Raw genomic sequence first — 111,626 nt, forward strand, 5'->3', positions numbered from 1 at the left:
GAAACCGCCACCTGGAACCTCAGCGACTTCTGCAAAAACCATCACATCGTCAAGCACCACACCGCCTGGACCGTCACCCAACACGACGGCGGCACCCTCGAATGGACCACCCCAAGCGGAAAAACCTACACAGACCACCCCAAACCCCACGGCCCCACCTTCACACCCACCGATCAACTCTTCAGACCAGCGGACGAGCACCCAGGGCCCAACTCGAGTGAGCGCTCGGCCCCTGAAGAAGACCCGCCGCCGCAGCTCGGCCCCGCCTCCAGCGCGCCACCGTTCTGACTCGGCGACGCGACCCCGGGCGACGCGACCCGCGGGCGACGCGCTGCCTCCACGAGGCGCGCTCGCAGAGGTGCGCTCGCAGAGGTGCGCTCGCAGAGGTGCGCTCGCAGAGGTGCGCCCTCGCTCGTGAGACGAGCGAGGGCGCACCCAAGTGGGAGTCGCGAGTCGCTCCGCGCTGCTCGCTCTCTCCTTCTTGCTACTTCACACTTCCCGCGGCCTACCGTTGGTCGCCGATGGACTCCGGCTACCGAGCCCCGACTAGGCCGGGCGACGCACCCACGCGGTCGTCTCGCCCGCCAAGTCTGTGCCGCTGTCGAGGTCGCTGCGCAGCAGCACCTCAGCGTCAGCGCCCAGGTCGAACGGCTCGGACCCGAAGTTCGTCACGATCTCCCAGCCGTTCGGGCGGGCGAAGCGAAGCACGTCCGCCCTCCCGCTCGGCAGCCACTCGAGCTCCTCCCCGCTCTGCAGCTCGTGCCGCAGCGCGAGGGCCTTCCGGTAGAGCGCAAGCACCGAACCGGCGTCCTCTTCCTGGAGCTCGACGGCCGACGCGCCGAACCATCCGGGCTGGGGAAGGTGCGCATCCGCTTCCCCGAACCCGAACGATCGACCCTCGGCAACCCAAGGCAGAGGAACACGGCACCCGTCGCGGCCGATGTCGACGCCGGGGTTGCGGAAGAAGGTGGGGTCCTGGCGGTCCGAGTCCGGGATGTCGGCGACCTCGTGGAGCCCGAGCTCCTCACCCTGGTACAGGTACGCAGAACCGGGCAGCCCGAGCGTGAACAGCGTCGCCGCGCGCGCCCGACGCAGCCCACCCTCCGCGTCGAGTACAGGGTGCTCGCCACCCGAGAGCAGCCACTCAGAGCCGTGCTTCACGACCGGGTGCCCCTTCTCGCTGCGCTCCGGATGCGGGAGTCCGTAGCGCGTCGCGTGACGCACCACGTCGTGGTTCGACAGCACCCACGTGGTCGACGACCCAGAGCGCTCGGCGAGCTCGAGGTTGTCGGTCACGATGCTCGAGAACTGGCGGGCATCGAAGTCGGCCTCGAGGAGATCGAAGTTGAAGGCCTGCCCGAGCCCCTCCGGGCTCGCGTAGCGCGGGCGGCGATCACGCTCGACCCAAGCCTCGGCGACGGCCGTCCGCGGTGGGTCGTACGAGTTGAAGACCTTGCGCCACTCGGCGTAGACCTCGTGCACGTCGTCGCGGTCGATGATGGGGTGATTGCCGTCGAAGGGCAACGCGTCGAGCACCGCCTTCGACGGCAGCTCGCCGCTGAGGTCCTTCGTCAGCATGTGGGCGACGTCGATGCGGAAGCCATCAACACCTCGGTCTGACCAGAACCGCAGGGTGTGCAGGAAATCGGCCCGCACCTCGGGGTTCGCCCAGTTGAAGTCGGGCTGCTCGACCGCGAAGTTGTGGAAGTACCACTGGCCGTCCTCGACACGATGCCAAGCCGGTCCGCCGAACACCGACTCCCAATCCGTGGGCGCCTCCGCCCCGTCCGGCCCATTGCCGTCGCGGAAGATGTAGCGGTCGCGCTCCGGGGAGCCCGGCCCAGCGGCAAGAGCCGCCTGGAACCACTCGTGCTGGTCGGACGAGTGGTTCGGGACGATGTCCACGATCACGCGGATCCCGGCCCCGTGCAGGGCCGCGACCATGCGGTCGAAGTCCTCGAGCGTGCCCAGGCGGGGATCCACGTTGCGGTAGTCGGCAACGTCGTAGCCGCCGTCGGCGAGCTCAGACGGATAGAAGGGGCTGAGCCAGACGGCGTCGATGCCAAGCGCCTGCAGGTACGGCACCTTCGCGGTGATGCCCGGCAGGTCGCCGAGCCCGTCGCCGTTGGCGTCCGCGAAGCTGCGCGGATAGATCTGGTAGACCGCCGCCTGACGCCACCAGTTGGCGTCCTGCGGGCGGGCGCGGGTGAGGACGTCGGTCTCTGCGGAGAAGGTCGAGCTCATAGTTGGGTATTCCTCGGGTTGTTGGTGGTCTGTGGCTGAGAAAGGGTTCTGGGTTCAAGAGGGCTCGCGGTAGGCGCGAGATGCTCCTGTGGAAGCGCGTGCAGCGTCCGCGAAGCGGTCATCCCTTGACGGCGCCCTGCGTGACGCCCTCCATGACCCACCGCTGCGTGAACAGGTAGGCGATGAGCGCCGGCGCCATCGCCATCAGGTAGGAGGCGAAGGACACGTTGTAGTTGTTGCTGAACTGGGTCTGGAAGATCTTCTGCACCACGGGCAGGGTCTGCATCGCCGGGTCGGAGATGATGAGCGACGGCATCATGAAGTCGTTCCAGGAGGCGAGGAAGGCGAAGATGCCGACCGTCGCGCTCATCGGGGCGAGGAGCGGGAAGATGACCCGCCAGAACGTCTGCCACGTGCTGGCGCCGTCGATGCGGGCGCTCTCCTCGAGCTCGCCCGGGATCGACCTCAGGAACGCGGTGAAGAGCAGGATCGAGAAGCTGAGCTGGAACATGACGTGGAGGATGATGACGCCGACCGGGTTGTCGAGCCCGAAGAGTCCGCTCATCTGGATCTGCGGGAGGGCAACAGCCGGGAAGGGCAGGAACATCGCCGCCAGCAGGTAGTAGAAGGAGCCCCGGAAGAACCGGTTGTTCCAGTTGCGCGTGATGGCGTACGAGGCGAGAGCCGCGAGCAGGATGACGCCCGCGACGGTGCCCGCCGTGATGAACACGGAGACGCTGAACGCCTGCGGGAAGTTGGTGAGGTTCCAAGCCTCGACGAATCCGTCGAAGCTGAAGGGCGCAGGCAGCGCGAACACGTTGCCGCTGACGGCCTGAGAGGTGGTCTTGAAGGCGGTCACCACGGTCACGTAGAGCGGGATGAGCACGGTCACGGCGCAGAGGAGCAGGATGATCGTCGTCGACCATCGACCTCGTCCGCCACGGTTCCTGCTCGCCGGGGCCACTCGTGCGCGGCTGACGATGGGCTGTTGAAGTGCCATCAGAGTTGGTTCTTTCCCTGGGTGAGGCGGAGCTGGAGGAGGGAGATGACGACGACGAGGACGAAGAAGAACGTCGCGTTGGCCATCTGGTAGGCGTAGTCGCCGCCGCTGAAGCCGGTGAAGATCGTCATGGCGATGCTTCTGGTCGACGTGCCCGGGCCGCCGTCCGTGAGGCCGACGATGATGTCGTAGGCGTTGAGGAAGTTCTTGAAGCCGAGGATCACGTTGATGACGACGTAGCCGGCGACGAGCGGCAGCGTGATTTGCAGCATCTGCTGCCATTTCGAGGCCCCATCGAGGTCGGCCGCCTCGTAGACGTCGCCGGGAACCGCGAGGAGACCGGCGATGTAGATGAGCAGCGTGCCGGGGATCGCCTGCCAGGCCGTCACGATGACGATGCCGATCCACGCGAGGTTCGGGTTCGCGAGGATGCTCTCCGACAGCCACGGGATGTTCAGACTCTGCCCGAGCGCCGGCACGGCGTTGGAGAACAGGAAGTTGAACACGAACGCGATGACGATGCCCGAGATGACCATGGGGATAACGAACACGGTGCGCAGCGGAGCCTTGAGGCGGATACGCGCGACGAGGCCGATCGCGAGGAGGAACGCGAGCACGTTGACGAGGATCACCGTGACGGCCGCGAAGCCCATCGTGAACCCGTAGCTCTGCCAGATGGCGGGGTCGCCGAACATGGCGATGTAGTTGGTGACGCCGACGAAGTTCCATTCGCCGAAGCCGATGGAGTTCGTGAAGCTGAAGAAGATGCCGATGACGGCGGGGATGGTGATGGCGATCGTGAAGAGCACGAGCGTCGGGACGAGGAAGAGGTAGTGGACGCGGTCGATGCGACGTGAGCTTCGCGGCCTGATCTTCTTGCCTTCGCGGGCGGCTTCCTCGGTGCGGATCGCCTCCGTGGTGGTTGCCTCGATGGTGGTCGACATTGGTGTCTCCGGTCCGGTTCTTGATCGAGTTGGGCTGGCCGTCATTGGCGCAGCGCGAGGCGGGCCCAGTCGGCGTCGAGCGTGCTGAGCGTCGAGTCGACGCTCGCTCCCCCGGTGACGAGTCCCTGCATGTAGTTCTCGGTGGGGATCGTCAGCGGGATCGCCTTCGACGGCCCCTGGTAGAAGGCGGCGTTCTCGTAGTAGGGCTGGAGTTCGACGAGCCGCGGGTCGGTGACCGGGTCGGCGTCGACGGTCGTGCCGAAGCCGAGCTGGGCCGCGTTGTAGGCGTTGATGACCTCCGGCTGGAAGAGGTACTGGAGGAACTCGCGCGCCTCCTCCTTGTGCTTGGAGGCCTCCGGGATCCAGGCCGCGAGGTCGATGTTGACGCGCACCTCACGGTCGTCGGCGTTCTCCGTCATCGGGAGGGGGAACATGCCGAGGTTCGCGTCCGGGTTGGTCTTGGCGATCTCGCCGAGCACCCACGGGCCCTGCAGGTACATGGCCGCCTTGCCCTCGGCAAAGGCCACGTTGCCATCGCCGTAGCCCCGGCTGCCCGCATCCGCGTTCGTGTAGGTGCTCGCGAGCTCCGTCATCCGCGTGACCGGGTCGGTCATGGTCGACTCGAACGAGACGGGCGAGTCCGGTCCGACGTCGGTGCCGAGCTTGTTGAGCTCGTCGTAGAAGCCCGCGACGTCGATGGAGCCGCCGACCGTGTAGTCGAACCATCCCTGGCTCACCGTCCACGGGTCCTTGAAGGTGGCGTAGAACGGGTCGACGCCGGCCGCCTTGAGCTGATCGCAGACCTCGATGAGCTCGCTGTAGGTGGTCGGCACCTCGAGGCCCTGCTCCTCGAAGATGTCCTTGTTGTAGATGACGGATGCGGCCATGACGGAGTAGGGCAGCACGCTCGTGCGCCCCGGGTAGCTGGCGTACTGGTCGACGAGGCCCTGGATCTCCGGGAGGATGCGGTCGGCCTCGGGCAGGTCGGACAGGTCTGAGAGCGCGCCGCGTTCCATGAAGCGGGCCATCTCCATGTTGTAGTTGAGGAGCCCCAGGTCCGGCGGGTTGCCGCGAAGGAACCCGGCCTGCAGGTTGGAGGAGGTGTCGAGGACGACTCGCACCTCGCTCTGCGAGGAGTTGTAGTCCTGGATGAGCTCTCGGAAGTACGGGATGGCTTCCGGCTTGCTGAGGAAGAAGCGCACCTCGGTGGGCCCTGTGCTGGTGCAGGCTGCGAGTCCTGAGCCGGCGAGCGCGATCACGAGCGCGGCGACAAGCGCACGCAGCAGGGCGCGGGGCCGGAAGCGTTTCGAAGGTGTTGGCACGTCGTTGTCCCTTGGGCTGAGCTGGCCGCTGCGGACGCTGGCCAGACATTGAAACGAACACTAAATTTTGTGTCTAAATTTACTGCTGGAGGTAATGTAAACCCACGGCCAGCGAAAGGTCAACACCGTGTTCAGCCTTCCCAGCACCCCACCTCCCCTGAAGCGCACCAACCTGCAGCTGCTGCTCGAGTACGCCTGGAGCTCCGAGGCATTCACCGCGACGGATGCCATGAGCATCGGCCTCACGAGGTCGACCATCATCGACCTCCTCGACGAGCTCGCCTCGTGTGGGCTCATCACCGAGCTCCCCAACTCGCGACAGGACGGCAGCTATCAGAAGGGGCGACCCGCGCGCCGCTTCGAGTTCGCGGCGGACGCGGGAGTCGTCGTCGGCGTCGACGCCGGACGCGAGCATCTGACGACAACCGTGTCGAACCTGCGCGGCTCGACGATCAGCACCGGCCAGGTCGAGGTCGACCCGGAGGCCGACTCCCCCGAGACGAGGCGGGATCTCCTGCGCCGGGTCGTCACCGACCAGCTCGGCGTGACCGGGCACGCCTTCGAGGAGGTCGCGGCGATCTGCATCGGCGTCCCAGCGCCCGTCGACGCGCGCGGCACCTCCCCCACGCACGTCGACAGGTTCTGGCAGCGCACCAACCCGGACTTCGTGACGGTCTTCGAGGAGCAGATCCCGATCATCCGCGTCGAGAACGACGCCCTGCTCGCCGCCGTCGCGGAGGGCAGCGTGGGTGGAGGCGTCGGGAGCAGCGACTTCGTGACCTTCCTGAGCGGCGAACGCTTCGGTGCGGGCATCGTCGTCGATGGGCGACTGCTCCGTGGCGCCCACGGCGGGGTCGGCGAGATGCTCGGCCTCGACCTCGTGGTCGGCGCGGGAGGCGTCGACGGCCTCGGGCTGCGCGCGGCGCGGCTCGCCAGGGCGGCCGTCGCCGACGGGAACGTGCTGCCCGGGAGCGCACTCCTGCGGGTGGGGCCGGAGCAGATCGACGGCAAGCTCGTGCTCGAAGCGGCCAGGGACGGAGACCCGGACGCTCGTCGGGTCGTCACGGAAGTCGGCGGAGTGCTGGCCCGCATCGTCGGCCTCGTCGCAAGCCTCTTCGACCCCGAGCGGGTCATCATCGCGGGAGGCGTCGCGCCGGGCGCCGACGGCATCATCGCGGCGGCCCGGGAGGAACTCCCCGCGCTCCTGCACCTGCCCGTGCCGCAACTCGTGCGCTCAGAGCTCGGTGCCGGTGTCGTGTCGATCGGCGCCGTGCAGCACGCCCTCAGCTCCGTGAGGGGCAGCATCCTCGACCTCTGAACGAGGAGCTCCCCGAACGAGGACTCCCTTAACGCGGGCCGCCTGAGCGCGCAACACGCCCGCACGGAATGCGAGCGGGCGGGCCGCTGTTCGATCTGTGGGGCCGCGCATGAGCGGGTCCCGCGATCCGAAAGGCAGTCCCAGTGGACCTCTTCTCCCCCTTGACTCTCGGCGACATCGAGCTCGCCAACCGTGTCGTCATGGCGCCACTGACCCGCACCCGCGCAGACGCTGCAGGCGTGCCGGGTGAGCTCGTCGCGGAGCACTACGCGCAGCGCGCGAGCCTTGGCCTGATCATCACCGAGGGCACCTACCCGAGCGCCGAGTCGCGCGCCTACCCGGGCCAGCCCGGCATCGTCACCCCCGAACAGGCCGAGGGCTGGCGCCGAGTCGCCGAGGCCGTGCACGCCCGCGGCGGGCGCATCGTGATGCAGCTCATGAATGGCGGCCGCGTCTCGCACACCGAGATCACGGGCACCGACCGGATCGTCGCTCCGAGCGCCATCGCGATCGACGGCGAGGTGCGCACCCCGAACGGGAAGCTCCCCTACCCGGTTCCGCACGCACTCACGACGGCTGAGCTCGCCGAGGTCCGCGAGGAGTTCGTGGATGCCGCCAGGCGCGCCATCGAGGCCGGCCTCGACGGCGTCGAGATCCACGGCGCGAACGGCTACCTCCTGCACGAGTTCCTCTCGCCCGTATCGAACCAGCGCACCGACGAGTACGGCGGCTCGCCTGCGGCCCGCGCCCGGTTCGTCGTCGAGGTGACGGCAGCCGTCGCGGAGGCGATCGGCGCGGGACGCGTCGGCGTGCGCCTGTCGCCCGCCCACAACATCCAGGACGTCGTCGAGACGGACGAGACTGACGTGCGCGCAACCTACGACGCGGTGGCCGATGGCCTCGCCCCACTCGGCCTCGCGTACCTGAGCGTGCTGCACGCCGACCCGGAAGGCGCGCTGGTGCAGGACCTGCGGGCCCGCTTCGGGGGCGCCTTCATCGCGAACAGCGGCTTCAGCAGCGTCACGACCCGCGAGGAGGCCCTCAACCTCGTCGGCCAGGGCAACGCGGATGCGGTGGCCGTCGGCCGCCTCGCGATCGCGAACCCCGACCTCGTCGAGCGCTGGCAGGGCGACCACCCCGAAAACGAGCCGAACCCGGCGACCTTCTACGGCGAAGGGGCGGTCGGCTACACCGACTACCCGCGGCTCTCCGCGTAACCCGCGCAGCCCAGCGAGGCGCGCGCCACCCTGCCAGAACGGCAGGACGGCAGCTCGCGCACGACGCCACCCGAATGATCTAGGGGTGGCGTCGTGCGCGGCTCGATCACGCACCGATGTCCTGCGTCGTTGCTCCACACCGCCATTGCGGATCTCCGCCCCCGTGCTAGCATGCGTTATACGATTAACTGATCCACGAGGAGGTGGGCAATGGCGAGACGTCCCAAGACGACGACGATGTCACAGGTGGCAGAGCACGCCGGTGTATCGCAGGCCACGGTGTCGCTGGTCCTCAACAACGTCGCGGGCTCCCGCGTCGCCGAAGCCACCAAGGAGCGCGTTCTGGAAGCGGTCCGCGAGCTCGACTACCGGACGAACGCCTTCGCGAAGACCCTGCGGAGCGGCGAGTCCGAGATGATCGGCTTCATCTCCGACGAAGTGGCCAGCTCCCCCTTCGCCGGCGGGCTCCTGAAAGGCGCACAGCGCCTCGCTTGGGAGAACGGCAACGTGATCCTGACCGTCGACACCTACAACGACGCTGGACTCGAGCAGGCCGCCGTCGAGATGATGCAGTCCTACCGAGTGCGCGGCGTCGTCTACGCCTCGATGTACCACCGGATCCTCGATGTCCCCGAGGCACTCAGCGGAGTGCCCACCGTCGTCGTCAACGCGCAGGACCGCGCCAGCCTCGTGCCGAGCGTGTTCCCCGACGAGGAGATGGGTGGCTACGCGGCAACGCGCCAGCTGCTCGACGCGGGCCACACGAAGCTGGCGATGATCAACATCCAGCCCCAGATCAGCGACCTGCCGGCCGGTATCGGACGCCTCGCCGGGTTCCGGCGAGCGCTCAGCGAAGCTGGCCTCTCACCGAGGCCCGAGTGGATCCTCCCCGGCACCGGAATCGTCGAGGATGGCCTGCGACTCACGAAGGAGCTCATGGCGGGCGACGACCGACCGACGGCGATCTTCTGCGGCAACGACCGAACCGCCTGGGGCGCCTACCGCGCCCTCGAGGCCCTCGGCCTCAGCGTGCCAGACGACTGCTCCATCATCGGCTTCGACAACCACGAGATGCTCGCGCCCCACCTCGACCCCGGCCTGACCACGGTCGCCCTTCCCTACGAGCAGATGGCGCGGACCGCCATCGACCTGCTCCTCGAACCGACATCCTCCCCATCCCTTCACATCCCACTCGAGTGCACCGTCGTGACTCGCGGGTCTGTAGCAAAGGCCAAAGCATGACCACGAAGATCACCCTCCCGGCACGCAAACCACGGCAGTCCCGGCAGCCGCGCCGCCCGCGACGAGATTTCAGAACTGAAGTCCGCCGCGCCATGCGGAGCTGGCAGTTATACGTATTACTTCTCCCCGCACTCGCCTCGGTGCTGGTCTTCAAGTACTGGCCCATGTACGGCGCGCAGATCGCCTTCCGCAACTACAACCCGGCAGACGGATTCGCCGGGAGCCCCTGGGTGGGGCTCGAGCACTTCGAACGCTTCGTCACCTCGTTCCAGTTCGAGCGGCTCATCGCGAATACCCTGACGCTGAACGCACTCGGGCTGCTCATCGCGTTCCCCGTGCCGATCATCCTGGCGCTCATCGTCAACCAGCTGCAGAGCGAGCGCTTCAAGAAGTTCACGCAGACCGTCCTCTACTCGCCGTCGTTCATCTCGGTGGTGGTCGTCGTCGGCATGATCTACCTGCTCTTCTCGCCGAGATCCGGAATCGTCAACAACGCCATCACGGTGTTCGGCGGCGACCCCATCTTCTTCATGGGCTCGGCGGAGTGGTTCAGGCCCCTCTACATCGGCTCGGACATCTGGCAGAACGCGGGATTCTCGATGATCGTCTACCTCGCCGCCCTGACCGCCATCGACCCGTCGCTCCACGAAGCGGCGCGCGTCGACGGGGCCAACAAATGGCAGCGGATCCGGCACATCGACATCCCCGGGATCCTCCCCGTCATCACGATCCTCTTCATCCTCGCGATCGGGAACCTCTTCAACCTCGGCTTCGAGAAGGTCCTCCTCATGCAGACCGACCTCAACCTGCCGACCTCCGAGGTCATCCAGACCTACGTGTACCAAGCCGGCCTCAAGCAGGCCCAGTTCAGCTACTCGGCCGCCATCGGCCTCTTCAACTCCCTCATCAACATGGTGCTGCTCCTGACCTTCAACTGGGTCGCGAAGCGTGCAGGCCAGTCGACTCTCTGGTGATGAACATGACTTCAACGGCCTCACGCCCCCAATCCGATGCACCCGCGCCGCTCGACCACGGCGCGCGACCCCGGGTGGCTCCCCGCCCTGTGCCGCGCCGACGGGACCCCTGGCGCAAGCGCATGGCAGACCCGGTCTTCAACACCTTCGCGGTTGGGACCCTGCTGCTCGCCATCGCCGCCGTCCTGTACCCGCTGTACTTCATCGTGATCGCCTCCGTCAGCGAACCCGCCGAGATCCTCAACGGCAACGTCTGGCTGTGGCCCCAGGGGTTCACCCTCGAGGGCTACGCCAGGATCTTCGCGGACGCGGCCATCTGGCAGGGCTTCGGGAACTCCGTGCTCTACACGAGCGTCGGCACCCTCATCAGCGTCGTGTCGATCCTCTGCGGCGCGTACGCGCTCTCGCGGAAGGACCTGTACGGGCGCAAGGTCCTCATGCTCGTCTTCATCCTCACGATGTTCATCGACGGCGGCCTCATCGCCCGCTACCTCGTCGTGCGCGACCTCGGCATGCTGGACACGATCTGGGCCGTCGTGCTCCCCGGTGCGGTCGGCGTCTGGAACCTCATCATCGCGAGGGCCTTCTTCGAGAACAACGTCCCGAGCGAGCTCCGGGAAGCCGCTCAGATCGATGGAGCGAACGACTTCCGCTTCTTCTTCCAGATCGTGCTCCCGCTCTCGAAGCCCCTCATCTTCCTCATGATCATGATCCACCTCGTCGCGAACTGGAACGCCTTCTTCGACGCCCTCATCTACCTCGACGACGAGAGCAAGTACCCACTCCAGCTTGTCCTCAGAAACGTGCTCATCCAGTCGGAGGTCAACTCCGCAGGAGGCACGGGCGCAGTCGATTCCTACGCCGCCGCTCAGCGCCTGGGCGAGCTCATGAAGTACGGAATGATCGTCATCTCGAGCCTGCCGCTGCTCATCGTTCTGCCCTTCATGCAGAAGCACTTCACCAAGGGCGCCCTTCTCGGCGCCGTCAAGAGCTGAACAGCTCCTCATCCCACCATCGCTCGACAAGAAAGACAGAACGAACATGAAACAGCGACGTTTCGCGACCTCGATCGCCCTCGTGACCGTGAGCGGCCTCCTGCTGACCGGATGCACCGGCGGCAGCGGCGGCGGCGAGCTCACCGACCTCTCCTCCGACTACGGATTCAACGCCGAAGGGCTGCCCATCGTCACCGAGCCCCTGAGTCTCACGTTCGGCGGCACCAAGTCGGCGCTCGCCCCCGACTACGCCTCCATGGAACTCGTCCAGCAATGGGCAGCGGACACCAACATCACGATCGACTGGCGCAACCTGCCCGAGCAGGTCTACGCCGAGAAGAAGAACCTCATGCTGGCCGGAGACGAGCTCCCCGACGTGCTCTTCAACTCGGGCCTGAGCGACTCCGAGATCGTCCAGAACGGCTCGAACGGCACCCTTATCCCGCTCGAGGACCTCATCGCAGCGCACGCGCCCACCCTCTCCGGCATCCTCGACGCTCGACCTGACATCAGGGCCGCGCTCACCGCATCCGACGGGCACATCTACACGCTCCCCTCCGTCGAGGAGCTCGGCATCCTCCAGTACCCGAACTTCCTCTACATCAACAAGCAGTGGCTCGACACCCTGGGCCTCCCGATGCCGACCACGATCGACGAATACCAGGCTGCGCTCGAGGCGTTCAAGACACGCGACCCGAACGGCAACGGCAAGGCCGACGAGGTCCCACTTTCGTTCCGAACCGACTCCTTCGCCGCCAACCCCTCCGACCTCATCACCGCCCTCGGCGGCCAGCCGGAGAACAACGACCACCGCATCGTCCGCGACGGGACCGTGGAATTCACCGCCAACACGAGCGAGTACCGTGCCGGCGTCGAAGCGCTCGGCGAGTGGTACGCGGACGGGCTCATCGACCCCGAATCGTTCTCGCAGGACGACGTCGCCTACCTGTCCAAGGGCAAGGCGGAGACGCCGATCCTCGGGTCCTTCTTCTGGTGGGAGCTCGAAGAGATGGTCGGCGAGGACAAGAGCGGCGACTACGAGCTGGTCGGCGTCCTCGAGGGCACGAACGGCGAGCGCCTCGCGAGCGTCTCCAACAACCAGGAGATCAACCGCGGCGCCATGGCGCTCACCCGCGCCAACCAGTACCCGTCAGCGACCATCCGCTGGGCAGATCGCCTCTTCGACCCGGTCATGTCGGCCCAGACCAGCTGGGGACCCATCGGCGTGACGCTGGAAGAGGACGCAGCTGGCATCCTCGTGCAGATCCCCGCCCCGGAGGGCGAGTCCGAAGGCGAACGACGCCAGAAGGTCGCCCCGGGCGGCCCCAAGATCACGACAGCCGAGGACTTCGAGACGGTCGTCGCGCCAGAGCCCCGCGCGAAGCTGCGCCAGGACCTCGTGAACGAGAACTACGCGCCATACGCCGCCAACGAGGCGTACCCACCAGTGCTGCTGTCGAACGAGGAGCTCGACCAGACCGCCTTCGCGCTCACCGACATCAACAGCCTCGTGAAGGAGAAGTTCGCGAGCTGGGTCGTGAACGGGAACATCGACGCCGAATGGGAGAGCTACACGTCTCAGCTCGAGGGTCTCGGCGTCGCAGAGGTCACCGACATCTACCAGCAGGCCTACGACCGGTTCCAGCAAGGCGGCGAGTAGCCGAGGTGCGGCGGGACTCTCCCGGTCCCGCCGCCATCGCGCCTACCCCGTCCGAAGCGCAGAACCGCCCCGCACGAGCTGCCACCGGCAGAGATCAGCTGCCTGAGCTCACGTGCAAGAGATCTCCCGTGAGCGCTCACCCGTGAGTGCTCACCTTCAAGAACGGAACGCATCCATGAACATGACTCCCCCGACGACCACGGCCGTCACCCCGCTGCGGCCATCCGCTCACTTCACGTCCCACACGTCCTGGCTGAACGACCCGAACGGACTCGTCTACCACCAGGGCGTCTACCACCTGTTCTTCCAGACGAACCCGTTCGGCAGCACCTGGGGCAACATCTCCTGGGGGCACGCCACGTCCACCGACCTCGTGTCCTGGACGGAGCAGGCCGTCGCGATTCCCGCAACCGACGAGGAGATGGCGTTCTCGGGAAGCGCCGTCGTCGACACCCGCAACACGGCCGGCTTCGCGAACGACGGCGAGACGGCCCTCGTCGCCATCTACACGAGCGCACGCCCACCCGTGGGAGAGATGCCCGGCCTGCAGGCGCAGTCGCTCGCCTTCAGCACCGATGACGGCGCCACCTGGACGCGGTACGCGGGGAACCCGGTCCTCGACATCGGCTCGTCCGAGTTCCGAGACCCGAAGGTCTTCTGGCACGGCGGCGACGACGGCAACTGGGTCATGGTGGTGGTGGATGCGGTCGCCAGGAAGGTACTGTTCTACACCTCGAACAACCTCATCGACTGGACGTTCGCGTCGGACTTCGGGCCCGCGCACGCGACGAGTGGCGTCTGGGAATGCCCCGACCTCTTCCCGCTCCGAGTCGGGGCGACCGGGGAGACGCGGTGGGTGCTGATCGTGAGCATGAACCCCGGAGCGCGGGCCGGCGGGTCCGGCACGCAGTACTTCGTCGGCGACTTCGACGGCACCACCTTCGTCGCCGAGCGCCTGACCGCCTCCGACGATCTTGAGGAGTACGACTGGCTCGACCACGGGCGGGACTACTACGCGGCCGTTTCCTTCGACAACGCCCCGGCCAACCGCCGCCTCATGATCGGCTGGGCGAGCAACTGGGACTACGCCAACGAGACGCCGACCTCGCCGTGGCGCTCCGCGATGTCGCTCGTCCGCGAGATGAGGCTCGTGCGCTGTGCCGACGGCCGCCACCGGCTGGGCCAGGTTCCGGTCATCGGGGAAGGCCACGCGGGCATGACCATCTCAGAGCACACGATCGCCGTCGAGCCGGGCAGTAGGTCGACGATCGTGCTCGACAGCGACGGGGCTACCGACGAGCAGGTGCTGGTCCACTTCGATCGCGACGGGGACTCCGCCAGCCTCACCGTCGAGCGCGGGAGCAGCGGCATCGTGGACTTCCACCCCCGGTTCGCGGCCCCCAACCGAGTGCCGATCGGCGCGCACATCGCGTCACCCATCGACGTCAGGATCGTGGTGGACGCGACCGTCATCGAGATCTTCCTCGCCGACGGCACGCAGACGGTGACGGAGCAGGTCTTTCCCAGCGTCGCGCTGAGCCGCGCACGAACACAGCAGTGAGCAGCGGCACGGATCTCGGATCACGTGGGACAGTTGGCCATGCGCATCGCCGACTTCCCCGTCCCTGATTCCGCCGCCGCCCGAGGCGCGCTCGAGCTGGCGCTCCAATACCAGACGGCGTCGCTCACCGCCCACGCCGTCCGCTCGTGGCTGTGGGCGGAGGGCATCGCCGCGGTCGAGGGCCGAGCTGGTGTCGACCACGAGCTGCTCTACGTCGCAGCTCTCCTCCACGACATCGGGACGACGACGGAGTACGACAACCACACCGTCTCCTACGAGCACGCGGGTGGGCACGTCGCCGTCGCCCTGACGGCCGGCGCGGGCTGGGCCGCGGAGCGTCGAACGCGGGTCCTCGACGTGATCGTGCGCCACAACTGGACGAGCGTCGACCCACGATTGGATCTCGAGGGGTACCTGCTCGAACGCGCCACCGGCCTCGATATCACCGGGAGCAGGCCGGATGCGCTGCCGGAGGGATTCCTGCGGGAGGTCCTGGCAGCGCATCCGCGAGGCACGCTCGCCGCCGAGTTCGGTGCATGCGTGACCGACCAGGCGGCGAGGAAGCCGACGACCTCCGCCCGCAGGCTCGTCGACGGCGGCCTCCTCCAGAAGCTCGAAATGAACCCGCTCGAGCAGCTTGGGTAGGGGCTGAGTTCCGGCGGTTGCAGAGGCTCCACCGGGACTCATCCCCGTTCTCGTTCAGGTTCACTGCCACCGTCACTCGTAGCGCAGCGACTCCACCGGGTCGGCTCGTGCGGCTCGAGCCGCAGGCAGCGTCCCCGCCAGGAACGCGATGACCATGACGACGAGGATGACCACGCCGATCGAGACCGGGTCGAACGCGATGAGCGTCAGCCCCGGCAGGTCCGCCAGCAACGTCGTCGCGAGCGAGGCACTGATGACCGTCCCGGCGACCACCGCGACGACCGCACCGATCGCGCTCCCCAGCAAGCCGATGAACGCCGCCTCGATGCTGAACAGCGTGAACACTCGGCCGCTGCCCATCCCCATGGCCTTCATCAACCCGATCTCGCGAGTTCGCTCCTGCACGGACATCAGCAGCGTGTTGACGATGCCGAAGCTCGCAGCGAGGAGCGCGATCACCGCGAAGGCGTTCAGCACGAGCACGATCCCGTCGATCACCGTCTTGATCGTGCCGAGCTGATCGGCGACGGTGCTCCCGGTGTAGCCGGCATCCGAGAGCCGCTGCTTGAGGAGATCGATGTCGCCGCTGCTCGCATCCAGGCTGAACCAGACCGTGGCCTGTGCGTAGCGCTCAACCTGATCCGCAGGGATCCCGATGTTCTGCGTGGCGTAGAGCTGATCCGTGAGCGCGTCGTTCGGCACGAGCGCTGCCCCCGTCGGCGAGGCGATGCTCTCCTCTGCGACGCCGACGACAACCGCCTGGGTCTCGTGGGTGCCGCGGAGCGCATCCGTGCTGCCGATCGTCACGGTCTGGCCGACCGCCGCATCCGCGTCGGCGAAGCCGAGCGGTTCGACGTAGGACGTCGGCAGCAGCACCTGCAGCTCGCCGCTCGCATCATCGGGATCGGAGCCGGCCTGCAGCTGGACGGTCTGACCCTCCACGAGACTTCCCGCCCCCACCGCGAACCTCGTGCCAGCACCGGCCTGCACGAAGTCGACCGAGAGCGACTTCGTGGCCTGCACGTCGACGACACCCTCGATGCCCGCGAGCGACTCCAGGTCGGCGGGCAGGAGCGCGGTGACGGTCGACCCTGGAGGGCCCGCGCTCGCAACGGCGTCCGGGTTGTACTCGAGCGGGCCGGACTCGCCGCTGCCGAAGCCCGTCGCGTCGCTCGTCTTCGTCACCGTCAAGGTGTCCGCCGCCCCCACCCCGTTGACGGTGTCGTCGATGTAGGCGTTGATGCCCGTGCCGAGCCCATTCGTGAGCGTCAGCGTGAACGCTCCGACGAAGATCGCCAGGATCGTGAGGAGCAGGCGAGTCTTCGAGCGGAACGTGTTCGAGACGGCGGTGCCGATGAGGTCCATGGTTCTCATGCCGCCACCTGCGCAGAGTCTTCGACGATCAGGCCATCGCGGATCAGGATGCGGCGATCGCAGCGCGCCGCGAGGTCCTCATCGTGGGTGACGACGATCAAGGTGATGCCGTTCTCCCGGTTCAGACGGAACAGGATGTCCTCGACAACTCCGCCGGTGCCGGTGTCGAGATTGCCCGTCGGCTCATCCGCGAAGATGATCCTCGGATTGTTGACGAGCGCACGCGCGATCACGGTCCGCTGCTTCTGGCCGCCAGACAGGTTGAGGGCCTTGCTCCTCGCCTTGTCATCGAGCTCGAGCTGCTCGAGCGCCGCCAGCCCGCGCTTGCGCCGCGCGGAACGCGGAACGCCGGCGATTTTCATGGGGAGCACCACGTTCTCGAGCACGGAGACGTTCGGGGTGAGGAAGAACTGCTGGAACACGAAGCCGAACGTCTTGTTCCTGGTTCGGTTGAGCCTCTTCCCCCGCAGCGTCCGGGTGTCGGTGCCCTCCAACTCCACGGTGCCCGAGGTCGGCACGTCCAAGAGCGCGAGCACGTGCATGAGGGTCGACTTCCCCGAGCCGCTCTTCCCGACGATGGCGAGGCTCTCCCCCTCGCGGATGTCGAAGCTCACGCCCTTCAGGGCTTCGAAGCGGTTCTGTCCCCGACCGTACGAGCGACGGACGTCGCGGACGGAGATGATCGGTGCTGGCATGCTGCCTCCTAGCTGGTGCCGAGGTCTCGACCCTCTGATGCTCGCGGCTCCCCGAGCGCCGCGCGTCCCCCGACCGCGGTCACCGAGTACTGCGGATGCGGTACAGCCGTGCTCTCGACGGGGGACGCGCGAGCAAGATGCGGCGGGCACACTTGGTCCATGCAGGAATCCCGCAGCACCGCGCCCGGCCAGGGCAGGCCGCACTCGCCGATGGCAGGCCGCGCCAGGACGCTCCCCCGAGCGCCATCCTGGGTCGTCGACGTGCTGGCTGCGCTCTTCATCGTCGGCGTCGCCGTCATGCCGTTCGGCGGGGATGAGTTTCGACCGAGCACACCCTTCGCGTTCGCGATGGTCCTGGCCCCGGCCGCCCTCCTGCCGTTCCGCCGCCGCTACCCGGTCACCGTGCTCGTCGCGACGCTCGTGATCTACGGAGCCACCGCACTGACCGGAACCCTCTCACCCGGCGTCGTCCTGGCCGCAGCGATGGCGATGTTCAGCGTCGCGACGCAGTCGACCCGCCGCAGGGCGGCCCTCACCGCGGCCCTCGCCGTCCTCGGCGTCGCCCTGCTCAGTCTGTTCGCAGCGCTCGGAAGCGTCTTCGATCCGCGTGCGATCCAGTTCGCGGTCACCATCGCCTTCGCCGCGGCCGCCGGAGACGCGACCCGCTCCCGGCGCGAGTACATCGTCGCGATCACCGAGCGAGCCGAACGCGCCGAGCAGACCCGCGAATCGGAGGCACGCCGTCGTGTCACCGAGGAGAGGCTTCGGATCGCGCGCGACCTGCACGACGCCGTCGCCCACCAGATCTCCGTCATCAGTCTGAACGCCGGGGTCGCCTCGAGCACCCTCCGGACCCGCCCCGAGCGAGCCGAGGATGCGCTCCTCACCATCCGAGGGGCTGCACGCTCAGTGCTCGCCGAGATCGGCGACCTGCTCGCCGTGCTCCGCGCCGACGACACAGGCGACGCATCCGCCGCCCCACAGCCTGGACTCGAACGGCTCGACGCCCTCGTCGAGTCGTTCGGCGAAGCAGGACTCCACGTCAAGGTGCGAGCTGAGGGCGAGCTGCAGCAGGTCACGGGCGCGACGAGCCTCGTCGCGTACCGCGTCATCCAGGAATCGCTGACGAACGCGCACAAGCACGGCGCCGAGAACCGCGCGCACGTCCTGCTTGCCCTCACGGAGACGGAGCTGCGCGTCATCGTCACGAACCCCACCTCGGGTCCGCTCGCACCGGCGGACTCGCCCCTCGTGACGGACGGGCCGGATGCTCGCGCATCGGGCGGGCTGGGGCTCCTCGGCCTCCGCGAGCGGGTCGCGTCGGTGCGCGGCACCGTCACGACAGGCACAGCCGTGGGCGGCTACCGTGTGGCTGTGACCCTCCCCCGGCAGGACCGTCCGCACCTCGGCGCAGCCACCCACGGAGACCCCCGATGACCCGCGTGCTCGTCGTCGACGACCAGGCCCTCATCCGGCAGGCCGTCTCCGACATCCTGGGCCAGGAGCCCGGCATCGACGTCGTCGGCGAGGCACGAAACGGCAAGGAGGCCGTGGCGCTCGTCGCCACGCTGCGACCCGACGTCGTGCTGATGGACATCCGGATGCCGGAGCTCGACGGGATCGAGGCGACCGCCGCCATCTGCGGCGATCCGCGGAACACCGAGGTGCGCGTGCTCATCCTGACCACCTTCGAAGAGGACGAGTACCTGCTGGCCGCCCTCCGCGCCGGAGCGAGCGGCTTCATCGGGAAGGGTGCAGAACCCGACGACATCGTCCGAGCCGTCCGCGCGGTCCACGCCGGCGACGCACTGCTCTCTCCGGCCGCGACCCGCAGCCTCATCACGAGATATGTGCTCCGCTCGCAGCCAACAGGGCCCTCCATCGTGCCGCAGCAGCTCGAGCAGCTGACGGATCGCGAGCGCGAGGTGCTGCTCCTCGTCGCTCGCGGACACGCCAACGCCGAGATCGCCGAGCTGCTCTTCATCTCGCCGCACACGGCGAAGACGCACGTGAACCGCATCATGGCGAAGGTCCACGCCCATGACCGGGCGCAGCTGGTGATCATCGCCTACGAGAGCGGGCTCCTGTCACCTGGAGGGCACTGAGACGGCAGGTGCAGAGACGAGGCGGGTGCCAGCACCGGCCGGGAGTCACAGCGCATCAGCAGAGAAAGCGCCGCACACGCAGACGCCCCGCCGGAACCGAGTGGTTCAGGCGGGGCGTGTGACGTGCGTGCGGCAACCCGTGGTGGCTAGGCGGCGCCGTCGAACATGGAGGTGACCGATCCGTCGGTGAAGACCTCGGTGATCGCGCGAGCGAGCGTCGGGGCGATCGGCAGGATCGTGAGCTTGTCGAAGCGCTTCTCGGGCGGCAACGGCAGCGTGTCGGTGACGACGACCTCGTCGATCGCATCCGAGCTCAGACGCTCGACGGCCGGGTGCGAGAACACGGCGTGCGTGGCCGCGACGACGACACCGATGGCACCGGCGGCCTTGAGCGCCTCGGCGGCCTTCACGATGGTTCCGCCCGTGTCGATCAGGTCGTCGACGAGCAGGCAGACGCGACCCTTCACGTCACCCACGATCTCGTGCACGCTCACCTGGTTCGCGACCCTCGGGTCGCGGCGCTTGTGGATGATCGCCAGTGGCGCATCCAGCTGATCGCTCCACACGTCGGCGACGCGCACGCGCCCCATGTCCGGGGACACGACGGTGAGGGTCGCCGGGTCGAGCTTCTCGCGGAAGTGCTGCAGCAGCACCGGCATCGCGAAGAGGTGGTCGACGGGCCCGTCGAAGAAGCCCTGCACCTGCGGGGCGTGCAGGTCGACCGACATGATGCGGTCGGCACCGGCCGCCTTGAAGAGGTCGGCGACGAGACGGGCAGAGATCGGCTCGCGGCCGCGACCCTTCTTGTCCTGACGCGCGTACGGGTAGAACGGTGCGACGACCGTGATGCGCTTCGCCGACGCGCGCTTGAGCGCGTCTAGCATGATGAGCTGCTCCATCAGCCACTCGTTGATGGGCGGGCAGTGCGACTGGAGCACGAACACGTCGGCCCCTCGCATGCTCTCGCCGTAGCGAGCGTAGATCTCGCCGTTCGCGAAGGTGCGCGACTCGGTCTCTCCGAGCTCGATGCCCAGTTCTGCGGCGACTGCCTCGGCGAGCTCAGGATGAGCTCTGCCCGAGACGAGAACAAGTCGCTTCTCCGTGGAGGTGATGATGCCAGACACGCTGTACCGCCCGTTTCCTGTGCTTGCTCTGTTGTTACGCGTTCGGTGTGGAATCTGCCGCAGAGGCCGCCTCGGCGGCCTCTGCCGCGGCGGTGCCCGCTCGGTTCTTCAGCACCCACCCCTCAGCGTTGCGCTGAGGTGCGACGTTGATGGCGAGTGCACCAGCCGGAACGTCCTTGCGGACGACGGTCCCGGCCCCTGTGTAGGCTCCGTCGCCAATCCTAACCGGGGCGACGAAGACGTTGTGCGAGCCGGAGCGGACGTTGCTGCCCACCGTGGTGCGGTGCTTGTTCACCCCGTCGTAGTTGGCCGTGATCGTGCCAGCGCCGACGTTCGAGTTCTGACCCACCTCGGTGTCCCCGATGTAGGAGAGGTGCGGGACCTTCGAGCCGTCGCCGATCTGCGCGTTCTTCGTCTCCACGAACGTGCCGATCTTGCCTCCGGCCCCGAGGATCGTGTTCGGCCGCAGGTACGCCCACGGGCCGACGGTCGCACCAGCGCCGATGACGCTGAGGGTCGCGTCGGTGCGCTTCACGACGGCGCCCTCGCCGACCTCGCAGTCGACGAGCGTCGTGTCCGGCCCGATGATGGCCCCCTCGGCGACGGACGTCGCCCCGCGCAGCTGGGTTCCGGGGAGCAGCTCGACGTCTCGGCCGAGTGAGACGTTGCCCTCGATGACGGTCGTCGCCGGGTCGTGCACCGTGACGCCCTCGAGCTGCCAGTGCCGGATCTGACGCGCGTTGTAGTAACGCTGCGCCTCCGCGAGCTGCACGCGGTCGTTGATGCCCTGCACGATCTCCGGGTCGGTGACGGCGATCGCCTCGATGCGCCCCGCATCCGCCTTGATGAGCTTCGCCGCGTCGGTGAGGTACTTCTCCCGCTGCGAGTTCGAGTCGTCGATTCGGCCGAGCACCTGACGCACCGTGCGGGCGTCGAACGCGTACACCCCGGCGTTGATCTCGGAGATGCGCAGCAGCTCCTCGCTCGCGTCCTTGTGCTCGACGATCTCGTCGAAGTCGCCGCCGGAGGAGCGCACGATGCGTCCGAAGCCCGCGGGCTCCTGCACGAAGGCGCTCAGCAGCGTGAGCTGGTTCTGCGCGCGACGGTGCTGCTCGATCATCCGCCCGATCGTGCCGGAGTCGAGCAGCGGCACGTCACCCGAGAGCACGACGACGACGCCGTCGAAGTCAGCGGGGAGCGACTCGAGGCCGACCTCCAGCGCACGACCGGTGCCGGGCACCTCGTCCTGGTCGGCGAACTGCGTGTCGGGGGCCAGATCTCGGATCGCCGAGACGACGCGGTCGCGATCGTGCCGGACCACCGTGACGGTGTGCGCGGGGCCAAGCTCGGCGGCCGTGTGCAGCACGTGCCCCACGAGCGGGATGCCACCGAGCCGGTGCAGCACCTTCGGGGTGCTCGAGCGCATCCGCGTGCCCTGGCCAGCCGCCAGGATGACGATTGCGAGTTCTCGATCGGTCACAGATCCTCCTCGTTGTGGGCGCCGTGATTCGAACGCCATCACGGTCCACGGTGGCATGCAGCACCCCCGCGCCGCTCCTCCCCCAGGATTCGAACCTGGACCTAACAGCTCCAAAGGCTGTCGTGCTGCCGTTACACCAAGGAGGAACGTGCCCGCTCACGCGCGCACTCGCCAATTGTGCCAGAACCGGAGAGACCGCGGGCAAGCGCCGCTGGTGCTGTGGAGGGGATTGGGTCAGACTGCGAAGCAGAAGACACAAGGAGGCGTCATGTCCGAAGCCCTGTCCATCGCGCGGCGATTCACCGACACCTACTCGGCAGCCGTAGCAGGTCGCGACAAAGCCGCCATCATGTCGCTCTACGCGCCCGACGTGCGCGTCTTCGACCTCTGGAGCACCTGGTCCCACGAGGGAGCTGACGCCTGGGGCACCTCACTCGACGCCTGGTTCGACTCCATCGAGTCGGGCACGCATGCGGCCACCTTCACCGATCTGCGGGCCTACGGAGACCACGACGTCGTGGTCGTCGAGAGCTTCGTCCGCTACTCCTGGCAGAGCCCCGAGGGCGAGCTCGAGTGGATGGACAACCGCCTCACCTGGGCGATCGTGCAGCACAGGGGCGACTGGGTGGTCGCGCACGAGCACACCTCAGCGCCCGTCGGCGCCGACGACGGCCTCGTCGTGACGAAGCGCGACGTGGACGCGCACCACCCGAACTCCTAGGAACCGAGCGTTCCTCCGCGGCAGGGAGACCGCGCCGCGACGAGTCGGCGGACGCGCCGCGCCAGCGGAACGAAGGGCCCGCCCCTGGCTCGTCAACGTGCACTCGCGGGACTCGCCATAATGGGACGTATGGATGCCCCCAGACGTGCAGCTCACCAGCGTGACGTTCCGCGCGCGACGGTCGAGCTCAGCGGGGGCGGGCACGGCGAGGTCGGGCACGGCGGCCACGCCGCGCATCCGACCGACACGGTCGACACGATCGTGCGCGACTGGTCTCGGGAACGGCCCGACCTGGACGTCGACCCGCTGCGCATCTTCTCCCGCGTGAAGCGCATCGCGAAGCAGCTCGACGCGCTCCGCAAGGCCGCGTTCGCCGAGACCGGCCTCGAGCTGTGGGAGTTCGACGTCCTCTCGGCGCTGCGCCGCGCCGGGTCACCGCACCGCCTCAGCCCCAAGCACCTGCTCGCGTCGAACCTCGTCTCGAGCGGCACCATGACGAACCGCATCGACCGCCTCGTCAGCCGGGGGCTCGTGACCCGCGAGGTCGACCCCAACGACGGCCGCGGCATCCTCGTCACCATGACCGCAAACGGGCGCGATCTCGTCGACCAGGCCCTCACTCGGCTCGTCGCCGCCGAGCGCGAGCTGCTCGCCGAGCTCGACCTCGAGACGCGGGACGACCTCGCGACCGCCCTGCGCACCCTCTCGCTTCGGATGGACGACCCCGCTCACTGAGCCCCCACCGCCCTCGCTCGGAGGGCGCCGGGCCTCTCCGGCCTTAAGCTGGTCTGATGGCCCATCTTCTCGGCGCGGAAGCGCTCCACCTCGAGTTCCCGACTCGAGTCGTCTTCGACAGCGTCTCCGTCGGCATCCAAGAGGGCGACCGCATCGGCATCGTCGGACGCAACGGCGACGGCAAGTCGACCCTGCTCAAGCTGCTCGCCGACCGCATCCAGCCCGATGGCGGCAAGGTCACACGGCGACGGGGCGTGCGCGTCGGGATGCTCGACCAAGCCGACACCCTCGACCCGGAACTCACCGTCAAGCAGGCCATCGTCGGCGACATGGACGACCACGACTGGGCTTCCGACGCGAAGATCCGCGATGTCGTGAACGGGCTCGCGGGCGACCTCGAATGGACCGACAAGATCGGCGACCTCTCCGGTGGCCAGCAGCGCCGTGTGGCCCTCGCGGCCCTGCTCATCGGCGACGACGACATCATCATGCTCGACGAGCCCACCAACCACCTCGACGTCGAGGGCATCGCCTGGCTCGCCAAGCACCTCAACGGCCGCTGGTCGAAGAACCAGGGCGGGCTCGTCGTCGTGACGCACGACCGGTGGTTCCTCGATGCGGTCTGCGAGACGACGTGGGAGGTGCACGACCGCGTTCTCGACCCGTTCGAGGGAGGCTACGCGGCGTACATCCTGCAGCGCGTCGAGCGCGACCGGCAATCTGCCGCCATCGAGTCGAAGCGGCAGAACCTCATGCGCAAGGAGCTCGCGTGGCTGCGCCGCGGCGCCCCAGCCCGCACGGCGAAGCCGAAGTTCCGCATCGAGGCCGCGACGCAGCTCATCGAGGACGAGCCTCCCGTGCGCAACCCCGTCGAGCTGTCGCAGCTCGCGACGGCGCGCCTCGGCAAGGACGTCGTCGACCTCCTCGACGTCGGCGTCACCTTCGGCGACAAGGAGGTGCTCCGCGACATCGAGTGGCGCATCGCACCTGGCGAGCGCACCGGCATCCTCGGCGTGAACGGGGCGGGCAAGTCGACGCTCCTCAACCTCGTCGCGGGCACCCTCGAGCCGACGAGCGGCAAGGTGAAGCGCGGCAAGACCGTCAAGATCGCGACCCTCTCGCAGCGCCTCGCCGAACTCGACGAGCACCAGAACGACCGCGTCCGCGAGGTCGTCGCGCGCCAGAAGTCGAGCTACGTGTCCGGCGGCAAGGAGATGACGCCGTCGCAGCTGCTCGAGCGCCTCGGCTTCACGACCACGCAGCTCCAGACCCCCGTGAAGGACCTCTCCGGTGGCCAGCGCAGGCGCCTCCAGCTGCTCCTCATCCTCCTCGACGAGCCGAACGTGCTCATCCTCGACGAGCCCACCAACGACCTCGACACCGACATGCTCGCCGCGATGGAAGACCTCCTCGACACGTGGCCGGGCACCCTCCTCGTCGTGTCGCACGACCGGTACCTGCTCGAACGCGTCACCGACCAGCAGTACGCCGTGTGGGACGGCGGCTTCCGCCACCTTCCCGGCGGCGTCGACCAGTACCTCGAGCTGCGCGCCAACAGCCTCAAGGGCTCAGCCCCCGCGACGCTCTCCAGCACGACGGATGCGACCGCCGGCGGTTCCTCGTCAGCTTCAGCCTCCAGCGCCTCCGGCCTCTCCATCGGCGGCGCCGACCGCCGCAGCGCCGAGAAGGAGGTGCAGGGCATCGCCCGCAAGATCCAGAAGATCGAGCAGTCCATGAAGAAGGTCGACGCCGAACTCGCCGCCCACGACCAGGGCGACTACGAGGGACTCGGGGCCATCACCGCCAAGCGGCAAGCCCTCGCGGCCGACATCGACGCGCTCGAGGAACGCTGGCTCGAGCTCTCCGAGATCCTCGAGGCGTAGCCTGAGCTCATGAAGGTCAGCGCGCCCCGCCTCCGTCTCACCTCGGCGGCGGCGCTGTGCGCCCTGGCGGTGGCATCGACCCTGGCGGCTTGCTCAACCGGGCCCGCCCAGAACGCCGGTGTGTTCATGGCACCGAGCCCCAACTTTGACCCGTACCCGAACGACGGCAGCCCCGGGGTCGTGCCCTACTTCGAGTGGGTCGACGAGACGCACTTCACGATGAGCACCTGGAACAGTCGCGCGCAGTGCGGTTCGGGGGCGCCGACGGTCGTCGCAGCGTCGACGACCGAGCTGCACATCCACTACGCGATCACTGATCGGGATGCGGCGTGCGAAGCCTCGGAACGGACGCTTGCCTACGAGTTCGAGTTGCCGGAGGACGCGACCGGCCGCCCCCTGCAGATCACGGTCACGGCAGAGAACATGAAGCACGTCGACCACGGCACCCTCGAATGAGGGGACCGGACCTGGCAACGGGCGTCTCGGTCACGCCGCCCGCGGACTACGATCCTCTCGGCGCGGGCACCAACGAGGATGTGGCACCGAGCTTCGCCTGGGTCGCCGTGTCGAGGTTCCGACTCGACATGCTCAACAACCGGCCCCTGTGCGGCGCGGGAGACCCCGAACTGCTCGTCACCTCGGCGGGTGAGGTGCGCATCCACTTCCCCATCGTCGACCCGGACGCCATCTGCATCCTCATGCTCGCACCCGTCTCGTTCGAGTTCGAGCTGCCGGAGAGCGCGAGCAGTCGGCCGCTCACCATCACCGTCACGTACGAGGGCGGCCCGCAGGTCGACACGACGACGCTGCACTGAGCACCCACCTCTGCGCACCCACCCATGCGTGACTCCCGCGTCAGGTCGCCTGCGCAGGAGTCACCCAGATGCACGTTGCGCTCGACGGGGAGATGCATCTCCCTGACGTTTGTGCGGACTCGGTCGGCTCGAGCTACGGAAGGGACGGCTAGTCGAGGGTGCGCTCGGCGTAGATGCTCATCGCGTCGCGCACGAACTCGGCACCCGTGGCGTGGACGCGCGTGTAGTTCTTGCCGAAGCGCTCATCGGCGACGTACATCTCGCCGAGGTTCGTGAACAGCTCGGCCGTTGGCGCCTTGCCCTGCCAGCTGTCGCTGATCCACGCGAATTGGCGGGCGGCGGCCGCCTGCGCCTCGTCGCTGGCGGGCCCGAGCCCCGCCGACTGGACCGCGCTGAACGCATCCTGGATCCGCGTCTGCTCCTCCAGGAAGCCCTTCTTGCCGTCCGCGCCGAGGGCGCGCCACCACGTGTCGCTCTCGGCAGAGGCTTCGGCACCCCACCGCTCCTCGACCTCGCCTTTGTACTGCGTGTGGTCGAATCCGTCGAACATCTGCTCGGGCATGAGCTGTTCCTTTCCCTTGAGCGCGGCGAGCGTCGCACGCACCGATCCGATCTGCGTCGTGAGGCGGCCGCGCTCGTCGTGGAGCCAGCCGAGGTGCGTCTCGAGCGCAGCGACGTCGTCGCTCCGGCCGGCGAGGGCGTCTCCGATCGCTGACAGGCCAACGCCCAGCTCGCGAAGGAGCAGGATGCGCTGCAACCGAACCAGCGCGCCTTCGTCGTAGTAGCGGTAGCCGTTGGCGCCCGTCCGGCTCGGCCGAAGCAGGCCGATGCTCTCGTAGTGCCGCAGCGTCCGCGAGGTCACCCCCGACCGCTTCGCTACTTCGCCGATCGACCATTCCATGGCGGGCGTCCTCTCGCTCAGATCGTGTGAGCGGCTCCCCCGTTCTCGGGAGATCCGAACCGCTCGAGAACGACTGTAGAAGTTGACGCTGCGTCAAGGTCAAGCGGGTGCACGAGATTGCCCGAGCCCCCGAACGGGTGCATCAAGCTCGTCAAGCCCGTCAAGCTCGCGTCAGGCGGACAGGAACCCTCGAACGACGTGATCGAGGGCGCGCACCGTGAGGTCGATGGACTCGAGGTCGAGCCGCTCGTTCGCGGAGTGGAACCTGTTGCGGGCGACCGAGAAGGTCAGCTCTGAGCTGAGTATCCCGAACCCGAAGGCGTTCGCGCCGTGCAGCCGGTAGAAGCGCGCATCGGAGCCGCCGACACCGACGATGGGGGCGGGCTTCGCTCCTGGCACGAACTCGGCGAGTGCCTCCTCGATCTGCCCGTAGAGGCGAGTCGTGGTGGGTGACTCGTTCGCCGCCGAGAACCACTCCCCCTCGACGTTCACGAGGCCCGGGAACTCGGCGGCCACCGCGGCGAGGTGTGCCTCGACGTCGTCCTCGGTCACGCCGGGCAGCACCCGGATGTCGAGCGAGATCGACCCGCTGTCCGGGATGACGTTGACCTTCGACCCGGCGTCGACGACGGTGACGGCGACGGTCGTGTGCGTCCAGGCGTGGACAAACGGGGCGAGCTCGCCGAGCTCGGGGTGCGCGCTGAGCTCGTCGATGGCCTCGTCGATGGTGTCAGGATGCGCGAGCCGCGTGCTCAGCTCGGCCGGCAGGTCGAGGGCTGCGAGCGTGTCGAGCCACTGCTCGCTGATGCGGGGCTTCGGCGCACCGGCCTGGAGGCGGTCGATGACCTTGGCGAGGGTGACGGCCGCGTTCGATCTGCCCCACGGGGCCGAGGCGTGCGCCGCGTCGCCGCGCACGACGATGCGCCGTGGGGCTGCCCCCTTCTCGCCGACGCCCACAGTGATGGCGGTGCTGCCGATGCCGCCGAGGCGCGCGCCTCCCCACTCGGTGAGCACGTTGTCGGCGGCGATCGTGGCCCAGTCGTGCTCGGAGAACCAGCCGACCCCCGCCCGGCTGCCCTGCTCCTCGTCGGCGACGGCCGCGAACACGAGGTCGCCGGTGGGGGCGAAGCCGCTCGTCGCGAGGCGCTTGAAGATGACCGCGTAGGAGGCGGTGAGGAACAGCATGTCCACCGCACCGCGGCCCCAGACCTCGCCGTCGACGAGCTCGCCCGAATGCGGCGGATGCACCCAGTCGCTCGCCTTCGCGGGAACGACATCGGTGTGGCCGACGAGGGCCAGCGACTCCGCGGCAGGGTCACTGCCCGCGAGGCGTGCCACGACGGAGACACGACCGGGGAACGGCTCGACGCGCGCGAGCTCGACGCCGCTGCCGGCGAAGAACTCCTCGATGACCGCCGCGGCCCGCCACTCGTTGCCCGAGTCGAGCGCACCGTCGTTGACGGTCTCGGCGCGGATGAGCTGCTGCAGGAGGGTGACGGTCTCGTCGCGAAGCGAAGTCATTCCCCAATCCTCGGCGGAAGGGAGCCGAGGCGCGCGCCGGAGCGTTGCGCGGAGTAACGCGCCAGGCTGAACGAAGTCACGCGACCCCTCCTGTCACATCCCCCACCTTCACCGGGGCGCCCTGGCTCAGACGCTCGCGGGCACCAGATCGCCGACGACCGCGGGCAGACCGAGGTTCTCGCGCAGCGTCGTTCCCGGGTACTCGGTGCGGTAGGAGCCGCGCTCCTGGAGCGCCGGGATGAGCTGGTCGACGATGTCGTCGAGTCCAGAGGGCACGAGGTACGGGGTCAGGTTGATGCCCGTCACGGCTCCGCTGCGGGCCAGCTCGGTGAGCGTGTCGGCGACCTCGTCGACGCCGCCGACGAAGCCACGCTGTGAGGAGAGGTGGATCACGAACTCGCGGATCGACAGTCCGAGCGCCTCCGACTTCTCCCGCCACTGCTGCGCGAGCTCGAGCGCCTTCGCGTTCTGGAACGCGCTGCCGCGGGTGCCATCGGTGACGGCCACCACCGGATCCTCCACCGGCAGCGGACCGTCCGGGTCGACGTGGGAGAGGTCCTTGCCCCAGAACTGCTCGAGGTAGCGAAGCGACGTCGAGGGCGAGATCTGGTGCTCGCGCACCCAGCGGGCCTTCTCCTCCGCCTCCTTGGGAGTTCCGGCGACGATGATCGTCGCGCCGGGGAAGAACGCGAGCTCGTCGCGTGCACGGCCGAACTTCGTGAGCCGCTCACGCAGATCGGCGGCGAACGCCGTCGCACCCTCCAGTTCCGGGTGCGCGGAGAAGATGACGTCGGCGTGCTCGGCACCGAAGTCGCGCCCCTGGCTCGAGTCGCCAGCCTGGAACAGCACGGGCCGCGACTGCGGGCTCTGCGGGAGGACCCGCTCGGAGACGAAGCGGATGAACTCACCATCGAAATCGACGCGGCCCCGGTTCGCCCACAGCTCCTTGGCTGCCCGCACGAACTCAGCCGCCCGGTCGTAGCGGTGCTCGTGCGCGAGGTGACCGCCGCGGCGGAAGTTCGCGCCGGTCCACGCGTTGTCGGTCGTGACGATGTTCCATGCAGCGCGCCCCTCGCTGAGGAGGTCGAGGCTCGCGAGCCGGTAGGCCAGGTCCGCCGGCTCGTTGTAGGTGGTGTTCTGCGTGGCGACGAGGCCGATCTTCTCGGTGATGGGCGCGAGCGCGGCGAGCTGCGTGATGCCATCCGGTCGCCCGGCCACGTCGTTGTCGTGGATTCTGCCGAGATGCTCGCGCAGCCGCAGCCCCTCACCGAGGAAGAAGGCGGAGAAGAGTCCACGTTCGGCGGTCTGCGCGATGCGGCGGAACGACTCGAACTCGGTCTGCGATCCGCTCTGCTCACTCGACCAGATCGTCGTCGAGTTCACGCCCTGAAAGAAGACCCCGAACTGGATCTGGCCTGCGCCCGCCGCTCCCGAGGCAGGCCGCGTCGGACCTGTGCTGTGCTGTGTCATCGTCGTGATCCTTCGCGTTCAGAGGGCCTGGGCGGCGTAGCGGTTGGCGGGGTGCGCGAGCCCGAGAGCGTCGCGCAGATGCTCGCCGGCGCGCGGCGAGGTGAAGACGCCTGCGCGGCGAAGCGCTGGGAGCACGGCGCGGCCGAGCTCCTGCGCATCCGCGCCGAAGTCGGCGGGCAGCAGCCGCACGCCGTTCGCGAACGACGCGACCTCGGTGATGAGCTCGACGAGACCGGCCGCGTCCCCGGAGTAGTGGATGCGGCCCGCCGCCTGCGTGTCGGCCGCGGGCGCACCGGCCCGGTCGGCTGCGGGGCGTCCTGGCGCGTCGAGCGCGAACGAGACCTCGACGATCGTGCGGGCGATGCCCTGGGAGTCGGCCTGCCCGGCCGCGGCGCTCGCCTCGAGGACCGTGCGCTCGCGGATGAGCGCGACGTCGACGAGCTCGGGCGCTGCCGAGCCGTACGGCGCGAAGGTCGGCAGCTGCCCCTGGTGCGGGCGCGGGATGATGGACGGGCCCTTCACGCTGAAGCGTGCGCCCTCGAAATCGGCGTAGTGGAGCTTGTCTCGGTCGAGGTAGCGGCCGGTCTCGACATCGCGGATGACGGCGTCGTCCTCCCAGGAGTCCCAGAGCCTGCCGAGCACTTCGATGGTGTCGTCGAGTTCGGTGCGGCGGGCCTCGGACCCGTCGAGCGGAGGCCGGTCGAACGCGGCCGCTTCGATCTCGCTGCCGTCGACGTCGCCGATCCACCCTGCCCTGCCGTGCGACGCGTAGTCGAGCGTCGCGAGCTGCGTCGCAAGGTGGAACGGCTCGACCGCCGAGACCCGGATGAGCGGCACGAGGCCGGTCGCCCCGGAGAGCGGGGCGGCGAACGCGGCCTGCTCGATGGCGTCCAGCCGCGGAGCCGCCGCCCTGAGGTCGCGGAAGCCGATGTCCTCGAACGTGGCGATGGTCACGCCGAAGCGCTCGAGCGCGGCGATCGCCGCGCGGATTCGCTGTGGGCCGACGCCTTCGCTGCCCGCTTCGACGGCGATGGCAAACGGCGGGTTCTCGTGAGTCATGCCTCGAAGACTATGAAGCGCGCGCCGCCGCCTGGATGTCGACGCTTCACCTGCCGCCCCGGGAGGACTTCTGGCGCAACACTCGGTGCGGGCCTAGTGAAGTGAGACGTACGGTACCCACCAACGAAGCAGCAGCACGCCTCGCACTGGAGCGGACCGCACAACCCCGACCGTGGAAGGAGCATGAAGATGACACACACGACAACAGGCCTGAACTTCATGTGCCAGCAGCGCGTCGAGACAGGCAGGGCGGTCCTGCAATGAGCCTCGGGCTGCACACGTCGATCGGCAACGCCGTCCGTGTGACCACCACCCGAGCGGGCAGCGGCCGCGTCGAGTTCCACGCCATTCCCTTCGACGGCACACGAGTCGTCGCAAGCGCCGTGGTCTCCGGCCCCCTCGACGCCGTCGGCTCGGAGCTCGCGTTCGACGAGCTCTGGGTCGCCCCGGACATGCGCGGAACCGGCATCGGGACCCGGGTGACGAGGGCCGCCATCACCTGGGCGGACCTGCACCTGGCTGCCGGAATCGACACCTACGTGCCGGAGGAGAACGTCGCCATGCAGCGCCTCCTGGAGCAGCTCGGCTTCGAGCGTCGGCCCGAGCTCGAGCACGGCGAGGAGAGCTGGACGCAGATCTTCGCGCTCACCCTCGAGCTCGCCGGTTAGCTCACCGTTCAGCTGACCGGCTCGAGCGACGGCACCGGCCCGGCGCCCGACATCCCGATGACCACGAGCGCCGGTCGGCTCACCGCGTTCCCGGCCTCGTCCTCCCAGGTCAGGGCGAGGCGCGAGCGGTCGACGACACCGCCAGAACCGGCGAAGCTGGTCGTGCCGCCAGACGCGGCGATGTCGAACGAGGTGATCTCGCGGGTGCCCGCGACGACGAGCACGTCCACACCGTCATCTCGGACCCACCTGGCCGCGATCACGGGCAGCTGCGGTGCGCCGTTCACCGGTCTCGCGACGTCCCCCGCCCCGAGCACGACCGGGTCCTCGTCGCCGCGCACGGCGATGACCGCCGCCCAGAGGACCCCAGAGCCGCGGCCCTGGCTTTCCAGGTGGGAGACCGAGGCGAGCGCGAGCCGTTCACCGGATGGCAGCGGCTGATCGTCGAGGATGGATGCTCGCAGCCGGTACCCGCGCTGCTCGTCCCGGGCGGTGATGATGCCGCGCGAGAGCGCCGCGAAACGCGCGTTGCCGCGCTTGGGATCGGTGACCGCGCTCCAGTCCCGGTCGGCATCCTCGGTCTGCAGCATCGTCAGCCCCGAGCTGGGATGCACGTAGGCGAACCCCGCGTAGACGTCCGCCGCAGCCGTGCCTCCCGCGTCCGGGATGCGCAGCAGCGCCCTGGCAGACAGGAGGAGGAGCCCGTCGGAGGTCGGCGTCTCGCTCAGCGCGGGTGCCGTCTCCGTGGAGAAGGTCGCCGTCTCGAGCGACATGCCGCGCTGCATACGCTCATGGAAGAGCAGCACGCCCCGCGCGACCGTGAACCCGCGCTCGTAGCGGCTCGTCGTGATGGAGGAGGCCCCGAGCATCGTGAACGCCGTTGCGTCGTCGCTGCCGGCACCGTCGAGCGGACGCGCAAGGGCCGCGACGGCGTTGTCGGAGCGGAGGATCACGAGCCGCGCCGAGAACGAGCTGCGGAGCCCCGGCACCGAACCGAGCGCAAGAGAGTCGACATCGCCGGCCCAGAGCAGCTCGATCACCTGCCCGTCCGGGATCTCGATGCCGTCACTCCTGCCCGTCACGTCGGCGCTGTCGGTCACGTCGTCTGCGCCTCCCTCCCGCCAGAGGTCGGCGGCGGCCACAAGCGCGGTCGTCGAGGTCGGCTCGGGGGCCCCGCGTGGGGTAGCCGGGCAGCGTCGACTCGCTCACGGCATCCGTCGGTGAGGTGTCCGACTCGTCCGTGAACGCGAGGACGACCCAGCCAGCGGCGAGGAGAAGAACGGTGACGATGGCGACGATCGTGATGGTGCGCGCACGACGCGGAGGCGCCCCAGGAACACGACGGGCTGCAGATGTGTCGCCCATGACCGCTCCCTCGACGCGCTGCGCGAGCACCGACCTCGTTGTGGTGCCCGAAGCTAGTCTGCCCCAGTCGGCTCGACGGTGCGCGACGGATTCCCAGTCGTTTCCTGTGGTCCCATCCGTTCCCAGGCGTTCCCTGATCCGATGGATTAGCGAGGGCCCGGGTGCCCCTCGCCGAGCTCAGTCTTCGGGAGTCCAGGCCTCCGCGAGCCGCACGTAGTCGTCGATGCCGACCGTCTCGCCGCGGGCGGTGGGGTCGATGCCGGACGCCTCGAGCACAAGCGAGGTCGCGGCCGCGTTCTCGCCGAGCAACGGCGACAGCGCCTGGCGCAGCATCTTGCGGCGCTGACCGAACGCGGCATCCACGATGCGGAACACCTTGCGGCGCAGCTCCTCCGAGCCGCGCGGCTCAGCACGTTCCGAGTACGAGATGAGGATGGAGTCGACGTTCGGCACCGGCCAGAACACCTTGCGGCCCACGAGGCCCGCACTCGACCACGTGCCGTACCAGGCGGCCTTCACGCTCGGCGAGCCGTATACCTTCGAGCCAGGTCCGGCAACGATGCGCTCCCCCACCTCGGCCTGCACCATGACCACCCCGCGCTGCAGCGACGGCAACCGCTCGAGGAGGTGCAGCAGCACGGGCACCGACACGTTGTACGGAAGGTTCGCGACGAGCGCGACCGGCTCGCCCGGCACCTCCTGAACCTGGAGGGCGTCGGAGACGATCACGTCGAGATGCGCGCCAGCCGCGTGCTCCTCCACCGTCTGCGGCAGGCGGGCGGCGAGGCGCTCGTCGATCTCGATAGCCGTGACACTCGCGCCCGTCTCGAGGAGACCGAGCGTGAGCGAGCCGAGGCCGGGCCCCACCTCGAGGATGTGCTCCCCCGAGCGGACCTTGGCGGTCTGCACGATGCGCCGCACCGTTCCCGGGTCGTGCACGAAGTTCTGTCCGAGCTTCTTCGTGGGCGTCACATCGAGCTCGGCCGCGAGCTCGCGGATCTCGTTGGCGCCGAGCAGGCTGACGCTCATGCGGTCTCTCTCTCGTCGGAGGTGAGGTCACCGGCGAGGGCGCCTTGGCCTGCTGCCTGGTGCCAGCTGCCGTAGACGGCCTCGGTGTTCGAGGCGACCTGGGCGCTCAGCGCATCCACCGCGATCCCCAGATGCTCGGCCATCGCCCGAAGGGTGACCGGGATGAGGTACGGCGCGTTGGGGCGGCCACGGAAGGGCACCGGCGTGAGGAACGGAGCATCCGTCTCCACGAGGATGCGCTCGATCGGCGTCACCGACAGCGCCTCCCGCAGGGACGCGGCGTTCTTGAACGTGACCGTGCCCGCGAACGAGAGGTACCAGCCCTCCGCAGCCGCGATGCGCGCCATGTCCGCGTCGCCGGAGAAGCAGTGGAAGACCGTGCGCTCCGGGGCACCGACCCGCTTGAGGGTCGAGATGACGTCGTCGTGCGCATCCCGGTCGTGGATCTGCATGGCGAGGCCGTGCTTCTTCGCGAGCCCGATGTGCCGCTCGAACGCCTCGACCTGCAGCAGCTGGTCGGCCTTCTCCGGCGTGCGGAAGTAGTCGAGCCCCGTCTCGCCGATGGCCCGCACCCGCGGCTCGGCCGCGAGGCGGTCGATCTCGGCGATCGCGTCCTCCAGGGTGCCAGCGGCGGCGAGCTCCGGCACGACGTTCGGGTGCAGCGCGACCGCCGCCAGCACGCGCTCGTGCGTCGCCGCGACGCGCGCCGACCACCGGCTCGACGGCACGTCGTTGCCGACCTGCACGACCCCCTTGACGCCAGCTGCGACTGCGGCGGCGAGGTGCTCGTCGAGCGTCAGGCGCTCGTCCTCCTCACCATCCTCGATCTCGAGGTGCGTGTGGTTGTCGTAGCAGGGCACGGCAAGCGCCTCGGGGTACGGCGGGTAGGCGAGGATGCGCGTGTGCCCGGACTCGCTTGTCGCAGAGCGGCGGCGCAGCCTCTCGGCGTCACCCGGCGCCCCGGCGTCCGGCGCTCCGGCATCGTGAGCTCCGGCGTCGTGCTGGGATTCGGTCACCGCTACCGCTGGACTTCCTGCTCGATGCGCGGGAAGAGCGGCGGCAGCTCGCTCAGCGGCCGAGAGCCGACAAGCGCGTAGGCGTTGTCGATGCGGGTGGAGGCGAGCTCGCCGTTGCCGCCGATCGCGAACCACAGCTTCTCGGCCGCGATCGGGACGAACGGGTTGAGCAGCACGGCCAGGTGGCCGAGGCAGCGAGTCGTGACCTCGAGCACCGCGGCGAGGCGCGCACGGCCCTCATCGCCCTGCTTGGAGAGCGCCCACGGCTCCTGCTCCGTGATGTACCCGTTGAGCGCATCCACCAGCCGCCAGATGTGCGCGAGAGCGCCATCGATGTCGAACGCCAGCATCGCCTCGTCGGCCTTCGCCGCGACCTCGGTCGCGAGGTCGATGATGACCTGCTCCGACTCGAGCATCGTGGACTGCTCCGGGACGACCCCGTCGAAGTACTTGTTCACCATCGCGATGACCCGCGACGCGAGGTTCCCGAACCCGTTCGCGAGCTCAGCCTGGTAGCGAGCAGACAGGTCCTCCCACGAGAACGAGCCGTCCTGCCCGAAGTGGATGGCGCGCAGGAAGTAGTAGCGGAACGCGTCGGAGCCGAAGACATCTGTGATCTCCGTCGGCGCGATGCCCGTCAGCTTCGACTTCGACATCTTCTCGCCGCCCACGAGCAGCCAGCCGTGCGCGAAGATGCCGGCCGGAACCTGCAGGCCGGCGGCCATGAGCATCGCCGGCCAGATGACGGCGTGGAAGCGCAGGATGTCCTTGCCGACGATGTGGTGCGCCGGCCAGAACTTCTCGAGCTCCGACTCGTCGTCGCCGTAGCCGATGGCCGTGATGTAGTTGAGGAGCGCATCGAACCACACGTAGACGACGTGCGACTCGTCCCACGGCACCTTCACGCCCCAGTCGAACGTGGTGCGCGAGATCGACAGGTCGCGGAGTCCCGAGCGCACGAACGAGATGACCTCGTTGCGCGCCGACGACGGCTGGATGAACTCCGGGTTCTCCTCGTAGAGCGCCAGCAGGCGGTCCTGGAACTCGCTGAGCTTGAAGAAGTAGTTCTGCTCCTGCAGCAGCTCGAGCGGCTTCGAGTGGATGGCGCAGACCTTCTCGCCCTCGTACTGGCCGGTGCCGGCGACGATCTCGGACTCCGGCTTGAACTCCTCGCAGCCCACGCAGTAGAGCGCCTCGAACTCGGCGTCGTAGATGAAGCCGGCGTCGTTGAGCTTCTGCAGGAAGCGCTGCACGCGAGTCTCGTGGCGCTCGTCCGTCGTGCGGATGAAGTCGTCGTTCGAGATGTTGAGCGTCTCGAGCATGGGCTTCCACGCCTCGTTGACGAGCTTGTCGGCCCACGCCTGCGGGGTGACGTTGTTCGCGAGCGCCGAGCGCATGATCTTCTGACCGTGCTCATCGGTGCCCGTGAGCAGCCACGTGGTGTCGCCACGCTGACGGTGCCACCTGGCGAGCGCGTCGACGGCGACCTCCGTGTACGCGTGACCGATGTGGGGGACGTCGTTGACGTAGAAGATCGGTGTCGTGATGTAGAACGATTCGCCGGAAGCCATGGGGATCATCCTATTGTCGGCCGAGCACTGTTACGACGCGAGGTGCCCCTGAGCGCCACCCCTGGCCCACTATTTCGCGAGCTGGCCCTGGTAGAGGTCTCGCTTGCTCATGCCTGTCTCGGAGGCGACCTGCGCGGCCGCGTCCTTCAGGCGCATCCCGCCCGCTACGAGCTCCGCGACCATCGCCTGGGCCCCAGCCTCGTCGACGACTGCGGGGGCCGCACCCTCCACGACGATCACGATCTCGCCGCGCACCCCTTCCTCCGCCCACGGAACCAGCTCAGCCGCGGTCCCCCGCCTGACCTCCTCGTAGAGCTTCGTCAGCTCCCGGCAGACGGCGATGCGACGATCGGCCGGCCAGATCGCGGCCATGTCGGCGAGCGTGCGCGCCAGGCGGTGCGGCGACTCGAACAGGACCACCGTGCGCGGCTCACTCGAGAGCGAGCGCAGGAACGTCTCCCGCTCCCCCGCCTTGCGAGGCAGGAAGCCGTCGAACGTGAAGCGGTCGGTCGGCAGCCCCGAGATCGCGAGCGCCGTGATGACGGCGCTCGGCCCCGGCACGCTCGTCACCGTCACCCCCTCCTTCGCCGCGAGCGCCACGATCGGGTAGCCCGGGTCGGAGATTCCCGGCATGCCGGCGTCGCTGACGAGCACCACATCGGCCTCGCGCGCCTGCTCGACGATGGTCTTCGCGAGCTCGTCCTCGTTGTGCTCGTGGAGGGCGACGAGCCGCGGGCGGTTCTCGACGCCCAGCATCCCGAGCAGCTTCGCCGTCGAACGGGTGTCCTCGCACGCCACGAGGGTGGCGTTCTTGAACGTGTCGATGAGGCGCGCCGAAGCGTCGCCGAGGTTCCCGATGGGGGTGCCGGCCAGGATGATCATGGCTGCGATCCTCCCACGCGCTCGCCCCGCGGCCCCCTACGATTGCTTGGGTGAGCGAGCAAGCAGACACGGGAACACCAGACGAGGCGGCCGAGTCGTCCCCGACGACGGCCCCCGCGACGGCGACGAGCGGCACGGTGACCGCATCCGGTGCCCCTGCCGCGCCGGCGGCGAAGGCCCCGGTGGCCCCGGTGGCGCGCGGCTCGGTGCTCGACGACCTGTGGGCGCGCGTCACGAGCACCCCCAGGCTGCGAGTGCGCACCGAGTGGATCCTCCTCGGCGTCGTCACCCTCCTCGCCGCCGTCCTCCGGTTCTGGAACCTCGGCGGCGCGCACTTCCTGATCTTCGACGAGACGTTCTACGTGAAAGACGCGTGGACCCTCCTCAACCTCGGCTACGAGGCCGAGTGGCCCGAGAACCCGAACGACGCGTTCAACGCAGGAGACCCGAACGGGTACACGACCGACCCGTCGTACGTCGTGCATCCGCCCCTCGGGAAGTACCTCATCGGGCTCGGGATGCTCGTGTTCGGTGCCGACAACCCCTTCGGATGGCGATTCGCCGTCGCCCTGCTCGGCACCCTGGCCGTGCCGCTCCTCTGGGTCATCGCCAAGAAGCTGTTCCGCTCGCCCGTGCTCGCCACGATCGGCGCCGGGATGCTCGCCATCGACGGGCACGCGATCGTCATGTCGCGCGTCGGGATCCTCGACGGCATCCTCATGTTCTTCGTGCTGCTCGCCTTCCTCTTCGTGCTCCTCGATCGCGAGGACCAGCAGCGCAAGCTGCGCACGAAGATCATGGCCTGGCGGGCGGAGGAGGGCCTCGACGGCGACCCGATTCCGACGAAGGCCACGACCACCTCGCGAGCGCCCGACGTGAAGCCCGTCGGACCCGACTGGGGGCCCCGCCTCTGGTGGCGGCCCTGGCTCATGGCGGCGGCCGTCACCCTCGGCGCCGCGTCGGCCGTGAAATGGTCAGGCCTCTACTTCCTCGCCGCGTTCTGCGTCTACACGCTCGTCATCGACATGATCGAGCGGAAGCGGCTCGGCGTGACCTTCTGGGGCTCCGCCGCGATCCTCATGCAGGGCCCCGTGTCGTTCCTCCTGACCGTGCCGCTCGCAGCCCTCACCTACCTCGCGACCTGGACCCGCTGGCTCACCACCACGGGCGGCTTCTACCGCGGCTGGGCCGAGGAGGCGGGAAACGCGTGGACCGGACTGCTCTCGTGGGTGCCACTGCCCCTGCAGAGCCTCTGGCACTACCAGGTCGAGGCGTACAACTTCCACCGCGGACTCAGCGCCGAGCATCCCTACCAGTCTGGGCCGCAGGAGTGGCCGTTCCTCATCCGCCCCACCGCGTTCAGCTACGTCTACTCGGAGGCGGGCGACGGCTCATCCTGCGATGTCGGACAGTGCGTCGAGGCGATCACGTCGATCTCGAACCCCATCATCTTCTGGTTCGGCACCGTGTCGATCCTGTTCCTCATCATCATGTGCTTCCTGCGCCCGAAATGGCAGTACTTCGCGATCCTCGTCGGCTACGGGGCCGGCTACTTCCCGTGGCTCGCGTACCTCGAGCGCCAGGCCGTCTTCCACTTCTACGCGATCGCGTTCCTGCCGTTCATGATCCTCGCCTCCCTCGTGGTCATCCAGACCATCGCCGGCGACCGCGAGACCCCGCGCCCCTCCAGGACTATCGGCGTCTCCGCGGTCGGGGTGCTGCTCGTGATCATGGCGCTCGTCTCCGTGCTCTTCTGGCCCGTGTGGACCGGCCAGATGATCTCCACCTCCTACTGGTCGCTCACGCACTGGCTGCCCAGCTGGCGGTAGCTGCGCCGCGGCGCGCGCCCCGCGCGCCCCGCATCCGCGACCCCCGTGCCGGATGGGTCACTTTGCCCCCATCGAACCGCGCAACACGGGCCCAAAGTGACCTCTTGACCAGGCGCGGCGAGGCCGACCTGCGCAGGTTCCCGGCATGGCCGCGCGCATCCCCCGCACGCGCCCCCGCGCCGAATGGGCCACTTTGCCCCCATCTGACCGCGCAACACGGGCCCAAAGTGACCTCTTCACGAGGCGCGGCGAGGCCGAGAGCGCCAGGAGATGCGGCGGGCTGCGGAGAATTTCAGCGCCGCGACGCCGACCTGCGCAGGTTCCCGGCATGGCCGCGCGCATCCCCCGCACGCGCCCCCGCGCCGAATGGGCCACTTTGCCCCCATCGAGCCGCGCAACATGGGCTCAAAGTGACCTCCTGAAGAGGCGCCGCGACGCCGGGACGCCGACGTGCATGGACTTCCCGCATGCGCGCGCGCATCCCCGCACACACGACCCCACGCCAAATGGGTCACTTTCCCCCCAACAGACCGCGCAACATGGGCTCAAAGTGACCTCTTCACGAGGGGCCCGACGCCAAAAACGGAAACGGAAACGGCCGTCTGCGGAGGCGTCGGGCGGTGGGACGGTGGGCTGGGGGCGGCGGGCTGTGGAGAACGTCAGCGCGACGACGCCGACATACGTAGGTTTCCGGCATGGCCGCGCGCATCCCGATCCCCGAGGAGCTCAGAGACCGCGCGTTCGGGATCGCGGAGGGGAACGCCGCGGGTCTCACCAAGAAAGCCCTCGCCCGTCAGAGCCTCGCTCGGCCCTACCGCGGAGTGCGAGCGACGGAACCCGCACTCACCAGCAGGGAGCAGGTACTCCGCTTCGGGCCACGGCTCCGCGGCGGTCAGGCGCTGAGCGGGCCCTCCGCGCTGCGGGTCTACGGGCTGCCGGTACCGCGGCGCCACCGCTCGGAGACCGTCGACGTGCTTGCCAGGCAGTCGACCTCGAGACCGCGAGCGGCGGGGGTCCGTGCGCGGCGCATCCGGGATGACCTCTGGGAGGCGGACCTCATCGACGGGGTCCGGGTGGTTCCCGTGCCGCTGCTCTTCGCTCTTCTGGCGAGTTCGTTCAGCGAGACGGAGCTGGTCACGGTCGGCGACGCGATGATCAGCGACTTCGACCGCTACCCGGGGCGGGTTTCGTCCGGCTCGCTGACCCAGCTCACCTGCTTGGAGGACGCCGTAGAGCGTTGGGGCCGACTCCGTGGCTGCTCGGTGCTGCGCGGCGCCCTGCCGCGCCTTCGGGAGCACGTTGCCTCGCCACCGGAGAGCTGGCTTCGCTGCCTCATCGTGGACGCGGGCATCGAGGAACCCGCCGTCAACGCCGATATCCACGCGGGCGGACGCTTCCTGGCACGAGGCGACCTCGTCTTCCGAGCCCAGCGCGTCGTCGTGGAGTACGAGGGCGAAGTGCACCTGAGCCCCGCGCAGTTCCGGCGCGACATAACCCGCACGGAGGCGCTGATCGCGGCCGGATGGCGCGTCATCCGCGTCACCCACGCTGACCTGTTCCCCGACGCCGCCGCCTTCCTCGCGCGGTTGCGTGCGGCGCTGTCCCGGTAGCGCGGTAACCCGGTAGCGCGCAGCGCAGAGGCCCACTTGGGCCACTTTCACCCCGTTCGGAGCCGTCTGGAAGGGTGAAACTGACCCAAATGACCCAGGCGGAGCCGTCGGCAGGGCGAAAGTGACCTAACTAGCCCTGGCGGAGACATCTGGAGGGGTGAAAGCGACCCAAACGGGCCAGGCGGAGCCGTCTGGAGGGGTGAAAGCGACCTACCTGGCCGCCGAGCGCGCTCAGCCGGAAGCGGCCAGCCGGGAGGCGGCCAGGGAATGCGCTCAGGGGATGAGGCGGTCGGCGCGGTAGCGCTCGAAGAGGTCAGCGAAGGCTTGGTCGGTCCGGCGGAAGCTGAGGAAGCCAGCGGAGCGGCTCTTGCCCATGTCGGTGACGACCTCCATCTCGCGTCCGAGGTCGGCGTCGGTGTGCCACCAGGATGCGAGCCGCGAGATGTCCGACTCGACGAGGTCGTGCTCGGCGGCGATGGCCGGCCAGTGCTGCTCGAGCTGCGCCATCTGCTCCTCGAGGGGGCGCGCCTGCCCGTCGAACCCGACGACCTGCTCGGCGGGGACGCCGAGCATCTCGGCGAGGCGAGGCCACATCCACCGCCAACGGAAGATGTCCCCGTTGACGATGTTGAAGGCCTCGTTGCGGCCAGCTGGCTCCGTCGACGCCCACACCATCTGCTCGGCGAGGACCCCCGCGTCGGTCATGTCGGTGAGGCCGTTCCACTGCGCCGCACTGCCGGGGAACACGAAGGGCACGCCGAGGTGCTTCGCGATCGTGGCCTGCACGGCGATCGTCAGGCCCATGTTCATGGCGTTGCCGACGGCATGCCCGATGACAGTGTGCGACCGATGCACCGACCACGTGAACTGCTGGCGGGCTGCTGCTGCGAAGAGCTCGTCCTCTTGCGCGTAGTAGAAGTTCGGGGTGTCGAGCCGCTGGGACTCCTCACGGAACGGGGTGTCGGGCATCTCGCCCGCGGCGTAGGCCTCGAATGGGCCCAGGTAGTGCTTGAGTCCGGTGACCAGGGCGGCGTGCTCCACGGGGGCGTGGTCGAGCGCCGCGAGCAGGTCACGGACCATGGCGCCGTTCACGGCGATGTTCTCCGCCTCCGTCGCCTGTCGCTGCCACGCGGTGAAGAACACGTGCGTGGGGCGCTCGTCCGCGAGCGCAGCGCGCAGGCTCGCCGGGTCGCGGAGGTCAGCGGCGATGCCCCGCACGGTGCCGCTCGTCACGGCGCGGCGGGAGAGAGCGAGCACCTCCCATCCGTCCTGGCTCAGGCGATCGACGAGGGCGGAGCCGGTGATGCCGGAGGCGCCCACAACAAGCGCGGTCCTCGGTGCGTTGGTGGTGCTGTTCGAGTTCGAGGTCATCAGGGGTGCAACGAGGCTGCCGCGATGGCTATTCCATGGCCGCGCGGTTCGGGATGCGCACCGCAGGCCCAGAATGGCGCGGTTCTACACTGGTTCGGTGAATGAACCCGCGTCTGCCCCTGACCCCAGCACGCTGCATCCGATCGACGGTCAGGAGCGGGTCATCCTCCTGAAGCCGCTCGTCACCAGCCCGCTCATCAGCGTCGGAGACTTCACCTACTACGACGACCCCGACGACCCCTCGGCGTTCGAGACGCGCAACGTGCTGCACCACTACGGGCCTGAGCGTCTGGTCATCGGGAAGTTCTGCGCCATCGCCTCCGGCGTGCGGTTCATCATGAACGGCGCCAACCACCGCATGTCTGGGCCATCCACGTATCCGTTCCCCATCATGGGCGGAGCCTGGGGGCAGCACGTCGACCTCGTCAGCGACCTGCCGAGCCGCGGCGACACGGTCGTCGGCAACGACGTCTGGATCGGCGGGGACGTCACCATCATGCCGGGGGTGCGTATCGGCGACGGGGCGATCATCTCCACTGGATCCGTCGTGACGAAGGATGTGCCCGACTACGGCATCGTGGGCGGCAACCCGGCGACGCTGATCCGTCGCCGCTTCGATGACGACGACGTCCGGACGCTCCTCGAGGTCGCCTGGTGGGACTGGCCCCTCGAGGCGGTCACGGAGCATGTCCGTGTCATCGCCGACGGTTCAGTGGCCGAGCTCGCTTCGATCGCCGACAACTTGGCGTAGCCGCGGCGCTGCACGGCCACGCCGCAGCGCGGCTGCGCAGCGCCACCGCGCCGCGTGACGGTCGGCTTTACGGGTAGGCGACGTAGAGGCGGTACATGCCCGCGAACGTGCCCGTCGTGTCCTGCGAGCAGGCGTTCGGCCCGATGTACACGTTCGATCCGGTTCCGACGGAGCCGCCGACGACGGCTCCCCACTTCGCCATGCACGCCGCCTGGGTCTCGAAGGCGTAGTAGGCCGAACCGGCGGCGCTGGCAGGGGTAGCGGCGAAGAGCGCTCCCGCGAGCGCGCCGACCGCGGCGAGTCCACTGAGCCCTGCAAACTTGCGAGTCTTTGAATTCGTCATCGTGCGAGGCTAGGACGCCTCCTTGAGCGAGCCATCCGAAGTCCCTCCGTATCCCGTGGGCGCAGGAGAAGCAGGAGGTCCAGCTCAACGCCCGTTGACGATCGCGACCACGATCCAGGAGACCGCGTGCAGTGCCAGTGCGGTCGCGACGACTCCCGGCGCAAGCCACGCGGGCACGCGGAATCCTCGACCCACGACGGCGGCGAGCCAGACGGACAGCACGATCAGCCCAGCCGCAACAGCTCCCATACCGAGCGCCATGGACAGCGCTTCCTGCCGGTACGGATTCGAAGGAAAAGACGGGTCTCGCTGAAGAAAATCCATCAGCTCCAACGAGGCGAGCCCTCCGATGTAGAAGAACAGGAAGTTGCTGACCACGACGATGGCCGCGACCGCGAACCACGCGCGCAGCGGGCCATCGGCCTCATCGAGAGGCTCTTGGCCCTCGCTGGAGGCGCCGTCGCGCTGAGCGGTCTCGCTCACAGGAAGCCCCTCGGGAAGCGCATGCGACGAACCTAGCTCACGTCGGTCGGCTACGCGCTGACGTCCGCGACCTGGCGCAACACGTTCGAGTCGAGCGCCGCGAGGGCGACGACCTTGTACCCCTCCGACTCGAAGAAGATCGTCGCCCGGTCCTCTTCCACGCTGATGACCGTGCCTGCTCCCCACTCACGGTGCTCGACGGTTTCGTCGATGGCGAGCGGCGCATCCGCCGGCACGCTGTCTGCCTGCGCGTCCGACGTGTCCTCGCGCCGCTCGCAGCCGTCGCAGTTCCCGCACCATTCCGGCCCGTCGACCCCGAAGTAGTCGAGCAGCACGCGCCGGCGGCACTGCGTCTCCTCCGCGTAGGCGCGCATCATCGACAGTCGCGACTCGGCGATTCGCTCCCGCGCGGCGGATGCCTCCTTGACGGCATTCACCACGACATCGACTCGAGTCTTGCGCAGCGGATACACGCCCCCGGCCGTCTCGACCAGTTCGGCATCCACGAGCTGGTTGACGAGCCTCGAGACCGTTCTTGCGGGCTGACCGACGGCCTCGGCAAGGTTCCGGATGCTCGCCCCTGGCGTGCGCGTGATGGCGCGCCACAGGGTGCGCAGTCCGGCCTTGTCCACCGAGCGCTTCGCAAAGAAGCGCCGCAGCGCGAGGTCCTCGACGCGGTAATGCAGCACGGCCGTCGCGGGCTCGCCGTCCCGCCCCGCGCGGCCGACCTCCTGGTAGTAGGCGTCGAGCGACTCCGTCGTCGCCGCGTGCAGCACGAAGCGCACGTCTCCCCGGTCGATGCCCATGCCGAACGCGGACGTCGCGACGACGACATCGAGTTCGCCGTCCCGCCACCGGTCCTGCACCGCTCGGCGCTCTGCGACCTTGAGGCCTGCGTGGTAAGCGGCAACCTCCCGCCCTTCCGCGGCGAGCTCGGCCGCGTACGACTCCGTCTCCCTGCGTGAGGCGACGTAGACGAGACCGGGGGCGGTCCAGCTGCGCGCTTCGTCAACGATCGCGGCCCGCTTGTCGTCCTCGCTCTCATGGCGCTGGACCGCGAGTCGGATCTCGGGTCGGTCGACGCCGTGCACCTGCACGTCCGGATCCTGCATCCGCAGCCGCTCGATGATGTCGGCCCGCACCGGCTTCGACGCCGTCGCGGTCATCGCGAGCACCGGCGGGTCGCCGAGCGCCGATCGCACGTCGCCGAGCCTCAGGTAGTCGGGCCGGAAATCGTGCCCCCACGAGGAGACGCAGTGCGCTTCATCAACGACGAGCAGAGACACGTCCTGCGCTGCGAGGCGGGCGACGTTGTCCTCGTTCGCCAGCTGCTCCGGTGCGAGGAGCACGTACAACGACCCGCCCGCGTCGATTCGATCCCAGGCTCGGACCACCGCAGCAGCGCCCCGTGACGAGTTGATGGCGACGACGTCGGGGGCATCCGGGGCGGCCTCGATCGATGCGCGCTGGTCTGCCTGCAGGGCGATGAGCGGCGAGACGACGAGAACGAGGCCGCCGCGCGCAGCGCCCGCGACCTGGTAGACCGCTGACTTCCCACCACCGGTCGCGAGCACGAGCAGCGTGTCGCGCCCAGCCGCCGCAGAGCGGATCGCGTCGCCTTGACCGGGGAGCAGCGACTCCCAACCGAACCGCTCCCGCGCGATGCGCTCGAGCGTCCGACGGGTTGGTGCGGAGGAACTCATGCACCGACGCTATCGCCGTCGAACTGGGTGAGGACTTCGCTTGACAGGCCCTCCCACGCCGTGTTCGCACCCCCTCTGCGGCCCGCACGAACGCGCCAACGACGAGACGGCCGGCGCCCCCTCTGGGGCACCGGCCGTCTCAGCAGCTGCTGGGAGCTAGTTCACTTCGTTGGGGTGCGCCGCGACGCGTCCCTCTTCGCCGCGCTCGAGTGCCGTGATGGCGTCGTACTCGGCACCCGACAGCTCGAAGTCGAAGACCTGAGCGTTCTCGACCATGCGCTCACGCGACGTGGTCTTCGGGAAGACGATGTTGCCCTTCTGGAGGTGCCAGCGGATGACGACCTGCGCGGGCGTCTTGCCGTGTGCATCCGCTGCCGCCTTCACGGGCTCCAGCTCGAAGAGCGGGTACTTGGCCTGGCCAAGCGGTCCCCATGCTTCGGTCTTGATGTCTTCGGCCTGCAGGTAGGCGTCGAGCTCCGGCTGCTGGAAGATCGGGTGCTGCTCGATCTGGTTGACGACCGGCTTCACGCCGGTGGCCGAGATAATGTCGCGCAGGTGCGACTCGAAGAAGTTGCACACGCCGATCGACGTGGTCAGGCCGGCCTGCTGCAGCTCGACGAGCGCCTCCCAGCTCTCGACGAACTTGTTCTGCTTCGGCGTCGGCCAGTGGATGAGGTAGAGGTCGGCCTTCTCGAGGCCGAGGCGCTCGAGGCTCGCGTCGATCGCGGCGCGGGGCGTGTCGCGGCCCTGCTCGTCGTTCCAGAGCTTCGTGGTCACGTAGAGCTCGTCGCGCGGGATGCCGGACTTCGCGATGGCCCTGCCCACGCCCTCCTCGTTGCCGTAGATCTTGGCGGTGTCGATGTGGCGGTAGCCGACCTCGAGGGCGTCGGACACGATGCGCTCGGTCTCTGCCGGGTCGACCTTGAAGACGCCGAAGCCGAGCTGGGGAATGCTGGTGCCGTCGTTGAGGGAAACGTTGGGGATCTGCAATGCGGTCATCCCACTGTTCTAGCAAGCGGAACTGGTTCCGCGCTGACCGGACACGGCAATAGACTGTAATGCTCATGACTACGACTCCCCTCGAGATCTCCTACCCGCCGGAGCTGCCCGTCAGCCAGATGCGGGACGAGATCCGCGACGCCATCGCCGCCAACCAGGTGGTCATCGTCGCGGGCGAGACCGGGTCGGGCAAGACGACGCAGCTGCCGAAGATCTGCCTCGAGCTCGGCAGGCAGATGATCGGGCACACGCAGCCCCGACGCATCGCAGCGCGCACGATCGCGGAGCGGATCGCGGATGAGCTCGGCGGCGACATCGGCGGGCTCGTCGGCTACCAGGTGCGCTTCACCGACGAGGTGTCGGCCGAGACGCGCGTGAAGCTCATGACCGACGGCATCCTCCTCAACGAGATCCACCGCGACCGCCTGCTGCGCAAGTACGACACGATCATCATCGACGAGGCGCACGAGCGCAGCCTCAACATCGACTTCCTCCTCGGCTACCTGAAGACGCTCCTCCCGAAGCGACCCGACCTGAAGGTCATCATCACGTCGGCGACGATCGACCCCGAGTCGTTCTCGAAGCACTTCAACGACGCCCCGATGATCGAGGTCTCCGGCCGCACGTTCCCCGTCGACGTCCGCTACCGGCCGCTCGTCGCCGACGCTCCGCTCCCCGGTGAGGAGGACGAGGACGCGGCCCCGCAGACGCCGGAGCGGGACATGTTCGAGGGCATCGTGGACGCGCTCGACGAGCTCGATCGCGACCTGCCCGGCGACGTGCTCGTGTTCCTGTCCGGCGAGCAGGAGATCCGGGACGCGCAGGACGCGATCCGCGCCCACGTCGCGCGCGACGCTCGCCCGGAGTCGACCGAGGTCCTCCCGCTCTTCGGCCGCCTCTCCTCCGCGGAGCAGCACCGTGTGTTCGAGTCGAAGCGTCCGCCCGGGGTGCGCCGCCGCGTGGTGCTCGCGACGAACGTCGCAGAGACGAGCCTCACGGTGCCAGGCATCGTCGCCGTCATCGACACGGGGACGGCGCGCATCTCCCGCTACTCCACGCGAGCGAAGGTCCAGCGCCTCCCGATCGAGGCCATCTCGCAGGCGTCCGCGAAGCAGCGTTCGGGCCGCGCCGGCCGCACCTCCGCTGGCGTCGCCATCCGCCTCTACTCGGAGGCCGACTTCGATCGCCGCCCCGAGTTCACCGAACCCGAGATCCTCCGCACGAACCTCGCGAGCGTGCTCCTGCAGATGCTCGAGCTGGGCCTCGGGGCCCTCTCCGAGTTCCCGTTCCTGCAGCCGCCGGACGCGCGCGGCATCAAGGACGGCACCGACCTCCTCAGCGAGCTCGGGGCCGTGGAACCTGGCAAGGCCAGCCACGGGAAAGACAGCCAGCTGCGCCTCACGAAGACGGGCCGCAGCCTCGCCCGCCTCCCCATCGACCCCCGGTTCGGCCGCATGGTCATCGAGTCGAAGCAGCACGACGTGAGCCGCGAGATACTCATCATCGTCGCCGGCATGACGGTGCAGGACATCCGCGAGCGTCCGCTCGAGAAACGGCAGAAGGCCGACGAGCTGCACGCGCGGTTCCGCGACCCGTCCAGCGACTTCCTCACGCTCGTGAACCTGTGGAACTACCTCGAGGAGCAGAGCCACGAGCTCGGCTCGAGCGCGTTCCGTCGCAAGTGCCGCGACGAGTTCATCAACTTCGTCCGCTTCCGCGAGTGGCAGGACGTGTTCCGTCAGCTCCGCCAGCTCGCCGGCCCCATCGGCTTGAAGGTGCAGCGGCCAGCCGCCGGGCAGGTGCAGGAGCCCGGCGCCCTCGCCGACGCCATCCACCGCTCCATGCTCGCCGGGCTCCTCAGCCACATCGGCATCCGCGACGAGCTGAAGCGCGACTACGCGGGAGCACGCGGCACCCGGTTCCAGATCTTCCCCGGTTCCGGGCTCGCGAAGGCAAAGAAGCAGCCGGATGTCGTCATGGCGGCCGAGCTCGTCGAGACGAGCCGCCTCTTCGCGCGCACCGCCGCGAAGATCGACCCAGCCTGGGCGGAGGTGCTCGCGGGCTCCCTCGCGAAGCGCAACCACTCCGACCCGCACTGGGAGAAGAAGCAGGGCTCCGCGGTCGCCATCGAGCGGGTGACCCTCTACGGCGTGCCCATCGTCCGCGGACGCACCGTGCAGTTCTCGAAGATCGACCCGGCCTGGTCGCGCGACCTGTTCATCCGCCACGCCCTCGTCGAGGGCGACTGGAACGGGCGCCACAGCTTCGACTCCAAGAACCGGGCGCTGCGCAAGAGCCTCGCCGATCTGGAGGAGCGCACCCGTTCGCGCGGTGCCTACACCGACGACGAGGACGCCGTCTTCGAGTTCTACGACGAGCGCCTCCCCAGGGATGTCGTCTCGCAGTCCACGTTCGAGAAGTGGTGGCAGGGCGCGCAGCAGCAGACCCCGCAGCTGCTCACCATGACGAGGGCGGATGTGCTCGGCGAGGAGCACGCCGACCCGGACGAGCAGGGTGCCGGGTTCCCCACCGAGTGGAAGCAGGGCGACCAGCGCCTCCGTCTCCGTTACCGCTTCGACCCGGGTGCGCCCGACGACGGCGTGACGGTCAACATCCCGCTGCCCCTGCTGTCGCGCCTCGACGACCGCGGCTTCGACTGGCAGGTGCCCGGCATGCGCCGGGAGCTGGTCATCGCGCTCCTGAAGTCGTTGCCGAAGGCCACCCGACGCAACTTCGTGCCCTCCGCGGACTGGGCCGACAAGCTGCTTGGCGAACTCGGCGAGGCAAGGCCAGACCTCGGCCAGGAGGTTCCCGGCGACTTCGACGACGCGCTGCGGCAGATCATGCAGCGGCAGGCGGGCATCCGCTTCGACGTGAGCGAGTTCGACTGGAGCCGCGTCCCCTCGCACCTTCGGGTGCGCTTCCGAGTGCTCGACGACCGCGGCCGGGAGCTCGGCACGGGAGAGGACCTCAGGGCGCTGCAGGAGAAGCTCAAGAAGGCGTCGGAGGCGTCGGTGCTGCGCGCGACGCAGCAGGTCGCGGCGCCCGCCCGCCCCGGGAACGGCGTGCGCGAGGCCGGTTCGGTGCCAGCGCAGAGCGCGTCGACCGCGGAGCTCCGCTACGACCAGCACGGGCTCACCGAGTGGCCGCTCGACGAGATCCCCGAGCTCATCGACATCAAGCGCAAGCACGGCGTGATCCGCGCCTACCCGTCGCTCGCCGTCGTCAAGGGAAGCATCGACCTGCGCCTCGTGACAACGCCAGAGGACCAGGCGCGCGAGCATCCCATCGGCGTCGCTGCCCTCCTCGTCGCGTCGGTGCCCTCCCCCGCGAGCTACGTGCAGGAGCACCTGACGGCGAAGGAGAAGCTGGCCCTCGCGACGAGCCCGTACCACTCGACGCCGGCGCTCTTCGGCGACATCGTCGCGGCCCTCGCCCAGGATGCGGTTGCCGCGTACAGCCAGGAGCACGGCGGCCCCGTGCGCACGCGGGCCGCGTTCGATGAGCTGCGCGAGACGTTCAACGCGACCCTGCTCGACCGCATGTTCGCGCAGACGAAGCTCGTCTCCGAGATCCTCGACCGCTTCCGCGAGGCCAACAAGGCGCTCAAGGCGGCGAACCACATCTCGGTGCTGCCGTCGCTCTCCGACGCCCGCTCGCAGCTGCAGGCGCTCGTCTACCCGGGCTTCGTGTCGAAGACCGGCGTCACGCGGCTTGCGCACCTCCCCCGCTACCTGCGGGCGCTCACCTACCGCCTCGAGCGGGTGCTCAGCCACTCCAGCATCGAGCGAGCCGGCCTCATGCAGGTGGAGCAGGCGACGGCCCTGTACACGGAGGCGGGCGGCACGTTCCCCGCGAACCGCTCCGCCCCGGCATCCGTCGTCCAGGCGAGGTGGATGCTCGAGGAGTTCCGCGTGAGCCTCTTCGCGCAGCAGCTCGGCACGGCCGAGACGGTCTCGCTGAAGCGCATCCGCCAGGCCCTCGCGGAGAAGTAGCGCCAGGCGGCGCGCCGCCTGGCACCTGGCAGCGCACCCCTGCGCTCTGCCGCATGGCCCCTGCCGCATCGCGCCCCGCCGCATCGCGCCCTGCTGCAATCCACCCCACCAAGCGCAAAAATCAGCCAGGTGCGCGCTCCCCGTGGCGGGAGCGCGCATCTGGCTGATTCCTTGGACGCGAGCCGGGCTACGCTGAGCCGGCCAGCCGTCGCTAGACGGCCGTGTAGCCGCCGTCGACGAGCACGTAGGAGCCCGTCATGAAGCTCGCCTTGTCGGAGAGCAGGTAGGTGGTGAGGTTCGCGACCTCTTCGGCCTTGCCGAGGCGCCCCAGCGGGTGCTTCGCGACGAGGGCATCGAGCTGCTCCTCGCTGAGGTGCTTCTCGAGCAGCGGCGTGGAGATGTACCCGGGTCCGACGGCGTTGATCCGCAGCCCCTGGGGGCCGTACTCGGCCGCCGAGTTCTTCGTGATGCCGACTACCGCGTGCTTGGAGGCCGTGTAGGCGCCGCTGCCGATCGCCGCGACCGTTCCGTGGATGGAGGCCATGTTGACGATGGCTCCCTCTTCGGCGCCGGCCTCGAGGATCGCGGGGATCTGCGCGCGGAGCCCGTACAGCACTCCGTTGAGGTTGATGTTGATGACGCGGTCCCAGTCGTCGACCTCGACGTCAGCGGCGGGGGCCGCCTTGCCGCCGATTCCGGCGTTGTTCACGGCGTAGTTGAGCTTGCCGTAGGTGGCGACGGCGTGCTCGACCGTGCGGACGCTGTCCTCTGCGACGGCGGTGTTCGCCTCGAACGGCGAGGCGGTGCCGCCGGCTGCCTCGATCTCGGCGACCACTCGCTTCGCACCCTCGAGGTTGATGTCGGAGACGACCACCTGGACGCCGTTGGCGGCGAGCTCCTTCGAGATCGCCTCGCCGATTCCCGAACCGCCGCCGGTCACGATCGCGACTTTTCCTGCAAATGCCATGGTGCTGTTCCTCTCAGAGTGCGCGGCCGGTGGTCACCGGTTGCTCCTTCGAGTGTGCTCCCGCGCATCCACAATTGGCTGTGTTTTGGGTCAGCGAACAGGCGTAGCATTCACCTGTTCTGTATCCCTGACTGGCCCCACGGCCTCCCCCGCGTGCACGCCCGGCGGCTACTCGGCGTCGGCCAGCCAGACCGTCGTATCGGTCGTCAAGAGACCTGCGTCCTCGACGTGCGCCACCTCGCTGCGGGCGAGCACTCGGAGCCCCTCCGGCAGCGCAACCGGCTGAGCGCCGAAGTTGGTGATCACCGTGACGTCGCCGTTGCGGTACGCGAGCACCTCGTCGCCGAAGCCGTCGACCCACGCGAAGCGGGCATCCCCCATGCCGAGGTCGTGCTCGCGGCGCAGCGCCAGCAGGGAGCGGTACAGGTTCAGGGTCGAGGAGGGGTCGTGCACCTGCTCGCTGCGCGCGAGCTCCGCCCACAGCTCCGGCTGCGGAAGCCACGACTCTCCCGTCGCGCTGAAGCCGTAGCTGCCGCCATCGGCCTCCCACGGAATCGGCACCCGGCAGCCGTCGCGGCCGTACAGCTCACCCTCGGAGCGGATGAAGATCGGGTCCTGCCGGGCCTCGTCCGCGAGGTCGATGACGTCGGGCAGGCCGAGCTCCTCGCCCTGGTACAGGTAGCTGGAGCCCGGCAGCCCGAGCATGAGCGCCGTCGAGGCTCGTGCGCGCCGCTCGCCGACCACGGGGTCCGGCTGGCCGGGGGTCTTCGGGCCGACGCCGGCTCCGTGCGCGTTCGGCTCGGTCAGGGCGAGGCGGGTCGCGTGGCGTACCGTGTCGTGGTTCGAGAGCACCCAGGTGCTCGGCGCACCGGATGCGGCGAACGCGGCGAGCGAGCGGGACACGACCTCCTTCTGGCCGTCCGCATCCCACGGCGCGCGCAGGTAGGCGAAGTTGAAGGTCTGGTGCAGCTGGCCGGGGCGAACCCACTCGGCCATCTCCTCGACGCTCGGCAGCCACGCCTCGCCGCACAGCACGCGGTCGCCGTCGTACTCGGCAGCGAGGAGATGCCAGGCGCGGAAGATCTCGTGGACCGCCTCCTGGCCGAGGTACGGGGTGCGGGGGTCGCCGACGATGGGCAGGTCGCTCTCGACGGGGATGTAGTCCGGCAACCCGTCTTCCTTCGCGAGGCCATGGGCCACGTCGATGCGGAAGCCGTCGACGCCGCGGTCGAGCCAGAAGCGCAGGATGTTCTCGAAATCCTGGTGCACAACCGGGTTCGACCAGTCGAAGTCGGGCTGCGTGGAGTCGAACAGGTGCAGGTACCACTGGCCGGGCGTGCCGTCTGCTTCGGTGAGACGCGTCCATGCCGGCCCTCCGAAGAGCGACTGCCAGTTGTTCGGCGGCAGCTCGCCGTGCTCGCCTTTGCCCTCGCGGAACAGGTAGCGCGCACGCTCCGGGCTGCCGGGGCCGGCGGCGAGCGCAGCCTTGAACCAGGCGTGCCCCGACGAGGAGTGGTTGGGGACGATGTCGACGATGATGCGGATACCCCGCTCGTGGGCCGCCTCGAGCATCCGGTCGAACTCGTCGAGGGTGCCGAAGACGGGGTCGACGTCGCAGTAGTCGGCGACGTCGTAGCCGGCGTCGTTGAGGGGCGACGGGTAGAACGGGGAGAGCCAGATGGCGTCGATCCCGAGGTCGGCGAGGTCCGGGATGTGCGCCGTGACGCCAGCGAGGTCGCCGATTCCGTCGCCGCTCCCGTCTGCGAAGGAGCGCGGGTAGACCTGGTAGATGACGGCTGAGCGCCACCATTCGGATCCTGGGGTGGTGTCCTTCGCGAACTGGGCCTCTGTGGGTGCATCGTTGAGCGTCACCACGACAGGCTAGTGGATGCGACGTGCCCCCTGTCCGCTGGACAGGGGGCACGTCGTCGTCGAGCGCCGGTGAGCGCGGTCGCTGTCAGATGTACAGCTAGAGGACCTTGCCGAGGAAGTCCTGCGTGCGCGACTCCTTCGGGTTCCCGAAGAGCTCGTCGGGAGTGCCCGTCTCGACGATCTTGCCGTCGGCCATGAACACGACACGGTCGGCGACTTCGCGCGCGAAGCCCATCTCGTGGGTGACGAGGGCCATCGTCATGCCCGACTTGGCGAGGTCGCGGATGACCTGGAGCACTTCGCCGACCATCTCGGGGTCGAGGGCGCTCGTCGCCTCGTCGAAGAGCATGATCTCCGGGTCCATGGCGAGCGCGCGGGCGATCGCCACGCGCTGCTTCTGGCCGCCGGACAGCTGCGAGGGGCGGCGGTCCATGAGGTGGTCGAGGCCCACTCGGCGCAGCAGCTCCTCGCCGCGCTTGTTGGCCGCATCCTTCGTGACGCCCTTGATCTCGCGGGGCGCCAGCGTCACGTTCTCGAGCACCGTCATGTGCGGGAAGAGGTTGAAGTGCTGGAACACCATGCCGATGCGCTGCCGAACCTTGTCGAGGTTCGTCTTCGGGGCGGTGATGTCGTCGTCGTCGACGAAGACGTGCCCCTTGGTGACCTCTTCGAGGCGGTTCAGGCAGCGGAGCAGCGTCGACTTCCCGGAGCCGGACGGGCCGATGATCGCGATGACCTCGCCGTTCGCGATCTCGAGATCGATGCCCTTGAGCACCTCCACGGGTCCGAAGGACTTGTGCATCTCGACGACCCGCACGCGCGGCTGGCCGGAGTTGACCGCGTCGAAGCGACCGGTGAATGGCGTCTGCTCCACGGCTGACGCATCCGACGCTGAGTTGTTCACGTCACTCATTTGTTGAACCTCTTGTCGACGTAGTTGGAGAGGACCGTCAGCAGGTAGATGACGATGAAGTAGAGCACGCCGACGACGAGCCAGATCTCGAACGACCGGAAGGTCGAGGCGATGACGATGCGGCCCTGGTAGGTGAGCTCAGCGAAGCCGAGGACGGACAGCAGCGAGGTGTCCTTCAGCGTGATGATGAACTGGTTGATGAGCGACGGCGTCATGATCTTGAACGCCTGCGGCAGCACGACCCGGCGCATCGACTTGCCGCGGGTCAGGCCGAGCGAGCGCGCGGCTTCCATCTGGCCGGGGTCCACCGACTGGATGCCGGAGCGCACCGTCTCCGTGATGTACGCGCCGGCGTTGAGGCTCAGCGTGATCACACCGGCGGTGAGCGCGTCGAGCGAGATGCCCGTCACGGCTGGCACGCCGAAGTAGAAGAAGAACGCCTGCACCAGCACCGGGGTGCCTCGGAAGATGTTCACGTACGTGGAGGCGATGCCGCGAAGCAGCATGTTCTTCGAGATCTTCAAGAAGCCGAATGCGAGGCCCAGGATCATCGCGAAGACGAGCGACAGGGCGGTGGCGAGCAGCGTGTAGCCGAGGCCGACCATGAGCGACGGGAAGGCGGCGACGACGAGCTCGAAGAAGCCGAGCTGGCCCGATTCCTCTTCGCTGCCGAGGTAGCGGTCGCTGATCGTCGCGAGCACGCCCGTGTCCTCGGCGTTGGCGAGGCCAGCGTCGAAGAGCTCGAGGAGCTCGGGGTTCTGGCCCTTGAGGACCGCGAAGCCGTACTCGCCGCCCTCGATGGGGTCGGTCACGGTCATGAGGCCGTTGCCCTGCTGGATGCCGTACTGCAGCACCGGGAAGTCCTCGAAGAGCGCGACGGAGTTGCCCGTCTGCACCTCCGCGATCATGTCCGCGGTGTCGGAGAACGTGCGGATCGTGAAGCCGTATTCGGAGGACAGCTCCTCGGCGGTGGTTGCGCCGACCGTGCCGGTCTTGACGGCCACGTTCTTGCCGGCGAGGTCCTCGTAGCCGGTGATGCTGGTGTCGCCGTCCTTGACGGCCATCTGCACGCCCGAGGTGAAGTAGGGCTCCGAGAAGTCAAAGACCTGCTTGCGCTCGTCGGTGATGGTCATGCCGGCGATGATGCCGTCCGCCTGGCCGGACTGCACGGCCTGGAGAGCGGCGTCGAAGCCCAGCGGCTTGATGTCGATCTCGAAGCCCTGGTTCGCGGCGATGGCACGGATGAGGTCCATGTCGATGCCGAGGAGTTCGCCGTTCTGCTCGAACTCGAAGGGCGCGTAGGTGTTGTCCGTCGCGATAACGTACGAGCCCTTGTCCTTGGGGGTGTCGACGGCGAAGAGCGGGTTCTTGGGCAGCGTTCCGGGGCCGTCGTCCTCGATGACCTCGTTGCCGAGGGTGACGACGCCGCCGGAGATCTTGGTCGCATCCGGTGCGCCGTCCCCGAGGTACTCGTCGAGGATGCCCTGGTAGGTGCCGTTCTCGACGACGTTCTTGAGTCCGTCGTTGAAGGCCTCGCGGAGTTCCGCGTTCTGGCCCTTGTTGACGGCGAAGCCATAGGAGGAGGCGCGCTCGGGCTCGGTGACCGTCTTGAGGTTGATCTCGCCGGTCTCGATGCCGTACTGGAGGATCGGGAAGTCGTCGAAGACTGCGACCGAGTTGCCGCTCGTGACGTCGTTGAACGCGTCGGACGCGTCCTGGAAGCCCGTGACGGTGAAGCCGATCTCCTTGCCGAGCGTCTCGGCGAAGGTGAAGCCCTCTGTGCCGTTCTTTGCGGCGACGGTCTTGCCCTCGAGGTCTTCGTAGCTGGTGACGTCGTTGTTGCTCTTGGCGACGGCCATCTGGATGCCGGAGTCGAAGTAGGGGTTCGAGAAGTCGAACGTGCCCTTCCGCTCGTCGGTGATCGACATTCCGGCGATCATGCCGTCGACGGCGTTGGTCTGCACTGCCTGCAGCGCGCCGTCGAAGCCGAGCGACTTGATCTCGACGTTGAAGCCCTGATCTTCCGCGATGGCGTTGATCAGGTCCATGTCGATCCCGCGGAGCTCGCCGTCGATCTCGAACTCGAACGGCGCCCACGTGGTGTCGGTGGCGATCGTGTAGGTCTGTCCCTCGACCGCGCTCTTGCCGATCGTGGCCGCTTGCGCGGTTCCCGCGATGGCTCCACCGGTCAACAGCAGCAGCAGTGCGACCGCGATGACGGACAGGACTTGGTTTCGTGAGTCTGCGACTCGTTGCAGGAGTGAGGTGAGCGAAGTTCGCATCGTGCTCCTCGGCCAGGGCAGTTTCTGGAGGAGCGTTGGAACCTGGCGGTACCCGGCGCAGCCCCCGCTTCTGCCGGTCTGTCAGCAGCCGCAGATCGCAGCAACCGAATTGTGAGCGCAACGCTACCTGGCTGGGAGTCTGCTGTATGACACGATCCGCAGATCGTGTTCGCCTTGTGATGTTTTCGCGATGGCGTCTTGGGCTTCAAGGGCGCGGCGGGAGACGCCCTCGTGATTACGCTTGGCTGGGCCGGATCTGCGGCCGGGGTCGGCGGAGGGCGGAACGATGCGGGACGAGAACGACGTCAGCTTGCTGTGCGAGCCGTATCTGGTGCTGCCCGACGCTTCGGGCGTGGAGGTCGCCTGGGTGACGGACGGGGAGGCTCGCGACTCCCGCCTCATCGTCGTGCCGATCGAGCTCGGCGAGCGTCTCGCGGAGCTCTCGGTCGAGGAGCTGAGGGACCCTGCGCTCGCGAGCTCGCTGCCGGGCGCTCAGGTGACGAGATCCGCTGGCGTTCGACTGCCCGCGATGGCGGAGGACCGCGAGAGCTTCCTCCCCGCCGGGCTCGAGGACCTCCGGAACGCACTCGAGACGGAGACGACGGTCATGCGTGAGGTGTGGCGCCAGTCGGCTCGAGCCTCGGGGCTGGTGCCCGGAGTCGGCTGCGCGTATCGGGTCGTGAGCGGTGCCGCCGCTTCCCGGGTCGCACGCCTCTCCGCAGCTCCGCCCGCGGACGCCCCGCTCCTGCGTCTGCTGCTGACGAGCGACCACCAGCTCGGCGCTCCCGTCCCGGCCGCCATGCGGCACGCGAGCGAAGCCGCTGGCCCCTTCGACGCCGTGCTGTACGCGGGCGACTTCGTGAATGTCCCCGACCGCGCCTCGGAGTGGTTCGACGATGCTCGCGGCTCCGCGTTCTTCCCGTCCATGCGAGACATCCTGCCGAGCACGCCGATCTTCTCGGTGGTCGGCAACCACGAGGTCCAGGGCAGGCGAGAGCCTGGGCGGACGCTCTCGGAGTCCTTCGAGGGCGCGCTGCCCGTGCGCGTGTCCGACGACGGTCTGAGCCTCTCGAACTACGAGACCCTGTTCCCCTCGCCGTCCGGCTCCCGCTTCTACGCGGTCACCTTCGGCGGGGTGCGCATCGTCGCCCTGAGCGCGACGCGGGTGTGGCGCTCGGACCGGGCCGACGACGATCCCGCCGCTCGCCTCGTGTCGAGCCGTTACCAGGAGGCCGCGCACGCGCTCGGGGATCCGCTGGCTCAGCGCTACGGGTCGCACATCATCGACGACCTGCAGGCCGGGAGCCCGCAGTACGAGTGGCTGCGCCGCGAGCTCGCGAGCCCCGCCTTCACGGAAGCGAGGCTGCGCGTGGTCGTCATGCACGAGAGCCCGCACAGCATCGGCGTGAACGCGATGCCGCACTTCGCGCATCCCGTTCGCCTCGAGGAGCGCGACGGGCTCGGCGAGCTGACCGGCGTGCGCTACGACTACCCGTCGGCCGAGAGCATCCTGCTGCGCGACATCGCACCGCTCTTCGAAGCGGCGCGCGTCGACCTCGTCATCGGCGGGCACTCGCACCTGTGGTCGAGGTTCGCCTCAGCGGCGGGCGTGCAGTACCTCGAGACGTCGCACGCTGGGAGCACACACGGGGCATTCGATCAGAGCAGCGGCCGCCGTCGAACGCGCCCGTCGTTCCGGTGGAACGCGCACGATGCCGTGGCGCAGGGCGACGCTGGCGGCCTCGACCCGATCGTGCCGACGCGTGCCCCTCGGCTCGGAGCGGCCGGCGAGCCACTCCTCTACGTCGCGGAGCCGGGGCTGAGCGTGTTCAGCGTGCTGACCGTGTCTGCAGGTGCAGGTGCAGGCGCAGGCGCAGGCGCAGGCGAGAAAGCGGATGCGGCTGCCGTCGTCGAGAGCTACGTGTACGACGCCCGGACCCCCGAGGTGCCGGCTCAGGTCTTCGATGCGTTCGGCGTCGGCGAGGCGTGAGCCGCTCGGTCGCGCGCGTTCCTGAGGAGCCTGGGGCCGACCGTCCAGAGGAGCACCACGAGCACGGCCACGGCTCCGCCTGCCCAGATTCCGGCGGTCGGCGAGACGACGAAGTCGAACACGAAGAGCACGATGCCCACGAAGAGCAGTGACGCTGCGATGAGGCAGAGGATGAGGATGACGCTGGCGGCGTGGACGAGCTGCGCTTTCGCTCCTTCGCCGAACAGGATGCGATGCAGCATGACGGGCGCGAGCGCGAGGAGCGTGACGAGGACGGCGAAGATGACGAGGCACAGGTAGAGCACGTGATCGAACGGACCGAGCTCCGTGAAGCGCTGCTGGAACGGCAGCGTCAGCAGGAAACCGGCCATGATCTGCGTGCCGGTCTGCAGCACGCGGAACTCCTGCATGAGCTCGCTCCAGTTGCGGTCCGAGCGTTCGTTGGGGGTCTCGTCTCGTCCGTCATCGGACGTGGTGTCGACGTCGCTGTCGATCATGGCTTCTCCTGCGGTGTTGGGAGGCGTTCGCCCATCGCTCGTCCCGCCGGGTGCCCGGCACGTGACTCGTGGCGTGCCGGGCTCAGCGGTCAGGCGAGGTCGCTGATGCCGTCCTGGCGTCGGCGGTCCTGCGATCCCTCGTCGTCGACGGCGCCGTCGCCGGTCTCGAACTTCTCGTCGCGACGTTCCTGGCGGTGCTCTTCCTGATGCTCGTGCTCTTCGCGCAGCTCTTCGTTCTTGTCGTGTCCCATGGGGTCTCCTCGATCGTCTTCGGCGCATCGTTGCGCAGCCCGCGCGGCGGAGTGCCGCAGGCTGAGCGTAGCGCTCGGCGCTTGGATCGCGGCAGGAATTGGCTCCTACACACCAGGACGAGAATGCCCCTGACTTCGCACCGGGCAGGGCTGCCAAGGTCGAGGGCTGTGTTGTGGTCGTCACAACGCAGCGGAAGCGACCAGAAGTCCGCTCCCGACCTTGCGGGCAGCGGTTTGCCCGCCGGGCGCGGAGCGCTGCTCGGCGGGGGGGGTGTCGCCGGAGACGCCTCGAGGCGGTGCCCACCAGGAGTCCTGGTCGGCACCGCCTCGAGGGTGGCGCGTGGTGGAGACAGCTGGGCTTAGAAGTCCCAGTCCTCGTCTTCCGTGTTGACGGCCTTGCCGATGACGTAGGAGGAGCCCGACCCGGAGAAGAAGTCGTGGTTCTCGTCGGCGTTCGGCGAGAGCGCCGACAGGATCGCCGGGTTCACGTCGGTGACGCTCGAGGGGAACATGGGCTCGTACCCGAGGTTCATGAGCGCCTTGTTGGCGTTGTAGTGCAGGAACTTCTTGACGTCCTCGGCGAGGCCGACTTCGTCGTACAGGTCGTGCGTGTACTGCACTTCGTTCTCGTAGAGCTCGAAGAGCAGCTCGAACGTGTAGTCCTTGAGCTCCTGGCGCTTGGCCTCGTCGACCAGCTCGAGGCCCTTCTGGTACTTATAGCCGATGTAGTAGCCGTGCACTGCCTCGTCGCGGATGATGAGGCGGATGAGGTCGGCCGTGTTGGTGAGCTTGGCGTGGCTCGACCAGTACATGGGCAGGTAGAAGCCCGAGTAGAACAGGAACGACTCCAGCAGCGTCGACGCGATCTTCCGCTTGAGCGGGTCGTTGCCGTGGTAGTAGTTCATGACGATCTGCGCCTTGCGCTGCAGATTCTCGTTCTCCGTCGACCAGCGGAACGCGTCGTCGATCTGCGGCGTGCTCGAGAGGGTCGAGAAGATCGACGAGTAGCTCTTGGCGTGCACCGACTCCATGAACGCGATGTTCGTGTAGACGGCCTCCTCGTGCGGCGTCAGCGAGTCGGGGATGAGGCTGACCGCGCCCACGGTTCCCTGGATCGTGTCGAGCAGGGTGAGCCCCGTGAAGACGCGCATGGTGAGCGTCTGCTCTGCAGGCGTGAGCGTGTTCCACGACTGCACGTCGTTCGACAGCGGCACCTTCTCGGGGAGCCAGAAGTTGTTGACGAGTCGGTTCCAGACCTCGACATCTTTCTCGTCTGGGATGCGGTTCCAGTTGATCGCCTGGACCTTCTCGAGAAGGTGGCTCGTCTCGGCCTGCGGGTTCATGTGCGTGGAGTTCTTTTCTGTCGCGTTCGTGCGGGAATAGTCGGGCAGCTCACCCGGAGGCAGGCCTCACTCGAAAGCAGGGCTGACTCGAAAGCAGGGAGGGGCCTACAGCATGCAGCTGACGCAGCCGTCGACCTCGGTGCCCTCGAGCGCGAGCTGGCGAAGACGAATGTAGTAGATCGTCTTGATGCCCTTCTTCCACGCGTAGATCTGCGCGCGGTTGATGTCGCGGGTCGTCGCCGTGTCCTTGAAGAAGAGCGTCAGCGACAGGCCCTGGTCGACGTGCTGCGTCGCCTCGGCGTAGGTGTCGATGATCTTCTCGTAGCCGATCTCGTAGGCGTCCTCGAAGTACTCGAGGTTGTCGTTCGAGAGGTAGGGCGCCGGGTAGTAGACGCGGCCGAGCTTGCCTTCCTTGCGGATCTCGATCTTCGACGCGATCGGGTGGATCGACGACGTCGAGTGGTTGATGTAGCTGATCGAACCGGTCGGCGGAACCGCCTGCAGGTTGCGGTTGTACATGCCGTGCTTCTGCACGAGCTCGCGCAGCTCGGCCCAGTCGGCCTGCGTCGGGATGTGCATGCCCTCGAAGAGCTCGCGGACGCGCTCCGTCTTGGGAGCCCACTCGACGTCGACGTACTTGTCGAAGAACTCGCCCGTCGCGTAGGTGGAGCGCTCGAAGCCCGCGAAGGACTTGCCACGCTCCGTCGCGATGAGGTTCGAGGCGCGGATCGCGTGGAACACGACCGTGTAGAAGTAGATGTTCGTGAAGTCGAGAGCCTCTTCGGAACCGTAGAAGATGCGCTCGCGACCGAGGAAGCCGTGCAGGTTCATCTGGCCGAGGCCGATGGCGTGCGACTCGTCGTTGCCCTTCGCGATGGAGGGCACCGACGCGATGTGGCTCATGTCGCTGACGGCGGTGAGGCCGCGGATCGCGGTCTCGACGGCCGTCGCGAGGTTGCGCGAGTCCATGGCGGCGGCGATGTTCATCGACCCGAGGTTGCAGGAGATGTCGTTGCCGATGGTCTCGTAGCCGAGGTCGTCGGTGTACGTCGTCGGCGAGTTGACCTGGAGGATCTCCGAGCACAGGTTCGACATGTTGATGCGGCCCTCGATGGGGTTCGCACGGTTCACCGTGTCCTCGTACATGATGTACGGGTATCCGGATTCGAACTGGATCTCGGCAAGGGTCTGGAACAGCTGGCGTGCGCTGATCTTCGTCTTCTGGATGCGTGCGTCGTCGACCATCTCGTAGTACTTCTCCGTGACGGAGATGTCGCCGAACGGCTTGCCGTAGACGCGCTCGACGTCGTACGGGGAGAAGAGGTACATGTCTTCGCCGCGCTTGGCGAGGTCGAACGTGATGTCCGGGACGACGACGCCGAGCGACAGCGTCTTGATGCGGATCTTCTCGTCGGCGTTCTCGCGCTTGGTGTCGAGGAACCGCATGATGTCGGGGTGGTGCACGTTGAGGTACACGGCTCCAGCACCCTGACGCGCGCCGAGCTGGTTCGCGTAGGAGAAGGAGTCTTCCAGCAGCTTCATGATCGGGATGATTCCCGAGGACTGGTTCTGGATCTGTTTGATCGGCGCACCCGACTCGCGGATGTTCGACAGGTTGAAGGCGACGCCGCCTCCGCGCTTCGAGAGCTGCAGGGCGGAATTGATGGAGCGGCCGATCGACTCCATGTTGTCCTCGATACGGAGGAGGAAGCAGGAGACGAGCTCGCCTCGCTGCTTCTTGCCCGTGTTGAGGAACGTCGGGGTCGCGGGCTGGAAGCGCCCGGCGATCATCTCGTCGGCGAGCGACGTGGCGAGGGTCTCGTCGCCCTGCGCCAGGCCGAGCGCGACCATGAGCACGCGGTCTTCGAAGCGCTCGAGGTAGCGTTTGCCGTCGAACGTCTTGAGCGCGTACGAGGTGTAGAACTTGAAGGCGCCGAGGAAGGTCGGGAAGCGGAACTTCTTCGCGTAGAGGCGGTTGCGGAGCCCCTCGATGAAGGAGTGCGCGTACATCGCCAGGGTCTCGGGCTCGTAGTACTCGTTCTCGACGAGGTACTCGAGGCGCTCTTCCAGGTCGTGGAAGAACACCGTGTTCTGGTTGACGTGCTGGATGAAGTACTGGTGAGCGGCTTCGCGATCCTTGTCGAACTGGATCTGGCCGTTCTCGTCGTACAGGTTGAGCATCGCGTTGAGCGAGTGGTAGTCGAGCGTGTTCGCCGCGGTTGGTGCGTTCATCGTGATGACACTTGCGTCGTCGAGAGCGGTTGTTGCTGCCAAAACCTGTCCAATCCAGAGTTGACTGCGGCGACGTCGTCTGGCGTGCCGAAGAGTTCGAAGCGATACAGCGTGGGTACGCCGCACTTCGAGGAGATGATGTCGGCGGCGAGGCCGTAGCCTTTGCCGAAGTTCGTGTTTCCGCCGGCGATGACGCCGCGGAGGAGCTCGCGGTTGCGTGGCTCGTTGAGGAATCTGATGACCTGCTTGGGGACGGCCCCGCGCCCATCTCCCCCGCCGTAGGTGGGGAGGATGAGCACGTAGGGCTCGTCCGCGACAAGCTGGGGTTCGCTCGGGAAGAGCGGGATGCGGCTCGCTGGCCGGTCGAGCTTCTCGACGAAGCGGCGCGTGTTCTCGGAGACGCTCGAGAAGTAGATGAGCCCGGTCATGGGTGCAGTCCCTTCTTCATCCGCGTCATACCTTGATGCGCGTCATGAGTCGCGTTTCGAGATGCGAGCGCTCAGAGCGGTGAACGACGATCAGCGCAGTGAGCGTCGCCCGGTGCGACGGCTAGGCCGTTGCGAGAGCAGCCAGCTGGCTGATCTTGTCGGGGCGGAAGCCCGACCAGTGGTCGTCGCCCGCGATGACGACGGGAGCCTGCATGTAGCCAAGCTCCTTGACGGTCTGCAGTGCCTTCTCGTCTGCGGAGACGTCGAAGATCTCGTACTCGATGCCCTGCTTGTCGAGGGCACGGTAGGTGGCGGTGCACTGCACGCATGACGGCTTGCTGTAGACGGCGATTGCCATGGTTTTCTCCTGGTTCCTAAGTGCTTGGGGAGTGCTATTCGTGCAGTGTGTTGAAAGCGTCTCGCCCGGTCTCTCGCGGCCCTGCCGGAGCAGTCTCACGCGGTGCCAGGTGGATGAACCCCCGTTGTGTCGCAGTTTCCCGCGGCCACTACATCTTGTGCTCGATGAGGCTACCACCACTAGATAGGGTGTTACAACCGTGTAGTTCTCCACAAGTCCTCCACAGAAAATGCCCCAGTTTCCGGCGTTTCTCCACCGTTTTCCGGCGGTTGTGCACAGTCTGTCCCCAACCACCGACATTCCCCGTCCGAGGCGTACGATTGTCGGCGCTGTGACGAACTACGCGACTGTACTCAGAACCCCAGGCCTGACACGACTCCTGCTCTCGCAGCTCGTCGCCAGGTTCCCCGCCGGCATGCTCTCGCTCGCGATCCTCATGCACGTCGAGGACACCTACGACAACTTCACCTCCGCCGGCGTGGTCCTCGCCGCCCTGAGCATCGGCCAGGCGGTCTCGGGCCCGGTCGCCGGGCGCCTCATGACCGTCTGGGGCATGAGGCCCGTGCTGATCTTCACGATGATCGCGTGCTCGCTCTCGCTCACGGCGCTCGCACTCTGGCCACCGGTGCTCTGGCAGGCGGCGATCCTCGCGGTGCTGGCTGGGCTCAGCATCCCTCCCGTCTCCCCCGCCGTCCGGACGATCTACCCCAAGGTCGTCACCGCATCGCAGCTGTCGCGCCTCTTCTCGCTCGACGCCTCCCTCCAGGAGGTCATCTGGGTGATCGGGCCCGTCGCCACGACCGCCGTCGCGTTCGCGATCTCGCCAGCAGCCGGCATCCTCGTCGGTGCCGGCATCACCCTCATCGGCGGCCTCTGGTTCGTGGCAGCCCCCGAGGTGGGCAAGGTGCGCATCCCGAAGTCGCGACGCAGAGCGGGGGCGGTGCTGCGCAACCCGGTCGTCGTCCTCATGTCCGTGACGGGCGCCCTCCTCGTCGGTGCCTGCGCCGCCATCGAGGCCGCCGTCGTGGCGGAGTTCGGCCACGAGCGCGCGGAGACCGGCATCCTGCTCGCCGTCTTCGCCGTGGGCTCCCTCGTCGGCGGCCTCGCCTTCGGGCACCTGCCGCTTGCACCCCTCTCCCTCGCCCGCCGCATGGGGATCGTGTTCCTCGGCATCGGCCTCGCGCTGATCTCGACGAACCCGATCTGGCTCGGCGCCGCATTCTTCGTGAGCGGCCTCGGCATCGCGCCCGTCTTCTCCGGCAGCTTCTCGGCCGTCTCCTCGAGCGTCCGCTTCAGCGAGAGCGCCGAGTCATACGGCTGGATGGCGACGGGGCAGCTCATCGGAGCCGCGGCTGGGTCCGCGCTCGCCGGCATCGCGAACGACCTGGCGGGTTCCCTCGGCGGCTTCCTGGTGAGCGCCGCGTTCGCCCTCGCGGGCGCAGTCGTCGCCCTCCTCTGGCGCGGGCATATCCCGGACCTGCGTGGTGCCGACATCGCGCCGCGACCCGACACCGAGCCCATGAACGTCCTGAACGCCCCTTCCTGATGCCGCTCCCGGTGCTCAGAACGCCGACCGAAAGGCCCAGATGACCTCGCCGCTCACCCCCAGCCTGACCATGAACGACGGCATCCAGATCCCCCAACTCGGTCTCGGCGTCTACAAGGTCCCTGACCTCGAGGCGAGCAGGGTCGTGGTGGATGCCATCGACCTGGGCTACCGACACCTCGACACGGCGGCGTTCTACGACAACGAGGCGGGCGTCGGCCGCGGCATCCGCGAGAGCGGGGCTCCCCGCGAGGAGCTCTTCGTGGCGACGAAGGTCTGGCACGACCGACACGGCTTCGAGGAGACGCTCGCCTCCTTCGACGAGAGCCTCGAGAAGCTCGGCCTCGACTACGTCGACCTCTACCTCATCCACTGGCCTGCCCCGGCGCAGGGCAGGTACGTCGAGACCTGGCGAGCGCTCGAGCGGCTCCATGGCGAGGGGCGTGCCCGATCCATCGGCGTCTCGAACTTCAAAGGACACCACCTCGACCGCCTCGCGGCAGAGACCGAGACCGTGCCGGCCGTCAACCAGATCGAGCTGCATCCTCGCCTGCCGCAGGTCGAGACCCGCGCGTACAACCGAGCGCACGGCATCCTCACGGAGGCATGGTCGCCGCTCGCACGGGGCACGCTGCTCGACGAGCCGGCGCTCCTCGCCCTGGCCGACAAGCATGGCAAGACGGTCGCCCAGGTCGTGCTGCGCTGGCAGCTGGACCTCGGCAACGTCGTCATCCCGAAGTCGGTGCACCGCGACCGACTCGCCTCGAACCTCGAGGTCTTCGACTTCGCGCTCGACGCCGAAGACCTCGCCGTCATCGCCGCCCTCGAGTCCGGCGAACGCACCGGCAAGGACCCAGACCTGTTCTTCTGACCGCGCGCCCGCAGTGGATCTCTGGGGGAACTCGGAGCACGCCGAGCCCCGCCAGGTGCTTGCATGACTCCTATGCGCACCACATTCCGGCGGCTCGGCGCCGCGACCGCCCTCGCCCTCAGTGCGCTCCTGCTCTCCGGATGCGCGAGCGGCATGTCCTCGACCGAGTCGCAGTCCGAATCGGCGCCGCAGGGCGTCGCGCAGGACTCCGCGGGTGCCCCGGAGGCGGCCGCTGACGCCACGCAGGAGAATCGGGACGTGGTCACGACGGGCTACGTGGGGATCCAGACGGGCGACGTGCCCGGGGCCCGCACGCAGGTGGAGGGCCTCGTGGAGGCCCGCGACGGGCGCATCGACGCCCGATCGGAGACGGGCGGCGACTCCATCTCGGCGCAGCTGACCGCGCGGGTGCCGGCGGCAGACTACGACGCGTTCATCACCGAGCTGCGCGAGGTCGGCGAGGTGGTCTCCGTCGAGACCTCCGCCGTCGACGTCACACTGCAGAAGACGGACATGTCCTCACGCGTCTCGACCCTCGAAGCGTCAGTGACCTCGCTGCGAGGGATGCTCTCCTCGGCCACGGAGGTCGACGACCTCCTCGCGATCGAGACGACGCTGACCGAGCGCACGAGCGAGCTGCAGAGCCTGCGCGCGCAGCTCGAGGTGCTCGAGGAGAGCATCGCGTACTCGACCGTCTCCATCTCCATCTCGAGCGATGCCCCATCCCCCGGGGAGGAGCCCGCTGGCTTCCTCGCGGGCCTGCAGGACGGCATGGCGGCACTGCTACGCGGGTTCGCCTCGTTCTGGACCGCGCTGGGCTTCGCGCTCCCCGGTCTCGTGCTCCTCGCCGTGCTCGGCGCCGCGGCCTGGGTCATCGTGCGCCTCGGCATGCGTTCCTCGGCTGCCCGAGCGGCCCGCCGGGCGGAGGCGTCGGCCGCTGCCGCCGCTGCCGCACAGCCGGCTTCCGCGGCACCGGACGCCGGAGGCCGCGTGCCCGCCGAGCCCGCCTCGTAGCGCCGATTCGGCCAGCGCACCGCTGCAATCGCTAGTCTTGTGCAGGTCGTTCGTGCGCACGTGGGCACGGATGGCCCGCCACATCCACGTTGACCGAGGAGCACAGCATGGCTGCCGACGACACGAACACCAAGTTCGACCCCGATTTCGAGCCGCGCGACGAGGACACCACGCGCATCGAGGTCGCGGGTGTCCCCGACGAGGACCTGGCTCCGGGCGACACGATCGGGGACCTCGCAGACGACCCCATCGAGCCGCCCCAGGACACCGACGAAACCTCGGACTCACTTGCCGCCGGCACCGGCCACGTGAGCGGCGAGAGCAGCGCAGCCGCCCAGCTCAAGGCCCACGAGGCGAAGCTCACCCGCATCTTCCAGGCGACCGTCTTCGGCCCGGGCGACGAGCGGATCGGCCGTGTCGGCCAGGTGTACCTCGACGACCAGACGCGCGACCCCAACTGGGTCACGGTGAAGACGGGCCTCTTCGGCACCAAGGAGTTCTTCATCCCGCTCGATGTCGCGGAACTGGACGAGAAGCGCATCCTCGTGCCCTACTCGAAGTCGCTCGTGACGAGCGCTCCCAGCACGGAGGTCGACCAGAACCTCAGCCCTGCCGAGGAGGACGCGCTGTACGTGCACTACGAGGTTCCGGGGCGCATGCCCGAGAACGGCACGGAGACGAGCCTCGTCGAGGATGGAACCGAGCTCCGTCCTGGCAGCGCCCCCGTCATCATGGAGCAGAGCGGTGACGACTTCGGCGACGCCGACGAGGCGACGCGGACCGAGGACGCGCTGCTCGCCGAGACCGTCGCCGATTCCGCCTTCGACACCGAGGCCAGCATCGACGCCCACGAGACGGCGGCGCCCCTGCTCTCAGCCGACGACGACGACACTCGCCTCATCGCGACTGCGGAAGCCGCGGCGAGCGACGACGAGTTCGAGGCGCCGACGGTGACCGAGTGGGAGGAAGTCAGCTTCCAGCGGCCGAGCGACGAGCCGACCGACCCGACCAGCCCCGACCGGAACTAGGAGCCTCCGTGCCTCTCTTCGCCACGATCTACCACTACGCAGACGATTCAGCCGACACCCGCGACGAGCACCGCCCCGCGCACCGGGCCTGGCTCGGCGAGCAGAAGGACGCGGGCCTCCTGAAGGCCTCTGGCCCTTGGGCCGCTCCTCACTCGGGCGCGCTGCTCCTCTGGGAGAGCGACGACGAGGCGTCCCTGCGGGAGCTCCTCCCTGCCGACCCCTTCGCCGCAGTCGGCGTCATCCGCCAGACCGACGTCTACGAGTGGACACAGGTCTTCGGACCGTTCACCCCGTAGCTGGCGAACTCCCCAGCACCTCGACGAAGCCGGTCGCCGCACTCGCGGCCGCCGGCTTCGTCACGAACTAGGCCTGCTCGTGGGTCTGCGCAGGCTCGGCAGAGCTGCCGGGTGCCGCTGCCCTTGGCTTCTCGAAGAACAGCACGACGACCGCTCCCGCGAGGAAGGCGGTGATCGGCAGCAGCAGCGACTGCCCCAGGGCCGCGGAGAACCCCTCGGCGACCGCGGGCGGCAGCGCGCCGCTGCTCTGCTCTGCGGCATCCGCCGGCATGCCAGGCAGCTCGGCCGCGAGGCGCGAGCTGATGAGGGCGGCGATCGCGGCCGACCCGAGCACCGAGCCGACCTGGCGGGTCATGTTGTAGACGCCGGATCCCGCTCCAGCGAGTGCGGGAGGCAGGTTCCGCGTGGCGCTCGTCGCGAGCGGTGCCCAGAGGCCGGACATCCCGAGGCCGAGGAAGGCGGGTGGGATGAGCAGCTGCCAGAGCGGCGTGTCGGCCGTCATGAGCAGCGACATCCACCCGAGCGCGGCAGCCACGATGAGGAATCCCGCGAACGCGATCCAGCGGGGCTCGGTGCGGTCGGTGAGGCGGCCCACGAACGGCGCCATGACCCCGGACACGACGGCCATGGGAACCAGCATGAGCGCCGCCTGCGTCGGCTCGAGTGCGCGCGCCGTCTGGAAGTAGAACGCGATCGGGAGCGGCATGGAGACGATCGCGAGGCCCAGCACCGAGATGCCGAGGTTCGCGACCGTGAAGTTCCTGTCGCGGAAGAGCCCGAGCGGCAGGAGCGGCTCCTTGCGGTTGAAGCGCTGCCAGACGACGAAGCCGACGAGCACGACCACTCCGGAGACGATGAGTCCCCACACGGAGATGGGTCCGACGATCTGCCCCCAGTCGAACGTCTCGCCTTCCTGGATGCCGAACACGAGCAGGAAGAGACCCACCGCGCTGAGCACCACGCCCAGCCAGTCGAAGGAGTGCGCCTTGGTCTCGAGATCGGGCACGAGACGCCAGGCCAGGATGAACGCGACGACACCGACGGGCACGTTGACGAAGAAGATCCACTCCCAGCCGAGGCCGTCGACGAGGAACCCTCCGAGGATAGGGCCGACGAGGGTGGCGACTCCGGCGACCGCACCCCAGAGCCCCATGGCGGCACCTCGCTTGTCCGGCGCGAAGATCCGAGTGATGACCGACATGGTCTGCGGGGTCATGAGAGCGGCGCCGAGGCCCTGCACGGCACGCGCCGCGATGAGCATCCCGATGTCACCCGAGAAGCCGCACCAGAGTGATGCGAGGGTGAAGACGACGAGGCCGATGAGGTAGATGCGCTTCGGGCCGAAGCGGTCGCCGAGGCGACCGGTGATGAGCAGCGGCACGGCGTAGCTGAGCAGGTACGCGCTGGTCACCCAGATGACGGCGGTGATGTCGGTCTGGAGATCCCTGAGGATGGCCGGGTTCGCGATGGAGACGATCGTCGAGTCGACCAGGATCATGAAGAAGCCGATGACGAGGGCCCAGAGGGCGGGCCAGGGGCGGGAGACTGTTTCCACGAGGGTGGATGCTACGCCCCTTGTCGGGCCGTTGCGCGCCACGTGAGGAATAGCCGGCGGGCGGGGCGCGTTGTGCTCCCCGTACGCCCAGAGACAGGAGACGCATGCCAACCATCGACATCACCACCGAGACGTTCAAGGACACGGTTGCCTCCGAGGGCATCGTGCTCATCGACTTCTGGGCCGAATGGTGCGGCCCCTGCCGCCAGTTCGGTCCCATCTACTCCGCCGCTTCGGAGCGCCACGAGGACATCACGTTCGCGAAGGTCGACACGGAGAACAACCAGGAGCTGTCCGCGGGTCTGCAGATCACGTCGATCCCGACGCTGATGGCGTTCCGCGACGGCGTGCTGCTCTACCGCGAGGCCGGCGCCATGCCGCTCGCGGGGGTCGAGAAGCTCATCGAGGCCCTCGAGAACGTCGACATGGATCAGGTTCGCGCTGAGATCGCCGAGAAGTCGGGCGCTGCGCCCGCCAACGAGGCGCAGTAGGCCCAGAGCTTCTCCCCCAGCTCGGGGTCGTAGCTGCGCCAGTGCGAGGTGCCGATAACGGGCATTCCCCGCGTGAGGTGGGCGGGGACGATCGTCTCCCCGCCTGCCAGCTGCGGGTCGGTGACGGCCCTGAGCTGGCAGAGGGCACCCTCGTGCTTGCCTTGCGCCGCGAAGGCGAGGAGGCTGTCCAGGGTGCGCTTGCCGAGCGACGGTTCGTGGACGCCCGGGATCGTCGGGGTGAGACCGCCCGTCGAGTAGCCGGGATGCGCGACGAGGCTGCGCACGTGCCCGCCAGCGGCGCGCGCTCGACGGTCCCCCTCGATCGCGAGCACCTGCGTCGCGAGCTTCGACTGCGCGTAGGCGTTCCAGGACGTGTAGCCGCCGCGCAGCTGCACATCCTCGAGGTGTGCCCTCGTGAGGGCGGGCGCGATGCTGCCGAGCCACACGACCGCGGCGTCTTCTCGGAGCGTGGCCCCCACTGAGAGGTGGCTCAGGAGGGCGAAGTGGCCGAGCGCGTTCGTTGCGAAGACCCGCTCGATGCCGTCGCTCGTCTCTTCCCGCTCGGTCGGCGGATGCACGACTCCGGCGTTGAGGACAAGACCGTCGAACCCGGACCCAGCTGACGACGGGTCGCCGATGAGTGTGGACGCCGCGCCGCGGATCGCCTCGAGCTCCGCGATATCGAAGGCGAGGGTCGTGACGAGCTCGGATCGTCCCATGGCTGCGGCCGCAGCCTCGAGCCTCGCGGCGCTTCGTCCCGTGATGACGACGTTCGCGCCCCGGGCAGCCAGGCTCTTCGCCGTGAAGAAGCCGAGCCCCGTCGACGCGCCCGTGATGAGGTAGCGCCTGCCGGAGAGGTCGTGGGGCCCGAACTCAGCTGCGGCGCTCACGCGTCGTCGCCTTCATCGAAGTGCTCGTACCGCGGCATGGTCCGCTCCTCTTGGCTGTGGCTGAGAGATCCTGCCTCAGCAGTCTAGGAGCGTCAGATCTCCAGAGCTGGGGAGGCCTGCAGGTCGTAGCCGAACGCGTAGAGATGTACGACGACGCCGGGGGCGACCTCCTTGGGCCCCTCCCGGTCGGTGAGGTGCACGAAGCCAAGCCGCTCGTACAGGCGGTGGGCGCCGAGCATCTCCGGGCCACTGTTCATGACGACCCGCGACGCTCCCCGATCCCGCCCGAGGGCGATGACGTGGCCCGCGAGCGTCTGTCCGATGCCGCGCCCGCGCGCCTCGGGGGCTACGGCGAGCATCCTGAAGTCGAGCTCGCCCTGCCTTGCGAGCTGCGAGATCCGCTGCCCTGGTCGTGGCGTCCAGACGGATCCGAGGATCGTTCCGGTCGCGATGTCCTCGGCGACCCAGACCTCGTCTTCGCTGGCTCGGCTCGCGGCGTCCCGCAGGTCCTCGGCGTAGCTCGCCGTGACCACGTAGTCGTTGCTGTACGCGCGCTCGGTGAGGCGCCCGACCAGCTCGACCTCGTCGTGCCGAACCAGGCGGAGGCGAACGCCTTCGGTCTGCGTGAGGTCGTAGCGGTAGGCGAGCTCGGCTCCGAACGTCTCATCGTCAGTGTCGCGCCCCTTGACCCGCGAGAAACCGACTCGTTCCGCCAGCCGCCGCGCCTGCGAGTTCGAGACGCCGACATCGAGCACTGCCGCGCGGGCACCGCTCCGCCGGGCGAGGTCGAGAGCGGCGTGGACAAGCGCGTCTGCGACCCCCGCGCCGCGAGCTTCGGGGGCGACGGCGGTGAAGCGCAGCTCCGCCTCGTCACCGCGGGCGAGACGCGCCGGTTCGGTGCCGGCGCGCAGCAGCGTCGAGGTTCCAAGGATCTCGGGAGCGCCGTGCTCGGGTTCGTCCGTGACGGCGACGAGCACGGTCCCGGCTTCGCTGCGGGCGGCGACGTCGAGTTCGGCTGCCCGGCGGGACTCGCGCCAGCGCTCATTGCCGTGCCCGCCCGAATCGAACGATCGAACCGTGAGTGCCCCGATGGCGGCGAATTCGTCCGCTCGGGCCTCTCGAACGGTGAAGGTGCCAGGGTTCGTGTTCGTGTGGGGATCGACGCTTGGTGCGACGCTCATAGACCATCCAATACTTCTCCGGGCAAGCCGCGCCCGCATGTGCAACTGTCCAGCATACGACGCCGGAGGCACACGCGCGGCGGCAAGGGACCGCTCTGGAGTCAGCGCTCGTCGTCGTCAGGCGCGATGATGCGGTGCGAACCGGTCGCCGGATGCGCGGCCCTGGCCCGCACGGAGGCGAACTGGCTCTCGACGATGTCGGCGACGACGGCGATCGACTGCTCATCGAAGCGGTCGTGCTGCCCCTCGGCGACTTCCTGCGCGTCGACGTGGCGCAACCACGACGTGGTGGCGCTGACCGACGACGGTGTGTAGCCGTTCGTCTCGGCCACAGCACCGCCGAACAGGAACGCGACGGGAACACGGAGACCCGCGAGGGCGTCGCGTGAGGAGGAGCCATCGTCGTCGGCCAGCTGAGCGTCGCCGAGGCCGCCGTTGACGAGAACCAGGGCTCCGACACGTTCCGGGTGGGCGGCGGCGACCGCGACGGCGAGGTCCGCGCCCCTCTCCGTGCCGACGAGCACCGCTCGCTCGACGGAGAAGTGGTCCATCAGCTCGACGACCGCGTGCGCGGTCGTGTCTCTCGCCGCTCTCGAACGCTGCGGCCAGCCCAGATCGTCGATGGACGGCGCCAGGACGTGCGCATCCGGGAGGAGCCCGGCGAGCGTCTCGGCCGTGGCACCATGCGGCTCCCCGAGCAGCAGGAGATTGTCGTGCTTGCGTCCCTCTCTGGAGACGCGGACCAGCACTCCGACGCTGCCGCCGGTGAGGTCGACACTGAGCCCTCTTGGCAAGATCGAATGCGGTTCCGCCTTGGCGGAGCCGAGTGGTCGCAGCGCGCGAACGGGAGCGTCTGCCTCGTCACCCGTCATGCGATCCACTCCTTCGCTGGCTCTCAATGCTACGCACCCTCGCTCCAGCGTAGACGCGGCACCGTGTGCACCGCGGACAGCGCACCTCTCGGATACGCCCTCTGGCCCAGCCGCACCCCCGCGACTAAGGTAAACCTAACTCACGAAGGAGCGACCATGTCGAACATCACCACCACGCACGCCGCGAGCGGTCTCGTCAGGTCGCGCCTCGCGGCCAGAGAGCGCGTGAGCGAGCACGTCGTGCGCGTGACGCTGGAGGGCGATGACCTCGCCCGCTTCCAAGGCCTCGGCTTCGACCAGTGGTTCCGCCTGCTGCTCCCCCAGCAGGACGAGACCGTCTTCGATCGCGTGCCCGACCGCATCGACTTCAAGGGCTACCTCAAATATCTGCTCATCTCGCAGTCGACGCGCCCCGCCCTGCGCAACTACACCGTGCGCGAGTTCCGCCAAGCCCAACGACAGCTCGACATCGACGTGATCGTGCACGGCGACGCCGGCATCGCCGGCCCGTGGGCTCGCGACGCACAGATCGGAGCACCCGTCGCGCTCATCGACCAGGGCTGCGGATTCGTGCCACCAGCATCCACCGACTGGCAGCTGCTGGTCGCCGACGAGACCGGGATGCCCGCGATCGTCGGCATCCTCCGCGACCTGCCGAGGACAGCCCGCGGGCACGCGATCGTGGAGATCCCATCTCAAGGGGACGCGCAGCCCGTGGAACTGCCTTCGGGATTCACGCTCGACTGGGTGACACGCCCGGACGGGGCTCGCCCTGGCCAGACGGCGCTGCAGGCAGCACGAGACACCCGACTCGAGGGCTCGACGCCCTACGCCTTCGCCGTCGGCGAGTCGCAGCTCGCGACCGGCGTCCGCCGACACCTGGTCAGAGACCTCGCCGTACCGAAGACCCAGGTGACCTTCGCCGGCTACTGGAAACTCGGCCGCAGCGAAGCCGCGCAGGCCTGACCGAACGGTGGAAATCGAGTGCGTGACCCCGCGTGACTTTTCCGCGAGAAAACACCTTCGATTGCGGGCGCGGAGCGTGATAGCGTTGGTTTCACGCGCTGAGCGTCGGGAAGCCGTCCAGTAGCACCGCAGTTAGCACGGGTCGAGCGCGCGCCCCATCCGAATCGGAACTGCCCCCAGACAGCACCGAGCCCAAGAACTTATCCACCCCTTATCTTTGCTCTCCCACGGCGCCGTGGAAGAGCAGCCCGAATCGTCAGAGATTCGGCAGCGCATTCCTGCGCGAAATAAACCGTGCCTAATAAGCACAGATCCGTTCGCGGATCACCCGCCCGAAGTACGGGCTGCATAACAATGAAGGAAGAAAAACATGGCAACTGGCATCGTGAAGTGGTTCAACGCAGACAAGGGCTACGGCTTCATCGCTCCGGACGACGGAACGCCCGACGTCTTCGCGCACCACTCCGCAATCGACGTCCAGGGTTTCCGCACGCTTGAAGAGAACCAGCGCGTGGAGTTCGATGTGACCCAGGGACCCAAGGGTCTCCAGGCCGAGAGCATCCGCCCGCTCTAAATACAGGCTCTCAGCGGTCCCCGTCCTCTGACGGGATGACCACGCACAACGAGTGCGACCTTCGGGTCGCACTCGTTTTGTCTGTCCCGGCGAGTGCATCCCGTTGACCACTCACCACGAATGACCTCACGGTTCGCAAACCAGAAGCCGACTTCACCTCGCGCGCAGCCTCCGATCTGTCAACGACGACGATCGCGGCGAACCCCGTGTGCCCCATTGGTGAAGTGGGAGAGCAGAGCACTCGCCTCACCGACGCGGAATGGGCAGTTCCGTCTGCTCGCGCTGGCGGCTGGCGGCGCTTCTGGCTCCCGCCACCGAGGCCAGACACGATCCGCGTGAGGGCGGCATTCGTCGTTCACGGGGAGTCCTCCCCCGTGAGCCGAAGATCTGGTGTGTTCCAGGGTCGACTGGCAGGGAGGAAGGTATCCTTCTTGGGCGAGGCGCGGACCCCCGACCGCGAAATGCCTCGTTCACTACCAGCACCAGACCTCGAACGGAGCAACACTCCCTCCATGACCACTCCCCCCACGTGGCCTCATACCCCAGTCGTCCGCCCCAAGGACCGCAAGCAGCGCATCGAGTCCGCCGCCACTCAGGCATTCGCCCTGCGCGGCTACCACCAGGTGAGCATGAGCGACGTGGCAGCGTCGGTCGGCATCTCGGCCCCCGCCCTCTACCGTCACTTCGCGAACAAGTACGACCTCTTCAAGCACACGGCGTTCGGCATCGTCGACGCGGTCGAGACGGCCACCGACGACGCGGCAGAGAGCGCAGCGGTCATCGGCGCTCCCCCGGCCGAGCAGTCCTCTGCGCTGATCAGCGCGACGCTGGACAGCCTCATCAAGCGCCGCGGCACCGGAGAGATCATCCGCTGGGAGTCCCGCTACCTCGAGCCCGCCGACCGCGCGTCCGTCGACCAGCGCCTCGCCAAGGTCTACGGTCGCTTCTCGACAGTGCTCAAGGAACTGCGCCCGAACCTGCGTACCGAGGACGCCGCCTTGCAGAGTCGTGCGGCCTTCGCCGTGCTCGCGAGCGTCTCGATGCACCGCACCAGCATCTCGTCGGCCGCCGCCGACTACCTCCGTGCGGCTGCCCAGCGCGCCTTCGAGGCAGAGCTGCCCGAGATCGAGTCCTACGTCGCTCCCGCAACGACCGGAATCCCTTCCACGGCGAAGCGCGAGCAGATCGTCGCCCGGTCCATCGAGCTCTTCTTCGCGCGCGGATACAACCTCGTGAGCATCGAGGAGATCGGCGGTGCCGTCGGTATCACCGCCTCCGGCGTGTACCGGCACTTCGAGAGCAAGAGCGGCATCCTCGCCGCTGCGTGCTCACGTGCCGCCGAGTACCTCGGCCAGGTGACCCGCGAGGTCTTCGCCGCCGTCGACAGCCACGAAGCCGCGCTCGATGGCCTGATCGACGCCTACGTGGAAGCCCAGCTCGCGCACCACCGGCTGCTGCAGGTCTACATCGCCGAGTCGACGAACCTCGGCGACGACGAGCGGGAGCGTCTCATCGCGCTCCAGCGCGACCACGTCGAGGAGTGGGCAGGACTCCTGCGCGCCGTGAAGCCGCAGTTCTCCGCCTCGGAAGCGCGCTGCGTCGCGCACGCCGGATTCCACGTCGTGGACTCCCTCGGGCGAGTGCTCGCCTGGCAGGACACGCCGAGCAACCGAGCGCGCGTCGCCCACATGCTCCGCGCGGTCCTCGACGTCTGACGTTCGAGCACACCACGAGCCGTGGCCCGCCCCGTCCAGGGTGCGGGCCACATTCGTCTCTCGACCCGGCACCTCAGACGACGGTGCGCCCCTCACCGGCCCCGGTCGCACCTGCAGCCTCGGGACGGCCTGCCGCTCTGACCTGATCCGCCAGCAGCTGTGCGCCGCTCGTGGTGAGAGCACGGCGCCACGGCAGCACACCCTCGATCTCGATCTGGATGGACATGCTCAGCACCGTTCGGATCACGACGATGAGTCCCAGGATGAGAGCGTCCTCAAGCGAGGGCTTCGACGTGATCGTGCGGACGAGGTCGGCGGCAACGAGCACCTCCAGTCCGAGCAGGATGCCAGCTCCGAGCGAGGTGCGGAGCGTCGCGAGGGCGACCTTGCCGCCCTTCCCTCGCACGAGGGCCAGCACGGCGAGCACCACCGCGATGACGATGCCGATGACGATGGCCGACGCGCCGAGCGCCTCGACGACGACCGCGACGATCTCGAACACCTGGTCCATGGATTGCTGCATGCCTGCTCCTAGGAGGTCGGATCTGATCGGCGAGTGCGCCCCGCGAGAACGCCTGCGCATAGGAACGCCACGACTCCGGCGATCGGAACCACGATAAGCCCGACGCGGAGCGACGTCGCGTCGGCGAGCAGGCCGACGAGGGGCGGTGCGGCGAGGAAGCCGAGGCGCATGAGCCACGACACCAACGTGATGGCCGTGCCCGGCTTGAACCCTGGCAGCTCATCGGCCGCATGCAGGGCCGCGGGCACCAGCGTGGCGATTCCGAGACCAGCGGCCGCGAAGCCCGCGATCGTCCCCCCGACGCTCGGGAACAGCAGCGCGACGCCCATTCCGAGCGCGGTCACGAGGCCGCCCGCCTGCGCGACCCGCCGCTCGCCGAAGCGATCGACGAGCCGGTCCCCGAGCATCCGCCCCACGAACTGCGCGCCGACGAGTGCGATGAAGCCGAAGGCCGCGAGCGCCTGCGGGGCTTCGAGCGAACCGGAGAGGTAGAGCGCCGCCCAGGTGCTGCCCGAATCCTCGACGACCGAGCCCGCCACGGTGAGCAGCACGAGCGCGAGCAGCACCAGGTACTTCGCCGAACCGCCGCGTGCGGAAGTCCCGGCCTTGACGACCCTGATCCCCGCCGTCGTGACCTCGACGTCGTCGTGCTCCGGGCCGGGGATCATCCACCGGTAGGCGAGGACCGCGACGAGCGTGAACAGGGCGCCGCTGACGCCGAGGTGCAGCGGGAGCGGCACCTGGAGCGCCACCGCGGCGGCTCCCATGAGGCCGCCGAGCACGGCCCCGATCGACCAGATCGCATGGAAGCCGTTGATGATGGAGCGCCCGAAGCGACGCTGGACCCGCAGCCCGTGCGAGTTCTGCGCCACGTCAGTGAGTGCATCCGCCGCCCCACCGAACGCGAAGGCGGCCGCCAGCAGCAGTCCGTTGGGGGCGAAGCTCGCGGCGAACAGTGCGACGCTCGTGATGGCCGTGCCGGCCACGGCGAGACGCGATGACCAGAAGCGACGGATGAGCGCTGCGGCCGCCAGCCCCGCGAGAAGGGCCCCGCTCGGGTAGGCGGCGACGACGAGCCCGAACTCGACGTTGCTCAGCGCGAGCTCGGCCTTCAGCCCCGGATAGCGTGGCAGCAGATTCGCGAAGAGCGCCCCGTTGGTGAGGAACATGGCCGCGACTGCGATGCGCGCGCGCCGGTCAACCCGGGAGGTCACTCCCCGACCGCGATGTCATGGTTCTTGCTGAGCATGCAGCAATCCAAGCACAGCGCGAGCAGTACTCGCGGCGCTGGCTCATTCCACCGTCTGCGAGGCGCGGGGCGCCGCGAGGGCCGCGAACCGCTGGCCGGTCCAGGTCACGGCCGCCTCCAGCGGGCCGCGCCGCTGCCACCAGAAGAAGACCGCACCGACAGCCAGGGCCCCCGCCACGTGGATCAGCCAGATCGGGGCGCTCGAGACGAGCCAGAACAGCTCGGGGGCCTCCGCGAGCCACCCTCCGCTGACGAGGGTCGTGTAGGTCACACCCGCGACGACCACATGCAGCGCGTAGATGGTGAGCGGTGTTGCCCCAGCGCCCAGCGCGGGTCCGAGCACGCGGATGGCCGTGTCGCCGAGTCGGAGGCAGACAGCCAGGCACAGGCCGATCGCGATGAGCGAGGTGCCGGCTGTGATAGCGAGATCGAACGTCGTTCCCGAGTGCGGCGCGGGTGAGGCGAGGAACCAGCTGCTCTCCGTCGGCGTGGTGCCGAACGCCGCCGAGTAGAAGAGCTCGGAGGCCTGCGCCCCCGTGCCTGTCGAGGCGCCGATCGAGTTGAGGCCGCCGAAGGGGCCCGCCAGCAGCATGCTGATGCCGACTCCGACCAGCGCGAGGAGCGCGCCGACTGCCGTGAGTCCGAGGCTCAGCTGCAGGATCGTGCCTCGTTCTCGGGCCGCCAGCAGCATCCGCCCGACCACCATGCCGACGATCGCGTAGACCACCCAGGTGAGCACGGGGTAGGTGCCCGTCACGAAGAGTCCGCGGAGCAGCTCGAGCGGATGTGCCAGGTCGAACCAGTTCGGCGTTCCGAGCTCAGAGCCCACGTTGAGCGGCGCCCGCAGCAGCATGGAGAGGAAGGGCCACAGGCCGGCCCACGCGGTCGCGACCATGAGCAGGGAGAGGTTCGAGAGCCGCAGCAGTGGGACGAGGAGCCAGAAGACGAGCCCGTAGTAGACGAGGATCACGGCGATCGGTGTGGGGACGAGACCGAGCGTCATGCCGATCAGCATGAGGGCGAGGCCGCGCCCGAAGACGTTGAGGGCCGCGGCGCCGAACGCTCGGCGCTCGCGCTGTCGCTGCGTCGTCAGCACGACCCCGATGCCTGCGAGCACGGCGAACAGGGCTGCGGCCTTGCCGCCGAGGAACGCGGCCAGCGCCGGCGTCGAACCGTCGGCGTTCGTGACCCAGACGTGGGTCGCCATCATGCCGATGAGCGCGAGGAACCTCGCAAGGTCCAGGCCGGAGATGCGTCCGCCGCGCCGAGAGCCCGCGCCGCCCCCGATCCGCCGGCGACCGAGAGAGGAGGTGGCCGGGTTGCCTGCGGGGTTCGGGGCGCTCACACCCTCACGCTACCGGCAGAGGGCACCGCGCCGCACACCGCAGACGGGCCCGGGCCTCAGGCGCGGAGGATCTTCTCCATCGCCTTGCCCTTGGCCAGCTCGTCGACGAGCTTGTCGAGGTAGCGGATCTCCTGCATGAGGGGCTCCTCGATCTCCTCGACGCGGATGCCGCAGACGACCCCGGTGATGAGCGAGCGCTTCGGCTGCATGAGCGGCGCATCGCGGAAGAACGCCTCGAAGTCGACGCGCGTCTCGATCGTGCCACCGAGCTGCTCTTCGCTGTAGCCGGTGAGCCAGCGGATGATCTCGTCGACCTCGGCCTTGGTGCGTCCTTTGCGCTCCGCCTTCGCCACGTAGTGGGGGTAGACGTCCGCGAACGCGGTTCCGTAGATGCGATGCCCGGCCATGTCAGCTCCTCCGTGTCGTCGCGATCCTACCGGCGTCACATGCCGTCACCCGGTGTCATCTCGGAAGAGCCGCCACCCTCCGCGAGTTGTCTCGAGCATGACAACTCTTGGAATCATCGGAGCAGGGAACATCGGCAGCCAGGTCGCGCGCAAGGCGATCGAGGCGGGCTACGACGTGGTCATCGGCAACTCGCGCGGACCGGAGACGCTCGCCGCGCTGGTGGCGGAGCTCGGACCGAATGCCCGCGCAGCGACCGCGCTCGACGTCGCGGAGGCCGCCGACGTCGCGGTCGTGACGGTGCCGCTGCACGCGTACCAGAGCATCCCCGTCGACGCCCTCGCCGGCAAGATCGTGCTCGACACCAACAACTACTACCCGCAGCGCGACGGCAGCATCACCGAGCTCGACGATGAGTCGACCACAACTGCCGAGCTCCTCCAGGCGCACCTGCCCGGATCCCGCGTCGTCAAGGCCTTCAACCACATCGCCGCGGCCGACATCACGGCCGACGCTCGCCCAGCGGGTTCCGATTCGCGTCGCGCGCTCGTCGCGGCGAGCGACAGCGACGAGGCGCTGGAGTTCGCGCGCGGTCTCTACGACCAGTTCGGGTTCGACGCCGTCGCGCTCACCCCGCTCTCGGAGGGCTGGCGCATCCAGCGAGACACCCCGGGTTACGGAGCTAAGGCGTCCGAGGCGGAGCTGCGGGACCTGGTCGCGGCCGCCAAGCGGTATCGCGAGACCGCCTGAGCGCATCCGACCGGCGCTGGCCGTCCTGACTCGTGCACTCAGCCCGGCTCGCGCATCGCGCGTGGCGGAGCTGCCTCTGCTCCGCCTCGGGCCTGGGCGCCGACCTGGCGTGGTGCCGGGTAGCTGAGCCGCGCGATCTCCGCGCTGCCGTCCAGGTTGCAGGACTCGACGAGCACCGTCACCCCGGCGAGCACCCGAGTCGGCATCAGCGCCGGAATGCGCCCGTCCCCCAACGCGCGCAGGAGGCGGCGCGTCGAACGACGCACCGCATGGGTCTCCAGCAGCGAGCCGCCTTCTCTCAGGGCTGCCGCCACTGCCCGCACCGTCGGCGCGTCGACTCGACGCCCGACGAGTCCCTCACGGGTGGCACGCGCTGCGCGCTTCCATGCGCGCCGCGTCCCCGCGCCAAGGACCAACGTCCGAATGCCTCCCTGGTGACGAACGTCGAGCAGGGACAGCGGCGCAAGGACTCGCCGAAAACCGCAGCGCTGATACATATCTTCCCCCTCGAACGATCAGAGACTAGCGAAGCGCACCCGGGACGCAGCCGCGCTCCATCAGACCGGCGGTATTCGCGTCGAAAATGCACCAATTCGCAATGCTCTGGTCGTATTCGGGCGGCATTCCCGGCAAGCGCGCCGTCGGCAGAGAGGACGATCCAAGAACCCCGACGGCTCGTGCCGGCCGCGCGGGTCACCGCGGAGGTGGGAGCGCAAGGCACGCCAACGCGGCAGCTCAAAGATCGGAACTCATGCCCACCCAGAACCACGTCCGCGGAGACCGGACACCAGCAGACAAAGAAGCCCGCCGGAGACCGGCGGGCTTCTTGTGTCTGGTGGACCTAAGGAGATTCGAACTCCTGACCTCCTCGATGCGAACGAGGCGCGCTACCAACTGCGCCATAGGCCCTGACGAACGGAAACTCTACCACCAGGCGCCCGACACCGCCAATCTCGCGGGAGCCCCACAGGCGACCATGAGCGCAGCGCCGACCAGCCATCACTCCTCGGCATCGCCAAAAGATGAGCTCGCAAGCGCAGAATTCCTGTACGCTTCTTGACTTCGCATATAAGAGCGTTGGAACGGTCCGAGCATGTGTAGCATGTCAGATTATGCACACCGCCGGACCGCTGCCCACATGGCAACCTGACCCTCGCACCCTCGTGCTCAAACCAGATATCTCGCCTCCTGCGTCGCTGCTCCCCGCGGCGACAGCGGCGCCCCGGCAGGAATCCGGCCAGCCACTCGAGTGGGGACCTCACTCCCACCCCGTCAGCCAGCTCCTCTCCGTGCAACGTGGAGTCCTGAAGCTCATCGTCGAACGAAGCGCCTGGGTCGTGCCGCCGCACTTCGCCGTCTGGGTCCCGGCGGGCACACCCCACACGAGCCGCGCATCGGCGCAGTGCGAATTCCAGGCAACATTCTTCTCGGAGCGCGAATCGTACCTCCGACCGCGCGAAGCGTACGGGGTCACCGTCACACCCCTGCTCCACGAGCTCCTCACACGACTCGCGGCCGAGGGCATCTCGCAGGTGCAGCGTCGCAACATCGAACGAGTCCTGTTCGACAACCTCGACCCGGCCAGCCACGATCTCCGGGTCCGCATGCCTCGTGACCGGCGCATCGTCCCCATCGCGGATGCGCTCAGGGCACAACCGGGTGACCGCACGTCGCTCGAGGAGTGGGCCCTCTCCCTCGAGGTCAGCAGCAAGACGCTGGCGCGCATCTTCCAGAACGAGACGGGCGTCTCCTTCCACAGCTGGCGCCAGATGGTCCGAGTGCAGTCCGCGCTCGAGCAGCTCTCGAACGGGTCGAGCGTCGCCCTCGTGGCACGCTCGCTCGGCTACGCGCAGACGAGCACCTTCATCGATGCCTTCCGACGAGTCCTCGATGTCACGCCGGGCCACTACCGCGCGCGGGCCCTCACCGTCTGAGCGCCTTCCGGACGCGCGAAGCAGCGGAACCGCAGCGGCGGCTAGTCGCCGTTCGGGGCAGACGTGAAGTTGGGCCCACCGGTTGGCTTCGGCTCGGGCTTCGGATCCTTGGAGGGCTCAGGAGCGGACGTCTCCGAGGGTGCTGGCGCCTGAGTCAGCTGAGGCGCCTCCGTTGCGGGCGGCTGGGTCGCTGCGGAACTCGTCGGAGCTGGGGCGGCCGTCGTGGGCGCCGGTGGAACGTACGTCCTCCGGTTCCCGAAGTGCTCGGCGCGCGCGTCACCGACAACCTGGGGGATCTCGATGACGGCAGACACGAGCGCCGTGAGGTCCTGCCCGTCCGCATTCTCCCGAACGATCGCGATCAGCTCAGCCAGGCGCTCGTCGGTCTCGTACTCGGACTGGACGTATTCCTCGACCTGCGTCTCGGCGGCCGTCGCGACGCGCTGCGAGTATTCCGATACGAAGTACGGCACGGCCGCCGCCATCGTCGTGGCAGCACCGGCGGCATCATTCACGTTGATCTGCTCACGAGCTTCGGTCAGCATGTCGCCCATCTTCGTCTTCGACTCATCCGTGACGAGGCCGTTCGACATGACATAGGCGGGCTCGATGGCATCGACCTGCGCGCTGACCGCGAGAGTCTCGGCGCTCAGCACCACAACGGCTGGCTGGTCGGGAGCAGCGGTGGAGGCCGCGAGGGATTCCTTGCGGACCGTCGCGAAGGAGCCGATCGCAACGGGGATGACGACGACCACGACGAGGAGGGCGACAGCCGCGACGAACCAGCTCACGCGAGCAGCGGACGGCGCCGCCCGGAACCGTGCGAAGGGGCCGCCGAGCACCAGGCGCGCGTTCGTCGCGCCAGTGCGGTCAAGCGTCTCGTCGCCCGCCGCGAAGATGCCGTTCGGCACATCGATCGATGCGTTGTCGGTCAGCGCGAAAGGATCGCCGTCTACTGGTGAAGCCATGATCCGACCACACTAGTGGATGGGGCGCGAAGCCCGGCGGCAACTAGCCGACGCGGCGGCGGCGCAGTGCTGCGTCGAGGTCGCCCATCCCGGGCTCGATCTCCTCGATGACTCCCATGCTCGCCCAGCGGCTCGGCCGCTTCTCGACGGGCGCGACGACGATCGGGTTCAGGACGACCTCGCTCAGCGCGGGCGACGACTGCGCGAGCCCCGCCCGGGTGGCAGCGGTCTGCGCAAGCGGCATGCCCTCCGTCGCAGCGGATGCGCGCGTCGAGAACGTCGCGATGCCCGGCTGCGCGTGTGCATCCCGGATCTTCTGCTCGGAGCGACGAGCAGCCTCGCGAAGCAGCTCGAGGTGGTTGACCTTCTCGACCTCGACGCCGCCACCGGGACCATCCGGCCCCGGACGACCGGAGGCGTCCCCGGTGTTCTCGACAGCTGTCAGCTCCTCGACTGGCTGGCGCTCGAGGTAGAGCGGCTTCGGCACGGGAACCGGAACCCAGCTCGCGAGCGGCTCAGCGTCATCCGCAGCCGCAATCGGCTGAATCTCGACGGTGGGCGCGTCGCTCACGGAGAAGTCGATCGTCGAGTCGGGGCGACGCTCAGCGCGCGGCACCCGTTGCGTGCCGCCCGCCGCGCGCACCGCGAGGCGCTGCGCGTTCGCGATGCGTGCCAGGCGCTGGAGGCCCGCGACTCCGGCGAGCACGGTCACGACGCCGGCGACGAGCACCCACCAGACGCCGATGCTCGAGCCGAGTGCGATTCCCACGCCGACAGCGATGAGACCGGCGAGCGTGAGCAGGGACGTGACGAGCCGGCCGCGACGCGTTGCGCGGGCGGCCCGCTGGCGGTCCTCGATGGAGCGTGGGACGGCGACCGTCGGAAGAGCACGCCGCGCGGCTTCGTCGCGTTCGCGTTCTGCGCGCTCTGCCTCAGCCTTCGCGCGCTTGATTCGTCGCTCCTGCTCGACGACGCTGCGACCGTCGGCGCGCACACGCGCCTGACCGAGCTCGCTCGTGTTCGCGAGCGAGTGGAGCGCCTGCTGCATCCGGATCGCGTTCTCCTCGGTTGCGAGGTAGTTGCGACGGCGCACCCACGTCGGCACGAAATAGGCGAGCCAGAGCGTCACCGCCAGGGCGAGGACGAGACTGCTGCCGAACTGCATGGCGTCAACATTAAGCGCGGACCGAGCCGCCGACCCCGATTGGTGCGGAGTGTCTGATTCGAGATTGTCGAAGTTCTTGCGACAACCGGCGAAGCAGGCGGATATCAACGCTCGCAGCGTCGCGGCGACTCAGACGAGGGGCTGCGCCGTCCGTTCCCAGTCAGCCTGAGGCACCTGCGCCTCGCGCTCGTCTGCGACACCCTCCCGCCAGCGCCGCAGCACGCCCTGAGGGACCTCCTCGCGGACGACGCCGAAGCAGAAATGGTCGCGCCAGTCGCCGTCGATATGGATGTAGCGGCGACGCAGGCCTTCGTACCTGAAGCCCAGCTTCTCGACGACCCGCAGGGACTTTGCGTTCTCCGGCCGGATGCACACCTCCATGCGGTGCAGGCCAAGGCCCTGCAGGCAGTGGTCGGTGGCCATCGCGGTGGCGATCGTCGCGAGCCCCTTGCCGGCGAACTCACGTGCGACCCAGTAGCCGAGAGTCGCGGATGACAGGGCCCCGTAGCTGATGCCGGAGACGGTCAGCTGTCCGGCGAATCGGCCCTCGTAGGTGATCACGAACGGCAGAGCCGTGTGCGCTGAGGCTTGGGACAGGAGCGAGCGGATACCACCCCGAACATCCCAGCGGCCACCGCCGCCCGGGCTCGTCGCCTCCCACGGCTGCAGCCACTCGCGGTTCGCGAGCAGCACGGACTCCAGCTCCCGCGCATCCCGGACCCTGATGGGACGCAGCGACACGGGGCCGTGCGTCAGCGTGGGGACGGATGCGCTCATAGAAAGCGGAGTCTACTCGCCGATCGAGGCGGCGAACTGCTTCAGCCACGGGCTGAGCGCGGGTCCGAGCTTCGGGTCGTCGACGGCGAGCTCGACGATCGCCTTGATGTAGTCGAGCTTGTTGCCCGTGTCGAAGCGCCGACCACGGTAGACGACACCGACCACGCCACCCAGCTCCTCGCGGTTCGCGGCGAGCACCTGCAGGGCGTCGGTCAGCTGGATCTCTCCCCCAGCGCCCGGCTTGGTCTGCTCGAGCACCCCGAAGACCTCAGGTCGCAGCAGGTAGCGGCCGATGACGGCGTAGTTCGACGGAGCGTCCTCGAGCGCGGGCTTCTCGACGAGCCCGGTGATCTGGATCGTGTCCGGCCCGGCCCCCGGGACGCCGTCTTCGACACTCGACGACGCGTCGTAGGCGGCGACGCCGTACGAGGAGATCATGGCCGGGTCGACTTCCTGGAGCGCGACGACGCTCGCGCCGGTCGCCTCGTGCACCTCGATCATGCGCGAGAGCAGCGAGCCGCCCGCCATGATGTCGTCGCCGAGCAGCACGGCGAAGGGCTCGTGGCCGACGTGCTGGTAGGCACGCAGGACCGCGTGCCCCAGACCGAGCGGATCCCCCTGGCGCAGATAGTGGACATCGGCGAGATTCGTGGCCGCGCGGACGCGATCGAGCTTCTCCGTTTCCCCGCGCGCCTCGAGCAGCGCTTCGATCTCGGCGACACGATCGAAGTGGTTCTCGAGCGTCGTCTTGTTGCGCCCCGTGATCATGAGCACGTCCGACAGGCCCGCCTCGACGGCTTCCTCGACCACGTACTGGATGGCGGGACGGTCGACGACCGGGAGCATCTCCTTGGGAATGGCTTTCGTCGCGGGTAGGAACCTCGTCCCGAGGCCCGCAGCTGGAATAACGGCCTTAGTGATGCGCGAGGACATAGGCCGTATCGTATGGCCACCGAATGCCATCGCGAAACGCAGGTGCACGTGGCGCGTCATTGCGGCACGGGCTCCGGGTTCTCGGCCAAGCCCTCCCCAACCCGCGAGGGGTCGCTTCGCTAGGCTCGTTCCCATGTCGACCGATGCGAAGACCGAGAAACGAGCACTCCGCGCCGACACCAGACAGCGCCGCCGCAGCCACGGGGAACTGCTCCTGGCAGAGCGCGGGGAGCAGATCTCCCTCCGCCTGCAGCAGCTCGTCGCCGAGCACGGCGCGACGCGCATCTCCTGCTACCTGTCGGGCGAATTCGAACCGAGCACGCGGCCCTTCCTCGCCTGGGCCGGCGCAGCTGACATCACCGTCCTGCTGCCCGTCACGCGGGAGGACGGGCTCCTCGACTGGGTCGTCTCCGACGGGCAGTCTGAGCGTCCGCACGAGCTCGGATTCCCCGAGGCGACGGGCGATCTCCTCGGCCCCATCGCCCTGGGCGACGCCGACCTGCTCATCATCCCCGCCGCATCCGTCGACCTGGACGGCTACCGGATGGGCTGGGGTCGCGGCTACTTCGACCGCACGCTCGGCTCCATGGCCGGCCGCCCGCCCGTCTACGCGGTCGTCTACGACGACGAGCTCCTCGAGGTCGTTCCCCGCGAAGCGCACGACGAGCGAGTGGATGGGGTCGTCACCCCATCGGGAATCCGACGTTTCTGAAGCATTTCCCCGCCGGCTCTCTCGCGCGATTATGCTGTTCTGGTCCCGAAAGCGAGAATATGCCTACCTACTCATACCGTTGCACCGAATGTGACAACGCCTTCGATATCCAGCAGGGGTTCGCTGACGCGAGCCTCACCGTCTGCGACAAGTGCGGAGGCAAGCTGCGCAAGGTCTTCGGTGCCGTCGGCGTCTCCTTCAAGGGATCCGGCTTCTACCGGACCGATTCCGCAGCCAGTGCGAAGAAGAGCTCGAGCTCTTCCTCCGCCTCGACTTCCGCGGAGGCGAAGCCCGCCGCGACCAAGAAGGAACCGGCACCCGCCGCCGCCTCGAGCGGCAGCAGCTCCCCCGCCGCGTCCTGAACTGACACGACTCAGCACTCCAGCACCGAACGAAAGGGGACCCCATGAAGGGATTCCGCGAATTCATCATGCGGGGCAATGTCATCGAGCTTGCCGTCGCCGTCATCATCGGCGCAGCGTTCACGAGCATCGTCAACGCCATCGTCGACGGCATCTTCAACCCGGTCATCGCCGCCCTGTTCAACGCGGACGACATCGCGGCCGCCACGGTCACGATCGGCACGGTGCCCATCGGCTTCGGCGCGGTCATCGCCGCGATCATCCAGTTCGTCCTGATCGCAGCGGTCGTGTACTTCGCGATCATCCTGCCGATCAACAAGCTCAACGACATGAGCTACCGCCTCATCCACGGCAAGCCGAAGCCTGCCGTCGAGGCCGCGGTCACCGAGAAGGACGTGCTCGAGGAGATCCGCGACCTTCTCAAGGCACAGCAGGAGGCACCCGCGAAGCTCCAGGGCGAGGGCCCCGAGACCCGCTCCTAGGACGCCGCGCTCAGCGCAGCAGCGCTACCAGCTCGGAGCACTGCGAAGAGACAGGAACGCCGCCGGTCACCCCGGCGGCGTTCCTGTCTTGCATGCAGACGCTGCACGTCGCATCCGGCCGTGATGCCGCCACCGAAGCGCGCGCCACGTCGCCTCCTGCGCTTCCACGGCTTCCAGCGCTTCCAGCGCTCCCAGCGCTGACGGTGGGTCGGCTCAGGACGAGCGGAACGTCTCGCGGCCCCACACCCAGGAGAGACAGGCGATGGCGAGCATCATCGAGGAGATGATGATCGCCCAGGTGAAGCCGAACAGGTCGGCGATGACGCCGGCGACGATGGGGCCGAGGATGCTGCCGGCGTCCTGCGTCATCTGGTAGGTGGAGAGCACCTGTCCACCGCTGCGGCCGTAGCCGATGATGTCCGAGATGACCGCCTGCTCGGCGGGCGCGGCCAGTCCAGAGCCGAGCCCGAGCACGAAGCTGAGGGCGAGCATCGTGACGATGTCGCCGGCGAACGCGGTGGCGAACATCGCGACCGCGGAGACGCCGAGTCCGACGAGGATGAAGGGCCTTCGCCCGATGCGGTCGGTCTTCCGGCCGGCGTACTGGAGCGAGACGACGTTCCCGACGGCACCAACCGCGATGACGACGCCGATGACCCACGGTTCCTGGCTGATGCTCGTCGCGACGAACAGCGGGAGGATCGCGGTGCGGACCCCGAAGTTCGCCCATCCGTTGGCGAAGCCGAACACGAGGGACGCGCGATACGCGGAGTCCTGGAGCGCCTCGCGGAGCGACTTCGGCTCGAGCTTCTTGGCCGCGGGCGCACGGTCGTCGCCGGCGTCGTGCAGGCCGGCCTCCTCGGCGGTCTTCTTCGCCGTGATGCGGTGGGCGCGGCCCATCATGATGCCGACGATGGCCGCCGCGATCACGAGGGTTCCCGAGTAGACGAGGAACGGCACCCCGATGCCGAACTGGGCAAGCGCCCCGCCGACCGCCGGGCCCGCGATGTTCCCGACGAGGAAGATGCCACCCCAGAGGGCGGAGATGCGGCCGCGGATCTGCGGCGGCGAGTAGCGGGCGATCATGCCGGCCGCCGAGATCGTGAACATGACCGATCCGACTCCGCCGAGTCCACGGAACACGAGCAGCTGCCAGTAGTCCTGCGCGAACGCGACGGCAGCGGTGGAGGCGGCGACGATCAGCAGTCCGGCGACGTAGATGCGCCGCTCCCCCAACCGGTTGATGAGAGCTCCCGCCCCGGGCGCGAAGACGAGTCGCATGAACGCGAATGCACTCACGACCACCGATACGAGCGTCGCGCCGACGCCGAAGCTCAACGCGTACTGCGGGAGGACGGGAACGATGAGCGCGAAGCCGATCGCGATGAAGAAGGTCGCGACGAGCAGGACCCAGATCTCGGCGGGGATGGGCGGCCGCGCGTCGTCGGCGTTCGAGACGATGGGGACCTGGCCGGTCGTCGGATGCTCGGGGTCGGAGCCGGGGACCGTCGGGTCGTTCGGCTCTATCGCCCGCTCAGCCATAGTGCGGTGGCTTGTCGGCGCGCAGCCGGTCGTCGTTGGGCCCGCGGGGGCTCTCCACCCGGTCGTCGGCGTAGCGGACGGGTGCGTCGCCCCAGGCTGCGGGCGAATCCTCGCCGGCGAGCACGGCGGGCCCGTTCGAGCCGTCAGGCGATTGGGGGTTCGGATCGCTGCCGGGAGGTGGTTCCGTGGTGACTCGGCGTCGCGGCTTCCGTGGTGCAGGCGTGCCGGGGTTCACGCTCAGCTCGCACCGCCCGGCTCGCCAGGGCGGCCGATAGCGATCTGCTGGTTCCCGTCCGGCAGGGTGACCGACTCGAGGTTGGCCCTGGATGCCGCGCCGCTCGGGGCTGCGGCACCGGAGGTGAGCTGACCGAGCTCGCCCTGCAGGGAACCGGCCGTGACAACCGCGGTCTCCGCAGGCAGCGGCACCTTGAGGGCCTTCGCGATGCGTCGGGCCACTGCTTCCGGGTGCGCGAAGAGCTCGAAGGAGTGCACTCGCAGGTAGTACCAGCCGAGGCGCTTGAGGAGCTCAGGGCGCAGACGCAACGTCTCCCGCAGCGTCGCGTCGGCCGAGCCCGCGATCCTCAGGTCGAGGCCGTCGGTGTCGATCGCGATGGCGCGCCCCTTGTACGCCGCGGCGAGGGGGACGCGGCCACGGTGGAACAGCTCGACCGTCATGCCGAACGACTCGAGACGGTTCGCGAGATCGAGCAGCATGGGCGGCGCCTCCACCTCGCGGTCGTCGCCCTCGGTGCCGTCGTCGTCGGAGGCTGGCGCCTCCTCGCCTGCGCCCTGTTCGAGGCCTGGGCCCGTGCTCGGCGCATCGCCCTTGGTCTCTGCCTCTCCGAGGATCTGCGCGAGTCCGAGCACTCCCCGGGACATGCGCGAAGGGTCGAGCTCGCCGGGGCGGATGCACGAGACGATGACGAGTGAGCGACGCGCCCTCGTCATCGCGACGGCAAGCGCGCGCTCCCCGAGCTCGGTGCCGAGCACTCCGAAGTTCGCGAGGACACGGCCGTGGGGAGTACGGCCGAAGCCGATGGAGAAGATCACGCGGTCGCGCGACTGCGCTGTGGCCAGCTCGATCGTGGTGACCGTGAACGGTTCCCCACGTGCTGCCGTGAAGAAGTCGGCGATGTCGCTCCGGCGCGAGGCGGCCGAGTAGACCGCCTGCTCGACCCGGCGGGCGTGCAGCGCGGAAGCCGTGACGACCATGAGCGATTCGCGGGGCCGGTGCACGGCGTGGTCGACGACGAGCTCCACGACGCGGCTGACCTCGCCGTCGGTGGATTCCACCCCTCCCGTGATCGGGTCAGGCAGGCCCGTGCCGTTCTCGACGAAGGAGAAGCTGAGGCTCGAGTGCCCGAGCAGGGTCCCCGCCCACGGCATGGAGCGGATGCGCCCCTTGTAGAAGCGCCTGTTGATGAGCTCCGCGAGGTCTTCGCCGCCGGCCCGATAGCTGCGCGTGAGCGCGTGCTCCGGCAGGAACTCCGCGAGCCGCGAATACACGGACTCGCCGACGGCGTCCTCGTGGCGCAGTCCCCACGCGTCGGTGCTGTCCGCCGCCGGGCGGGTCACGGCGACCGTGAACGGCGTCGGGTACTGGGTGACGGGGTCGCCGAATGCGACGACCTGGTCGCCTCTGCGGATCGCGCCGATGCTCTCGGCGATCGACATGGTTCCAGCATCCACGAGCACAACCGTGTCGAAGTGGATGCGCTCGCTCACGAGCGGCACGTCGTACGGGGTGGTCAGCCACAGCTGCGCGATGCTCTTGGAGACGTCGCCGGCCTCGACGGCCAGCTTCGTGGAGGGGACGCCGGGACGGCGCAGGAGCTGGCGGAGCGCATCCGCCTGCTCGCTGTAGTCGACGATGGCGACCTTCCACGCTTCGGCGAGCTGCCAGGCGAGCTGGGCGGCCGAGTGGTCAGTGTGGGCCTGGTCGACGACTCGGAAGTCGCTCTCGAGGCGAGTCACGACTCGCGTGTTGGCGTTCAGGAGCGCCTTGTCGCGGTCGAGGAGGTCTTCGAGCACCGACTGCCACCAGGCGAGCTCGAGCTCGTCGCCGAGCGCCTCAGCCTCGACGTGGCGTTCGGAGAGGTCCTCGAGCAGCGGCGTGAGGCCGAGGTTCTCGAGGCGCTCGATGATGGTGAGGCGCTCGACGAGATTGTGCAGCACCTCGCTGTCGGCCGCGAGCTCCGTGATGCGGGCCGGGAGCTCGGCCAGCGGCAGCTCGCTGAGCGAGACGGCTCCGGCGTCGACGAGCGGCTCGTCGAGGAGGCGCAGCTTCTCCGCGACCTCGCGGTGGAACTTGCGCACGTCGGAGATGCCCGTCGGGACGGTCGGCGTGGAGCCGTCCGTGACGTAGCGGTGCCAGAGGATGCGCTGGCGCTGGGCGAGCTTGAGCGACTCGTGGAGGTCGTCCACGACGACGCCGGGCCGCACGTAGTCCTTCGCGAGCTGGCGCAGCTGGCGGCGGCGGGCCGATGTCAGGTCGCTGCCGTCGCGCTTCGGGTTCGTGGCGTGGATGACGTCCGTCAGCGAGTGGTCGAAGACCGCGGGGCGGAACCGGTCGAGGGTCTCGCGCAGGTCGAGCAGGAGGCGCAGGTAGATGCCGAGCTCGCCGTAGGTCTCTGCCGGGCGCATCCTGGTGCGTCCGACGAGTTCCTGGGCACGGTCGATGACCTCGACGAGGGTGCCGGCGTCGAGCTCGATGGCGGCTTCCTGCGCGCGGTTCGCCTCGTCGGTCGACTCGAAGGACACGCCGTACCAGGGCGAGTCGTCCGGGCCGTACTTGAACTGGCCGAGCTCGCCGGCGGCGCGCAGCTGGCGGGCGATGGCGTCGCGGCCAGTCGCGATCGCCTCGATGGCGTCGCGGTCGAGTCGAGCGGTCGTCGTCGGGGGCTGCTCGCGCAGCTCGAGGCGGGAGAGCTCCTCGAGCGCGTCGAGGGCCGAGACGCCGAGGGCGGGGTCGGGGTGCACCAGCGCGTCGCGGTAGTCGGCGAGCACGTGGCGGAGGCGGACGAGGGCGTCGTCGAGCTCGTGCATCGCGGGCTTGCGGGCCTTCTCGTTGCGCGAGATCGAGGCGATCGCGTCGCGGCGCAGGGTGCGCGGCGTGACGGCGAGCCCCTCGAGCCCGACGCTCTTGAGGCGCGCCCGGATGGCGCGGATGCTCGCGGAACGGGGCGTGACGACGAGTACGCGCTTGCCGTCGGCGACGAGCAGACCGAGCGCGTTGATGACGGTCTGCGTGAGGCCTGTGCCCGGCATGGTGTTGATGACGGCCGAGTTGCCGGCAGCGATGGCGTCGACGACGCGCTCCTGCTCGGTGTCAGCGTCGAGGAGGAACCGGTCCCCCACGGGGTCGCGGCGGTCCGGGCTCGGTCGCTGCTCAGCCGGCTGCACGGCGGCCACCTTCTGGCGCGCCTCCTCGTCTCCGGCGAGCGCCCGCAGGACGGGGTGCGTGAGCTCGTTCGTGTCGCGGAGCATGGCGCTTGCGACCTCCCCGAAGCTCGAGATGACGGCGCGCGCCGAGACCGTGAACTGCGGGATGGATGCGCCGAGTGCGCGCATGCGGTCGAAGACGTGCTGCGGGAGGAAGGCGTCGTTCGACTTCGCCAGCTCGAGCAGCTCGGCAACCGGGAGTCGCACTCCGAAGTGCTGCGCAAGGTGCCTCGCAAGGGACGCGTTCACTCGGCTGGGGCCCTTGAGGGTGAACTCGTAGTCGCGGCCCGCGCGGCGCAGGTCGACCGTGCGGGTCAGGATGGGGGCGCGGAAGTGGGTGCCGTCCTGCGTCCACTCGGCGAAGCCCGTGGCCAGCTGGATCGTGCTCATGCCGCGGCCAGCAAGCAGCTCGGTGCCCTTCTGCGCGATGAGGTCGGCCGCGTCGCGCGCCCCGCGGAACGAGGAGTGCTCGCGGACGAGGGCAGACAGCAGCACTGTCTTGCCCGCCGCGAAGGGGGCGATGCCGCCCGGGTGCGCGCTCGTCAGCTCGACGAACGTGCCGGGTTCATCGGCGAAGTCGAGAAGAGGGGATGGTCCGCCGAGTTGCGCGAGCTCGTGCAGCCACGAATCCTGCGCCGCGTCGACTGCGGCCTCGAGCGCCCTCGCCTGTTCGGCGCGTTCGAGGTCGAGCGCAGTGAGCGCCTCCTCGTCGGCGGAGGGAACCGGGTGGGTCCTGCGCTCGTGCGCAACCGCATCCGCGACCCAGGAACGGCCTCGCGTGAGGCTCGGGCCGTCGCCACCTCGTGCCCTGACGCCGTCCTCGTGGTCGCGTCCGAGATCGAGATCGTCGTCCGCCTCGCGGGCCTCGCTGTCGCGCGCCTCACGCTCACGTTCGAGGCGCTCGCGCACTGGACTGAGGTCGGGTATCGGCTCCGTCTCATTGTTTGTGGGCGCACCCTTGCCGGAGCCGTGACCGTCGCTCTTCGCGTCGCCCGGCTCTGAACCTCGTTTACGAAACAGACCCCACACGCGTGACACTGTAGGTGTCTGGGCCCGTCGGCGGGTGGAGGCGCGCGTGCGTCGCCCGCACCTCGACCAACTTTTCGTCCCCGAATCAGGCGCCGCTGCACACGGGAGGCCGCCAGCACCGGTAGCATTGTCGCGCCAGCCTCTGTAGCTCAATGGAAGAGCAGTTGCGTCCTAAGCAAACGGTTGGGGGTTCGAGTCCCTCCAGGGGCACTCTCCAAGACACAGTAAAAACGGCCGACTTCCGCGAGAATCCGCGAGAGTCGGCCGTTCTGTTCTTCTATGGATATCACTCGATATCTCGGCCTTTCGGCTCCGACTGTGGGCAAAATGTGGGCACTGAGGTCAGCTCGCGAGCTCGTTCCGCACTCGGTCGGACGCGCTCTCCATGCGCTCGATGCGCCTGCGCTCCCTCGTCCCCGCTCTGGCGTCGGCGGCTCGCTTGTGCCATGCGGCGAGCTGCGGGAACTCTGCGATCGCTTCTGGGTTCGCGAGGATTGCCGTGAGCATCGTGTAGTAGGCGGTGGGCGACGACGCGAAGCCGTGCTGCCGGATGCCTTCCTGCTTCGCCGCCGTGTGCCTGAGGTGCGCGGCCTCGAACTCGAGGAGGCTGCGCTCAATGTGAGTGAGCATGCCGGCAGGCTACGACCGACCACCGACAATGCGCGGAGAGGTCACTGTCGGTGGCCTGTGCGAGCATCCACGGCATGAACGAACCAGCCGTGCAGGTCCCTGCCGAAGTCGCCCTCGAGTCGCTGGCGTTGCGGTGCGAGACGGTCCGCGAGCGGGTCGACTCGCAGTGGACGAAGCGCATCGTCTGCTGGCGCCCGGTGGCGACGAGGCCCGTCGACGGCATGTCCTGGCTCCTGTGGGGCGAGACACCGCCGCTGCGGGACATCGACGGCGAGCTCGTGCCGGCTCCCGTCACAGTCAACGGCGACACGTACGAGCCGCTCCTGCTCGAGCCGCTCGAGGTGTTCGACGCGTGGCTCGAGATGTTGCAATGGGTGACAGAAAGTGGCGTGCGCGCGGAGGTCCGCCACGCACTCGAGGTCGGGACCATGAGCGAGAAGGAGTGGGCGATCTCGCACGGCAACGCGCAGATCCGCGGCACCGTCACGCTCGAAGGCGACGCGCTCGCGGCCAGCCAGCTCGCCTCTGAGTTGTCCGTGGCGTTGCTCTTCATGGCTCAACGGGCGACGAGGAAGAAGGGGTGGTGAGGGCTAGGCTCCTCGCATGATCAAGCTCATCGCCGTCATCCGCCCCACCACCACCGAGACGCTGCACGCCGAGGGCGAGTCCTACGAGGAAGCCAAAGCCAAGGTTGCCGAGATGGTGCCCGAGGGCTGGGAGCTAACGTCGGTGAAGTCTGACAGGTCTTAGTCGCTCCGCCAGAAAGTGCAACATCGTGTTGTATGTTTAGCGAACATAATGTTACACTTATCTTGTCACCGAGACACGGTGACAGGAGGGAGGCCCGGTGGAAATCATCGGCCTACTGACAGCGGCAGTGAACCTGCTGACCGCCGTCATCCTCTGGCAGACAGCCAAGCGCAATAGGCGCAAGGACTGACCAGAGAGGCCCCCGGTGAACCAAGCACCGGGGGCCACCCCTCCCACGCTACAAGGAGCAGCCATGGAAGTCATCACACTCATCATCGGGATCGCCGCCCTCATCGTCGCCGTCATCGCCCTCGCGACCGCAGTACGGAACCGCCGATGAAACGCCGACCCGAAGACGAAGAACACAGCCGCAAACTGACCGCGGCAGCGAAAAGCCTCGCCCAAGCGCATGCCGACCGCGAAGCCGCCGTACTCGCGGCCCACGCCGCAGGCATGCCCCGCGCCCACATCGCAGAAGACGTCGACCTCTCCCCCATGCACGTCAGCCGCATCATCAAGGCAGCGCAGACACCCAAGTCCTAGAACGACGAAACACGCCCCTCCCGCGCAGCGTCACCCTGGGTGTCCAGGGTCGCTACAGCGAGAGGGGCGGAGTCGTTGGTGCTGTGCGTCAGCGGCCGGCCGTGAAGTCGGCGTTACCGATGGACGTGCCGACGGACAGGATTGTCGCGACGGCAGTGACGGAGCCGACGGCGAGCCAGCTGATGCCTTCCACGCCAACGGCGGGAATGAGCTCGGCGCCGGTCGACACGGTGAGCGTGGCGACGAACGCCTGAGCAGCGGTCTTGATGGCTCGTTCGCCGGTGCCGCGCCAGAACGGGACCGACCAGAGTGCGGACGGCTTCTGCTCGGCGGCGAGCTTCGTGGTGCGCTCGACGTGCTCGCCGTGCGTCTCGGGTTCAGAGATGAGGGACATGAGGTTACTCCTTCAGGTGTCGCACCCATGAGGGCGGGATGGTGTCGCCGACGAGGTCTATCTCCGACGTCGTCAGCTCGAGCTCGGGCGAGGCGGGGAGCATCGCGGCGAGAGTGGTGAAGATGCGCTGGAAGATCTGCGACTTGCGCTTGTCGCGGTCCTCGAGGCGTGTGATCTTCCGGTCCTGGTGGCCGGAGTGGGTCTCAAGCTCTTCCACGCGGGCGGTGAGCTTCGAGATCTTCTCCTCGTCGAGGGTCATCTGCGCGGCGAGGCGGTCGTCAATGCGCTTGTCGAGCGCTGCCTTCGCGTCAGCGGTCGTCTTGCCGCGCGTCCCGAGGAACGTGACGAGCACGCCGAGGAACCCGAGCAGGCCGACGGCGATGGTGATGAACCCTTGCCCGTCGATGGTGACGCCGCTGGCCTCTGCGATCATGCGTCCCCCTCGTCGTGGCGGTCCTTGATCTCCTCGCCGAGGATCGACAGGCGGATCAGGGGTGGGATCATGCCGAGGCAGAGGATGAAGACGATGAAGAGGGCTTCAGGTTCCGGGTTCGTGCGGAACACGACGATGGTCGCCGCATACCCGCCGAGGAGCATCAGAATCACGAGCTTGCAGGCAATCTCCACCCGCCAGAGCGCTGGGAAGAGCACCCCGAAGAAGCAGACGAGCCCGGCCGCTGCGAGCAGGGCGCCGAGGAAGTCCACGGCCTCGTTCGTGAACAGCTTGTGCAGGATCGGGCTCCCGAACACGAGCGCCCAGATGCCGGCCAGGATCGCGATGAAGTCGTAGAGCGGCAACCACACCCGCTTGATGGATGCGTACTTCAGCTCCTCGGGCGGGATCGCGTCCGGGTGCCAGATGCTCGCCCGCGCGAGACGACGCCACATGACGGTCAGCTCGCGATGCCGAGCTTCTTGGCGACGGCCTGCAGCTCCTTGCCGGTCGCGGAGTCGTCCTTGTTGCCGGCGTTGATGTTCACCCACATCGGCCAGAACAGCGCGAACGGCACGACCTTCTTGGGCTCGTACAGTGTCTCGATGGCCTTGATGGCGTCCTCGGCCTTCGCGCCGGGCTGGTCCTCAAGCTTGCGGACGAAGCTGTCGGTGACGAGGTAGTGGTGGCCGAGCTCGGGAACGAATGCGATGCGCATGGAATCCTCCAGGATGAATGGTTCGGGTTCGGCGGGCGCCGGGGTGGCGCCGCCCTTCTGGTAGCCGATCGCCAGGGTGACGAGCCGGTCGAGGTTGATGCCACCGGGGCAGGCGGTCGAGTAGCTCGCGCCGTAGCGCGAGTACAGCTCGCCGTGCCCGATGACGGTGTCGCGGTTCAGGGGGAAGCCGTACCGGGTGGCGCAGTCCGCGATGAGGCGGGCGAGCGACTGGTAGGAGGCTTCGGAGATGGGCCAGCCGGACGCGTCGCCCGTTGCCGAGTTGCAGGTCTCGACGGTGATCGAGCGCCCATCCCACGTCGCGGAGCCGGAGGTCCACGCGCGCTTCTCTTCGGGGACGACGCCGACGACCTGCTCGTCCTTGATGACGTAGTTCGAGGACACCTGCCGGGAGCCGGTGCTCATCATGGAGAGCACGGCGGACAGCGACGCGGTCGCTGCGTGGTGGACGATGAAACGGTCGACGCGGGCTGGCCTGTTCGAGAACTGGCCGCCGTTGCCGGACGTGTCGGTGGCGACGTTGGAGAACGTCATGCGGTGCCTCCTTGGGGCATGGGAAAGGCCCCGCACGGTGAGTGCAGGGCCGAGGGTGTGGGGTGGCGCGGCTATGAAGCCTGGGCGGCTTCCAGCTCAGCGAGGCGTTGGCGGAGCGCGTCCGCTTCGTCGGCCGGCTCGCGCTCGAGGCGGCGTCGTTCCTGCTCGCGCAGGCGAGCGGTGACGCCCTCCTGCAGCTCCTCGTCGGTGTGTGTGGTCAGGTCGGGGCCCATGTCGCTCCTAGATCGCGATCGTCTGCTGAGGTGAGTACCAGGTGCCGTAGATGTCCCACGTGCGAGCCGTCGTCGTGAACGGTCCCAGCGAGAAGCCACGGAGCGAGCCGAACGCCTGATACCAATTGAACGTTGCCTGTTGCGCGGTCGCGCCCATCCACGCGGTGAGGATCGTCGCCGATCCGGTCTGGTTGACGGCGGCGATTGGCCAGAACCCCTCGGGCAGGAAGAGCACTCCCGTCGTGCTCGACGACGGGGCCACTTGGACGACCTTCGCGGCGATCGACACGATGTCGTTGTCACGGCGAACGAACACTGACGAAGACGCGAGCACCGTGCGGGCCGGGTCCTGCAGCGAGGTGATGTTGATCCACCCGGTCGAGATACGCAGCGGCGCCCACCCGGTGTTGCCTGTGCCCGTCTCCTTGAGCCACAGCTGGACGCGAGCGCCCGGGGTGGTGTTCTTGTACACCGTGAGCGGCTGAGCCGTCACAGCGCCATTCGGCGGCACCGTGCCGACGAGGTCGACGTTCGGTGTGCCGCCCGCGCCCTGCGGCCCTGGATCACCGGGCGGACCCGGAACCGTCGACGCGGCGCCAGGCATGCCCCGCAGTGATGCGAGGAAGCCTGCGACCGTGCCCGTGTTGCCGGCGCCGAGCCACACCTCGTAGGCGGAAAGCCCGCGGTCGCCCTTGAGCTCGGCGAGCGCGAGGAGCTGCCCCCAGGGGCCGGAGCCCCCGAATCGGTACGCGAGGGCACCGTCGACGATCGCAAACACGGGAACCGCTCCGGGAGGTCCGGCGAGGTCGGCGAACGCGATCGCCTGGAACCAGTCCATGGCCTCGGACCCGCGCACCTGGCGCACCTCGAGGTGCGTGGCCGTGCGTTGGAACTCGAGCGACCATCCTGCCTGCGGGGCGGGGATGACGGTCCCCTCAGGGAGAGTTGCCAAGAACAGCGGCTGCGGCTGAACCTCGGCCTTGTACTCGGTCACGGGGTGCCTTCCTTCGTGACGTCATCCCGGATGCGGAACTTGCCTTCGATCCAGGTCGTGGGCTCCGTGTCGTCGGTCCGTGTCGCCTCGGCGTCGTAGGAGCCGGTGACGCTTTCGGCCGCCCCGAGGAGCTCGCGTGTCTGAGCGCCCGTGAGGGTGATCTCGAGGACCCCGTCGGCGAGCCGCTCAGTGCCGATCTGAGCGGCGATGACCTTCGTCCCGGCCTTCCACCAGCACCGCCAATCGGTCCACTCCGAGAGGTCGACCGCGGTCCCCTCCACGGTGGTGACGGGGATGGTGATCGGGTCCACGCGGTCACCCGCGAGGAGCACGACCGTTTCGGATACGACAGCGCGAGCCATGAGGTCTCCTTCTAGGTATGGTTCGACTCATGATCGAACTTCTGGCGAGCACCTCAGGACCACCCCCGACGGGCGTTGAGATCGCGAACCTTTGGATCGGTGGAGCCGGAGTGATCGTGATCGTCGTCGGTGCACTCATCGCCGCGTTCTCGGCTGGTCGTAGATCGCGCAGCGAATGGCTGAGAAAAGAGCAGCTGCGGGCCTACGAAGACTTCTTCGGCGAAGCGCACCGGATCATTGAACTCGCCATAAGCGAGCTTGGGACGGATCACGCGAAAGGCGAGCGTCGCTCATTCGCGGAACACGATCGAGACACCAGGATCGCCGCAAAGGCCGGATTTGAGCTGCAACAGGCCGCGCTGCTCCTGTCCTTGCTCGGAGATAAAAGGACCGCTCGATCCGCTCAAGACTTCGCTAACCTCTTCCCGTATGGGTTCGCGAGGCTCGTGCAGCTTCCCGGGCTCGATCCCTACCACGCGAAGAACGCTCAGCTCTTCACATACGCTCGCTGGCAAGAACGGATCTACGCCTCAGAAATGCAGGCGCGACGAAATCTGGGCCTCTCTAACTGGTTGGCTGCTCGCCGAAGCGCCCCTGCTCTGGCGGACCAGAAACGAGAGCTGGAGCTACTGCGAGCGGGCCGCCCCCAACCAATCCTCGGGTCCCAACTAGTCCCCTGGGGAGCAGTGACGTGGGGAGGGCACGCACCTTCAAGCGAGTCCTCGTTCCTGAATGCCGGCCGACCTTGGCAACAAGAGCTGGCAGGAAGCGACTACACAGACGTTCCGGTCGTCGCTATCGCCTGCAAGATCTTCGGTGAGCCATGGATGGTGGGCATCGGCAGCGAGCTCGATGGTGACACGATCGAGATCATCCGATCAGAGGTGGCCCATCTGATCGAAAACAACGGAACTTCAATCAACCACCGAATCCGTGACGCGCTGGGAACCAATGTCCTGGTCGGAGATCAGCAAATGCGCGTTTGGGTTTGGACCCAGCCGGACGTCGACGCCCACTGGGCACGCGAGCGCACGACAGGCAACTTGTCTAGCGCTCCCATTTACTGGCAGCGCAGGGCTAGTATGAGCGCGACCAGAAGCGAGAACGACATGAAGTTGATCGAAAAGATCAGGGCTGCACGATCAGACCGGATGGACCGCCCAAGAGCGTGCGCCTACGCCGCGAATGGGCCGTGCCCCTCAACCGTCACCCTGCGGGAGTCAAAGGCCGCTGGGCACGAAGGATACTGCTCGACCGTGCACCGCGACGAGGACATGCACGACATTCAGACCTTCGCGGGCATCTAGGCCTCTTCGAGTTTGATGGCGTCATAGGTGACTCCACCCGCACCCGTCGCATAGGCGAGGAAGCCGTGGCGAGTCGAAGCGCCCGTCGGAGCTGGCACATCGACCGTCAGCACGATTGTGCCGTTGCGGACGATCTGCAGCGTGGTCCCGATGAAGGTGATGACGATGACGTCACCGTCGAGAACCGCATTGGCGGCCGTCCCCCGCGCTATCTCAGTGCGCGCGTTGGCGGGACCCCGACGGAACACCGTGATCCGTCCATCGCCCGAAGTGAGACGCCATGCGACCTCGATCGCGTCGTCGAAACTCACGCCTCGCACCACGAAGGAACCGCTCCGGTCGCCGACGGCGCCGATGGTGATCGTCACGACCGCGTCGGCTGCACGCGACTCTCGAAGCCACATGGCATTGCCGGGAGTTCCGGAGCCTGCCACGACCGCGAGTCGGTTCGAGACGATCTGCATCGGCATGGGCGGGTTCGCGTTCTGGGAGACCCCAACCCACCCGTTGCCGGGTGCGCCGTTCGCTCGGTTGAACGTGTCCGTGTACCCCGGGATGCTGGGGAGGTAGGAGGCGGTGAACGACCCCTTCTGGGCAATGTCGGGCATGGTCATCCAATCGCGTTGACGGGGAGCGTGAACTCCGAGGTTTCGGTGCCGTTCTTCGTCGCGACGCGCACCTCGACGACACCCGTCGCCGAGAACGATGCGGATGTGTCGGCGGGGATCGGGCGGGCGACGTTCGTCCACGCCCCGCCATCGACTCGGTAGTCGACGACGTAGTCCGTGGCTCGCGAGTCCGGCGGGGACCAGCTCACGGTGACGCTCGTGCCGGCGCGGTGCACGATGACATCAAGCGGCTTGTGCGGGATCGACGAGGCGGATGCGCCTGCTGCGCGGAGAGCTCCGCGCCACATGCGCTTCCCGAGGTCCACGACCCCGCCTCGCGCGTAGTGCACGGTGTCGGTCAGGTTCTGCGAGCCGCCACCGTTGCGCGCGCCGTCCGCATAGGCGGTGAATTCGAGCCTGGACTGCACGCCGATGAGCGCCTTGCGCACGCCCATACGGCCTGCGTGCGCCTCGGCGTACTCGGGCACCATGCCGCCGGCGACGATGGGGATCGTCGCGTCGCCGAGATGGGTCCGGACTGCGGTGAAGAGCGCGTCGAGGGCCGTCGTGTAGGCAGCCTCGGGGGTGTTCGCGTCCGCTTCTCCCTGGTGCCAGAACACCCAGGGGATGATCTGCGCGCCGGGGTGCTTCTGCGCGATGACTTCCAGCGACTTCGTCATCGTGTCGCGCGCGATGGGCCACAGCGAAGGGACGGAGCCGGTGTAGTCGACTGCCCAGGACCCGGCGACCGGAGTCGCGACGAGCCCCGAGTTCCCGACGCCCGCGTTGACGAGCACCACCGCAGAGTTCGTGTCGTGCTCGGCGACCTCCCGGCCAATGACCGAGAGCACGCTGAGGCCGACCTGCTGCTGCTGGGAGGAGAGCGGCACGGTCGCGGGGACGAGCGCGCTGTTCGGCCAGTCCCACATGTGGATGCGACGGTGCGGCGGGTCGAGGCGAGCGCCGAACGGTCGCCCGCGGCCCTCCATGTTCGACTGCCCGAGCCCGAAAACGACGTGCACGCGAGGAACGATGAGGAGCTGCTCGCCAGAGTACGGGTCGATCTCCCACGCAATTCGGCCACCCTCGTCGTGGTAGCGGAACCGGCGAGACGGCCTCATGACCGCCTTGCCGACGCCGAGGTGCAGCGGCCCGTACACGTGCGAGTCCCCGCTCTCGTCGATCTCCGCCGCCACGAGGTTGCTCGTCTCGTCGTAGAAGCGAGTCCGCGAAGACGCGGGGCGCTTCAAGAGTCGATCGTCGCCACCCTCAGGAATGTCACGGCCTGCGAGCTCCGTGGTGAGGAGCGTCGATGTCATCGCGGACACAATCGGGCCGAGGGTCGGATCCGCTGCGAGCGCTTCGGCAACCATCGGGCCGAAGCGAGCGTGGAGAGCGCGGCGGAACGCGGTGTCCCCCTCCAGCAGGCTGGTCGCTGACGGGTCGTCCATCGCTCGGGCTTCGCCGAGGTCTTCCCAGACAACTTCACTCATGCTCTTCGCCTCCTGATTCGTGCGGGGGGTAACTCCGGTGTCCACCCAGACGCCGCCGACAGCGACGAGCGCGCCGGGGTCCACGGCTGAGAACGCGGTGGCGCTGACCGGGCCGGGCATGTTGAGGAGCGTGGACAGTGCGCCGCCGGCCGCCGGAACACGGAGGGGCCAGTCGATGACCGCGACACCTTCGAGCCGGTCGCTGGTCTTGCTGAACCACTCCGCGCGCAACGTGAAGAACGTCGCGGGCCTGAGTAGCGTTGTGCGGGCGAGCTCCACCTGGAAGCCGCCTGTAGTCGGGTTGATTTGGTCGTTCTCGACGACCACCGGCCCAAGGACCAACGTTCCGTCAGGGCCCATCGCGGCGCTGTTACTCGGGCTGAAGATGAGTCGCAATCGATGCGAGGTGAGGTCGGCGAGCCCGAAGTCTCGGACTTGGCCACTGACGATTGGCATGTGGTGGCCTCCTACGTGCCTGGGTTGGCCGGGCCGCCGCCGCCGTCGAGACGGTCAAGACGGTTCTCGAGCGCGGTGATTTTGAGGTTCTGGATCCGGTTCGTGTTGTCGAGTGCCGTGATGAGCTCGGCGAGTCCCGCCATGCCGCCGACTGTGGACTGCAACGCGCCGAGCGCCCCTTCGAGGCTCCCGAGCCCGGACTGCAGGCCGGACACGTTCGACTGCAGTGCGGCGATCTGCCCGGCGTGCACGTTCTTCTCGCCGTTGAGGTACGAGATGGACGCGTCTTGGCCGGCGTTCTTCGCGGCGTGTTCCGAGAGGGTGATCGCGTGCGACGCGCCGAGCACGTCGAGGTAGTCGAGCGTCGCCTTGTGCACGGCCGCGATACCCGCAGCCGAGGTCACGGCGCCGTCGTAGACGTAGCTGATCCCGAAGCCACCCGAGGGGAGCTCGCCGACGTAGCCGACGTCGACGCCGTCCTCGTCGTAGATCCGAATGCGCTGCCCGGGCCCGAAGCTGATGCGCGTGATGCCCGCTTGCTCGAGACGAGTGATTCGGCGGTCGAGCTTCGAGAACGCGGTGCCCTCGATGTCGTCGCGCATCAGATCTCCAACGTGTCGAGCGTGATGAGCTCCGACCCGACCCGGTGCTGCCACCCCGTGACGTAGCGGGTGTGCGTCCCTGCGGGGAAGGTGCGCGGCTTCGCCTTGTGGAGCGTGACCCGCACGCCCGGAATCCACTCGCCCGCCGAAACGTCCCCGTCCGACTGCGCGGCGAGCGACAGGGTGCGGCGTGGTCGCTTCCGTGAGTTCGCGATCGACTGCGCGTGCTGGTTCAGCACGGCCTGGTCGTCGATGTCGCCCATGCGTTCGATCTCGTCCAGCCACGGCCCCGTGTAGGCGGGGTCGATGGCGGAGGCCTTCGCGAAGAGCGTGTCCTGGTTCTTGCCGCCGCCGAGCAGCACGACACCAGTCACCTGGTTGATGGCCTCGAGGTCCATGTTCACGTCGAGCGCTCCCGAGAGGGGCGCGTCGAGGTCGAAGTCGTACTCGGGCGCCTGCAGTCGGGGTGTGCCGAGGCGGCGCTCCCAGAACCATGACCCGCCGACGACCCCATCCCGCCACTGCGGCCGGAAGTGGAGGTCCGACCCGTTGGGCAGGTCCTCGAGCTCCTTCATGATCTGCTCGATGCTCTTGCCGGCGTACCACTCGTGCGTGCGGCGCACGGTGCCCGGGCTCACCCACGAGTCCTCGAAGTCGTTCACGGGAAGCGTGAAGCGCGGTGAGGAGCCGACGAGGCCCTTCTCGAGCGTCACCAGCTGCCCGCCGCGCTCGTCGAGGTCGTAGATCCCGTACGTGGAGTCCTTGAACGCGTCGATGCCGGACGGGAGGCGCTTGGAGAGCCAGATGCGGAACGCTTGCGAGTGCACCTCGATGGTTTCCGCGGCCTCGTTCGTGCTGTGCCCGGTGATGGTGCCCGCGAACGTGATGCGCCCGTCGTAGTCGACGATGATCGACCGCGTCCACGGCTGGAACATCACTTCCGTGTCGGCCCAGTACAGGTCGAGGCCGTCCTCGCCGAGCGAGAAGGTGTGCGTGCCGCGCCCGATGGTTTTGCACGAGTCCTGCTCGGACCCGCTCAGCGGCGTCACCTCGACGCAGTTCGAGCCGGGGTTGGTGTCGCCGATGAAGTACCGGTACTCCGGCATGCGCACCTCCCCGTCAGTGGGCTTCGTCGAACTCGATGACCGCCAAGGCCGTTCCGGTGATGGGTTCCACCTGGAAGCTGCAGATCTGGTCGCGAGGCACGAACCAAGACGTGCCGGAGTGGCGCGCCTGCCAGACGATGACGCCGTCCGCGTAGACGCGGCCCTTCGCCATGTCGATGCGGTGCGACTTCCCCGAAGCGAGCGCAGTTTTAATGCGCAAGTACCCGAGTTCGGCGCCGGCGAAGTTCTTCAACCGCAGCCCGTACCCGCCCGGCATCGCAGTCGTCGCGGTGACGGTGATGATCGGCCAGGCGTGCAACGTGCCACGGTTCGCGACGACCACTGCCGTGCCCGAGGTGGCCGTCTGCTTCTCGTGCTGCCCGTACCGGATGGAGTCCGGCAGGAGCAGGTCGAGTTCGACGTCCGCCTTGGGGGCGTATCCGCGCGGCGTGAAGCTGACCGCGTCGAGCACCGCCGGCGACCACAGGGTGCCGTCCGACTTCTGCACCTGGAGGCGGCATTTGTCGCCCTCAGCGAGGAACCCCAACACGGTGCGCTCGAGTTGGTCGAGCTCCCAATCGGTGCGCTCCTCAGCGACGGCTCGGATGCTCACGGTCTGCGCGTCGCGGCGGCGACGACCGAGGAGAGCGCCGTGCCGTTCCACCTGGCGGACGGACTCACCGGACAGGGATTTCTCTCCCCACCCGGTGAACCCCTTCGCCTTGATGCCGAGCCCGTACTTGCTGCCCCCGTGGCGGATGCCAGTGAAGAACGTCAGCACGGCCTCGTCGGCTTCCCGGACGAGGAGCACGAGGTAGTCGTCTACGCCGGCCACGTCGCCTCCTCCCTGATCCATCTGCGGACGAGCCGCTCGAGGCGGCTGTCGTCCGACGACGAGCCGGTGAAGCTCACGCTGCGGTTGTCCTGGCGTGCGTCCGTGACCGATGAGGACTGCGCGTACGACGGCGACGAGTAGGACACGTTCGACTGCGACGCGACCTGCCCCCACCCGCCATACGGGTCCCCGCCCAGCGCGAGGCCCTGGAAGGCTCCCCGCTGGATGAGTTCACGCATCTTGTAGACGGCTGCCTGCCCGCCGAGCCTGTCGACGTCGCCGGCCGTGAGGACGTGCTCACCAGGGGCGAGCATGAACGGCATCGAGTCGACACCCTTCGGCCCCGGCCCGTAAATGGCACCACCCGCCGCCTTGCCGGTCATGGCACCGTTGGAGCGGATCTCCTGCGTGCCTGACGCCGTGTTGGTGTAGATCGTGATGACGCGGCCGTTGTTGTTGTTGATGAACGTGTCGATGGAGCCCTGCGCGCCGTCCGTGTTCGCACCGATCTGCGTGACGATACTGCCCGGCACGGTGCCGAGCGCGAACACGTACTGGCCGACGCGGAGCCGAGCCTCGTCAGCGTTCTCGACGATCTCCGTTGCGACCTGGTCCGGGATGCCGACGAGCTGGTCCGCGTACGCGCGAGCCTGCTCCTCGGAGAGGTTCATCTGCAGACCGAGGTCGTAGACCTGATCCCACCCGGACTGCAGTGCGGCCTGCATTTGCTCCGCGCTGCCCGTGGTGTTCCACAGGTCCGCGGCGTAGTCGCGAGTCGCCTGCCCGACGTCCATGAGCGACTGCATGGCGTTGCGCCCGCCCTCCGCTTGGAGGTTGAGTTTGCCCGTCATGCCGTCGACGAGGGTTTCCCCTTCGTCGAGCTGCTCGTTGAAGTCCTCGAGACCTTCACGCGCATGGTCGACGGCGTCGAAGTAGTCCATCTCCGCGTTCAGGGAGTCGTAGAGGATGCTGTTGTAGTTCGACAGCTCCTCAGCGAGGCCAGCGATCGCGCCGGACGCGTCCTCGGCTTGCGCTGCCTGCCCGGAGAGGGCTTCCGAGTAGTCGTCGACGACGGGTGTGCTCTGCTCCGTCGCGAATCGGGCCAGCTGCTGCTGCCCGGCGAGCGTCTCGAGGTCGCCGATGACGACGCCCTGCGCGTTCGCCTGCTCGAGCAGCGCGTCACGGTAGGCGGGCATCTCACCCAGGAGGGTGGTCAGCTGCTCCGTGCTGCCGTCCGTCTCGTCCGCGAGGATCTTGAACTTCTCCGCCGCGACGAGCGGGTCGAGGTCGGCGAGCGCCTCCCCCATCTCCTCGAGTCTGCTCTTCGCGTCCCAGAACCCGGTGTCGAAGAACTCCCCGAACTTCCAGGGCTCGTCGGCCTGCGCGCGAATGTCGGTGAGCAGCTGCGGGAGGTCCGCGAGCTGCTTCATGCCCTGCTCGTCGAGGTAGCCCTCGAACAGCTTCTGGTCGGCCTTCGCGACGGTCTGGAACAGGGTGGCCGCGTCGGTCGCGCCCTTGAGCTTGTTCTCTGCCTCCTCCGTGGAGAGCGACAGTGCCCGTGACGCGGCCTCCAGGCCAGCCACAGCCGCTGCCGCAGCCACGACGGCCACGGCTACCGGGCTACTCAGCGCCGCGACGACAGCGGCGCGTGTGGCCGCTGCGGTGATGCCGAGCGAGATGAGCGCGGCTTGTGTGGCAGCGACCTGCGGGATGATGACCAGCGCGGATCCGCCGATGAGGAGGATGCCGCCGGCCAGGGCGGTGGCCGTGAGGAACGCGCCCTGCATGGCCGGGTCCGCGTCGCCGATCGCGTTGACCATCTCGACCGCCGACTGCACGACCTCGCGGAGTGGTCCCTGCGCGCTGGCGCCGATGCGGATCATCGCGGTTTCCCACGCCCCGCCGAGCTCCTCGACGTCGCCGCCGAGGTTGTCGAGGCGCGCGGAGGCGACCTGGGCCGCGTAGCCGGAGTCATCGACCTGGCCGATCCAGCCGGCGATACCCTCCTCGCCTTCGGCGTAGAGGACGTTCGCGGCGCGGATCGCGTCCTGGCCGAAGATGATCGCCATCGCGGCGTCACGAGCTGCCGGCGACAGGTCCTTCATCTTGGTCTGCAGCTGACCGGCGAGGCCGGACATGCCGATGAACTCGCCGCTCGCCGTGCGCGTCTGGATGCCGAGCTCGGTGAGCATGTCGGCTGCCTCGCCCGAGGGGTTCGTGAGGCGCATCAGCATGGTGCGGAAGCTCGTGCCGGCGTCGGAGCCGAGGAGGCCCGCGTTCGCGAAGGCGGTCAGCGAACCGACCGTCTCCTCGACGGAAAGGCCCATCTGGGAGGCCACGAGGCCGGACTGGTTGAGGGCCTGGCCGAGGTCGGAGACGCCACCCTGTGCCTTGCCAGCACCGGCGGCGAGGAGGTCGGCGACGTGCACTGCCTGGTCCCCGGCGAGCTTGAACTGCGACAGGGTCGTCGCGGTCTGCTCGGCCGCGTCGGCCACGGACAGTTCGCCAGCTGCGGCGAGGTCGAGGGCACCCGTGAGGGCGCCGCCGAGGATGTTCGACGTGGAGAGGCCCGCCTTGCCGAGCTCCTCGATGCCCGCGGCCGCTTCGGTGGCGGTGAAGACCGTCGACTGGCCCGCCTCGAGCGCGGCGTCCCGGAGGATGCCCATCTGCTCGACGGGCGCCATCGTCGCGGACTGCACGGACGACATCGACGACTCGAACTTCGAGGACGTCATGACCGCCGAGAGCGCGAACGCCGTCATGGCGGCACCGGCGACGGTCATCTGCGTGCCGACGTGCTGCATCGCCTGCTCTTGCGACATGAGCCGGTCGCCGAGCGCCGCCTGTGCCGCCTCGAGGTCTTCCGTGGCCTGCGCCGACTGCTTCGCCTTCGCGAGGTAGTCGGCGTTGTTCATACCGAGGGTGACGAGAACGCTCTTCACGGCACCCCCTGTGTTGAGTTATCTGGGGACCTTGGTCACCTCGTAGATGAGGCCCGCGCGAGCGAACCGCTTGGCGTCTTCGTCGAGGCTCTTGAGCGAGCCCGTGGTGAGTTCCCGCTCGAAGTCGGCTCTCGCGAGCTCGATCGCCTTCACGGCGTAGTTGGTGCGGGTGCTGACCTGCCACTCGTACGCGCCGTAGCCGTTCTGCGGGTCGCCCTCTGGGTTGACCTCGTCAGCGAACAGGTGACCTCGTGGGGACGTCTGCGCCTGCTTGTCGCGGGCGGCGTGCATGAGGTCCAGATCCTCGCGCGAGAACTCCGGTTCGCCGGCTTCGGGCGCCCACCCCCAGAGGATGCGGGGTGAGCGGCCGAGCTCGATGGCGAGGAGGACGTCGCGGTACAGGCGAGGGTCTGCGTCTAGCCTTTTTTTGCCGCGGTGTACCCGCCCGAGTAGACGATCTCGTTGATGGTGAACTGGGCGATGACGAGCGCGGACAGGTCGCCGTAGCCGATGTTCGCGAACACGTTCTGCCACACCTCGGGGGTGGGCTGCTCGGTTTCCTCGCCGTCGACCTCGAGGGCGGAGAGCTCGAGCGCAGCCTTCGTCGTGGCGTACGCGTCGACGCCGTAGCGGTGGTCCAGTACGGACCAGAGCGACTTGTCCTCGGGGAGCGGGTTGCGTGCCTTGACTGCCTGCCACTGGTGCGGGGGCAGTTCGACGACGCGGATGACGGCGAACTCGTCGCGGATGGACTCGAGGTACTCCTCGAGCTCGTGCTTCGCCTCGGTGTACGCCTGCAGGGGGAAGCGGGGGTCGCCGTCGTACCCCTCCTGCGTGCTGAGCGCGTACTCCTCCTTCGCCTTCAGCATCTTGTCGGTGCGGCGCTTCTGCTCGCCGAGGAGCTCTCGGTTGAAGAGGACGTCGATGTCCTGGTATTCGCGGGTCGCGGTGCTGGCCCTGTTGCTGAGCTTGCTCATGAGTCTGATCTCCCATCAATTCCCATCGGAGTGGTGCTCGGGGCGGGCGGATGGGATACGCCCGCCCCGAGGTTCTGGTGCCGCGCTACGCGGTCAGCGCGACCTGGTCCTTGAGGACCGGCTGCTGGTAGCCGTACGTGACGACCTTCGTGCGCACGGAGTTCGTGTGCGGGGACTTGACCTTGCTCTTGACCTCGACGTTGTGGAAGTCCCACTTGTCGGTGGCGCTGATGGCCTGGTTGTGGGGCACGGCGTCGCGGACGGCGATGATGAACTCGGTGTCCTCGATGAGCAGCGGGTCCGCGACTGCCGCGGCGCTGCCGTAGACGATCGTCGACACGAGTGTGTCGGTCGCGAGGCCTCGCTCTTCGCGCTTCTGCGGGAACGTGAGGCGGTCGTCGGGGAGCATCTCGTAGCCGGGTGTGTAGACGAACCCGTCCGGCACGTGGCTGTACGTGATGTCGACGGCGCCGACGGCGTTCATCTCCGCGATCGTTGCCTTGCCGGTCGGCGAGAGGACAGCGCTGCGCGGGATGGCGAGGATGAGGAGGTTCCCGAGGCCCTTGACGGACTTCTCGGGAGGGGTGAGGGTGATGGCCATGCGGCGCTACCTTTCGGTTTCGGGCCGCACGGGCGGCTCATCTTCGGACTCAGCAGGCGCTTCGTCCTCGGTCTGGGTGGGGGCGGGGAGTTCCTCGCCGAGTGTCGCGGCGCGCGCGAGCTCCTCGACGGTCGGGCCCTCGGTGATGGACTCACGTCGGGTGGACGGCGCGGCGTGCTTGCCCGCGTCGCCCTCGTAGGGCTTGAAGAACTGCGGGAGGTCTTCCAGGTACGAGGCCGGGACCTCGATCGGGCGGCCTTCCGGGCCTTCGGCGAGTGCGATGTCCTGGCTCATGGCTGGGCTCCTAGGTCGGTTCGGACGTGAACTTGTAGAGGACGAGCGCCACCCAGTGGGAGGGTTGCTCGTCGTCGATGGGGTACGTGTCGGTGGCGCCGCGCTCGATGGGCGAGCAGTCGCGGCCTTCCACGGAGAGGGCGACGCCGAACTGCATCGGCGGCGGGCGGAGGCGCTTGTCGACCTCCTCGGCGATGAGCAGCACAGCGTCGAGCGACTGGCCGACGCACCTCACGGCGTAGACGAGCTGCTCGGCGGCGTACGGCCCCGTCTGGCGTGTCTGCTCGTCGTCGGTGCTCCCGGGCAGCACGAGCGCGTACGGCGGCTTCTTGCGGGTGCGTCCGACGTCGACCTTGTCGGCGAGGTTGCCGGTGCGGAGGAGGGCGACGAACGCGTCGAGCTCACCGATCATGCGAGGACGCTCGCC

Annotated in this window: 108 protein-coding genes, 3 tRNA genes and 1 pseudogene (1 of these 112 running past the window's edge); 42 read left to right on the forward strand and 70 right to left on the reverse strand. The window is 68.3% G+C overall.

The window, feature by feature from the left end; genetic code table 11:
* Positions 1–288 (forward strand): annotated as a pseudogene (locus tag C5E05_RS20325) (hypothetical protein); the annotation flags it as partial.
* Between the two features lie 258 nt (positions 289–546).
* Here the strand turns inward: C5E05_RS20325 and C5E05_RS04310 are convergent.
* The 4 genes from C5E05_RS04310 to C5E05_RS04325 form a co-directional block, all read right to left on the reverse strand.
* Positions 547–2,244 carry an alpha-amylase family glycosyl hydrolase gene (locus C5E05_RS04310; protein ID WP_104341220.1) on the reverse strand — a complete coding sequence of 566 codons (1,698 nt, stop codon included), beginning with the start codon at positions 2,242–2,244 and terminating at the stop codon, positions 547–549.
* A gap of 118 nt (positions 2,245–2,362) precedes the next feature.
* A complete protein-coding gene (locus tag C5E05_RS04315; protein ID WP_104241687.1) occupies positions 2,363–3,244 on the reverse strand; it encodes a carbohydrate ABC transporter permease in 882 nt (293 codons plus the stop codon).
* Complete coding sequence (locus C5E05_RS04320) at positions 3,244–4,188, reverse strand: carbohydrate ABC transporter permease (protein ID WP_104341221.1); 945 nt, start codon at positions 4,186–4,188, stop codon at positions 3,244–3,246. Before C5E05_RS04320 ends, C5E05_RS04315 begins: the two co-directional genes overlap by 1 nt.
* Positions 4,189–4,229: 41 nt before the next feature.
* Positions 4,230–5,510 carry an ABC transporter substrate-binding protein gene (locus tag C5E05_RS04325; protein ID WP_258064766.1) on the reverse strand — a complete coding sequence of 427 codons (1,281 nt, stop codon included), beginning with the start codon at positions 5,508–5,510 and terminating at the stop codon, positions 4,230–4,232.
* A gap of 127 nt (positions 5,511–5,637) precedes the next feature.
* On the opposite strand from C5E05_RS04325, the gene C5E05_RS04330 reads away from it, so the two are divergent.
* The 8 genes from C5E05_RS04330 (at position 5,638) to C5E05_RS04365 (ending at position 15,122) form a co-directional block, all read left to right on the forward strand.
* A complete protein-coding gene (locus C5E05_RS04330) occupies positions 5,638–6,828 on the forward strand; it encodes an ROK family protein (RefSeq protein WP_258063144.1) in 1,191 nt (396 codons plus the stop codon).
* 143 nt (positions 6,829–6,971) lie between these two features.
* Entirely contained in the window at positions 6,972–8,045 is a 1,074-nt protein-coding gene (locus C5E05_RS04335) for an alkene reductase (protein WP_104241691.1), read from the forward strand.
* A gap of 210 nt (positions 8,046–8,255) precedes the next feature.
* Positions 8,256–9,287, forward strand: a complete 1,032-nt coding sequence (locus C5E05_RS04340) for a LacI family DNA-binding transcriptional regulator (RefSeq protein ID WP_104341222.1) — start codon at positions 8,256–8,258, stop codon at positions 9,285–9,287.
* On the forward strand, positions 9,284–10,261 hold the full coding sequence (locus C5E05_RS04345; protein ID WP_104241696.1) for a sugar ABC transporter permease: 978 nt from the start codon (positions 9,284–9,286) through the stop codon (positions 10,259–10,261). The genes C5E05_RS04340 and C5E05_RS04345 overlap by 4 nt, the downstream gene beginning before the upstream one ends.
* 122 nt (positions 10,262–10,383) lie before the next feature.
* Positions 10,384–11,256 carry a carbohydrate ABC transporter permease gene (locus C5E05_RS04350; protein ID WP_228496612.1) on the forward strand — a complete coding sequence of 291 codons (873 nt, stop codon included), beginning with the start codon at positions 10,384–10,386 and terminating at the stop codon, positions 11,254–11,256.
* Positions 11,257–11,302: 46 nt separating this feature from the next.
* On the forward strand, positions 11,303–12,916 hold the full coding sequence (locus C5E05_RS04355; RefSeq protein WP_104307009.1) for an extracellular solute-binding protein: 1,614 nt from the start codon (positions 11,303–11,305) through the stop codon (positions 12,914–12,916).
* Positions 12,917–13,091: 175 nt separating this feature from the next.
* Positions 13,092–14,477: a glycoside hydrolase family 32 protein gene (locus C5E05_RS04360; protein ID WP_104341223.1), complete on the forward strand. Its 1,386-nt coding sequence runs from the start codon at positions 13,092–13,094 to the stop codon at positions 14,475–14,477.
* A gap of 39 nt (positions 14,478–14,516) precedes the next feature.
* Positions 14,517–15,122 (forward strand): HD domain-containing protein, encoded by a 606-nt coding sequence (locus tag C5E05_RS04365; protein WP_104341224.1) that lies wholly within the window; start codon positions 14,517–14,519, stop codon positions 15,120–15,122.
* Positions 15,123–15,194: 72 nt separating this feature from the next.
* Here the strand turns inward: C5E05_RS04365 and C5E05_RS04370 are convergent, their stop codons facing one another.
* Both C5E05_RS04370 and C5E05_RS04375 read right to left on the reverse strand, forming a co-directional pair.
* Positions 15,195–16,496 (reverse strand): ABC transporter permease, encoded by a 1,302-nt coding sequence (locus C5E05_RS04370; RefSeq protein ID WP_104341225.1) that lies wholly within the window; start codon positions 16,494–16,496, stop codon positions 15,195–15,197.
* Positions 16,493–17,191 carry an ABC transporter ATP-binding protein gene (locus tag C5E05_RS04375; RefSeq protein ID WP_104341226.1) on the reverse strand — a complete coding sequence of 233 codons (699 nt, stop codon included), beginning with the start codon at positions 17,189–17,191 and terminating at the stop codon, positions 16,493–16,495. Before C5E05_RS04375 ends, C5E05_RS04370 begins: the two co-directional genes overlap by 4 nt.
* A gap of 159 nt (positions 17,192–17,350) precedes the next feature.
* Between C5E05_RS04375 and C5E05_RS04380 the strand changes: the two genes are divergently transcribed.
* Both C5E05_RS04380 and C5E05_RS04385 read left to right on the forward strand, forming a co-directional pair.
* On the forward strand, positions 17,351–18,628 hold the full coding sequence (locus tag C5E05_RS04380; protein WP_258064767.1) for a sensor histidine kinase: 1,278 nt from the start codon (positions 17,351–17,353) through the stop codon (positions 18,626–18,628).
* The gene (locus tag C5E05_RS04385; protein WP_104341227.1) at positions 18,625–19,296 is read left to right on the forward strand and encodes a response regulator transcription factor; all 672 of its coding nucleotides are present in this window, start codon (positions 18,625–18,627) and stop codon (positions 19,294–19,296) included. The genes C5E05_RS04380 and C5E05_RS04385 overlap by 4 nt, the downstream gene beginning before the upstream one ends.
* A gap of 146 nt (positions 19,297–19,442) precedes the next feature.
* On the opposite strand, the gene C5E05_RS04390 is transcribed toward C5E05_RS04385, so the two are convergent.
* From C5E05_RS04390 to C5E05_RS04400, 3 genes are all read right to left on the reverse strand, one after another.
* Entirely contained in the window at positions 19,443–20,420 is a 978-nt protein-coding gene (locus tag C5E05_RS04390) for a ribose-phosphate diphosphokinase (protein ID WP_104241709.1), read from the reverse strand.
* 34 nt (positions 20,421–20,454) lie between these two features.
* Positions 20,455–21,900 carry a bifunctional UDP-N-acetylglucosamine diphosphorylase/glucosamine-1-phosphate N-acetyltransferase GlmU gene (gene glmU, locus C5E05_RS04395; RefSeq protein WP_104341228.1) on the reverse strand — a complete coding sequence of 482 codons (1,446 nt, stop codon included), beginning with the start codon at positions 21,898–21,900 and terminating at the stop codon, positions 20,455–20,457.
* 74 nt (positions 21,901–21,974) lie between these two features.
* A tRNA-Gln gene (locus tag C5E05_RS04400) sits at positions 21,975–22,046 on the reverse strand.
* 122 nt (positions 22,047–22,168) lie between these two features.
* Between C5E05_RS04400 and C5E05_RS04405 the strand changes: the two genes are divergently transcribed.
* The 5 genes from C5E05_RS04405 (at position 22,169) to C5E05_RS04425 (ending at position 26,054) form a co-directional block, all read left to right on the forward strand.
* Positions 22,169–22,621: a nuclear transport factor 2 family protein gene (locus C5E05_RS04405; protein ID WP_104307015.1), complete on the forward strand. Its 453-nt coding sequence runs from the start codon at positions 22,169–22,171 to the stop codon at positions 22,619–22,621.
* A gap of 129 nt (positions 22,622–22,750) precedes the next feature.
* A complete protein-coding gene (locus C5E05_RS04410; protein ID WP_104307016.1) occupies positions 22,751–23,356 on the forward strand; it encodes a MarR family winged helix-turn-helix transcriptional regulator in 606 nt (201 codons plus the stop codon).
* A gap of 56 nt (positions 23,357–23,412) precedes the next feature.
* Positions 23,413–25,239 (forward strand): ABC-F family ATP-binding cassette domain-containing protein, encoded by a 1,827-nt coding sequence (locus C5E05_RS04415; RefSeq protein WP_104341229.1) that lies wholly within the window; start codon positions 23,413–23,415, stop codon positions 25,237–25,239.
* A gap of 9 nt (positions 25,240–25,248) precedes the next feature.
* Entirely contained in the window at positions 25,249–25,695 is a 447-nt protein-coding gene (locus C5E05_RS04420; protein ID WP_104341230.1) for a hypothetical protein, read from the forward strand.
* Positions 25,692–26,054, forward strand: a complete 363-nt coding sequence (locus C5E05_RS04425; protein ID WP_104341231.1) for a hypothetical protein — start codon at positions 25,692–25,694, stop codon at positions 26,052–26,054. Before C5E05_RS04420 ends, C5E05_RS04425 begins: the two co-directional genes overlap by 4 nt.
* Before the next feature lie 148 nt (positions 26,055–26,202).
* Here C5E05_RS04425 and C5E05_RS04430 read toward each other — a convergent pair whose 3' ends face one another.
* The 4 genes from C5E05_RS04430 to C5E05_RS04445 all read right to left on the reverse strand — a co-directional run bounded on the left by C5E05_RS04430 (position 26,203) and on the right by C5E05_RS04445 (position 31,005).
* The gene (locus tag C5E05_RS04430; RefSeq protein WP_104341232.1) at positions 26,203–26,955 is read right to left on the reverse strand and encodes a MerR family transcriptional regulator; all 753 of its coding nucleotides are present in this window, start codon (positions 26,953–26,955) and stop codon (positions 26,203–26,205) included.
* Positions 26,956–27,126: 171 nt separating this feature from the next.
* Positions 27,127–28,476 carry a M20/M25/M40 family metallo-hydrolase gene (locus C5E05_RS04435; RefSeq protein WP_104341233.1) on the reverse strand — a complete coding sequence of 450 codons (1,350 nt, stop codon included), beginning with the start codon at positions 28,474–28,476 and terminating at the stop codon, positions 27,127–27,129.
* A gap of 126 nt (positions 28,477–28,602) precedes the next feature.
* Complete coding sequence (locus tag C5E05_RS04440) at positions 28,603–29,946, reverse strand: LLM class flavin-dependent oxidoreductase (protein ID WP_104341234.1); 1,344 nt, start codon at positions 29,944–29,946, stop codon at positions 28,603–28,605.
* 18 nt (positions 29,947–29,964) lie between these two features.
* Positions 29,965–31,005: an LLM class flavin-dependent oxidoreductase gene (locus tag C5E05_RS04445; RefSeq protein ID WP_104341235.1), complete on the reverse strand. Its 1,041-nt coding sequence runs from the start codon at positions 31,003–31,005 to the stop codon at positions 29,965–29,967.
* Between the two features lie 260 nt (positions 31,006–31,265).
* Between C5E05_RS04445 and C5E05_RS20025 the strand changes: the two genes are divergently transcribed.
* Positions 31,266–31,673 carry an N-acetyltransferase gene (locus tag C5E05_RS20025; protein ID WP_181059357.1) on the forward strand — a complete coding sequence of 136 codons (408 nt, stop codon included), beginning with the start codon at positions 31,266–31,268 and terminating at the stop codon, positions 31,671–31,673.
* 8 nt (positions 31,674–31,681) lie between these two features.
* Here the strand turns inward: C5E05_RS20025 and C5E05_RS04455 are convergent, their stop codons facing one another.
* The 6 genes from C5E05_RS04455 to rsmI all read right to left on the reverse strand — a co-directional run bounded on the left by C5E05_RS04455 (position 31,682) and on the right by rsmI (position 37,536).
* Positions 31,682–32,773, reverse strand: a complete 1,092-nt coding sequence (locus tag C5E05_RS04455; RefSeq protein ID WP_104341237.1) for a hypothetical protein — start codon at positions 32,771–32,773, stop codon at positions 31,682–31,684.
* Entirely contained in the window at positions 32,739–33,038 is a 300-nt protein-coding gene (locus C5E05_RS04460; protein ID WP_146081030.1) for a hypothetical protein, read from the reverse strand. Before C5E05_RS04460 ends, C5E05_RS04455 begins: the two co-directional genes overlap by 35 nt.
* 177 nt (positions 33,039–33,215) lie before the next feature.
* Positions 33,216–34,067 (reverse strand): 16S rRNA (adenine(1518)-N(6)/adenine(1519)-N(6))-dimethyltransferase RsmA, encoded by an 852-nt coding sequence (gene rsmA / locus C5E05_RS04465; protein WP_104341239.1) that lies wholly within the window; start codon positions 34,065–34,067, stop codon positions 33,216–33,218.
* Positions 34,064–35,005, reverse strand: a complete 942-nt coding sequence (locus C5E05_RS04470) for a TatD family hydrolase (RefSeq protein ID WP_104341466.1) — start codon at positions 35,003–35,005, stop codon at positions 34,064–34,066. Before C5E05_RS04470 ends, rsmA begins: the two co-directional genes overlap by 4 nt.
* Positions 35,006–35,085: 80 nt before the next feature.
* The gene (gene metG, locus C5E05_RS04475; RefSeq protein ID WP_104241737.1) at positions 35,086–36,654 is read right to left on the reverse strand and encodes a methionine--tRNA ligase; all 1,569 of its coding nucleotides are present in this window, start codon (positions 36,652–36,654) and stop codon (positions 35,086–35,088) included.
* 69 nt (positions 36,655–36,723) lie between these two features.
* Positions 36,724–37,536: a 16S rRNA (cytidine(1402)-2'-O)-methyltransferase gene (gene rsmI / locus C5E05_RS04480; protein ID WP_104241739.1), complete on the reverse strand. Its 813-nt coding sequence runs from the start codon at positions 37,534–37,536 to the stop codon at positions 36,724–36,726.
* Between the two features lie 50 nt (positions 37,537–37,586).
* Between rsmI and C5E05_RS04485 the strand changes: the two genes are divergently transcribed.
* On the forward strand, positions 37,587–39,365 hold the full coding sequence (locus tag C5E05_RS04485; protein ID WP_258064768.1) for a dolichyl-phosphate-mannose--protein mannosyltransferase: 1,779 nt from the start codon (positions 37,587–37,589) through the stop codon (positions 39,363–39,365).
* A 695-nt stretch (positions 39,366–40,060) separates the two neighbouring features.
* Positions 40,061–40,975: an endonuclease domain-containing protein gene (locus C5E05_RS04490; RefSeq protein WP_104341240.1), complete on the forward strand. Its 915-nt coding sequence runs from the start codon at positions 40,061–40,063 to the stop codon at positions 40,973–40,975.
* A 273-nt stretch (positions 40,976–41,248) separates the two neighbouring features.
* Here the strand turns inward: C5E05_RS04490 and C5E05_RS04495 are convergent, their stop codons facing one another.
* On the reverse strand, positions 41,249–42,346 hold the full coding sequence (locus tag C5E05_RS04495) for an SDR family oxidoreductase (RefSeq protein WP_104341241.1): 1,098 nt from the start codon (positions 42,344–42,346) through the stop codon (positions 41,249–41,251).
* Between the two features lie 97 nt (positions 42,347–42,443).
* Here C5E05_RS04495 and C5E05_RS04500 point away from each other — a divergent pair, with 97 nt between their 5' ends.
* A complete protein-coding gene (locus tag C5E05_RS04500; RefSeq protein WP_258064769.1) occupies positions 42,444–43,097 on the forward strand; it encodes a CatB-related O-acetyltransferase in 654 nt (217 codons plus the stop codon).
* A gap of 67 nt (positions 43,098–43,164) precedes the next feature.
* On the opposite strand, the gene C5E05_RS04505 is transcribed toward C5E05_RS04500, so the two are convergent.
* The 4 genes from C5E05_RS04505 to C5E05_RS04520 all read right to left on the reverse strand — a co-directional run bounded on the left by C5E05_RS04505 (position 43,165) and on the right by C5E05_RS04520 (position 46,625).
* Complete coding sequence (locus C5E05_RS04505; RefSeq protein ID WP_104341243.1) at positions 43,165–43,440, reverse strand: hypothetical protein; 276 nt, start codon at positions 43,438–43,440, stop codon at positions 43,165–43,167.
* An 84-nt stretch (positions 43,441–43,524) separates the two neighbouring features.
* Positions 43,525–43,923, reverse strand: a complete 399-nt coding sequence (locus C5E05_RS04510; protein ID WP_104299273.1) for a hypothetical protein — start codon at positions 43,921–43,923, stop codon at positions 43,525–43,527.
* Positions 43,924–43,973: 50 nt separating this feature from the next.
* Positions 43,974–45,626 (reverse strand): RecQ family ATP-dependent DNA helicase, encoded by a 1,653-nt coding sequence (locus tag C5E05_RS04515; RefSeq protein WP_104341244.1) that lies wholly within the window; start codon positions 45,624–45,626, stop codon positions 43,974–43,976.
* A 156-nt stretch (positions 45,627–45,782) separates the two neighbouring features.
* On the reverse strand, positions 45,783–46,625 hold the full coding sequence (locus tag C5E05_RS04520) for an aldo/keto reductase (protein ID WP_104307033.1): 843 nt from the start codon (positions 46,623–46,625) through the stop codon (positions 45,783–45,785).
* 59 nt (positions 46,626–46,684) lie between these two features.
* On the opposite strand from C5E05_RS04520, the gene hrpA reads away from it, so the two are divergent.
* Positions 46,685–50,620: an ATP-dependent RNA helicase HrpA gene (gene hrpA / locus C5E05_RS04525; RefSeq protein WP_374953444.1), complete on the forward strand. Its 3,936-nt coding sequence runs from the start codon at positions 46,685–46,687 to the stop codon at positions 50,618–50,620.
* Between the two features lie 211 nt (positions 50,621–50,831).
* On the opposite strand, the gene C5E05_RS04530 is transcribed toward hrpA, so the two are convergent.
* From C5E05_RS04530 to C5E05_RS04545, 4 genes are all read right to left on the reverse strand, one after another.
* The gene (locus C5E05_RS04530; RefSeq protein WP_104299276.1) at positions 50,832–51,587 is read right to left on the reverse strand and encodes an SDR family NAD(P)-dependent oxidoreductase; all 756 of its coding nucleotides are present in this window, start codon (positions 51,585–51,587) and stop codon (positions 50,832–50,834) included.
* 168 nt (positions 51,588–51,755) lie between these two features.
* A complete protein-coding gene (locus C5E05_RS04535; protein WP_258064770.1) occupies positions 51,756–53,459 on the reverse strand; it encodes a glycoside hydrolase family 13 protein in 1,704 nt (567 codons plus the stop codon).
* Positions 53,460–53,556: 97 nt separating this feature from the next.
* Positions 53,557–54,261: an amino acid ABC transporter ATP-binding protein gene (locus tag C5E05_RS04540; protein ID WP_181059429.1), complete on the reverse strand. Its 705-nt coding sequence runs from the start codon at positions 54,259–54,261 to the stop codon at positions 53,557–53,559.
* A gap of 107 nt (positions 54,262–54,368) precedes the next feature.
* Complete coding sequence (locus C5E05_RS04545) at positions 54,369–56,654, reverse strand: amino acid ABC transporter substrate-binding protein/permease (protein WP_104341247.1); 2,286 nt, start codon at positions 56,652–56,654, stop codon at positions 54,369–54,371.
* Positions 56,655–56,940: 286 nt separating this feature from the next.
* Between C5E05_RS04545 and C5E05_RS04550 the strand changes: the two genes are divergently transcribed.
* Positions 56,941–58,644, forward strand: coding sequence for a metallophosphoesterase (locus tag C5E05_RS04550; RefSeq protein WP_104341248.1), 1,704 nt, complete (start codon positions 56,941–56,943; stop codon positions 58,642–58,644).
* Here C5E05_RS04550 and C5E05_RS04555 read toward each other — a convergent pair.
* The 6 genes from C5E05_RS04555 to nrdH all read right to left on the reverse strand — a co-directional run bounded on the left by C5E05_RS04555 (position 58,608) and on the right by nrdH (position 63,753).
* Complete coding sequence (locus C5E05_RS04555; RefSeq protein WP_104241765.1) at positions 58,608–59,141, reverse strand: DUF6328 family protein; 534 nt, start codon at positions 59,139–59,141, stop codon at positions 58,608–58,610. The genes C5E05_RS04550 and C5E05_RS04555 overlap by 37 nt on opposite strands.
* Positions 59,142–59,230: 89 nt before the next feature.
* Positions 59,231–59,392, reverse strand: a complete 162-nt coding sequence (locus C5E05_RS20030; protein ID WP_160073323.1) for a hypothetical protein — start codon at positions 59,390–59,392, stop codon at positions 59,231–59,233.
* Positions 59,393–59,751: 359 nt separating this feature from the next.
* Positions 59,752–60,735, reverse strand: a complete 984-nt coding sequence (gene nrdF, locus C5E05_RS04560; protein ID WP_104241767.1) for a class 1b ribonucleoside-diphosphate reductase subunit beta — start codon at positions 60,733–60,735, stop codon at positions 59,752–59,754.
* 105 nt (positions 60,736–60,840) lie between these two features.
* Positions 60,841–62,967, reverse strand: coding sequence for a class 1b ribonucleoside-diphosphate reductase subunit alpha (nrdE, locus tag C5E05_RS04565; RefSeq protein WP_104241769.1), 2,127 nt, complete (start codon positions 62,965–62,967; stop codon positions 60,841–60,843).
* Positions 62,964–63,395: a class Ib ribonucleoside-diphosphate reductase assembly flavoprotein NrdI gene (gene nrdI / locus C5E05_RS04570; protein WP_104241771.1), complete on the reverse strand. Its 432-nt coding sequence runs from the start codon at positions 63,393–63,395 to the stop codon at positions 62,964–62,966. Before nrdI ends, nrdE begins: the two co-directional genes overlap by 4 nt.
* 121 nt (positions 63,396–63,516) lie before the next feature.
* Positions 63,517–63,753 (reverse strand): glutaredoxin-like protein NrdH, encoded by a 237-nt coding sequence (nrdH, locus tag C5E05_RS04575; RefSeq protein ID WP_068478736.1) that lies wholly within the window; start codon positions 63,751–63,753, stop codon positions 63,517–63,519.
* 331 nt (positions 63,754–64,084) lie between these two features.
* Here nrdH and C5E05_RS04580 point away from each other — a divergent pair, with 331 nt between their 5' ends.
* From C5E05_RS04580 to C5E05_RS04600, 5 genes are all read left to right on the forward strand, one after another.
* Positions 64,085–65,299 (forward strand): MFS transporter, encoded by a 1,215-nt coding sequence (locus C5E05_RS04580; RefSeq protein ID WP_104341249.1) that lies wholly within the window; start codon positions 64,085–64,087, stop codon positions 65,297–65,299.
* A 40-nt stretch (positions 65,300–65,339) separates the two neighbouring features.
* The gene (locus C5E05_RS04585) at positions 65,340–66,170 is read left to right on the forward strand and encodes an aldo/keto reductase (RefSeq protein ID WP_104341250.1); all 831 of its coding nucleotides are present in this window, start codon (positions 65,340–65,342) and stop codon (positions 66,168–66,170) included.
* 72 nt (positions 66,171–66,242) lie between these two features.
* Positions 66,243–67,184, forward strand: coding sequence for a DUF4349 domain-containing protein (locus C5E05_RS04590; RefSeq protein ID WP_181059359.1), 942 nt, complete (start codon positions 66,243–66,245; stop codon positions 67,182–67,184).
* Between the two features lie 107 nt (positions 67,185–67,291).
* Positions 67,292–68,212: a PRC-barrel domain-containing protein gene (locus C5E05_RS04595; protein ID WP_104341252.1), complete on the forward strand. Its 921-nt coding sequence runs from the start codon at positions 67,292–67,294 to the stop codon at positions 68,210–68,212.
* Between the two features lie 8 nt (positions 68,213–68,220).
* On the forward strand, positions 68,221–68,508 hold the full coding sequence (locus C5E05_RS04600) for a YciI family protein (protein ID WP_104241782.1): 288 nt from the start codon (positions 68,221–68,223) through the stop codon (positions 68,506–68,508).
* A gap of 67 nt (positions 68,509–68,575) precedes the next feature.
* Here C5E05_RS04600 and C5E05_RS04605 read toward each other — a convergent pair whose 3' ends face one another.
* On the reverse strand, positions 68,576–70,063 hold the full coding sequence (locus tag C5E05_RS04605) for an MDR family MFS transporter (RefSeq protein ID WP_104341253.1): 1,488 nt from the start codon (positions 70,061–70,063) through the stop codon (positions 68,576–68,578).
* Positions 70,064–70,167: 104 nt separating this feature from the next.
* Between C5E05_RS04605 and trxA the strand changes: the two genes are divergently transcribed.
* Positions 70,168–70,554: a thioredoxin gene (gene trxA / locus C5E05_RS04610; protein ID WP_104241786.1), complete on the forward strand. Its 387-nt coding sequence runs from the start codon at positions 70,168–70,170 to the stop codon at positions 70,552–70,554.
* On the opposite strand, the gene C5E05_RS04615 is transcribed toward trxA, so the two are convergent.
* The 3 genes from C5E05_RS04615 to C5E05_RS04625 all read right to left on the reverse strand — a co-directional run bounded on the left by C5E05_RS04615 (position 70,494) and on the right by C5E05_RS04625 (position 73,497).
* The gene (locus C5E05_RS04615) at positions 70,494–71,444 is read right to left on the reverse strand and encodes an SDR family NAD(P)-dependent oxidoreductase (protein ID WP_104307042.1); all 951 of its coding nucleotides are present in this window, start codon (positions 71,442–71,444) and stop codon (positions 70,494–70,496) included. The two genes, trxA and C5E05_RS04615, sit on opposite strands and share 61 nt — an antisense overlap.
* Before the next feature lie 92 nt (positions 71,445–71,536).
* Positions 71,537–72,625 (reverse strand): GNAT family N-acetyltransferase, encoded by a 1,089-nt coding sequence (locus tag C5E05_RS04620; protein WP_181059361.1) that lies wholly within the window; start codon positions 72,623–72,625, stop codon positions 71,537–71,539.
* A 101-nt stretch (positions 72,626–72,726) separates the two neighbouring features.
* Positions 72,727–73,497, reverse strand: coding sequence for an alpha/beta fold hydrolase (locus C5E05_RS04625; RefSeq protein WP_104341254.1), 771 nt, complete (start codon positions 73,495–73,497; stop codon positions 72,727–72,729).
* A gap of 156 nt (positions 73,498–73,653) precedes the next feature.
* Between C5E05_RS04625 and C5E05_RS04630 the strand changes: the two genes are divergently transcribed.
* The 3 genes from C5E05_RS04630 (at position 73,654) to C5E05_RS04640 (ending at position 76,752) form a co-directional block, all read left to right on the forward strand.
* Positions 73,654–74,463 (forward strand): siderophore-interacting protein, encoded by an 810-nt coding sequence (locus C5E05_RS04630; protein ID WP_104341255.1) that lies wholly within the window; start codon positions 73,654–73,656, stop codon positions 74,461–74,463.
* 370 nt (positions 74,464–74,833) lie between these two features.
* The gene (locus tag C5E05_RS04635) at positions 74,834–75,037 is read left to right on the forward strand and encodes a cold-shock protein (RefSeq protein WP_068478769.1); all 204 of its coding nucleotides are present in this window, start codon (positions 74,834–74,836) and stop codon (positions 75,035–75,037) included.
* Positions 75,038–75,549: 512 nt separating this feature from the next.
* A complete protein-coding gene (locus C5E05_RS04640) occupies positions 75,550–76,752 on the forward strand; it encodes a TetR/AcrR family transcriptional regulator (RefSeq protein ID WP_181057907.1) in 1,203 nt (400 codons plus the stop codon).
* Between the two features lie 73 nt (positions 76,753–76,825).
* Here the strand turns inward: C5E05_RS04640 and C5E05_RS04645 are convergent, their stop codons facing one another.
* From C5E05_RS04645 to C5E05_RS04660, 4 genes are all read right to left on the reverse strand, one after another.
* A complete protein-coding gene (locus C5E05_RS04645) occupies positions 76,826–77,275 on the reverse strand; it encodes a DUF1622 domain-containing protein (protein ID WP_104341256.1) in 450 nt (149 codons plus the stop codon).
* An 8-nt stretch (positions 77,276–77,283) separates the two neighbouring features.
* On the reverse strand, positions 77,284–78,489 hold the full coding sequence (locus C5E05_RS04650) for an MFS transporter (protein ID WP_308471364.1): 1,206 nt from the start codon (positions 78,487–78,489) through the stop codon (positions 77,284–77,286).
* Positions 78,490–78,567: 78 nt separating this feature from the next.
* Positions 78,568–79,869, reverse strand: coding sequence for a heparan-alpha-glucosaminide N-acetyltransferase domain-containing protein (locus C5E05_RS04655; protein ID WP_104299293.1), 1,302 nt, complete (start codon positions 79,867–79,869; stop codon positions 78,568–78,570).
* A 56-nt stretch (positions 79,870–79,925) separates the two neighbouring features.
* A complete protein-coding gene (locus tag C5E05_RS04660) occupies positions 79,926–80,276 on the reverse strand; it encodes a DUF2200 domain-containing protein (protein ID WP_104241802.1) in 351 nt (116 codons plus the stop codon).
* A 97-nt stretch (positions 80,277–80,373) separates the two neighbouring features.
* Here C5E05_RS04660 and C5E05_RS04665 point away from each other — a divergent pair, with 97 nt between their 5' ends.
* On the forward strand, positions 80,374–81,024 hold the full coding sequence (locus C5E05_RS04665) for an NADPH-dependent F420 reductase (protein WP_104241804.1): 651 nt from the start codon (positions 80,374–80,376) through the stop codon (positions 81,022–81,024).
* Between the two features lie 38 nt (positions 81,025–81,062).
* On the opposite strand, the gene C5E05_RS04670 is transcribed toward C5E05_RS04665, so the two are convergent.
* Both C5E05_RS04670 and C5E05_RS04675 read right to left on the reverse strand, forming a co-directional pair.
* The gene (locus C5E05_RS04670; protein WP_104341257.1) at positions 81,063–81,338 is read right to left on the reverse strand and encodes a hypothetical protein; all 276 of its coding nucleotides are present in this window, start codon (positions 81,336–81,338) and stop codon (positions 81,063–81,065) included.
* Positions 81,339–81,857: 519 nt separating this feature from the next.
* Positions 81,858–81,933, reverse strand: a tRNA-Ala gene (locus tag C5E05_RS04675).
* 254 nt (positions 81,934–82,187) lie between these two features.
* Here C5E05_RS04675 and C5E05_RS04680 point away from each other — a divergent pair.
* The gene (locus C5E05_RS04680; RefSeq protein ID WP_181059363.1) at positions 82,188–82,958 is read left to right on the forward strand and encodes an AraC family transcriptional regulator; all 771 of its coding nucleotides are present in this window, start codon (positions 82,188–82,190) and stop codon (positions 82,956–82,958) included.
* A gap of 41 nt (positions 82,959–82,999) precedes the next feature.
* On the opposite strand, the gene C5E05_RS04685 is transcribed toward C5E05_RS04680, so the two are convergent.
* The 4 genes from C5E05_RS04685 to C5E05_RS04700 form a co-directional block, all read right to left on the reverse strand.
* Positions 83,000–83,926, reverse strand: a complete 927-nt coding sequence (locus C5E05_RS04685) for a hypothetical protein (protein ID WP_104341259.1) — start codon at positions 83,924–83,926, stop codon at positions 83,000–83,002.
* A 43-nt stretch (positions 83,927–83,969) separates the two neighbouring features.
* Entirely contained in the window at positions 83,970–85,091 is a 1,122-nt protein-coding gene (locus C5E05_RS04690) for a hypothetical protein (RefSeq protein WP_104241812.1), read from the reverse strand.
* Between the two features lie 129 nt (positions 85,092–85,220).
* A complete protein-coding gene (locus C5E05_RS04695; RefSeq protein WP_104241814.1) occupies positions 85,221–85,868 on the reverse strand; it encodes a GNAT family N-acetyltransferase in 648 nt (215 codons plus the stop codon).
* A 12-nt stretch (positions 85,869–85,880) separates the two neighbouring features.
* Positions 85,881–86,801 (reverse strand): UTP--glucose-1-phosphate uridylyltransferase, encoded by a 921-nt coding sequence (locus tag C5E05_RS04700; protein WP_104241816.1) that lies wholly within the window; start codon positions 86,799–86,801, stop codon positions 85,881–85,883.
* Between the two features lie 133 nt (positions 86,802–86,934).
* Here C5E05_RS04700 and C5E05_RS04705 point away from each other — a divergent pair, with 133 nt between their 5' ends.
* The 3 genes from C5E05_RS04705 to mscL are packed head-to-tail and all read left to right on the forward strand — an operon-like array spanning position 86,935 to position 88,357.
* The gene (locus tag C5E05_RS04705) at positions 86,935–87,513 is read left to right on the forward strand and encodes a 5-formyltetrahydrofolate cyclo-ligase (protein ID WP_104241818.1); all 579 of its coding nucleotides are present in this window, start codon (positions 86,935–86,937) and stop codon (positions 87,511–87,513) included.
* A gap of 59 nt (positions 87,514–87,572) precedes the next feature.
* Positions 87,573–87,875 carry an FmdB family zinc ribbon protein gene (locus tag C5E05_RS04710; RefSeq protein WP_104241820.1) on the forward strand — a complete coding sequence of 101 codons (303 nt, stop codon included), beginning with the start codon at positions 87,573–87,575 and terminating at the stop codon, positions 87,873–87,875.
* Between the two features lie 44 nt (positions 87,876–87,919).
* Positions 87,920–88,357: a large conductance mechanosensitive channel protein MscL gene (gene mscL / locus C5E05_RS04715; protein WP_104241822.1), complete on the forward strand. Its 438-nt coding sequence runs from the start codon at positions 87,920–87,922 to the stop codon at positions 88,355–88,357.
* Between the two features lie 213 nt (positions 88,358–88,570).
* Here the strand turns inward: mscL and C5E05_RS04720 are convergent, their stop codons facing one another.
* Both C5E05_RS04720 and C5E05_RS04725 read right to left on the reverse strand, forming a co-directional pair.
* Complete coding sequence (locus C5E05_RS04720; protein ID WP_104241824.1) at positions 88,571–89,899, reverse strand: MFS transporter; 1,329 nt, start codon at positions 89,897–89,899, stop codon at positions 88,571–88,573.
* A 237-nt stretch (positions 89,900–90,136) separates the two neighbouring features.
* Positions 90,137–94,249 carry an ATP-binding protein gene (locus C5E05_RS04725; protein ID WP_104341260.1) on the reverse strand — a complete coding sequence of 1,371 codons (4,113 nt, stop codon included), beginning with the start codon at positions 94,247–94,249 and terminating at the stop codon, positions 90,137–90,139.
* A gap of 258 nt (positions 94,250–94,507) precedes the next feature.
* On the opposite strand from C5E05_RS04725, the gene C5E05_RS04730 reads away from it, so the two are divergent.
* Positions 94,508–94,579: transfer RNA gene (locus C5E05_RS04730), tRNA-Arg, on the forward strand.
* A 132-nt stretch (positions 94,580–94,711) separates the two neighbouring features.
* Here the strand turns inward: C5E05_RS04730 and C5E05_RS04735 are convergent.
* The gene (locus C5E05_RS04735) at positions 94,712–94,999 is read right to left on the reverse strand and encodes a DUF3263 domain-containing protein (protein ID WP_104341261.1); all 288 of its coding nucleotides are present in this window, start codon (positions 94,997–94,999) and stop codon (positions 94,712–94,714) included.
* Between the two features lie 74 nt (positions 95,000–95,073).
* Here C5E05_RS04735 and C5E05_RS04740 point away from each other — a divergent pair, with 74 nt between their 5' ends.
* The 4 genes from C5E05_RS04740 (at position 95,074) to C5E05_RS04745 (ending at position 96,292) form a co-directional block, all read left to right on the forward strand.
* Positions 95,074–95,586 carry a hypothetical protein gene (locus tag C5E05_RS04740; RefSeq protein WP_104341262.1) on the forward strand — a complete coding sequence of 171 codons (513 nt, stop codon included), beginning with the start codon at positions 95,074–95,076 and terminating at the stop codon, positions 95,584–95,586.
* A 16-nt stretch (positions 95,587–95,602) separates the two neighbouring features.
* Positions 95,603–95,749 carry a hypothetical protein gene (locus C5E05_RS20035; protein ID WP_181059365.1) on the forward strand — a complete coding sequence of 49 codons (147 nt, stop codon included), beginning with the start codon at positions 95,603–95,605 and terminating at the stop codon, positions 95,747–95,749.
* Between the two features lie 205 nt (positions 95,750–95,954).
* Positions 95,955–96,089: a hypothetical protein gene (locus C5E05_RS20435; RefSeq protein ID WP_258064771.1), complete on the forward strand. Its 135-nt coding sequence runs from the start codon at positions 95,955–95,957 to the stop codon at positions 96,087–96,089.
* Entirely contained in the window at positions 96,086–96,292 is a 207-nt protein-coding gene (locus tag C5E05_RS04745) for a helix-turn-helix domain-containing protein (protein WP_104341263.1), read from the forward strand. The genes C5E05_RS20435 and C5E05_RS04745 overlap by 4 nt, the downstream gene beginning before the upstream one ends.
* An 88-nt stretch (positions 96,293–96,380) precedes the next feature.
* Here the strand turns inward: C5E05_RS04745 and C5E05_RS04750 are convergent, their stop codons facing one another.
* From C5E05_RS04750 to C5E05_RS04775, 7 genes are all read right to left on the reverse strand, one after another.
* Positions 96,381–96,686, reverse strand: coding sequence for a holin (locus C5E05_RS04750; RefSeq protein WP_104341264.1), 306 nt, complete (start codon positions 96,684–96,686; stop codon positions 96,381–96,383).
* A 4-nt stretch (positions 96,687–96,690) separates the two neighbouring features.
* Positions 96,691–97,119 carry a hypothetical protein gene (locus tag C5E05_RS04755; protein WP_104341265.1) on the reverse strand — a complete coding sequence of 143 codons (429 nt, stop codon included), beginning with the start codon at positions 97,117–97,119 and terminating at the stop codon, positions 96,691–96,693.
* Complete coding sequence (locus tag C5E05_RS04760; protein WP_104341266.1) at positions 97,116–97,574, reverse strand: hypothetical protein; 459 nt, start codon at positions 97,572–97,574, stop codon at positions 97,116–97,118. The genes C5E05_RS04755 and C5E05_RS04760 overlap by 4 nt, the downstream gene beginning before the upstream one ends.
* Before the next feature lie 5 nt (positions 97,575–97,579).
* Positions 97,580–98,389, reverse strand: coding sequence for an N-acetylmuramoyl-L-alanine amidase (locus C5E05_RS04765; RefSeq protein ID WP_104341267.1), 810 nt, complete (start codon positions 98,387–98,389; stop codon positions 97,580–97,582).
* A gap of 71 nt (positions 98,390–98,460) precedes the next feature.
* Positions 98,461–98,622, reverse strand: a complete 162-nt coding sequence (locus C5E05_RS20040; protein WP_181059366.1) for a hypothetical protein — start codon at positions 98,620–98,622, stop codon at positions 98,461–98,463.
* 7 nt (positions 98,623–98,629) lie between these two features.
* Positions 98,630–99,616, reverse strand: a complete 987-nt coding sequence (locus C5E05_RS04770; protein WP_104341268.1) for a hypothetical protein — start codon at positions 99,614–99,616, stop codon at positions 98,630–98,632.
* The gene (locus C5E05_RS04775) at positions 99,613–99,978 is read right to left on the reverse strand and encodes a hypothetical protein (protein WP_104341269.1); all 366 of its coding nucleotides are present in this window, start codon (positions 99,976–99,978) and stop codon (positions 99,613–99,615) included. Before C5E05_RS04775 ends, C5E05_RS04770 begins: the two co-directional genes overlap by 4 nt.
* Before the next feature lie 29 nt (positions 99,979–100,007).
* Between C5E05_RS04775 and C5E05_RS04780 the strand changes: the two genes are divergently transcribed.
* Positions 100,008–101,285, forward strand: coding sequence for a hypothetical protein (locus C5E05_RS04780; RefSeq protein ID WP_146081031.1), 1,278 nt, complete (start codon positions 100,008–100,010; stop codon positions 101,283–101,285).
* On the opposite strand, the gene C5E05_RS04785 is transcribed toward C5E05_RS04780, so the two are convergent.
* The 12 genes from C5E05_RS04785 to C5E05_RS04840 form a co-directional block, all read right to left on the reverse strand.
* Complete coding sequence (locus tag C5E05_RS04785; protein WP_104341271.1) at positions 101,282–101,893, reverse strand: hypothetical protein; 612 nt, start codon at positions 101,891–101,893, stop codon at positions 101,282–101,284. The genes C5E05_RS04780 and C5E05_RS04785 overlap by 4 nt on opposite strands.
* 2 nt (positions 101,894–101,895) lie before the next feature.
* Positions 101,896–103,842, reverse strand: a complete 1,947-nt coding sequence (locus C5E05_RS04790) for a sialate O-acetylesterase (RefSeq protein WP_104341272.1) — start codon at positions 103,840–103,842, stop codon at positions 101,896–101,898.
* Positions 103,843–103,853: 11 nt separating this feature from the next.
* Positions 103,854–104,444, reverse strand: coding sequence for a hypothetical protein (locus C5E05_RS04795; protein WP_104341273.1), 591 nt, complete (start codon positions 104,442–104,444; stop codon positions 103,854–103,856).
* Entirely contained in the window at positions 104,444–105,550 is a 1,107-nt protein-coding gene (locus C5E05_RS04800; RefSeq protein WP_104341274.1) for a hypothetical protein, read from the reverse strand. The genes C5E05_RS04795 and C5E05_RS04800 overlap by 1 nt, the downstream gene beginning before the upstream one ends.
* 13 nt (positions 105,551–105,563) lie before the next feature.
* On the reverse strand, positions 105,564–106,385 hold the full coding sequence (locus tag C5E05_RS04805) for a hypothetical protein (protein WP_104341275.1): 822 nt from the start codon (positions 106,383–106,385) through the stop codon (positions 105,564–105,566).
* Complete coding sequence (locus tag C5E05_RS04810; RefSeq protein ID WP_146081032.1) at positions 106,373–109,327, reverse strand: phage tail tape measure protein; 2,955 nt, start codon at positions 109,325–109,327, stop codon at positions 106,373–106,375. Before C5E05_RS04810 ends, C5E05_RS04805 begins: the two co-directional genes overlap by 13 nt.
* Before the next feature lie 18 nt (positions 109,328–109,345).
* Positions 109,346–109,618, reverse strand: a complete 273-nt coding sequence (locus C5E05_RS04815; RefSeq protein ID WP_104341277.1) for a hypothetical protein — start codon at positions 109,616–109,618, stop codon at positions 109,346–109,348.
* Positions 109,619–109,743: 125 nt separating this feature from the next.
* Entirely contained in the window at positions 109,744–110,304 is a 561-nt protein-coding gene (locus C5E05_RS04820) for a hypothetical protein (protein WP_104341278.1), read from the reverse strand.
* Between the two features lie 85 nt (positions 110,305–110,389).
* A complete protein-coding gene (locus C5E05_RS04825; protein ID WP_104341279.1) occupies positions 110,390–110,905 on the reverse strand; it encodes a hypothetical protein in 516 nt (171 codons plus the stop codon).
* A 6-nt stretch (positions 110,906–110,911) separates the two neighbouring features.
* Positions 110,912–111,199 carry a hypothetical protein gene (locus C5E05_RS04830; RefSeq protein ID WP_104341280.1) on the reverse strand — a complete coding sequence of 96 codons (288 nt, stop codon included), beginning with the start codon at positions 111,197–111,199 and terminating at the stop codon, positions 110,912–110,914.
* Between the two features lie 10 nt (positions 111,200–111,209).
* Complete coding sequence (locus tag C5E05_RS04835) at positions 111,210–111,611, reverse strand: hypothetical protein (protein ID WP_104341281.1); 402 nt, start codon at positions 111,609–111,611, stop codon at positions 111,210–111,212.
* Positions 111,608–111,626: the 3' portion of a hypothetical protein gene (locus C5E05_RS04840; protein ID WP_104341282.1), read on the reverse strand. The gene runs 386 nt beyond the window's last position; the window shows 19 of its 405 coding nt (coding positions 387–405); its start codon lies off the right edge, out of view — the gene reads right to left on this strand; the stop codon is at positions 111,608–111,610. Before C5E05_RS04840 ends, C5E05_RS04835 begins: the two co-directional genes overlap by 4 nt.

This window comes from Pseudoclavibacter sp. AY1H1 (assembly GCF_002931055.1).
GTDB lineage: Bacteria > Actinomycetota > Actinomycetes > Actinomycetales > Microbacteriaceae > Pseudoclavibacter.

Coding starts and splice junctions, on each gene's coding strand:
- C5E05_RS04310 (WP_104341220.1), bottom strand. CDS start 2,244: ATGAGCTCGACCTTCTCCGCAGAGACCGACGTCCTCACCCGCGCCCGC.
- C5E05_RS04315 (WP_104241687.1), bottom strand. CDS start 3,244: ATGGCACTTCAACAGCCCATCGTCAGCCGCGCACGAGTGGCCCCGGCG.
- C5E05_RS04320 (WP_104341221.1), bottom strand. CDS start 4,188: ATGTCGACCACCATCGAGGCAACCACCACGGAGGCGATCCGCACCGAG.
- C5E05_RS04340 (WP_104341222.1), top strand. CDS start 8,256: ATGGCGAGACGTCCCAAGACGACGACGATGTCACAGGTGGCAGAGCAC.
- C5E05_RS04345 (WP_104241696.1), top strand. CDS start 9,284: ATGACCACGAAGATCACCCTCCCGGCACGCAAACCACGGCAGTCCCGG.
- C5E05_RS04350 (WP_228496612.1), top strand. CDS start 10,384: ATGGCAGACCCGGTCTTCAACACCTTCGCGGTTGGGACCCTGCTGCTC.
- C5E05_RS04355 (WP_104307009.1), top strand. CDS start 11,303: ATGAAACAGCGACGTTTCGCGACCTCGATCGCCCTCGTGACCGTGAGC.
- C5E05_RS04360 (WP_104341223.1), top strand. CDS start 13,092: ATGAACATGACTCCCCCGACGACCACGGCCGTCACCCCGCTGCGGCCA.
- C5E05_RS04365 (WP_104341224.1), top strand. CDS start 14,517: ATGCGCATCGCCGACTTCCCCGTCCCTGATTCCGCCGCCGCCCGAGGC.
- C5E05_RS04370 (WP_104341225.1), bottom strand. CDS start 16,496: ATGAGAACCATGGACCTCATCGGCACCGCCGTCTCGAACACGTTCCGC.
- C5E05_RS04375 (WP_104341226.1), bottom strand. CDS start 17,191: ATGCCAGCACCGATCATCTCCGTCCGCGACGTCCGTCGCTCGTACGGT.
- C5E05_RS04380 (WP_258064767.1), top strand. CDS start 17,351: ATGCAGGAATCCCGCAGCACCGCGCCCGGCCAGGGCAGGCCGCACTCG.
- C5E05_RS04385 (WP_104341227.1), top strand. CDS start 18,625: ATGACCCGCGTGCTCGTCGTCGACGACCAGGCCCTCATCCGGCAGGCC.
- C5E05_RS04405 (WP_104307015.1), top strand. CDS start 22,169: ATGTCCGAAGCCCTGTCCATCGCGCGGCGATTCACCGACACCTACTCG.
- C5E05_RS04410 (WP_104307016.1), top strand. CDS start 22,751: ATGGATGCCCCCAGACGTGCAGCTCACCAGCGTGACGTTCCGCGCGCG.
- C5E05_RS04415 (WP_104341229.1), top strand. CDS start 23,413: ATGGCCCATCTTCTCGGCGCGGAAGCGCTCCACCTCGAGTTCCCGACT.
- C5E05_RS04420 (WP_104341230.1), top strand. CDS start 25,249: ATGAAGGTCAGCGCGCCCCGCCTCCGTCTCACCTCGGCGGCGGCGCTG.
- C5E05_RS04425 (WP_104341231.1), top strand. CDS start 25,692: ATGAGGGGACCGGACCTGGCAACGGGCGTCTCGGTCACGCCGCCCGCG.
- C5E05_RS04430 (WP_104341232.1), bottom strand. CDS start 26,955: ATGGAATGGTCGATCGGCGAAGTAGCGAAGCGGTCGGGGGTGACCTCG.
- C5E05_RS04435 (WP_104341233.1), bottom strand. CDS start 28,476: ATGACTTCGCTTCGCGACGAGACCGTCACCCTCCTGCAGCAGCTCATC.
- C5E05_RS04440 (WP_104341234.1), bottom strand. CDS start 29,946: ATGACACAGCACAGCACAGGTCCGACGCGGCCTGCCTCGGGAGCGGCG.
- C5E05_RS04445 (WP_104341235.1), bottom strand. CDS start 31,005: ATGACTCACGAGAACCCGCCGTTTGCCATCGCCGTCGAAGCGGGCAGC.
- C5E05_RS20025 (WP_181059357.1), top strand. CDS start 31,266: ATGAGCCTCGGGCTGCACACGTCGATCGGCAACGCCGTCCGTGTGACC.
- C5E05_RS04460 (WP_146081030.1), bottom strand. CDS start 33,038: ATGGGCGACACATCTGCAGCCCGTCGTGTTCCTGGGGCGCCTCCGCGT.
- rsmA (WP_104341239.1), bottom strand. CDS start 34,067: ATGAGCGTCAGCCTGCTCGGCGCCAACGAGATCCGCGAGCTCGCGGCC.
- metG (WP_104241737.1), bottom strand. CDS start 36,654: ATGGCTTCCGGCGAATCGTTCTACATCACGACACCGATCTTCTACGTC.
- rsmI (WP_104241739.1), bottom strand. CDS start 37,536: ATGATCATCCTGGCCGGCACCCCCATCGGGAACCTCGGCGACGCTTCG.
- C5E05_RS04490 (WP_104341240.1), top strand. CDS start 40,061: ATGGCCGCGCGCATCCCGATCCCCGAGGAGCTCAGAGACCGCGCGTTC.
- C5E05_RS04495 (WP_104341241.1), bottom strand. CDS start 42,346: ATGACCTCGAACTCGAACAGCACCACCAACGCACCGAGGACCGCGCTT.
- C5E05_RS04505 (WP_104341243.1), bottom strand. CDS start 43,440: ATGACGAATTCAAAGACTCGCAAGTTTGCAGGGCTCAGTGGACTCGCC.
- C5E05_RS04515 (WP_104341244.1), bottom strand. CDS start 45,626: ATGAGTTCCTCCGCACCAACCCGTCGGACGCTCGAGCGCATCGCGCGG.
- C5E05_RS04520 (WP_104307033.1), bottom strand. CDS start 46,625: ATGACCGCATTGCAGATCCCCAACGTTTCCCTCAACGACGGCACCAGC.
- hrpA (WP_374953444.1), top strand. CDS start 46,685: ATGCTCATGACTACGACTCCCCTCGAGATCTCCTACCCGCCGGAGCTG.
- C5E05_RS04530 (WP_104299276.1), bottom strand. CDS start 51,587: ATGGCATTTGCAGGAAAAGTCGCGATCGTGACCGGCGGCGGTTCGGGA.
- C5E05_RS04540 (WP_181059429.1), bottom strand. CDS start 54,261: ATGCACAAGTCCTTCGGACCCGTGGAGGTGCTCAAGGGCATCGATCTC.
- C5E05_RS04545 (WP_104341247.1), bottom strand. CDS start 56,654: ATGCGAACTTCGCTCACCTCACTCCTGCAACGAGTCGCAGACTCACGA.
- C5E05_RS04550 (WP_104341248.1), top strand. CDS start 56,941: ATGCGGGACGAGAACGACGTCAGCTTGCTGTGCGAGCCGTATCTGGTG.
- C5E05_RS04555 (WP_104241765.1), bottom strand. CDS start 59,141: ATGATCGACAGCGACGTCGACACCACGTCCGATGACGGACGAGACGAG.
- C5E05_RS20030 (WP_160073323.1), bottom strand. CDS start 59,392: ATGGGACACGACAAGAACGAAGAGCTGCGCGAAGAGCACGAGCATCAG.
- nrdF (WP_104241767.1), bottom strand. CDS start 60,735: ATGAACCCGCAGGCCGAGACGAGCCACCTTCTCGAGAAGGTCCAGGCG.
- nrdE (WP_104241769.1), bottom strand. CDS start 62,967: ATGAACGCACCAACCGCGGCGAACACGCTCGACTACCACTCGCTCAAC.
- nrdI (WP_104241771.1), bottom strand. CDS start 63,395: ATGACCGGGCTCATCTACTTCTCGAGCGTCTCCGAGAACACGCGCCGC.
- nrdH (WP_068478736.1), bottom strand. CDS start 63,753: ATGGCAATCGCCGTCTACAGCAAGCCGTCATGCGTGCAGTGCACCGCC.
- C5E05_RS04585 (WP_104341250.1), top strand. CDS start 65,340: ATGACCTCGCCGCTCACCCCCAGCCTGACCATGAACGACGGCATCCAG.
- C5E05_RS04590 (WP_181059359.1), top strand. CDS start 66,243: ATGCGCACCACATTCCGGCGGCTCGGCGCCGCGACCGCCCTCGCCCTC.
- C5E05_RS04595 (WP_104341252.1), top strand. CDS start 67,292: ATGGCTGCCGACGACACGAACACCAAGTTCGACCCCGATTTCGAGCCG.
- trxA (WP_104241786.1), top strand. CDS start 70,168: ATGCCAACCATCGACATCACCACCGAGACGTTCAAGGACACGGTTGCC.
- C5E05_RS04620 (WP_181059361.1), bottom strand. CDS start 72,625: ATGAGCGTCGCACCAAGCGTCGATCCCCACACGAACACGAACCCTGGC.
- C5E05_RS04625 (WP_104341254.1), bottom strand. CDS start 73,497: ATGACGGGTGACGAGGCAGACGCTCCCGTTCGCGCGCTGCGACCACTC.
- C5E05_RS04630 (WP_104341255.1), top strand. CDS start 73,654: ATGTCGAACATCACCACCACGCACGCCGCGAGCGGTCTCGTCAGGTCG.
- C5E05_RS04635 (WP_068478769.1), top strand. CDS start 74,834: ATGGCAACTGGCATCGTGAAGTGGTTCAACGCAGACAAGGGCTACGGC.
- C5E05_RS04640 (WP_181057907.1), top strand. CDS start 75,550: ATGACCACTCCCCCCACGTGGCCTCATACCCCAGTCGTCCGCCCCAAG.
- C5E05_RS04645 (WP_104341256.1), bottom strand. CDS start 77,275: ATGCAGCAATCCATGGACCAGGTGTTCGAGATCGTCGCGGTCGTCGTC.
- C5E05_RS04660 (WP_104241802.1), bottom strand. CDS start 80,276: ATGGCCGGGCATCGCATCTACGGAACCGCGTTCGCGGACGTCTACCCC.
- C5E05_RS04665 (WP_104241804.1), top strand. CDS start 80,374: ATGACAACTCTTGGAATCATCGGAGCAGGGAACATCGGCAGCCAGGTC.
- C5E05_RS04685 (WP_104341259.1), bottom strand. CDS start 83,926: ATGGCTTCACCAGTAGACGGCGATCCTTTCGCGCTGACCGACAACGCA.
- C5E05_RS04690 (WP_104241812.1), bottom strand. CDS start 85,091: ATGCAGTTCGGCAGCAGTCTCGTCCTCGCCCTGGCGGTGACGCTCTGG.
- C5E05_RS04695 (WP_104241814.1), bottom strand. CDS start 85,868: ATGAGCGCATCCGTCCCCACGCTGACGCACGGCCCCGTGTCGCTGCGT.
- C5E05_RS04700 (WP_104241816.1), bottom strand. CDS start 86,801: ATGTCCTCGCGCATCACTAAGGCCGTTATTCCAGCTGCGGGCCTCGGG.
- C5E05_RS04705 (WP_104241818.1), top strand. CDS start 86,935: ATGTCGACCGATGCGAAGACCGAGAAACGAGCACTCCGCGCCGACACC.
- C5E05_RS04710 (WP_104241820.1), top strand. CDS start 87,573: ATGCCTACCTACTCATACCGTTGCACCGAATGTGACAACGCCTTCGAT.
- mscL (WP_104241822.1), top strand. CDS start 87,920: ATGAAGGGATTCCGCGAATTCATCATGCGGGGCAATGTCATCGAGCTT.
- C5E05_RS04720 (WP_104241824.1), bottom strand. CDS start 89,899: ATGGCTGAGCGGGCGATAGAGCCGAACGACCCGACGGTCCCCGGCTCC.
- C5E05_RS04735 (WP_104341261.1), bottom strand. CDS start 94,999: ATGCTCACTCACATTGAGCGCAGCCTCCTCGAGTTCGAGGCCGCGCAC.
- C5E05_RS04740 (WP_104341262.1), top strand. CDS start 95,074: ATGAACGAACCAGCCGTGCAGGTCCCTGCCGAAGTCGCCCTCGAGTCG.
- C5E05_RS20035 (WP_181059365.1), top strand. CDS start 95,603: ATGATCAAGCTCATCGCCGTCATCCGCCCCACCACCACCGAGACGCTG.
- C5E05_RS04745 (WP_104341263.1), top strand. CDS start 96,086: ATGAAACGCCGACCCGAAGACGAAGAACACAGCCGCAAACTGACCGCG.
- C5E05_RS04750 (WP_104341264.1), bottom strand. CDS start 96,686: ATGTCCCTCATCTCTGAACCCGAGACGCACGGCGAGCACGTCGAGCGC.
- C5E05_RS04755 (WP_104341265.1), bottom strand. CDS start 97,119: ATGATCGCAGAGGCCAGCGGCGTCACCATCGACGGGCAAGGGTTCATC.
- C5E05_RS04760 (WP_104341266.1), bottom strand. CDS start 97,574: ATGTGGCGTCGTCTCGCGCGGGCGAGCATCTGGCACCCGGACGCGATC.
- C5E05_RS04765 (WP_104341267.1), bottom strand. CDS start 98,389: ATGACGTTCTCCAACGTCGCCACCGACACGTCCGGCAACGGCGGCCAG.
- C5E05_RS20040 (WP_181059366.1), bottom strand. CDS start 98,622: ATGGGCCCCGACCTGACCACACACACCGACGAGGAGCTGCAGGAGGGC.
- C5E05_RS04775 (WP_104341269.1), bottom strand. CDS start 99,978: ATGGCTCGCGCTGTCGTATCCGAAACGGTCGTGCTCCTCGCGGGTGAC.
- C5E05_RS04780 (WP_146081031.1), top strand. CDS start 100,008: ATGATCGAACTTCTGGCGAGCACCTCAGGACCACCCCCGACGGGCGTT.
- C5E05_RS04785 (WP_104341271.1), bottom strand. CDS start 101,893: ATGCCCGACATTGCCCAGAAGGGGTCGTTCACCGCCTCCTACCTCCCC.
- C5E05_RS04790 (WP_104341272.1), bottom strand. CDS start 103,842: ATGCCAATCGTCAGTGGCCAAGTCCGAGACTTCGGGCTCGCCGACCTC.
- C5E05_RS04795 (WP_104341273.1), bottom strand. CDS start 104,444: ATGCGCGACGACATCGAGGGCACCGCGTTCTCGAAGCTCGACCGCCGA.
- C5E05_RS04800 (WP_104341274.1), bottom strand. CDS start 105,550: ATGCCGGAGTACCGGTACTTCATCGGCGACACCAACCCCGGCTCGAAC.
- C5E05_RS04815 (WP_104341277.1), bottom strand. CDS start 109,618: ATGCACGCCGCCCGCGACAAGCAGGCGCAGACGTCCCCACGAGGTCAC.
- C5E05_RS04820 (WP_104341278.1), bottom strand. CDS start 110,304: ATGAGCAAGCTCAGCAACAGGGCCAGCACCGCGACCCGCGAATACCAG.
- C5E05_RS04825 (WP_104341279.1), bottom strand. CDS start 110,905: ATGGCCATCACCCTCACCCCTCCCGAGAAGTCCGTCAAGGGCCTCGGG.
- C5E05_RS04830 (WP_104341280.1), bottom strand. CDS start 111,199: ATGAGCCAGGACATCGCACTCGCCGAAGGCCCGGAAGGCCGCCCGATC.
- C5E05_RS04835 (WP_104341281.1), bottom strand. CDS start 111,611: ATGATCGGTGAGCTCGACGCGTTCGTCGCCCTCCTCCGCACCGGCAAC.